The sequence below is a fragment of the Klebsiella sp. 141153 genome, from assembly GCF_032601995.1.
GTDB lineage: Bacteria > Pseudomonadota > Gammaproteobacteria > Enterobacterales > Enterobacteriaceae > Klebsiella > Klebsiella aerogenes.
This window is the reverse complement of sequence record NZ_JAQIRJ010000002.1, coordinates 229,057-344,399: the sequence shown is the minus strand read 5'-3', so window position 1 is coordinate 344,399 and position 115,343 is coordinate 229,057. Positions and strand designations below refer to the sequence as shown.

Annotated in this window: 107 protein-coding genes (2 of these 107 only partly in view); 57 read left to right on the top strand and 50 right to left on the bottom strand. The window is 56.1% G+C overall.

Features of this window, described 5'->3' with window-relative positions; translation table 11 throughout:
* Both ftsK and lrp read right to left on the bottom strand, forming a co-directional pair.
* A protein-coding gene (gene ftsK / locus PGS10_RS04670; RefSeq protein ID WP_316422489.1) for a DNA translocase FtsK crosses the window boundary here: on the bottom strand, window positions 1-785 show its 5' portion. 3,187 nt of this gene lie to the left of the window's left edge; the window shows 785 of its 3,972 coding nt (coding positions 1-785); the start codon lies at window positions 783-785; its stop codon lies off the left edge, out of view.
* A gap of 135 nt (window positions 786-920) precedes the next feature.
* Window positions 921-1,415, bottom strand: coding sequence for a leucine-responsive transcriptional regulator Lrp (lrp, locus tag PGS10_RS04665; RefSeq protein ID WP_000228469.1), 495 nt, complete (start codon window positions 1,413-1,415; stop codon window positions 921-923).
* A 532-nt stretch (window positions 1,416-1,947) separates the two neighbouring features.
* Between lrp and trxB the strand changes: the two genes are divergently transcribed.
* The 5 genes from trxB (at window position 1,948) to infA (ending at window position 7,844) form a co-directional block, all read left to right on the top strand.
* On the top strand, window positions 1,948-2,916 hold the full coding sequence (gene trxB, locus PGS10_RS04660) for a thioredoxin-disulfide reductase (RefSeq protein WP_045396241.1): 969 nt from the start codon (window positions 1,948-1,950) through the stop codon (window positions 2,914-2,916).
* Window positions 2,917-3,030: 114 nt separating this feature from the next.
* Window positions 3,031-4,797, top strand: a complete 1,767-nt coding sequence (gene cydD, locus PGS10_RS04655; protein WP_047049029.1) for a heme ABC transporter permease/ATP-binding protein CydD — start codon at window positions 3,031-3,033, stop codon at window positions 4,795-4,797.
* Window positions 4,798-6,519 carry a heme ABC transporter ATP-binding protein/permease CydC gene (cydC, locus tag PGS10_RS04650; protein WP_213797516.1) on the top strand — a complete coding sequence of 574 codons (1,722 nt, stop codon included), beginning with the start codon at window positions 4,798-4,800 and terminating at the stop codon, window positions 6,517-6,519.
* 42 nt (window positions 6,520-6,561) lie between these two features.
* Window positions 6,562-7,266, top strand: a complete 705-nt coding sequence (aat, locus tag PGS10_RS04645; protein WP_045396250.1) for a leucyl/phenylalanyl-tRNA--protein transferase — start codon at window positions 6,562-6,564, stop codon at window positions 7,264-7,266.
* A gap of 359 nt (window positions 7,267-7,625) precedes the next feature.
* The gene (infA, locus tag PGS10_RS04640; RefSeq protein ID WP_001040187.1) at window positions 7,626-7,844 is read left to right on the top strand and encodes a translation initiation factor IF-1; all 219 of its coding nucleotides are present in this window, start codon (window positions 7,626-7,628) and stop codon (window positions 7,842-7,844) included.
* Between the two features lie 77 nt (window positions 7,845-7,921).
* Here infA and PGS10_RS04635 read toward each other — a convergent pair whose 3' ends face one another.
* The 3 genes from PGS10_RS04635 to clpS are packed head-to-tail and all read right to left on the bottom strand — an operon-like array spanning window position 7,922 to window position 11,129.
* Window positions 7,922-8,482 (bottom strand): hypothetical protein, encoded by a 561-nt coding sequence (locus PGS10_RS04635; protein ID WP_131631709.1) that lies wholly within the window; start codon window positions 8,480-8,482, stop codon window positions 7,922-7,924.
* Window positions 8,483-8,501: 19 nt separating this feature from the next.
* Window positions 8,502-10,781, bottom strand: coding sequence for an ATP-dependent Clp protease ATP-binding subunit ClpA (gene clpA, locus PGS10_RS04630; protein ID WP_015367493.1), 2,280 nt, complete (start codon window positions 10,779-10,781; stop codon window positions 8,502-8,504).
* A gap of 30 nt (window positions 10,782-10,811) precedes the next feature.
* Window positions 10,812-11,129 (bottom strand): ATP-dependent Clp protease adapter ClpS, encoded by a 318-nt coding sequence (gene clpS / locus PGS10_RS04625; protein ID WP_015367494.1) that lies wholly within the window; start codon window positions 11,127-11,129, stop codon window positions 10,812-10,814.
* Window positions 11,130-11,454: 325 nt separating this feature from the next.
* Between clpS and cspD the strand changes: the two genes are divergently transcribed.
* Window positions 11,455-11,676, top strand: coding sequence for a cold shock-like protein CspD (cspD, locus tag PGS10_RS04620; protein WP_015367495.1), 222 nt, complete (start codon window positions 11,455-11,457; stop codon window positions 11,674-11,676).
* Between the two features lie 68 nt (window positions 11,677-11,744).
* On the opposite strand, the gene macB is transcribed toward cspD, so the two are convergent.
* The 3 genes from macB to PGS10_RS04605 form a co-directional block, all read right to left on the bottom strand.
* Window positions 11,745-13,691, bottom strand: coding sequence for a macrolide ABC transporter ATP-binding protein/permease MacB (gene macB / locus PGS10_RS04615; protein WP_047078256.1), 1,947 nt, complete (start codon window positions 13,689-13,691; stop codon window positions 11,745-11,747).
* Window positions 13,688-14,803 (bottom strand): macrolide transporter subunit MacA, encoded by a 1,116-nt coding sequence (macA, locus tag PGS10_RS04610; protein ID WP_316422488.1) that lies wholly within the window; start codon window positions 14,801-14,803, stop codon window positions 13,688-13,690. The genes macB and macA overlap by 4 nt, the downstream gene beginning before the upstream one ends.
* Before the next feature lie 154 nt (window positions 14,804-14,957).
* Window positions 14,958-16,616 (bottom strand): ATP-dependent endonuclease, encoded by a 1,659-nt coding sequence (locus PGS10_RS04605; RefSeq protein ID WP_316422487.1) that lies wholly within the window; start codon window positions 16,614-16,616, stop codon window positions 14,958-14,960.
* A 395-nt stretch (window positions 16,617-17,011) separates the two neighbouring features.
* Between PGS10_RS04605 and aqpZ the strand changes: the two genes are divergently transcribed.
* The 4 genes from aqpZ (at window position 17,012) to hcr (ending at window position 21,500) form a co-directional block, all read left to right on the top strand.
* Complete coding sequence (gene aqpZ, locus PGS10_RS04600) at window positions 17,012-17,707, top strand: aquaporin Z (RefSeq protein WP_015367500.1); 696 nt, start codon at window positions 17,012-17,014, stop codon at window positions 17,705-17,707.
* Window positions 17,708-17,824: 117 nt separating this feature from the next.
* The gene (locus PGS10_RS04595; RefSeq protein ID WP_047065549.1) at window positions 17,825-18,724 is read left to right on the top strand and encodes a lysine exporter LysO family protein; all 900 of its coding nucleotides are present in this window, start codon (window positions 17,825-17,827) and stop codon (window positions 18,722-18,724) included.
* A 143-nt stretch (window positions 18,725-18,867) separates the two neighbouring features.
* On the top strand, window positions 18,868-20,520 hold the full coding sequence (hcp, locus tag PGS10_RS04590; protein ID WP_045396269.1) for a hydroxylamine reductase: 1,653 nt from the start codon (window positions 18,868-18,870) through the stop codon (window positions 20,518-20,520).
* 11 nt (window positions 20,521-20,531) lie between these two features.
* A complete protein-coding gene (hcr, locus tag PGS10_RS04585) occupies window positions 20,532-21,500 on the top strand; it encodes an NADH oxidoreductase (RefSeq protein ID WP_047049043.1) in 969 nt (322 codons plus the stop codon).
* A 644-nt stretch (window positions 21,501-22,144) separates the two neighbouring features.
* Here hcr and PGS10_RS04580 read toward each other — a convergent pair.
* Complete coding sequence (locus PGS10_RS04580; RefSeq protein ID WP_289577042.1) at window positions 22,145-22,579, bottom strand: DoxX family protein; 435 nt, start codon at window positions 22,577-22,579, stop codon at window positions 22,145-22,147.
* A 152-nt stretch (window positions 22,580-22,731) separates the two neighbouring features.
* Here PGS10_RS04580 and poxB point away from each other — a divergent pair, with 152 nt between their 5' ends.
* From poxB to PGS10_RS04560, 4 genes are all read left to right on the top strand, one after another.
* On the top strand, window positions 22,732-24,450 hold the full coding sequence (gene poxB, locus PGS10_RS04575) for a ubiquinone-dependent pyruvate dehydrogenase (protein ID WP_045396281.1): 1,719 nt from the start codon (window positions 22,732-22,734) through the stop codon (window positions 24,448-24,450).
* A 38-nt stretch (window positions 24,451-24,488) separates the two neighbouring features.
* A complete protein-coding gene (ltaE, locus tag PGS10_RS04570) occupies window positions 24,489-25,490 on the top strand; it encodes a low-specificity L-threonine aldolase (RefSeq protein ID WP_045396282.1) in 1,002 nt (333 codons plus the stop codon).
* A 10-nt stretch (window positions 25,491-25,500) separates the two neighbouring features.
* Window positions 25,501-26,943 (top strand): SDR family oxidoreductase, encoded by a 1,443-nt coding sequence (locus tag PGS10_RS04565; protein WP_315709803.1) that lies wholly within the window; start codon window positions 25,501-25,503, stop codon window positions 26,941-26,943.
* A gap of 87 nt (window positions 26,944-27,030) precedes the next feature.
* The gene (locus PGS10_RS04560; protein ID WP_045396289.1) at window positions 27,031-28,044 is read left to right on the top strand and encodes an NAD-dependent epimerase/dehydratase family protein; all 1,014 of its coding nucleotides are present in this window, start codon (window positions 27,031-27,033) and stop codon (window positions 28,042-28,044) included.
* A 45-nt stretch (window positions 28,045-28,089) separates the two neighbouring features.
* Here PGS10_RS04560 and PGS10_RS04555 read toward each other — a convergent pair whose 3' ends face one another.
* Window positions 28,090-28,932: an N-acetylmuramoyl-L-alanine amidase gene (locus PGS10_RS04555; protein ID WP_045396293.1), complete on the bottom strand. Its 843-nt coding sequence runs from the start codon at window positions 28,930-28,932 to the stop codon at window positions 28,090-28,092.
* A complete protein-coding gene (locus PGS10_RS04550) occupies window positions 28,920-30,059 on the bottom strand; it encodes a GGDEF domain-containing protein (protein ID WP_045396296.1) in 1,140 nt (379 codons plus the stop codon). Before PGS10_RS04550 ends, PGS10_RS04555 begins: the two co-directional genes overlap by 13 nt.
* Window positions 30,060-30,423: 364 nt before the next feature.
* Here PGS10_RS04550 and yahO point away from each other — a divergent pair, with 364 nt between their 5' ends.
* From yahO to artJ, 8 genes are all read left to right on the top strand, one after another.
* Window positions 30,424-30,696: a DUF1471 family periplasmic protein YahO gene (yahO, locus tag PGS10_RS04545; RefSeq protein ID WP_045396302.1), complete on the top strand. Its 273-nt coding sequence runs from the start codon at window positions 30,424-30,426 to the stop codon at window positions 30,694-30,696.
* 299 nt (window positions 30,697-30,995) lie between these two features.
* The gene (locus tag PGS10_RS04540) at window positions 30,996-32,183 is read left to right on the top strand and encodes an OmpP1/FadL family transporter (RefSeq protein WP_047078252.1); all 1,188 of its coding nucleotides are present in this window, start codon (window positions 30,996-30,998) and stop codon (window positions 32,181-32,183) included.
* Window positions 32,184-32,329: 146 nt separating this feature from the next.
* Complete coding sequence (locus PGS10_RS04535) at window positions 32,330-32,845, top strand: lipoprotein (protein WP_045396309.1); 516 nt, start codon at window positions 32,330-32,332, stop codon at window positions 32,843-32,845.
* 226 nt (window positions 32,846-33,071) lie between these two features.
* Window positions 33,072-33,800, top strand: coding sequence for an arginine ABC transporter ATP-binding protein ArtP (artP, locus tag PGS10_RS04530; protein ID WP_047078251.1), 729 nt, complete (start codon window positions 33,072-33,074; stop codon window positions 33,798-33,800).
* Window positions 33,801-33,819: 19 nt separating this feature from the next.
* Window positions 33,820-34,551, top strand: a complete 732-nt coding sequence (gene artI / locus PGS10_RS04525; protein WP_015367516.1) for an arginine ABC transporter substrate-binding protein ArtI — start codon at window positions 33,820-33,822, stop codon at window positions 34,549-34,551.
* A gap of 6 nt (window positions 34,552-34,557) precedes the next feature.
* A complete protein-coding gene (gene artQ / locus PGS10_RS04520) occupies window positions 34,558-35,274 on the top strand; it encodes an arginine ABC transporter permease ArtQ (RefSeq protein ID WP_316422486.1) in 717 nt (238 codons plus the stop codon).
* Entirely contained in the window at window positions 35,274-35,942 is a 669-nt protein-coding gene (gene artM / locus PGS10_RS04515) for an arginine ABC transporter permease ArtM (protein WP_015704859.1), read from the top strand. The genes artQ and artM overlap by 1 nt, the downstream gene beginning before the upstream one ends.
* 179 nt (window positions 35,943-36,121) lie before the next feature.
* A complete protein-coding gene (gene artJ / locus PGS10_RS04510) occupies window positions 36,122-36,853 on the top strand; it encodes an arginine ABC transporter substrate-binding protein ArtJ (protein WP_308953153.1) in 732 nt (243 codons plus the stop codon).
* A gap of 62 nt (window positions 36,854-36,915) precedes the next feature.
* Here the strand turns inward: artJ and PGS10_RS04505 are convergent, their stop codons facing one another.
* From PGS10_RS04505 to PGS10_RS04450, 12 genes are all read right to left on the bottom strand, one after another.
* Window positions 36,916-38,388 (bottom strand): sensor histidine kinase, encoded by a 1,473-nt coding sequence (locus PGS10_RS04505; protein WP_045396315.1) that lies wholly within the window; start codon window positions 38,386-38,388, stop codon window positions 36,916-36,918.
* Window positions 38,385-39,101 carry a response regulator transcription factor gene (locus PGS10_RS04500; protein ID WP_015704857.1) on the bottom strand — a complete coding sequence of 239 codons (717 nt, stop codon included), beginning with the start codon at window positions 39,099-39,101 and terminating at the stop codon, window positions 38,385-38,387. The genes PGS10_RS04505 and PGS10_RS04500 overlap by 4 nt, the downstream gene beginning before the upstream one ends.
* A gap of 77 nt (window positions 39,102-39,178) precedes the next feature.
* Complete coding sequence (rlmC, locus tag PGS10_RS04495; protein WP_316422485.1) at window positions 39,179-40,306, bottom strand: 23S rRNA (uracil(747)-C(5))-methyltransferase RlmC; 1,128 nt, start codon at window positions 40,304-40,306, stop codon at window positions 39,179-39,181.
* A 42-nt stretch (window positions 40,307-40,348) separates the two neighbouring features.
* The gene (locus PGS10_RS04490) at window positions 40,349-40,837 is read right to left on the bottom strand and encodes a YbjO family protein (RefSeq protein ID WP_045396319.1); all 489 of its coding nucleotides are present in this window, start codon (window positions 40,835-40,837) and stop codon (window positions 40,349-40,351) included.
* A 58-nt stretch (window positions 40,838-40,895) separates the two neighbouring features.
* Complete coding sequence (potI, locus tag PGS10_RS04485) at window positions 40,896-41,741, bottom strand: putrescine ABC transporter permease PotI (protein WP_015367524.1); 846 nt, start codon at window positions 41,739-41,741, stop codon at window positions 40,896-40,898.
* Complete coding sequence (gene potH, locus PGS10_RS04480) at window positions 41,738-42,691, bottom strand: putrescine ABC transporter permease PotH (RefSeq protein ID WP_015367525.1); 954 nt, start codon at window positions 42,689-42,691, stop codon at window positions 41,738-41,740. The genes potI and potH overlap by 4 nt, the downstream gene beginning before the upstream one ends.
* 10 nt (window positions 42,692-42,701) lie before the next feature.
* The gene (potG, locus tag PGS10_RS04475; protein ID WP_080957234.1) at window positions 42,702-43,835 is read right to left on the bottom strand and encodes a putrescine ABC transporter ATP-binding subunit PotG; all 1,134 of its coding nucleotides are present in this window, start codon (window positions 43,833-43,835) and stop codon (window positions 42,702-42,704) included.
* Window positions 43,836-43,958: 123 nt separating this feature from the next.
* Window positions 43,959-45,071 (bottom strand): spermidine/putrescine ABC transporter substrate-binding protein PotF, encoded by a 1,113-nt coding sequence (potF, locus tag PGS10_RS04470; RefSeq protein WP_032711260.1) that lies wholly within the window; start codon window positions 45,069-45,071, stop codon window positions 43,959-43,961.
* Between the two features lie 330 nt (window positions 45,072-45,401).
* A complete protein-coding gene (locus tag PGS10_RS04465) occupies window positions 45,402-45,887 on the bottom strand; it encodes a YbjN domain-containing protein (protein WP_015367528.1) in 486 nt (161 codons plus the stop codon).
* Window positions 45,888-45,975: 88 nt separating this feature from the next.
* The gene (gene rimK, locus PGS10_RS04460) at window positions 45,976-46,878 is read right to left on the bottom strand and encodes a 30S ribosomal protein S6--L-glutamate ligase (RefSeq protein WP_032714148.1); all 903 of its coding nucleotides are present in this window, start codon (window positions 46,876-46,878) and stop codon (window positions 45,976-45,978) included.
* 66 nt (window positions 46,879-46,944) lie between these two features.
* Window positions 46,945-47,667, bottom strand: coding sequence for a nitroreductase NfsA (gene nfsA / locus PGS10_RS04455; RefSeq protein ID WP_047049066.1), 723 nt, complete (start codon window positions 47,665-47,667; stop codon window positions 46,945-46,947).
* A complete protein-coding gene (locus PGS10_RS04450; protein ID WP_045396326.1) occupies window positions 47,651-47,941 on the bottom strand; it encodes a YbjC family protein in 291 nt (96 codons plus the stop codon). Before PGS10_RS04450 ends, nfsA begins: the two co-directional genes overlap by 17 nt.
* A 186-nt stretch (window positions 47,942-48,127) precedes the next feature.
* Between PGS10_RS04450 and PGS10_RS04445 the strand changes: the two genes are divergently transcribed.
* Window positions 48,128-48,391, top strand: a complete 264-nt coding sequence (locus tag PGS10_RS04445; RefSeq protein ID WP_045396328.1) for a GrxA family glutaredoxin — start codon at window positions 48,128-48,130, stop codon at window positions 48,389-48,391.
* A gap of 6 nt (window positions 48,392-48,397) precedes the next feature.
* Here the strand turns inward: PGS10_RS04445 and PGS10_RS04440 are convergent, their stop codons facing one another.
* A complete protein-coding gene (locus PGS10_RS04440; protein ID WP_015367534.1) occupies window positions 48,398-48,781 on the bottom strand; it encodes an inner membrane protein YbjM in 384 nt (127 codons plus the stop codon).
* A gap of 266 nt (window positions 48,782-49,047) precedes the next feature.
* Between PGS10_RS04440 and PGS10_RS04435 the strand changes: the two genes are divergently transcribed.
* The gene (locus PGS10_RS04435) at window positions 49,048-50,733 is read left to right on the top strand and encodes an aspartate:alanine antiporter (protein ID WP_015704851.1); all 1,686 of its coding nucleotides are present in this window, start codon (window positions 49,048-49,050) and stop codon (window positions 50,731-50,733) included.
* 243 nt (window positions 50,734-50,976) lie between these two features.
* On the opposite strand, the gene PGS10_RS04430 is transcribed toward PGS10_RS04435, so the two are convergent.
* Both PGS10_RS04430 and PGS10_RS04425 read right to left on the bottom strand, forming a co-directional pair.
* Window positions 50,977-51,201, bottom strand: coding sequence for a hypothetical protein (locus tag PGS10_RS04430; protein WP_072201277.1), 225 nt, complete (start codon window positions 51,199-51,201; stop codon window positions 50,977-50,979).
* A complete protein-coding gene (locus tag PGS10_RS04425) occupies window positions 51,164-51,808 on the bottom strand; it encodes a hypothetical protein (protein WP_064588713.1) in 645 nt (214 codons plus the stop codon). Before PGS10_RS04425 ends, PGS10_RS04430 begins: the two co-directional genes overlap by 38 nt.
* A 233-nt stretch (window positions 51,809-52,041) precedes the next feature.
* Here PGS10_RS04425 and PGS10_RS04420 point away from each other — a divergent pair, with 233 nt between their 5' ends.
* Complete coding sequence (locus PGS10_RS04420; RefSeq protein ID WP_289577066.1) at window positions 52,042-52,839, top strand: SDR family NAD(P)-dependent oxidoreductase; 798 nt, start codon at window positions 52,042-52,044, stop codon at window positions 52,837-52,839.
* Here the strand turns inward: PGS10_RS04420 and PGS10_RS04415 are convergent.
* Window positions 52,832-53,386 carry a TetR/AcrR family transcriptional regulator gene (locus tag PGS10_RS04415; RefSeq protein WP_045396344.1) on the bottom strand — a complete coding sequence of 185 codons (555 nt, stop codon included), beginning with the start codon at window positions 53,384-53,386 and terminating at the stop codon, window positions 52,832-52,834. The two genes, PGS10_RS04420 and PGS10_RS04415, sit on opposite strands and share 8 nt — an antisense overlap.
* 113 nt (window positions 53,387-53,499) lie before the next feature.
* Here PGS10_RS04415 and PGS10_RS04410 point away from each other — a divergent pair, with 113 nt between their 5' ends.
* Window positions 53,500-54,702 carry an MFS transporter gene (locus PGS10_RS04410; protein WP_045396346.1) on the top strand — a complete coding sequence of 401 codons (1,203 nt, stop codon included), beginning with the start codon at window positions 53,500-53,502 and terminating at the stop codon, window positions 54,700-54,702.
* On the top strand, window positions 54,702-55,514 hold the full coding sequence (locus PGS10_RS04405) for a Cof-type HAD-IIB family hydrolase (RefSeq protein ID WP_045396350.1): 813 nt from the start codon (window positions 54,702-54,704) through the stop codon (window positions 55,512-55,514). The genes PGS10_RS04410 and PGS10_RS04405 overlap by 1 nt, the downstream gene beginning before the upstream one ends.
* Before the next feature lie 41 nt (window positions 55,515-55,555).
* On the opposite strand, the gene kdeA is transcribed toward PGS10_RS04405, so the two are convergent.
* On the bottom strand, window positions 55,556-56,788 hold the full coding sequence (gene kdeA, locus PGS10_RS04400) for a multidrug efflux MFS transporter KdeA (RefSeq protein ID WP_015367543.1): 1,233 nt from the start codon (window positions 56,786-56,788) through the stop codon (window positions 55,556-55,558).
* Between the two features lie 303 nt (window positions 56,789-57,091).
* Between kdeA and ybjG the strand changes: the two genes are divergently transcribed.
* The gene (gene ybjG, locus PGS10_RS04395) at window positions 57,092-57,685 is read left to right on the top strand and encodes an undecaprenyl-diphosphate phosphatase (RefSeq protein ID WP_045396360.1); all 594 of its coding nucleotides are present in this window, start codon (window positions 57,092-57,094) and stop codon (window positions 57,683-57,685) included.
* A gap of 86 nt (window positions 57,686-57,771) precedes the next feature.
* Window positions 57,772-58,530: a DNA-binding transcriptional repressor DeoR gene (deoR, locus tag PGS10_RS04390; protein ID WP_316422483.1), complete on the top strand. Its 759-nt coding sequence runs from the start codon at window positions 57,772-57,774 to the stop codon at window positions 58,528-58,530.
* A gap of 28 nt (window positions 58,531-58,558) precedes the next feature.
* Here the strand turns inward: deoR and dacC are convergent, their stop codons facing one another.
* A complete protein-coding gene (dacC, locus tag PGS10_RS04385) occupies window positions 58,559-59,761 on the bottom strand; it encodes a serine-type D-Ala-D-Ala carboxypeptidase (RefSeq protein WP_047064992.1) in 1,203 nt (400 codons plus the stop codon).
* Window positions 59,762-60,017: 256 nt separating this feature from the next.
* Between dacC and PGS10_RS04380 the strand changes: the two genes are divergently transcribed.
* Window positions 60,018-60,644 (top strand): glutathione S-transferase family protein, encoded by a 627-nt coding sequence (locus PGS10_RS04380; RefSeq protein WP_045396367.1) that lies wholly within the window; start codon window positions 60,018-60,020, stop codon window positions 60,642-60,644.
* A gap of 4 nt (window positions 60,645-60,648) precedes the next feature.
* Here PGS10_RS04380 and PGS10_RS04375 read toward each other — a convergent pair whose 3' ends face one another.
* The 3 genes from PGS10_RS04375 to PGS10_RS04365 all read right to left on the bottom strand — a co-directional run bounded on the left by PGS10_RS04375 (window position 60,649) and on the right by PGS10_RS04365 (window position 63,267).
* The gene (locus PGS10_RS04375) at window positions 60,649-61,752 is read right to left on the bottom strand and encodes a PQQ-dependent sugar dehydrogenase (protein ID WP_289577073.1); all 1,104 of its coding nucleotides are present in this window, start codon (window positions 61,750-61,752) and stop codon (window positions 60,649-60,651) included.
* Window positions 61,753-61,856: 104 nt separating this feature from the next.
* Entirely contained in the window at window positions 61,857-62,240 is a 384-nt protein-coding gene (gene bssR, locus PGS10_RS04370; protein WP_045364588.1) for a biofilm formation regulator BssR, read from the bottom strand.
* 136 nt (window positions 62,241-62,376) lie between these two features.
* On the bottom strand, window positions 62,377-63,267 hold the full coding sequence (locus PGS10_RS04365; protein ID WP_045396376.1) for a Kdo hydroxylase family protein: 891 nt from the start codon (window positions 63,265-63,267) through the stop codon (window positions 62,377-62,379).
* A 237-nt stretch (window positions 63,268-63,504) separates the two neighbouring features.
* Between PGS10_RS04365 and rimO the strand changes: the two genes are divergently transcribed.
* Window positions 63,505-64,830 carry a 30S ribosomal protein S12 methylthiotransferase RimO gene (gene rimO, locus PGS10_RS04360; protein ID WP_047049075.1) on the top strand — a complete coding sequence of 442 codons (1,326 nt, stop codon included), beginning with the start codon at window positions 63,505-63,507 and terminating at the stop codon, window positions 64,828-64,830.
* Window positions 64,831-65,146: 316 nt separating this feature from the next.
* On the opposite strand, the gene gsiD is transcribed toward rimO, so the two are convergent.
* Genes gsiD through iaaA form a run of 5 tightly spaced genes read right to left on the bottom strand, consistent with a single transcriptional unit; the run spans window position 65,147 to window position 71,411 of the window.
* Window positions 65,147-66,058 carry a glutathione ABC transporter permease GsiD gene (gene gsiD, locus PGS10_RS04355; RefSeq protein ID WP_047049077.1) on the bottom strand — a complete coding sequence of 304 codons (912 nt, stop codon included), beginning with the start codon at window positions 66,056-66,058 and terminating at the stop codon, window positions 65,147-65,149.
* Between the two features lies 1 nt (window position 66,059).
* Complete coding sequence (gsiC, locus tag PGS10_RS04350) at window positions 66,060-66,980, bottom strand: glutathione ABC transporter permease GsiC (protein WP_020079290.1); 921 nt, start codon at window positions 66,978-66,980, stop codon at window positions 66,060-66,062.
* A 46-nt stretch (window positions 66,981-67,026) separates the two neighbouring features.
* Window positions 67,027-68,568, bottom strand: a complete 1,542-nt coding sequence (gsiB, locus tag PGS10_RS04345) for a glutathione ABC transporter substrate-binding protein GsiB (protein ID WP_316422481.1) — start codon at window positions 68,566-68,568, stop codon at window positions 67,027-67,029.
* A 33-nt stretch (window positions 68,569-68,601) separates the two neighbouring features.
* Window positions 68,602-70,455 carry a glutathione ABC transporter ATP-binding protein GsiA gene (gene gsiA / locus PGS10_RS04340; protein ID WP_045395007.1) on the bottom strand — a complete coding sequence of 618 codons (1,854 nt, stop codon included), beginning with the start codon at window positions 70,453-70,455 and terminating at the stop codon, window positions 68,602-68,604.
* Between the two features lie 14 nt (window positions 70,456-70,469).
* Window positions 70,470-71,411 carry a beta-aspartyl-peptidase gene (gene iaaA, locus PGS10_RS04335; RefSeq protein WP_316422480.1) on the bottom strand — a complete coding sequence of 314 codons (942 nt, stop codon included), beginning with the start codon at window positions 71,409-71,411 and terminating at the stop codon, window positions 70,470-70,472.
* 179 nt (window positions 71,412-71,590) lie between these two features.
* On the opposite strand from iaaA, the gene moeA reads away from it, so the two are divergent.
* The 6 genes from moeA to PGS10_RS04305 all read left to right on the top strand — a co-directional run bounded on the left by moeA (window position 71,591) and on the right by PGS10_RS04305 (window position 79,463).
* Window positions 71,591-72,826, top strand: a complete 1,236-nt coding sequence (moeA, locus tag PGS10_RS04330) for a molybdopterin molybdotransferase MoeA (RefSeq protein WP_289577085.1) — start codon at window positions 71,591-71,593, stop codon at window positions 72,824-72,826.
* Window positions 72,826-73,581 (top strand): molybdopterin-synthase adenylyltransferase MoeB, encoded by a 756-nt coding sequence (gene moeB, locus PGS10_RS04325; protein ID WP_289577087.1) that lies wholly within the window; start codon window positions 72,826-72,828, stop codon window positions 73,579-73,581. Before moeA ends, moeB begins: the two co-directional genes overlap by 1 nt.
* Window positions 73,582-73,736: 155 nt before the next feature.
* Complete coding sequence (locus PGS10_RS04320; RefSeq protein WP_316422479.1) at window positions 73,737-74,636, top strand: glycyl-radical enzyme activating protein; 900 nt, start codon at window positions 73,737-73,739, stop codon at window positions 74,634-74,636.
* Window positions 74,637-74,639: 3 nt separating this feature from the next.
* Window positions 74,640-77,072, top strand: coding sequence for a formate C-acetyltransferase/glycerol dehydratase family glycyl radical enzyme (locus tag PGS10_RS04315; protein WP_047049089.1), 2,433 nt, complete (start codon window positions 74,640-74,642; stop codon window positions 77,070-77,072).
* Between the two features lie 170 nt (window positions 77,073-77,242).
* Window positions 77,243-78,058, top strand: coding sequence for a Cof-type HAD-IIB family hydrolase (locus PGS10_RS04310; RefSeq protein ID WP_213292679.1), 816 nt, complete (start codon window positions 77,243-77,245; stop codon window positions 78,056-78,058).
* Between the two features lie 139 nt (window positions 78,059-78,197).
* Window positions 78,198-79,463: a DUF1479 domain-containing protein gene (locus tag PGS10_RS04305; RefSeq protein ID WP_316422478.1), complete on the top strand. Its 1,266-nt coding sequence runs from the start codon at window positions 78,198-78,200 to the stop codon at window positions 79,461-79,463.
* Here PGS10_RS04305 and PGS10_RS04300 read toward each other — a convergent pair.
* Window positions 79,460-80,533, bottom strand: a complete 1,074-nt coding sequence (locus PGS10_RS04300; protein WP_047049095.1) for a LacI family DNA-binding transcriptional regulator — start codon at window positions 80,531-80,533, stop codon at window positions 79,460-79,462. The two genes, PGS10_RS04305 and PGS10_RS04300, sit on opposite strands and share 4 nt — an antisense overlap.
* A 296-nt stretch (window positions 80,534-80,829) precedes the next feature.
* Between PGS10_RS04300 and PGS10_RS04295 the strand changes: the two genes are divergently transcribed.
* Both PGS10_RS04295 and PGS10_RS04290 read left to right on the top strand, forming a co-directional pair.
* On the top strand, window positions 80,830-82,131 hold the full coding sequence (locus PGS10_RS04295) for an MFS transporter (RefSeq protein ID WP_045374148.1): 1,302 nt from the start codon (window positions 80,830-80,832) through the stop codon (window positions 82,129-82,131).
* 15 nt (window positions 82,132-82,146) lie between these two features.
* Window positions 82,147-84,510 (top strand): glycoside hydrolase family 31 protein, encoded by a 2,364-nt coding sequence (locus tag PGS10_RS04290; protein ID WP_047078236.1) that lies wholly within the window; start codon window positions 82,147-82,149, stop codon window positions 84,508-84,510.
* 192 nt (window positions 84,511-84,702) lie between these two features.
* Here the strand turns inward: PGS10_RS04290 and PGS10_RS04285 are convergent, their stop codons facing one another.
* On the bottom strand, window positions 84,703-86,295 hold the full coding sequence (locus PGS10_RS04285) for an ABC-F family ATPase (RefSeq protein ID WP_015367567.1): 1,593 nt from the start codon (window positions 86,293-86,295) through the stop codon (window positions 84,703-84,705).
* A 179-nt stretch (window positions 86,296-86,474) separates the two neighbouring features.
* On the opposite strand from PGS10_RS04285, the gene PGS10_RS04280 reads away from it, so the two are divergent.
* The gene (locus PGS10_RS04280; protein WP_047049100.1) at window positions 86,475-87,257 is read left to right on the top strand and encodes a tyrosine-protein phosphatase; all 783 of its coding nucleotides are present in this window, start codon (window positions 86,475-86,477) and stop codon (window positions 87,255-87,257) included.
* A 198-nt stretch (window positions 87,258-87,455) separates the two neighbouring features.
* Window positions 87,456-88,370: a L,D-transpeptidase gene (gene ldtB, locus PGS10_RS04275; RefSeq protein ID WP_015367569.1), complete on the top strand. Its 915-nt coding sequence runs from the start codon at window positions 87,456-87,458 to the stop codon at window positions 88,368-88,370.
* 83 nt (window positions 88,371-88,453) lie between these two features.
* On the opposite strand, the gene PGS10_RS04270 is transcribed toward ldtB, so the two are convergent.
* The 5 genes from PGS10_RS04270 to mntR form a co-directional block, all read right to left on the bottom strand.
* The gene (locus tag PGS10_RS04270) at window positions 88,454-89,170 is read right to left on the bottom strand and encodes a GntR family transcriptional regulator (RefSeq protein ID WP_045395027.1); all 717 of its coding nucleotides are present in this window, start codon (window positions 89,168-89,170) and stop codon (window positions 88,454-88,456) included.
* Window positions 89,171-89,230: 60 nt separating this feature from the next.
* Window positions 89,231-90,607: a glycoside hydrolase family 1 protein gene (locus PGS10_RS04265; protein WP_151085115.1), complete on the bottom strand. Its 1,377-nt coding sequence runs from the start codon at window positions 90,605-90,607 to the stop codon at window positions 89,231-89,233.
* Window positions 90,608-90,763: 156 nt separating this feature from the next.
* The gene (locus tag PGS10_RS04260) at window positions 90,764-91,804 is read right to left on the bottom strand and encodes an aldo/keto reductase (protein ID WP_151085117.1); all 1,041 of its coding nucleotides are present in this window, start codon (window positions 91,802-91,804) and stop codon (window positions 90,764-90,766) included.
* Window positions 91,805-91,911: 107 nt separating this feature from the next.
* Window positions 91,912-93,024, bottom strand: a complete 1,113-nt coding sequence (locus tag PGS10_RS04255; RefSeq protein ID WP_316422477.1) for an anion transporter — start codon at window positions 93,022-93,024, stop codon at window positions 91,912-91,914.
* Window positions 93,021-93,488, bottom strand: coding sequence for a manganese-binding transcriptional regulator MntR (gene mntR, locus PGS10_RS04250; protein ID WP_015367574.1), 468 nt, complete (start codon window positions 93,486-93,488; stop codon window positions 93,021-93,023). The genes PGS10_RS04255 and mntR overlap by 4 nt, the downstream gene beginning before the upstream one ends.
* A 186-nt stretch (window positions 93,489-93,674) precedes the next feature.
* Between mntR and mntS the strand changes: the two genes are divergently transcribed.
* On the top strand, window positions 93,675-93,800 hold the full coding sequence (mntS, locus tag PGS10_RS04245) for a manganase accumulation protein MntS (RefSeq protein WP_045395034.1): 126 nt from the start codon (window positions 93,675-93,677) through the stop codon (window positions 93,798-93,800).
* A gap of 268 nt (window positions 93,801-94,068) precedes the next feature.
* On the top strand, window positions 94,069-95,646 hold the full coding sequence (locus PGS10_RS04240; RefSeq protein WP_316422476.1) for a phosphoethanolamine transferase: 1,578 nt from the start codon (window positions 94,069-94,071) through the stop codon (window positions 95,644-95,646).
* 69 nt (window positions 95,647-95,715) lie between these two features.
* Here PGS10_RS04240 and ompX read toward each other — a convergent pair whose 3' ends face one another.
* Window positions 95,716-96,231 carry an outer membrane protein OmpX gene (ompX, locus tag PGS10_RS04235; protein WP_015367577.1) on the bottom strand — a complete coding sequence of 172 codons (516 nt, stop codon included), beginning with the start codon at window positions 96,229-96,231 and terminating at the stop codon, window positions 95,716-95,718.
* 352 nt (window positions 96,232-96,583) lie between these two features.
* Here ompX and rhtA point away from each other — a divergent pair, with 352 nt between their 5' ends.
* From rhtA to ybiO, 6 genes are all read left to right on the top strand, one after another.
* Window positions 96,584-97,471: a threonine/homoserine exporter RhtA gene (gene rhtA / locus PGS10_RS04230; RefSeq protein ID WP_045364611.1), complete on the top strand. Its 888-nt coding sequence runs from the start codon at window positions 96,584-96,586 to the stop codon at window positions 97,469-97,471.
* Between the two features lie 238 nt (window positions 97,472-97,709).
* A complete protein-coding gene (dps, locus tag PGS10_RS04225) occupies window positions 97,710-98,213 on the top strand; it encodes a DNA starvation/stationary phase protection protein Dps (protein ID WP_015367579.1) in 504 nt (167 codons plus the stop codon).
* A 390-nt stretch (window positions 98,214-98,603) separates the two neighbouring features.
* A complete protein-coding gene (gene glnH / locus PGS10_RS04220) occupies window positions 98,604-99,350 on the top strand; it encodes a glutamine ABC transporter substrate-binding protein GlnH (RefSeq protein ID WP_015367580.1) in 747 nt (248 codons plus the stop codon).
* Window positions 99,351-99,475: 125 nt separating this feature from the next.
* Window positions 99,476-100,135 (top strand): glutamine ABC transporter permease GlnP, encoded by a 660-nt coding sequence (glnP, locus tag PGS10_RS04215; RefSeq protein ID WP_045364618.1) that lies wholly within the window; start codon window positions 99,476-99,478, stop codon window positions 100,133-100,135.
* Window positions 100,132-100,854, top strand: coding sequence for a glutamine ABC transporter ATP-binding protein GlnQ (gene glnQ, locus PGS10_RS04210; RefSeq protein WP_045395036.1), 723 nt, complete (start codon window positions 100,132-100,134; stop codon window positions 100,852-100,854). The genes glnP and glnQ overlap by 4 nt, the downstream gene beginning before the upstream one ends.
* Before the next feature lie 111 nt (window positions 100,855-100,965).
* Window positions 100,966-103,164 (top strand): mechanosensitive channel protein, encoded by a 2,199-nt coding sequence (gene ybiO / locus PGS10_RS04205; RefSeq protein WP_047078436.1) that lies wholly within the window; start codon window positions 100,966-100,968, stop codon window positions 103,162-103,164.
* On the opposite strand, the gene rlmF is transcribed toward ybiO, so the two are convergent.
* The gene (rlmF, locus tag PGS10_RS04200; RefSeq protein WP_015704819.1) at window positions 103,161-104,075 is read right to left on the bottom strand and encodes a 23S rRNA (adenine(1618)-N(6))-methyltransferase RlmF; all 915 of its coding nucleotides are present in this window, start codon (window positions 104,073-104,075) and stop codon (window positions 103,161-103,163) included. The genes ybiO and rlmF overlap by 4 nt on opposite strands.
* Window positions 104,076-104,172: 97 nt before the next feature.
* On the opposite strand from rlmF, the gene PGS10_RS04195 reads away from it, so the two are divergent.
* Together PGS10_RS04195 and PGS10_RS04190 are read left to right on the top strand one after the other, a co-directional pair.
* The gene (locus PGS10_RS04195) at window positions 104,173-104,787 is read left to right on the top strand and encodes a flavin reductase family protein (RefSeq protein ID WP_047078435.1); all 615 of its coding nucleotides are present in this window, start codon (window positions 104,173-104,175) and stop codon (window positions 104,785-104,787) included.
* 158 nt (window positions 104,788-104,945) lie between these two features.
* Window positions 104,946-105,209, top strand: coding sequence for a DUF1471 domain-containing protein (locus PGS10_RS04190; protein WP_072251435.1), 264 nt, complete (start codon window positions 104,946-104,948; stop codon window positions 105,207-105,209).
* Between the two features lie 112 nt (window positions 105,210-105,321).
* Here the strand turns inward: PGS10_RS04190 and PGS10_RS04185 are convergent, their stop codons facing one another.
* Window positions 105,322-105,495: a hypothetical protein gene (locus PGS10_RS04185; protein WP_155958909.1), complete on the bottom strand. Its 174-nt coding sequence runs from the start codon at window positions 105,493-105,495 to the stop codon at window positions 105,322-105,324.
* A gap of 67 nt (window positions 105,496-105,562) precedes the next feature.
* Here PGS10_RS04185 and PGS10_RS04180 point away from each other — a divergent pair, with 67 nt between their 5' ends.
* The 4 genes from PGS10_RS04180 (at window position 105,563) to ybiJ (ending at window position 109,463) form a co-directional block, all read left to right on the top strand.
* Window positions 105,563-107,851 carry a catecholate siderophore receptor Fiu gene (locus PGS10_RS04180; protein WP_047049503.1) on the top strand — a complete coding sequence of 763 codons (2,289 nt, stop codon included), beginning with the start codon at window positions 105,563-105,565 and terminating at the stop codon, window positions 107,849-107,851.
* Window positions 107,852-107,895: 44 nt separating this feature from the next.
* On the top strand, window positions 107,896-108,573 hold the full coding sequence (ybiX, locus tag PGS10_RS04175) for a PKHD-type hydroxylase YbiX (protein ID WP_047049122.1): 678 nt from the start codon (window positions 107,896-107,898) through the stop codon (window positions 108,571-108,573).
* Window positions 108,574-108,652: 79 nt separating this feature from the next.
* Entirely contained in the window at window positions 108,653-108,919 is a 267-nt protein-coding gene (locus tag PGS10_RS04170) for a DksA/TraR family C4-type zinc finger protein (protein WP_047049124.1), read from the top strand.
* 283 nt (window positions 108,920-109,202) lie between these two features.
* The gene (gene ybiJ / locus PGS10_RS04165) at window positions 109,203-109,463 is read left to right on the top strand and encodes a DUF1471 family protein YbiJ (protein WP_047049127.1); all 261 of its coding nucleotides are present in this window, start codon (window positions 109,203-109,205) and stop codon (window positions 109,461-109,463) included.
* Between the two features lie 102 nt (window positions 109,464-109,565).
* Here ybiJ and ybiB read toward each other — a convergent pair whose 3' ends face one another.
* The 3 genes from ybiB to rhlE form a co-directional block, all read right to left on the bottom strand.
* A complete protein-coding gene (ybiB, locus tag PGS10_RS04160; protein WP_063414764.1) occupies window positions 109,566-110,534 on the bottom strand; it encodes a DNA-binding protein YbiB in 969 nt (322 codons plus the stop codon).
* A gap of 42 nt (window positions 110,535-110,576) precedes the next feature.
* The gene (gene dinG, locus PGS10_RS04155) at window positions 110,577-112,721 is read right to left on the bottom strand and encodes an ATP-dependent DNA helicase DinG (protein WP_213797526.1); all 2,145 of its coding nucleotides are present in this window, start codon (window positions 112,719-112,721) and stop codon (window positions 110,577-110,579) included.
* Between the two features lie 197 nt (window positions 112,722-112,918).
* On the bottom strand, window positions 112,919-114,274 hold the full coding sequence (gene rhlE, locus PGS10_RS04150) for an ATP-dependent RNA helicase RhlE (protein ID WP_047049137.1): 1,356 nt from the start codon (window positions 114,272-114,274) through the stop codon (window positions 112,919-112,921).
* A 259-nt stretch (window positions 114,275-114,533) separates the two neighbouring features.
* Between rhlE and cecR the strand changes: the two genes are divergently transcribed.
* Together cecR and hlyD are read left to right on the top strand one after the other, a co-directional pair.
* Window positions 114,534-115,211, top strand: a complete 678-nt coding sequence (gene cecR / locus PGS10_RS04145) for a transcriptional regulator CecR (protein WP_045395044.1) — start codon at window positions 114,534-114,536, stop codon at window positions 115,209-115,211.
* Window positions 115,208-115,343: the 5' end (the start) of a secretion protein HlyD gene (gene hlyD / locus PGS10_RS04140; protein WP_045395045.1), read on the top strand. 857 nt of this gene lie beyond the right edge of the window; the window shows 136 of its 993 coding nt (coding positions 1-136); it begins with the start codon at window positions 115,208-115,210; its stop codon lies off the right edge, out of view. Before cecR ends, hlyD begins: the two co-directional genes overlap by 4 nt.

Genomic DNA, 115,343 nt, shown 5'->3' with positions numbered 1-115,343 from the left:
CGCCCCATCGGGTTGGCGAATTTTTCCGCCAGACGCTTACGACGCGCTAACGCGCTGCGCAAAATGCGGGCTCGACGCGATTCCCGCGGCTGCGCGGTATCGTCGTCGTCTTCATCTTCATATTCCTCATCTTCATATTCGCCTTCATCAACCCAGGTATCGTCCCGACGGGTACGATTACTGGCAAAGGTCAAAATAGAAAGGATGGCGCCGCCGAGTTTCTCGGCAATGCTGACCCATGACCAGCCGGTGAACAGCGTTAAACCGGCGGCCCAGATGCATAGCAGAGCGATTGTACCGCCGCTGCTGTGCAGCAAAGGTTGCAATGTGGTGCTAAGCAGGCTGCCAATGACGCCGCCGGAGGCAAAGTACCAGATATCATCGGCGTTGATCGCCGCCAGACCGCAGGAGGTGAGAATGAGCGCCAGCGCGCCGATCAGGCGCAGCGAAACAGCAAAGTAATCGACGTATTCGTCATTTTCCTGATGACGCCATGCAAACCAGCAGCCGCCGATGATAATCACGGGGATGGTGTACGCCATTACGCCAAAGATGAAAAATAGCGTGTCCGCCAGCCACGCTCCGGGCATGCCGCCCAGATTATGGATAGGCTCATGCCAGGCGGTCTGTGACCAACTGGGATCGGATGGATTAAAGCTCAGTAATGCCGCCATCAGCCAGATGGCAAAAAGAGAGCAAAGGATGAGTAACGCCTCAAGAACGCGGCGCCCGCTGCTTAGCTTCGTTAGTTTGACTTCTTTGTCTTCGGTGTATTCCTGGCTCAAGAAAGGCTCTCCAGGTATCAGGCAATTTCCTGCCTGCTGCTAAAACGGACAACAGCGCCGGGTCTCCCCGGCACTGTTGCTGTATGGATTAACAGGAGTGTAATCAAACTACGTCGATTTTGCACCTGTTCCGTGTTAGCGCGTCTTGATTACCAGACGATTACTCTGCTTGACTTCTTCCATAACCACGTAGGTACGGGTGTCGTTTACGCCCGGCAGGCGCAGCAGGGTTTCGCCCAGCAATTTACGATACGCTGACATGTCCGGTACGCGGGTTTTCAACAGATAGTCAAAATCACCGGATACCAGATGACACTCTTGAATTTCTTCAAGTTTTTGCACTGCGGCGTTAAATTGCTCAAACACATCCGGCGCACCACGATTCAGAGTAATCTCAACAAATACCAGAAGTGATGCATCCAGATAATGCGGGTTGAGCAGCGCCGTATAGCCCTGAATAAAACCCTGTCTTTCCAGTCGACGCACGCGCTCAAGGCAAGGCGTCGGAGAAAGTCCCACCCGTTTGGAAAGCTCGACGTTGGAAATACGCCCGTCTTTTTGCAGTTCATTCAGAATGTTACGATCGATGCGGTCGAGATCTTTGCCAGGGCGTTTCTTGCTATCTACCATTATTATTGTCTCTCTGTATTCCTTCCCTACTCCTGTTCTGACTCTGCGCCTTCACTGCCAGAGCCCATCCCGTTATTACCCGTACGACGTTGAGTAACCCAGGGGTACGTGAGAAGCCCGTTGCCTGATGGCAGTCACCGACATCACGCATGGCGTCTGTCCACACCATGCGTAGATTTCGCTGACCCGGATAAAAATGGCATTTGCGTGCATGAACATTCGCCACACGCTAAACACTGCTTTTCTTCTTCCATGAATGTTTTCGCAAAAGCACAGGGGATTGTCAAAGCAAAACATCGATTTTTAGTACAAGATGCCAGATATTCATCATCAACCCCCTCTGAATCTCATGTTTTCATCTTATAATCAGGGCGCTAACAGTAGAATTAATTATATTTTCCGCTCGTTAAATCGCCAATTCATCGGCGGGTTCTATTGCACATATCGTTAACAAAATCGCTACGCTCTTTTTTTACGCCCGCAAATTCCCTACAATCCAGCGCAATGTATGCCAATAAAATATGGGGATCTCATGGGCACAGCCAAACACAGTAAACTGCTTATTCTAGGTTCTGGACCTGCAGGATATACCGCGGCGGTCTATGCTGCGCGCGCAAACCTGCAGCCGGTGCTGATCACCGGCATGGAAAAAGGCGGTCAGCTGACCACCACCACTGAAGTGGAAAACTGGCCAGGCGACCCAAACGATCTGACCGGTCCGCTGCTCATGGAACGTATGCACGAGCATGCCACCAAGTTCGAAACTGAAATTATTTTCGATCACATCAGCAGCGTCGATCTGCAGAACCGTCCGTTCCGCCTGGTCGGCGACAGCGGCGAGTACACCTGTGACGCGCTGATTATCGCTACCGGCGCTTCCGCCCGCTATCTGGGTCTGCCTTCTGAAGAAGCTTTTAAAGGCCGCGGCGTCTCTGCCTGCGCCACCTGCGACGGTTTCTTCTATCGCAACCAGAAAGTCGCGGTTATCGGCGGCGGCAACACGGCGGTTGAAGAAGCGCTGTATCTGTCCAACATTGCTGCTGAAGTGCATCTGATCCACCGTCGCGACTCCTTCCGCGCGGAAAAAATCCTCATCAAACGCCTGATGGATAAAGTGGAAAGCGGCAACATTGTCCTGCACACCGATCGCACACTGGAAGAGGTCACCGGCGACCAGATGGGCGTCAGCGGCCTGCGTCTGCGCGATACCAAAAACAGCGATAACGTTGAGACTCTGGAAGTTGCCGGCCTGTTCGTCGCCATTGGACACAGCCCGAACACCGCTATCTTTGAAGGTCAGTTAGCGCTGGAAAACGGTTATATCAAAGTACAATCCGGCATCCACGGCAACGCCACGCAGACCAGTATCCCTGGCGTCTTCGCAGCAGGCGACGTGATGGACCATATCTACCGTCAGGCGATTACCTCCGCCGGTACCGGCTGTATGGCCGCGCTGGACGCGGAACGCTACCTGGATGGTTTAGCTGACGCTTGCAAATAATCTTTACAAGTCAGTAACAAAGGTAAAGAAGGCGACGAAAAGTCGCCTTTATTTTTGCCTCGTTGTAACATTGCCGTGCCCAAAAATCTCATAACGACACCTGCTAAGCGCGCAATGAATAAAACCCGTCAACAAGAGTTAACCCGCTGGTTAAAAGAAAAAAGCATTATCTCCCGTCGCTGGTTGATGATTTCTCGCCTGCTGGGCGTCGTGAGCGGTCTGTTGATCGTCGCTCAGGCGTGGTTCCTGGCGCGAATACTTCACCGAATGATTATGGAAAATATCCCGGCGACGGCGCTGCTGCTGCCGTTTACCTTGCTGGCGCTGGTGCTGATCCTGCGCGCCTGGGTGGTGTGGCTACGTGAACGCGTCGGCTTCCACGCCGGCCAGCATATCCGTTATGAAATTCGCCGCCAGGTGCTGGACCGCCTTCAGCAGGCGGGCCCGGCCTGGATTCAGGGAAAACCCGCCGGCAGTTGGGCGACGCTCATCCTTGAGCAAATCGATGATATGCATGATTACTACGCGCGCTATCTGCCGCAGATGACGCTGGCCGCCTGCGTGCCGCTGCTAATTGTTATCACTATCTTCCCCAGCAACTGGGCTGCCGCGCTAATTTTGCTCGGCACCGCCCCGCTGATCCCGCTCTTTATGGCGCTGGTAGGGATGGGCGCCGCCGATGCTAACCGGCGTAACTTCCTCGCCCTCGGTCGCCTTAGCGGCCACTTCCTTGACCGCCTGCGCGGCATGGAAACGCTGCGCCTGTTCAACCGCGGCGAAGCGGAAATCAATAATATTCGCGACGCATCGCAGGATTTCCGCCAGCGGACGATGGAAGTCCTGCGTCTGGCCTTTCTTTCCTCCGGCGTGCTGGAGTTCTTTACCTCGCTTTCCATCGCGCTGGTGGCAGTCTATTTCGGTTTTTCCTACCTTGGCGAGCTCGACTTCGGACACTACGGCGTCGGAGTCACGCTGATGTCCGGTTTTTTAACCCTGATTCTGGCGCCGGAGTTTTTCCAGCCGCTGCGTGATTTAGGTACATTTTACCATGCCAAGGCGCAGGCCATTGGCGCCGCGGATAGCCTGAAGACCTTTATGGAAACTCCGCTGGCGCAGGCTCAAAGGGGCGAGAAAACGCTGAGCGATCATGAACTGATTCGCCTTGAAGCCCGCGATCTGATAGTCAAATCACCGGATGGCAAAACGCTGGCAGGCCCGCTTACTTTCACCCTGAACGCCGGAGAACGTGTGGTACTGGTTGGCCAGAGCGGCTCCGGTAAAAGCTCGCTGCTGAATACGCTGACCGGCTTTCTTCCCTATGAAGGTTCGCTACAGGTCAACGGCGTCGAGTTGCGCGATCTCGATGCTGAACGCTGGCGTCGGCTAATTAGCTGGGTCGGACAGAACCCGCAGCTGCCCGCCGCCACTCTGCGGGAAAACGTGCTGCTGGCGTGGCCAGAAGCCACGGAAGCGCAGCTACAGCTGGCCCTGGATAAGGCCTGGGTTAGCGAGTTTATCTCCCAACTGCCGCAAGGTATTAATACCCCGGTTGGCGATCAGGCTGGTGGCCTTTCGGTCGGCCAGGCCCAGCGAGTTGCCGTTGCACGCGCGCTGCTGGTACCGTGTCGCCTGTTGCTACTGGATGAACCAGCAGCCAGCCTTGATGCCCATAGCGAACAGCGTGTCATGCAGGCGCTATCTAACGCGTCGACCGAGCAGACCACGCTGATGGTCACTCACCAACTGGCAGGACTGGTCGACTGGGATGCTATCTGGGTAATGCAGAATGGTCAGATTGTCGAGCAAGGCGACTATGCGCAGCTTTCTGCCGCCGGCGGCGCGTTTGCCTCACTGTTAGCACATCGCCAGGAGGAAATTTAAATGCGCGCACTATTACCCTATCTGGCGCTATACAAACGCCACAAATGGCTGCTGACTCTCGGCGTGGTGCTGGCTATCGTCACTCTTTTGGCAAGTATCGGGCTGTTGACGCTTTCCGGCTGGTTCCTGTCTGCCTCCGCCGTGGTCGGGGTCGCCGGCATTTACAGTTTTAACTACATGCTGCCCGCCGCGGGCGTTCGCGGCGCGGCGATTATTCGTACCGCCGGCCGCTACTTTGAGCGTCTGGTAAGCCACGACGCCACTTTCCGGGTATTGCAGCATCTGCGCGTCGCCACGTTTAGCAAACTACTGCCGCTCTCTCCCGCCGGGCTGGCGCGTTTTCGCCAGGGCGAGTTACTCAACCGCATCGTGGCTGATGTCGACACGCTGGATCACCTCTATCTGCGCGTGATTTCGCCGCTGGTTGGCGCGCTGGTGGTCATCCTGGTGGTAACCATCGGCTTAAGCGTACTTGACGTCAGCCTGGCGCTGACGCTTGGCGGCATTATGCTGGCGACGCTACTCCTGCTGCCGCCGCTGTTTTACCGTGCCGGTAAACCGACCGGGGAGCAGATCACCCAGCTCCGCGGGCAGTATCGCCAGCAACTCACCTCCTGGCTACAGGGGCAAGCCGAGTTAATGCTGTTTAATGCCAGCGATCGCTACCGTAAACAGATGGAAAAAACGGAACAGCGCTGGCAAGAGGCGCAGCGCCGCCAGGCTGAGCTCACCGCCCTATCGCAGGCGCTGATGCTGCTGATTGGCGGCATCGCGGTGATCGCCATGCTGTGGATGGCATCCGACGGCGTTGGCGGTAATAGCCAGCCGGGGGCGCTCATCGCCCTCTTCGTTTTCTGCGCCTTAGCGGCATTTGAAGCGCTGGCACCGGTCACCGGCGCCTTCCAGCATCTCGGCCAGGTCATCGCGTCAGCGCGTCGCATTACGCAGATCACCGAGCAGCAGCCCGAAGTGACGTTCAGCCAGCAGGCGCCGCAAAGCATCTCCCGGGTAGCGCTTACCCTGGACGAGGTAACCTTCCGCTATCCGCAACAGTCGACACCGGCGCTGAACGATATTTCGCTACAGGTCGCGGCGGGTGAGCATATCGCCATTCTTGGCCGTACCGGCTGCGGTAAATCGACTCTGCTACAGTTATTGACCCGCGCCTGGGATCCGGCCAGCGGCCAGATTCAGCTAAATGGTCAGCCTCTTAGCGATCTGTCGGAAACGACTCTGCGCCAGGCGATGAGCGTCGTACCGCAGCGAGTACATCTGTTCAGCGCGACGCTGCGCGATAATCTGCTGCTTGCCGCGCCGCAGGCCAGCGACGGCGAGCTCAGCGATACGCTCAAGCGCGTCGGTCTCGACAAACTGCTGGAAGATGGCGGCCTGAATAGCTGGCTCGGCGAGGGCGGTCGTCAGCTTTCCGGCGGCGAGCTACGTCGACTGGCTATCGCCCGCGCGCTATTGCACAATGCGCCGCTAATGCTGCTTGATGAGCCTACCGAAGGCCTCGATGCGACAACGGAAAGCCAGATCCTTGATTTACTTAGCGAAGTGATGCGCGATAAAACCGTGTTGATGGTCACCCACCGCCTGCGTGGACTCGCGCGGTTTAATCAGATAATAGTCATGGACAACGGACAAATTATTGAGCAAGGTAGTCACGCAGAGCTGCTGGCGAAACAGGGCCGCTATTACCAGTTTAAGCAACGTCTGTAAGCTATTATTGTCAACAATTGCTGGTGCGTATTGAGGTCAAAAATGCGTCTGGTTCAGCTCTCTCGTGACTCTATCGCCTTCCCTTCCCCGGAAGGCGCCCTGCGTGAACCAAATGGCCTGCTGGCGCTGGGCGGCGATCTGAGCCCCGCTCGCCTGCTCATGGCCTATCAGCGCGGTATTTTTCCATGGTTTTCTCCCGGCGACCCTATTTTATGGTGGTCGCCCGACCCACGTGCCGTGCTGTGGCCGGAGCAATTCCACTTTAGCCGCAGCATGAAGCGCTTTCATCAACGCTCTCCCTATCGGGTGACGCTTAACCACGCCTTCGGCCAGGTTATCGAGGGCTGCGCCAGCCATCGTGATGAAGGCACCTGGATCACTCCCAGCATCGTTCAGGCCTATCACCAGTTACATGAACTCGGTCATGCTCATTCAATAGAAGTGTGGGATGAGGAGACGCTGGTCGGCGGCATGTACGGCGTGGCGCAGGGGGCGCTGTTTTGCGGCGAATCGATGTTCAGCCGGGCGGAAAATGCCTCTAAAACCGCGCTGATGATCTTCTGTCAGGCTTTTGCCCAGGATGGCGGTAGATTAATTGACTGTCAGGTACTTAACGCGCACACCGCCTCTTTAGGGGCGATTGAAATTCCGCGCCGCGATTATCTCGATTACCTTTCCGTATTACGCACCTACCGCTTACCGGAGCGATTTTGGGTACCACGGGTGCTATTTACCGGTAATGGATAAATGTTTTCAGCACATTTCTTAGCGTGGTGGTATAATTGCGCGGTAGAGTAGCTTCTGCCTGTTGCCCCGCCGCCGTTTGGGAATAATAAGAGTCAGATAACGCCCATCGTTCTGTCACTGCCCTTTACGTTTGCGCCTGTCATGTGGTTTCACCGCGTGTATTCCGGGCAATGCGCCAAAACTACTTCGGCGATTTATACCCGTCATGTTTTAAGCTACAGGCGCTGGCTGCGCGTAATTATTTATCGCCAGCCTGCGACGCGAACTGTTTTGGGTATACGTAAAACTTTACATACTTGATGAACTTCGGCATTATCTTGCCGGTTCAAAACTACGGTAGTGATACCCCAGAGGACTAGATGGCCAAAGAAGACAATATTGAAATGCAGGGCACCGTACTTGAAACGTTGCCTAACACTATGTTCCGCGTAGAACTGGAAAACGGTCACGTGGTAACTGCGCATATTTCCGGTAAAATGCGTAAAAACTACATCCGCATTCTGACGGGCGACAAAGTGACTGTTGAGCTGACCCCGTACGACCTGAGCAAAGGCCGCATTGTCTTCCGTAGTCGCTAATTGTTTCCGCCGCTAAGGCGTCAGATGCTGAAGGCCGGGCAATGCCCGGTCTTTTCATTTCTGCCTACCGCGCCGATTTACTCAGCCATCTCTTTAGCTATCGGTAGGGTATTGTTTAGCGCTTCTTTCGGTACATGGGCGCTCAGTTTATCGACACCGATAAAGTCTGAGGCAAAGCCGGAATACACCATTAAGCCATAATCGGTAGTAATAGTTTTCTCCGTCATATAGTTTTGTGACTGGCTCATGGTGTTAATTTTCTTTCCCTTCTCCATTTTTACCAGCATTCCTGCCCCTTTGAGCAACAGGGCGCACGCGGGAATTTGCTCCTCTTTGCGTTTTTCCGCAGGCACATCGACGCTGCGAGAGTGCACATATTTATCCGAACCGGCGGGAAAATAAGCGTGATAGGTTGACTGCCCCGAGATTTTGACCAGGTAAAACGGGCTATCAGCACCGCTAAAGCGGTAGCTACCCGTCATATCCGGACATTGCGCCAGAGCATTAAAAGAAAGCAGCACCAGCGAGGCGCAGCACGACATTTTTGCACATTTCATCATTTCGTCCTTGTGGTTACATCCATCCGTTTTAACGCTAATAAAAAAAGACCGGGCTGTCACCAGCCCGGTCTTTATCACTGAACAATTCAGAATTTATTTAATGCGCCGCTTCCGGTTTGTGCTTTTGCGCGCTGTGGAAGCCGTAAGTCAGCACGTTATTAGCTTTATCCAGCTCAACGGTGACCTGACCGCCGTCCACCAGCGAACCAAACAGCAGCTCATTCGCCAATGGTTTCTTCAGGTTGTCCTGAATCACCCGCGCCATTGGACGCGCACCCATTGCCCGGTCATAGCCTTTCTCAGCCAGCCAGTCACGCGCTTCCTGACTCACTTCCAGCGACACGCCTTTCTGATCCAGCTGTACCTGCAGCTCGACGATAAACTTATCGACCACCTGATGGATCACGGTCGTAGAGAGGTGATCGAACCAGATGATGTTGTCGAGACGGTTACGGAACTCCGGCGTAAAGATCTTTTTGATCTCTTCCATCGCATCGGTACTGTTATCCTGCTGGATAAGACCAATCGATTTACGCTCGGTTTCACGCACCCCGGCGTTGGTGGTCATCACCAGCACCACGTTGCGGAAGTCCGCTTTACGGCCGTTGTTATCGGTCAGCGTACCGTTATCCATCACCTGCAGCAGGATATTGAAGACATCCGGATGCGCTTTTTCGATCTCATCAAGCAGCAGCACCGCGTGCGGATGTTTGATCACCGCATCGGTCAACAGCCCGCCCTGATCGAAACCGACGTATCCCGGAGGCGCGCCAATCAAGCGGCTAACGGTATGACGTTCCATATACTCAGACATATCAAACCGCAACAGCTCAATGCCCAGCGCTTTCGCCAGCTGCACGGTGACTTCGGTTTTCCCTACCCCGGTCGGCCCGGCGAACAAGAAAGAACCAACCGGTTTATGCTCATGGCCAAGCCCGGCACGCGCCATCTTGATCGCTTCAGTCAGCGCTTCAATCGCCTTATCCTGACCAAAGACCAGCATTTTCAGGCGATCGCCAAGGTTCTTCAGCGTATCGCGATCGCTGCGGGAGACGCTCTTCTCCGGAATACGCGCGATGCGCGCAACCACGGACTCGATATCCGCCACATTGACCGTTTTCTTGCGTTTGCTGACCGGCATCAGCCGCGCCCGTGCGCCCGCTTCGTCAATCACGTCAATCGCCTTATCCGGCAAATGACGATCGTTGATGTATTTCACCGCCAGCTCGACCGCCGCACGTACCGCTTTGGCGGTATAACGCACATCGTGGTGCGCTTCGTACTTCGGTTTCAAGCCGTTGATGATCTGCACCGTCTCTTCGACAGAAGGTTCGGTCACGTCGATTTTCTGGAAACGACGCGCCAGCGCGCGATCTTTTTCAAAGATGTTGCTGAACTCCTGGTAAGTCGTGGAGCCAATCACCCTGATCTTGCCGCCGGACAGCAACGGTTTGATAAGGTTAGCCGCATCAACCTGACCGCCCGAGGCTGCGCCTGCGCCGATGATGGTATGGATCTCATCGATAAACAGGATGCTATTGGTATCCTGCTCAAGCTGTTTCAGCAGCGCTTTAAAGCGTTTTTCAAAATCGCCGCGATATTTGGTCCCAGCCAGCAGCGAACCGATATCCAACGAGTAAATGGTGCAATCCGCCATCACTTCCGGTACGTCGCCCTGGACGATACGCCAGGCGAGCCCTTCCGCAATCGCGGTCTTGCCGACGCCGGATTCACCCACCAGTAGCGGGTTGTTCTTACGGCGGCGGCACAATACCTGTATGGCACGCTCCAGCTCTTTATCGCGGCCAATCAGCGGATCGATGCCACCCACGCGCGCAAGCTGGTTAAGATTGGTGGTGAAGTTTTCCATACGATCCTCCCCGCCTGCTTGCTCTTCGTTACCCGGCTGGCTCGCGTTGTTTTCCGAAGGCTGGCTGGGCTCGTCTTTGCGCGTGCCGTGAGAGATGAAATTCACCACATCAAGGCGGCTGACTTCATGTTTACGCAGCAGATAGGCGGCCTGCGACTCCTGCTCGCTGAAAATCGCGACCAGTACGTTGGCGCCGGTCACTTCGCTGCGACCGGAGGATTGGACGTGAAAAACCGCACGCTGCAGCACGCGCTGGAAGCTTAGCGTCGGCTGGGTGTCTCGCTCTTCTTCCGTTGCCGGAAGGACGGGAGTGGTCTGTTCGATGAAGGCTTCAAGTTCCTGACGCAAAGCGACCAGGTCCACGGAACAGGCTTCCAGCGCTTCGCGTGCCGAGGGGTTGCTGAGTAAAGCCAGCAACAAGTGCTCGACGGTCATAAATTCATGACGGTGCTCGCGCGCTCTGGCGAAAGCCATGTTTAAACTGAGTTCCAGTTCTTGATTGAGCATAGGCACCTCCCCCAATTTTCATGCCTGTAATCAGGCTTTCTCTAGCGTACACAGCAATGGATGCTCGTTCTCCTTCGCGTACTGGTTCACCATAGCGACTTTGGTTTCCGCAACTTCGGCGGTGAAAACGCCGCAAATCGCCTTACCTTCATAGTGAACCGTGAGCATCAGTTGCGTTGCACGTTCTACATCATAAGAAAAGAATTTTTGTAACACGTCAATAACAAACTCCATTGGAGTGTAGTCATCATTGACTAATATCACTTTATACATAGATGGTGGTTTAAGCGCATCACGAACTTCATCTTCTACCAGTTGATCGAAGTCCAGCCAATCTCTCTTACTCATCGTCAATGTTCGTCATCGGTTGCTGTTGCCAACAGGCCGCGGCCTGTCGATGATCTGAGGTTATGCACGTTACAAATCTACAATAGATCATAGATAACTATCATCTATTGCTTCCATCCGCGACGCCTGTCACATTCCCCAGCAATAGCGTTAACTGCTTCAAATTTTGACGCATTTTTCACCGTTCACCCTCGTCAATTGCTTGACGCATTTCCGTATTTCTCTAAATTGTACTGGCGAGAGTTGGCGAGCAATTGTACAACTCGTGACTCCCCTACCGGTTCATTCCATCTTACTTATAAAGATTTACGAAGGATGTCGAAGTATGGAAATGGGTACTGTTAAGTGGTTCAACAATGCCAAAGGGTTCGGTTTTATTTGCCCTGAGGGCGGCGGCGAAGACATTTTCGCCCATTACTCCACCATCCAGATGGATGGTTACAGAACGCTAAAAGCCGGGCAATCCGTTCGGTTTGATGTTCACCAGGGGCCGAAAGGCAATCACGCCAGCGTGATTGTTCCTGTGGAAGCAGAAACGGCTGCATAACTCTTTTGCTTCATTGTGTACATCCTGCTAATAAAATGCCAGTCCTTCTGACTGGCATTTTTATCTCATTACTCCCGCGCCAACGCATCCACCGGGTCTAATCGCGCCGCATTACGCGCCGGCAACCAGCCAAACAGCACCCCGGTTAACGTCGAACACAAAAATGCGGTCAACAGCGCCAGCGGCGAAAAACCGATTTCCCAACCGGGTAAGAACAGTTGCAGAATGAACGCGATCATCAACGACAAACTCACTCCGATGGCGCCGCCCACCAGGCAAACCAGTACCGCTTCAATAAGAAACTGCTGCAGTACATCCCGGGCCCGGGCGCCAACCGCCATGCGGATACCGATTTCACGGGTGCGTTCCGTGACTGACACCAGCATGATATTCATTACCCCAATCCCGCCGACGACCAGCGCGATCACCGCCACCAGGGTCAGGAACAGCTGTAAAGTATGTGTGGTCCTTTCCGCCGTTTTCAAGATGCTGTCCATATTCCAGGTGAAAACATCTTTTTTGCCATGGCGGAGTTCCAGCAACCGCACCAGCTGCTGCTCAGCGGCGGCGCTATCGTAGCCCTCCTGCACGCGGACGGTTATCGAGTTAAGCCACGATTGCCCCATCACCCGTCCGGCCATAGTGGAATAAGGCAGCCAGACGCGGAGAATTTTGCTGCTGCCGAACATCGATTGTTTCTCATCGGCCACGCCGACAATCGTCGCCGGCATATTACCGACCAAAATCACCTCGCCGACCACTTTTGCTTTATGGGGGAATAACTGGCGACGGGCGTTGCTATCCAGCACCACCACCTGCGCCCGGCTATTCAGCTGCAGCTCATTGAACGTATTTCCCTCGCTGAACGTCATGCCGTAAACGTTGAAATATTGCGCGCCAACGCCTTCGGCGCTGGCAGCCACGTCGATGTTATTGGCGCGCAGGCGCAGGCTTTTCGATACTGCCGGCGTTGCGGAGCTCACCCACGGCTGTTTTTGAATCGCCAGCAGATCGTCATATTTTAACGCCTGCTGATAACGCGGATCGTCGTCGCCGAAATCTTTGCCGGGATAAACATCGATGGTATTGGTGCCAATGGCGCGAATATCGGCTAAGACCAACTGTTTCGCGGCATCGCCGACGACTACGATAGAGACTACCGAAGCGATACCAATGATGATGCCAAGCATGGTGAGCAGCGTACGCATTTTATTCGCCGCCATCGCCCGCCAGGCCATCACCAGCGCCTCGCGAAAACCACCGCTGAACTGACGCCAGATGGAAGGCTCCGCACGGTTTTCGGCGCGAAGCACGCCGCCTTTCTCCAGCGATAACGGCGGTGGGTTACGCACAATTTCACCGTCACGCAGTTCGATGATTCTTTCCGCCTGCGCCGCGACCTGCGGGTCGTGGGTGACGATAATCACCGTATGCCCTTGCGCCTTAAGCTGATGCAGGATGGCCATGACCTCTTCGCCTGAGCGGCTATCCAGCGCCCCGGTCGGTTCATCGGCGAGGATCACCTCGCCGCCGTTCATCAGGGCGCGGGCGATACTCACGCGCTGCTGCTGGCCACCGGAAAGCTGCGAAGGGAAGTATTCCACCCGCTCGCCCAGCCCCAAACGAGAGAGCAAATCGCGCGCGCGTTCAAGGCGAACCCGTCGTTCTTTACCGGCATAGATGGCAGGAACCTCGACGTTTTGCGCCGCCGTCAGATGCGACAACAGATGGTAACGCTGGAAAATAAAACCGAAGTGCTCACGGCGTAGCCTGGCCAGTTCATCGCCGCTCAGATGCGCTACGTCGACCCCGGCAACCTGATAGGTGCCGCTGGTGGGCTTATCAAGGCAGCCAAGGATGTTCATCAGCGTTGATTTACCGGAACCGGAAGCCCCAACGATTGCCACCATTTCCCCGGCGGCAATACTGAGGGTGATGCCCTTTAGCACTTCAACTTCGCCGTCGCCCGAGGGGTAACTGCGGCGAATATCACGCAGTTCGAGCAGCGCCGTCATTTTGCCGCTCCGGGCGTGCTTTCGCTGATAATGACCTCATCGCCCTCTTCCAGCCCTTTCGCCACCGCCACATCGGTATCGTTACGCGCGCCGATAACAATTTCACGCTCTTTCACTTCCCCGTTGCGCAGCAGACGCAGGTTGTAGCGGTTATCGCCGATGGCATCGCCCAGCGCGCTGAGCGGAATAGTAATCACATTTTTCACTTCAGCCAGTTGGATATGCACCTGCGCGGTCATCTCAAGACGCAGGATCCCCTGCGGGTTAGGGACTTCAAAACGCGCATAATAAAATATGGCATCATTGACCTTTTCCGGCGTCGGCAGAATATCCTTCAGCGTACCTTCGTAACGGGTCAGGGGGTCGCCGAGTACCGTAAACCACGCCTTTTGCCCCGGCTTAAGATGGATTACGTCCGCTTCCGAAACCTGGGCCTTCACCAGCATGGTACTGAGGTCAGCCAGGGTCAGAATATTCGGCGCCTGCTGGGCGGCAATCACCGTTTGCCCCTGCAGGGTGGTAATTTGCGTCACTTCGCCGGACATCGGCGCCAGGATGCGCGTATAGTCGAGGTTGGTTTTCGCGGTGTCGAGGGTCGCCTGGTTGCGCTTGATCTGCGCCTCGATGGTGCCGATTTGCGCCTCTTTCACCGCCACATCGGTGGCGGCGGTATCCAGATCCTGGCGTGATACCAGCTGGCGCTGCGCCAACTGTTGCTGGCGCGCTAAGGTTACCTGCGCAAGCTTACGTTCGGCCTGCGCCTGTTTAAGCTGCGCCCGCAGTTCCATGAGCGTCGCTTCGACTTCTTTAATCTGGTTTTCAGCCTGCTCCGGGTCGATAACCCCCAGTAACTGGTCCTTCTGTACTTTATCGCCAATATTGACGCGCAGCGTCTTCAACTGGCCGCTAACCTGCGCGCCGACGTCGACTTTACGCAGCGCATCTAACTTGCCCGTCGCCAGTACGCTCTGCTGCAGATCGCTTTTACGCGCCACCAGCGTTTGATACTGCGGCAACGGCGCGTTCAGAATCCGCCATCCCCAGATAGCCGCAATAACCACCACCAGCGCCAACAGCCACCAGACTTTCCTGCGTTTTCCATTCAATGTCATAAAAAATTCCTGATCTATTCCCCGCAGCCCGGAAGATGATTCTAACGGAAGCGACGGCGAACAGAAGCCAGAATTTTAGCAATGCTTAATGTTTATTGATGTTGGGCTGCGGCTTTGTCTTGCGGCGTAACATGGCACGGTTTTCGCCGCTGGGCTAATCAGCGCGCCCGCGCGCCAGCCACAGCACGCGGGAAAACATCTTTTTCAGCAACGTCGGGACGGCGTCAATTCCCCGCCGCCCAGCCTCCATCGCGACCTCTATCGCCAGATCGGGTTTCGATGAACGATGTATGGCTTTAGTGATCACCCGACGCATGTTCATCGGCATATTATCCGGGATCTGCGCCACCCGATGATAAACATCGTCGAACCCCTGACGATACATAAAGTGTTCCATATCCATCGCCGGAAGCATGGTTAAGTGCACGCGTTCCAGTTCGTTATCGTTGTTGAGTAGCCCGCGCACCGTAGCGGCATACTTCTTACCGGCCTCATCGCCGTCAACCAGCACATGCCACTCAATCCCCATCCGGCGGGCGAATTTAATCAGCGGCTTAAGCCCGGACTGGGCAAACTCGATAACCTTCACCCCTTCAGCGTCGAAATGATGCCCGCACTGGCGCGCCAGTTCGTTGATAACCCAGGTTTCCGTTTCGCCTTCCACCAGCAACCAGCAGCGGGCGAACAGCGATGACGCGCGGTTGAAGCGAATGTGAAACGCAATGCGGCGACTATCTTCCGCATTCATCCCGCCGGGACCGAGCCGCCACGCCGAGACGCGGGACGATTCACGTACCAGCCGACACACCTGTTCAACCGGCGTTAACGACAAAAGTTCGCCGGAATTGGTTGTGGTGACTCGCTGCAGCGGCAACAGATTCAGTAAATGCCAGGCGACCGAAAGCATGATCGGATGCAGACGCGTTTCCGGGTCCTCAATCAGCAGCAGCGGCCGCGCATCGCGATCGAGGCGGACGGTCCCCTTCGCCTGCAATAAAGTGGAGAACAGTCCAAGCAGGATCACCCGGTGGCTACGACCGCCGGGTTTATCAATCATTCGGTTAATAATATCGAGATAGCGCCAGCTGCGTTGTTCATCATGAGAACGTCGGCGCATCAGGCGATTGCGGCTTTGCGCGCTGCTCTGCTCGGCGAAATAATGTTCTAGCAGTTGCACCATCGCCGATAGCCCTTCGCGGATTTGCCCATCGGTGAGATTTTGCGGGTGATTAACCAGCTCGCGGGAGAGAAAATCCAGCTGCCGGGCGGTAATTTCAATTTGCGGCGAATGCGGCACGGTACCGTTGTGAATTCGGCGCATAAAGCGGGCGTCGCGCAGGCGCAGCACCGGCATCAGGCGTACCAGGTGGCGCGCCAGATCGTCAATATCATGCAGCTCCAGCGCCTTTCCCTGGCAGTTAATAAAACTACGCAGGGTCATCACGCTGCCGTCATCCGCCAGCTCGCCCTCAAGGCGATAGAAAATACGCTGGTAGCCGTCATCGCACGGCACCCAGCAATCGCTAAGCGGACGAAAACGGCGCACGCGATGGCGCCCGGGTTCATTCTCGCGGAAAGTTAAAATGATATGTAGATGATGCTCCCGCCCCTGAATATCGCCGGGGGGAAACCAGAAGTCATCGCGCACGAAATGGTACAGGTCAAACTCAGGCGATAAAAGCAGCGTCAGAGCGTCCAGCAGGCTGGATTTACCCCATGCGTTTTCGCCGATTAGCACATTGTTTTGCTCGAGCATCAACGATAAACGGTTGATACCGCGAAATCCGACGATCTCTACACGCTCAAGATGCATATCCCCTCCGCCTGGCCCACATTCTCCTTCAGTAATCAGCAGTATAGCGAGGCGCAGACGACATGGCACCCCCTGCTTCCCACGCCGACAATGGAATCCAGAAGCAAATGAGTTTGTAAGGTATCGGCTCTTGATTTCATATAATTAATAAATTAATTCATCTTCGGTAGTAGTTTATTTTTCAGCGTTGTGTTCTACACTTGCATAAATCATGCATGGTGAAAGGAAAATCATCTCATTGCTCTAAATCAAATTACATCAATTTATTTAACTAGTCCGAGGGTGGCGTTCGTCCCTAAAATAGCGACGCTTTATTTTTATCGTCATCCTTTGCGTCGATAAATAAAGACCGGCACGTCATAACGTGTTCGTTTACATTATTATTTGAGGTGGTTATGTTCAGAAAATTAGCAGCAGAGTGCTTCGGCACATTCTGGCTCGTATTCGGCGGCTGCGGCAGCGCAGTGCTGGCAGCAGCGTTCCCGGAATTGGGAATTGGTTTTGCCGGCGTCGCCCTGGCCTTCGGTTTAACCGTATTAACCATGGCTTTTGCCGTGGGTCATATTTCCGGCGGTCACTTTAACCCGGCGGTAACTTTAGGTCTGTGGGCCGGCGGTCGTTTCCCGGCTAAAGACGTCATCGGTTATATTATCGCCCAGGTGGTCGGCGGTATTATTGCCGCCGCGGTGCTGTACGTTGTCGCCAGCGGTAAAGCCGGTTTTGACGCTGCCGCGAGCGGCTTCGCTTCAAACGGTTTCGGCGAACACTCCCCGGGCGGCTACTCGATGCTGTCCGCTATCGTTATCGAAATCGTGCTGACCTGCGGATTCCTGCTGGTTATCCACGGTGCGACCGATAAAAACGCCCCGGCGGGCTTTGCGCCGATCGCCATCGGCCTGGCGCTGACCCTCATTCACCTGATTAGCATTCCGGTCACCAACACGTCCGTAAACCCGGCGCGTAGCACCGCGGTCGCTATCTTCCAGGGCGGCTGGGCGCTGCAGCAGCTGTGGCTGTTCTGGGTGATGCCAATCATCGGTGGTATCCTCGGCGGCGTGCTGTACCGCACCCTGCTCGAAAAACGCGACTAATCCTCGCAAGAAGCCCGGCGATGCCGGGTTTTTTCTTTTTGCCGACAGCTTTACTCGGCCTGGCGAATTGGGTAGTGTCATTGGCGCTATTCTTAATTTGCAAGGACCTTGCCGTTCATGTTTTCGGGACTATTAATCATTCTGCTGCCGTTGATTGTCGGCTATCTGATTCCTCTGCGTCACCCTTCCGCACTGAAACTGATTACCCGGCTGCTTAGCTGGATTGTTTACGTCATCCTCTTTTTCATGGGGATTAGCCTTGCCTTCCTCGATAACCTCAGCAGCAATCTGTTATCAATACTGCATTACTCCGCGGTCAGCATTGTGGTAATTATTCTGTGCAATATTGCAGCACTGCTATGGCTGGATAAAAAAATGCCGTGGCGGGTTAAGCATCGTCCGGAAAAATTACCCTCGCGCCTGGCGATGGCTCTCGAGTCGCTGCAGCTGCTTGGCGTCGTGCTAATTGGTTTTCTGCTGGGGTTAAGCGGCCTCTCTTTTTTACAACATGCGACCGAAGCCAGCGAATATACTTTAATTTTCTTATTATTCCTTATCGGTATTCAGCTACGTAATAATGGAATGACATTACGGCAAATAGTCCTTAATCGTCGTGGCATGATTGTCGCGGTAGTGGTCGCAGCCAGTTCATTATTTGGCGGAGTGATTAATGCCCTTATTCTTGGTCTGCCCATTAAAACCGGTCTGGCGATGGCGTCCGGATTCGGCTGGTACTCCCTTTCGGGGATCCTGATGACCGAATCCTACGGCCCGGTCATAGGCAGCGCCACATTCTTTAACGATCTGGCCCGTGAGCTGCTGGCTATTATGCTGATCCCGGGCATGGTAATGCGTAGCCGCTCCACCGCGCTTGGGCTGTGCGGCGCAACCTCGATGGACTTTACTCTGCCGGTGCTACAGCGCTCCGGCGGCGTGGAAATCGTGCCTGCAGCCATCGTACACGGTTTTATCCTCAGCCTGCTGGTGCCGGTGCTGATGGCGTTCTTCTCAGCCTGATCCCCCTGTGGCGGTAGATCCCTACCGCCAAAATTGCGCTAAATCAATCTCCCTTTAAGTTGTATCAGAAATACCTTTTCTCCGTACAGACACAGGCATAACCTTAAACATGTATCTAAAATATAACTTTAAAGGGTGTGATCATGTTTTGTGTGCAATGTGAACAAACTATCCGTACGCCGGCAGGAAATGGCTGTTCTTACGCGCAGGGTATGTGCGGTAAAACCGCTGAAACCTCCGATTTGCAGGATCTGCTGATTGCTTCGCTGCAGGGGCTCTCCGCATGGGCCGTTAAGGCACGTGAATATGGCATCATCGATCATGAGGTGGATAATTTCGCCCCGCGCGCGTTCTTCTCTACTCTGACCAACGTGAACTTCGACTCGCCGCGTATCGTCGGCTACGCCCGTCAGGCGATCGCGATGCGCGAGGCGTTGAAAGCGCAATGCCTGAATATTGACGCCAACGCCGCCGTCGACAGCCCGGTCGCCGATCTGCAGCTGGTTAGCGATGATCTGGGCGATCTGCAACGTCAGGCGGCGGACTATACGCCAAATAAAGACAAGGCCGCGATCGGTGAAAATATCCTCGGCCTGCGCCTGCTGTGCCTGTACGGCCTGAAAGGCGCTGCGGCCTATATGGAACACGCGCACGTGCTCGGCCAGTACGACAACGACATTTACGCCCAGTACCATAAAATCATGGCGTGGCTGGGGACCTGGCCTGCCGATATGAACGCTCTGCTGGAATGTTCGATGGAAATCGGCCAGATGAACTTCAAAGTGATGAGCATCCTCGACGCCGGTGAAACCACGAAATATGGCCACCCGACGCCGACTCAGGTCAACGTTAAAGCCACCGAAGGTAAGTGCATCCTGATCTCCGGCCACGATCTGAAAGATCTTTATAACCTGCTGGAGCAGACCGAAGGTACCGGCGTTAACGTCTATACCCACGGCGAAATGTTGCCGGCGCACGGTTATCCGGAACTGCGTAAGTTCAAACACCTGATCGGCAACTACGGCAGCGGCTGGCAGAACCAGCAGGTTGAATTCGCCCGCTTCCCGGGCCCCATCGTGATGACCTCCAACTGCATCATCGACCCGACCGTAGGCGCTTACGACGATCGCATCTGGACCCGCAGCATCGTCGGCTGGCCGGGCGTCAACCATCTGGAAGGCGAAGATTTCTCCCCGGTTATCACCCAGGCGCAGCAAATGGCCGGCTTCCCGTATAGCGAAATCCCGCATCTGATCACCGTCGGCTTCGGCCGCCAGACGCTGCTCGGCGCGGCGGATACGCTGATTGATCTGGTCAGCCGTGAAAAACTGCGCCACATCTTCCTCGTCGGCGGCTGCGACGGCGCGCGCGGCGAACGTAACTACTTCACTGATTTCGCCACCAGCGTACCGGACGACTGCCTGATTTTAACCCTCGCATGCGGTAAATACCGCTTCAACAAGCTGGATTTCGGCGATATCGAAGGCCTGCCGCGTCTGGTCGACGCCGGTCAGTGTAACGATGCCTACTCGGCGATTATTCTCGCGGTAACGCTGGCGGAAAAACTGGGCTGTGGCGTAAACGATCTGCCGCTGTCGTTGGTACTCTCCTGGTTCGAACAAAAAGCCATCGTCATCCTGCTGACGCTGCTGTCGCTCGGGGTGAAAAACATCGTCACCGGCCCAACCGCGCCTGGCTTCTTCACCCCGGACCTGCTGGCTGTCCTCAACGAGAAGTTCGGTCTGCGTTCCGTCACTACCGTAGAACAAGATATGCAGCAGTTGCTGAGCGCATAAGGAGTCACCGCATGACAATGCCAACTCAACAGTGCCCGTGGCGAATGCAGGTTCATCATATTCAGCAGGAAACGCCGGACGTATGGACGATTTCGTTGCTGTGCCACGACTATTATCCCTATCGTGCCGGGCAGTACGCGCTGGTTAGCGTGCGCCATTCGGCGGATACGCTGCGCGCCTATACGCTCTCCTCAACGCCCGGGGTCAGTGAATACATTACGCTGACCGTTCGTCGTATTGACGATGGCGCAGGCTCACAGTGGTTAACCCGCGATGTGAAACGCGGCGACTATATCTGGCTGTCGGATGCGATGGGCGAATTTACCTGTGAAGATAAAACAAGCGATCGTTTTCTGATGCTGGCCGCCGGCTGCGGCGTGACGCCGATTATGTCGATGCGCCGCTGGTTGGCGAAGTACCGCCCGCAGGCGGATGTGCAGGTTATCTTTAACGTGCGTTCGCCGAAGGATGTGATTTTTGCCGAAGAGTGGCGTCAATACCCGGTCACGCTGGTGGCGGAAAACGACGCGACGCCGGGCTTTATCGCCGGGCGCCTCACTCGCGAGCTGTTGCAAAGCGTGCCGGATTTAGCCAGCCGTACCGTGATGACCTGCGGCCCGGCGCCTTATATGGAGATGGTGGAACAGGAAGTGACGGCGCTTGGCGTGACGCGTTTCTTTAAAGAGAAGTTCTTTACCCCGGTGGCGGAAGCCGCTTCCGACGGATTGAAATTCACTAAGCTGCAGCCGGCGAAAACGTTCTACGCGCCGGTCGGCACCACGTTGCTGGAAGCGCTGGAAAGCAATAAGGTACCGGTGACCGTCGCCTGCCGCGCTGGCGTCTGCGGCTGCTGCAAAACCAAAGTGGTTGCCGGCGAATACAGCGTTACCAGCACCATGACGCTGACCGATGCGGAAATCGCCGATGGCTACGTGCTGGCCTGTTCCTGCCACCCGCAGAGCGATCTGGTTCTCGCCTGAGGTTAAAATCCCCGGGGGCGCTACCGCTTACCGGGGCTACAGGGCCGTAGATACTGTTATCGGTTTGCAACGATTTTGGTCGGGGAAAACATGTGCTTTGTGTTAATTCTGAGCACATTGCGCTCCGATATTTCTTCTGCGTTATGCCCCTCATGGCGCAGGGAGCGTACAGGGGGCGGCCAGTCGCCGCCGCCCCCTGTACCCCCGGGCTCTGGCCGCCAAAATCGCCACTTCGTGGTACCTTCGACTTATCCCTGCAGGCTTCGGGTCGGGCCGAGGCAGCGTCCTTGCAAAACACGGCCCTCAGCCCGCATCCATGCGGGCTGCCCCGGCCTTCCGGGAACGTCTCAGCGATTTTGAGGCCGCCAACACCGACAGTTTCAGCCAGCATGGTGAATAAATTAAAGGCAGGCCGCACTGTTATCGGTTTGCAACTTTTTTAAGGATTTTCCCGGACGCGGCGCGTTGCGCCTTCTCCGGGCTACCAAATCGCATCGTGCTGTAGCCCCGATAAGCGGTAGCGCCACCGGGGGATTTTGAGATCACCAGCACCAATAGTGTCAGCCAGCGTGGTGAATAAATTAAAGGCAGGCCGCACGGACCGTAGGCCGGATAAGGCATTAATGCCGCCATCCGGCACTTTTTTACCGCCAGGCCGACTGACCGGCCAACGAATAACGCCCAGCCCCTAATAGCGCAATCGCCAACGCGCCGATAAAGAAATAGACCAGGCTTTCAATCGCCCATGCGCCGACGGCATCCAGCGCGAAAGTTTTACCCGTCCCAACCATCAACCAGGCGACCGCCATGGTGAACGCCAACATCAGCGCCGCCGGGCGCGTCAAGACGCCAAGAATAAGTAAACAAGGCGCGACGACCTCCCCCACCAGCACGCCGTAGGCAATGAACCCCGGTAGCCCTTTCGCGACCAGCATCCCGCTAATGCCATCCACGCCGTCGATTAGCTTATGCAGACCGTGAAACAACATTAAGCCGCCAACGGCAAGTCGTAACAAGAGTTTACCGGCATCTTCATGCGATAGCGTTTTATTTACTGTGTTTAACAATCCCTTAACCATTTGATGTGCTTCCTGTTTTACACCCTATGTGTTCCCAGAGTATGCGCAATATTCCGCCAATAAAACCAGCGAAAAATAAGGGGCAATCGGCAACGCGACCTGTAGTTTCATCTAAGCTTGATAGCGTTATCACAAAAAGGAGATGGAAAACCATGAAACAGACCGTGGCGTCATATATTGCAAAAACCCTTGAACAAGCTGGCGTTAAACGTATTTGGGGCGTAACCGGGGATTCCCTCAACGGCTTGAGCGACAGTTTAAACCGCATGGGGACCATCGAATGGATGCCGACCCGGCATGAAGAGGTTGCCGCCTTTGCCGCCGGTGCCGAAGCCCAACTCACCGGCGAGCTGGCGGTCTGCGCCGGTTCCTGCGGGCCGGGCAACCTTCATCTGATTAACGGTTTGTTCGATTGCCATCGCAACCACGTACCGGTGCTGGCCATCGCCGCCCATATTCCCTCGAGCGAAATCGGCAGCGGTTATTTCCAGGAAACCCATCCACAAGAGCTGTTCCGCGAATGCAGCCACTACTGCGAGCTGGTCTCCACTCCGGAGCAAATTCCGCAGGTGTTGGCTATCGCCATGCGTAAGGCGGTCATTAACCGCGGCGTTTCGGTAGTTGTGTTGCCCGGCGACGTAGCGCTGAAACCGGCTCCGGAAAGCGCCAGCAGCCACTGGTATCATGCGCCGCAGCCCACGGTCACCCCGGCGGACGAAGAGCTGCACAAGCTGGCGCAGCTTATCCGTTACTCGAGTAATATTGCCCTGATGTGCGGCAGCGGCTGCGCCGGCGCGCACCAGGAGCTGGTAGAGTTTGCGGCGAAAATTAAGGCCCCTATCGTCCATGCTCTGCGCGGCAAAGAGCACGTCGAATACGATAATCCTTACGATGTTGGCATGACCGGGCTTATCGGCTTCTCTTCCGGTTTCCATACCATGATGAACGCCGACACGCTGATCCTGCTCGGCACCCAGTTCCCCTATCGCGCGTTCTATCCCACCGACGCCAAAATTATCCAGATCGACATCAACCCCGGTAGCATCGGCGCGCACAGTAAGGTGGATATGGCGCTGGTGGGCGATATCAAATCGACCCTGAAAGCGCTGCTGCCGCTGCTGGAAGAGAAAACCGATCGCCGCTTTCTCGATAAAGCGCTGGAGGACTATCGCGAAGCGCGTAAAGGGCTTGACGATCTCGCCAAACCCAGCGAGAAAGCGCTCCATCCCCAGTATCTGGCGCAGCAGATTAGCCGCTTTGCCGACGACGACGCGATCTTTACCTGCGACGTCGGTACCCCTACCGTCTGGGCGGCGCGCTATCTGAAAATGAACGGCAAACGCCGCCTGCTGGGTTCGTTTAACCACGGCTCGATGGCCAACGCCATGCCGCAGGCTATTGGCGCCAAGGCGACCGCGCCGCATCGCCAGGTCATCGCGATGTGCGGTGATGGCGGCTTCAGCATGCTGATGGGTGACTTTTTATCGCTGGCGCAGATGAAGCTGCCGGTAAAAATCGTCATTTTTAATAACAGCATTCTCGGCTTCGTGGCGATGGAGATGAAAGCCGGCGGCTATCTGACCGATGGAACCGAACTGCACGACACCAACTTCGCCCGCATTGCCGAAGCCTGCGGGATCAAAGGGATACGCGTCGAGAAAGCCTCTGAGGTTGATGAGGCGCTGCAGACCGCCTTTAGCACCGACGGTCCGGTATTAGTCGATGTAGTTGTCGCTAAGGAAGAGCTGGCGATCCCGCCGCAAATTAAGCTGGAGCAGGCTAAAGGCTTTAGCCTGTATATGCTGCGCGCGATCATCAGCGGACGCGGAGACGAAGTCATTGAACTAGCGAAAACCAACTGGCTCAGGTAAAACAATGCTATCACCCTGAATCAGAACAAGGATATGCCGTGATAGATCTTCGCAGTGATACCGTAACCCGCCCCGGGCGCGCCATGCTGGAGGCCATGATGGCCGCCCCGGTCGGGGACGATGTGTATGGCGACGACCCGACCGTCAATGAACTCCAGCGCTATGCCGCTGAGCTCGCAGGTAAAGAGGCGGCGCTGTTTCTGCCTACCGGCACCCAGGCCAACCTCGTTGGCCTGCTTAGCCACTGTCAGCGCGGCGAAGAGTACATCGTCGGCCAGGGCGCGCATAACTATCTGTATGAAGCCGGCGGCGCTGCGGTGCTGGGCAGCATTCAGCCGCAGCCGATCGATGCCGCGGCGGACGGTTCGCTACCGCTGGATAAAGTGGCGGCCAAAATTAAGCCCGACGATATCCATTTCGCCCCCACCCGCCTGTTAAGCCTGGAGAACACGCACAACGGTAAGGTGCTGCCACGCGGCTATCTGCAAGAGGCCTGGGCGTTCACCCGCCAGCGCAATCTGGCGCTACACGTCGATGGGGCGCGTATCTTCAACGCCGTTGTAGAGTACGGCTGCGAGCTGCGCGATATCGCGCAGTACTGCGATTCGTTCACCATTTGCCTGTCAAAAGGGCTCGGTACGCCGGTCGGTTCTCTGCTGCTGGGCAACGAAGCGTACATCCGCCGCGCCATTCGCTGGCGTAAAATGGTCGGCGGCGGGATGCGTCAGGCAGGCATTCTGGCCGCCGCCGGTCTGTATGCTCTGCAGAATAACGTTTCCCGTCTGCAGGAGGATCACGACAACGCCGCGTGGATGGCGGAACAGCTTCGCGCCGTCGGCGCTGACGTGATGCGCCACGACACCAACATGCTGTTCGTGCGCGTCGGTGAGGAGCAGGCTCGGGCGCTCGGCGAATTCATGCAGGCCCGCGGCGTGTTGATCAACGCCTCGCCTGTCGTGCGTCTGGTCATGCATCTCGATGTTAACCGCCAGCAGTTGACGGAAGTGGTCGGTCACTGGCAAGCCTTTTTACAACGCTAAGGAGTCAGGCGTGTCGCAATCTATTCTGGTGCTTGGCGCCAGCGGCTATATTGGCCAGCATCTGGTGCGCGAATTAAGCGCGCGAGGTTATCCGGTGTTGGCGGCGGCACGCCATATCGACAGGCTGCAGAAGCTCGATCTTTCCGGCGTCACCTGCCACGCTATCGACCTCAATCAGCCGCAGGATCTCCCTGCTCTGCTTCGCGGGGTCGATACCCTTTACTACCTGGTGCATGGCATGGGCGAAGGCGGTGATTTCATCGCTCATGAACGCCGGGTCGCCGTTAACGTGCGCGATGCTTTGCGTCAGACGCCGGTGCGCCAGGTGATATTTCTCAGCTCGCTGCAGGCTCCGGCGCAGGAGCAGTCCGACCATCTGCGCGCCCGCCAGGTGACGGCCGATGTTCTACGCGAGTCAGGGATCCCCGTCACCGAGTTACGGGCGGGTATCATCGTCGGCGCCGGTTCCGCCGCTTTTGAAGTGATGCGCGACATGGTTTACAACCTGCCGGTGCTGACGCCGCCGCGCTGGGTTCGATCGCGCACCACGCCCATCGCGCTGGAAAACCTGCTCTACTATCTGGTGGAGTTACTCAACCATCCGGCCCGTGAACACCGCGTTTTCGAAGCCGCCGGCCCGGATGTTCTCAGCTATCAGCAGCAGTTCACCCATTTTATGGCGGTCAGCGGTAAGCATCGCCTGTTGATCCCTATCCCCTTTCCGACCCGCTGGATTTCGGTGTGGTTCCTCAACGTTATCACCTCGGTGCCCCCCACCATCGCTAAAGCGCTGATTCAGGGGCTCAAGCACGATCTGATCGCCGACGATCGTTCGCTACGCGCGCTGATCCCGCAAACCTTGATTCCCTTCGATCAGGCGGTGCGTCGTACCCTGAAAGAGGAAGAACAGCTGGTGAACTCCAGCGATTGGGGCTACGACGCTCAGGCTTTCGCCCGCTGGCGGCCGGAGTATGGCTACTACCCCAAGCAGGCAGGCTGCACCGTTAGCACCCGGGCGAGCCGTAAGGCGCTGTGGCGAGTGGTGAACCAAATCGGCGGCAAAGAGGGGTACTTCTTCGGCAATATCCTGTGGAAAATCCGCGGCGCTATGGACCTGTTGGTCGGCCACCGCCTGGCCAAAGGGCGACCGCGGCATGACTATCTGCAAACCGGCGATACGGTCGACAGTTGGAAAGTGATTATTGTGGAAGAAGAACAACAGTTAACCCTATTGTTTGGCATGAAAGCTCCCGGTCTTGGTCGTTTAAGCTTTACCATTCGCGATAAAGGCGACCATCGCGAGCTCGACGTTCGCGCCTGGTGGCATCCACACGGCATGCCCGGCCTGTTCTACTGGCTGCTGATGATCCCGGCGCATCTGTTTATTTTTCGCGGCATGGCGCGACGCATCGCCCGCCAGGCCGAGCAAATCACAGGCAAAAACGAAGATTAAGCGTTATTCTTTCATGATTCTCATTGCATACTCGGGAGAATCACGGAAAAATGCGCACGAAATTCTTTTCTGGGACAGTAGATTGATATGAAGGTACTGGTTACCGGTGCGACCAGCGGATTAGGCCGTAATGCGGTGGAATATCTGCGCAACAAGGGCATCAGCGTGCGAGCGACCGGGCGCAACGAAGCGATGGGTAAGCTTCTGAGCAAAATGGGCGCGGAGTTTATTCCTGCTGATCTAACCGAACTGGTCTCTTCGCAGGCTAAAGTGATGCTCGCCGGTATCGATACGCTATGGCACTGTTCCAGCTTTACCTCGCCGTGGGGAACCCAACAAGCCTTCGATTTAGCCAACGTTCGCGCAACGCGCCGCCTTGGCGAATGGTCCGTGGCCTGGGGCGTACGCAATTTCGTCCATATTTCATCGCCTTCGCTCTATTTCGATTATCACCACCATCGCGATATTCAGGAAGATTTCCGCCCGCACCGCTTCGCCAATGAATTCGCCCGCAGCAAGGCGGCCAGCGAAGAGGTTATCAACCTGTTGGCGCAGGCGAACCCGCATACCCGCTTTACGATATTGCGCCCGCAAAGCCTGTTCGGGCCGCATGATAAGGTCTTTATTCCGCGAATGGTGCAGATGATGCGCCACTACGGCAGCGTGCTCCTGCCGCGCGGCGGTAACGCGCTGGTGGATATGACCTACTACGAAAATGCGGTGCATGCGATGTGGCTGGCCAGTCAGCCGCAGTGCGACCACTTACCTTCCGCGCGGGCGTGGAATATCAGCAACGGCGAGCCGCGGACGCTGCGCAGCATTGTGCAGAAGCTTATTGACGAGCTGGGCATCAAGTGCCGAATCCGTTCGGTGCCCTATCCGATGCTGGATATTATCGCCCGTAGCATGGAGCATTTCGGTAATAAATCGGCAAAAGAACCGGCCTTCACCCATTACGGCGTCTCAAAGCTCAATTTCGACTTTACCCTCGATATCTCCCGCGCCCAGCAGGAACTTGGCTATCAGCCGATCGTTACCCTGGATGAGGGCGTTTCGCGCACCGCAGCGTGGTTAAAAGACCACGGTAAACTGCACGATTAAAACCGTCGATTACGGCAGCAAACCATCCTGTTTGCTGCCAAATGTTCACCCCTGCCCATATTTTTCCAGCAACGCCTCGGCGATGGCCTGCGTTTGCGCATCGGCCACGCCGTCCCAGCGTGATGGCCTGAAGTGCATCTGGAAAGCCATGATCACCCGTTTTTGCTGCGCCGGGGTCATCTCCGGAGTGACCTGATAGCCGTAGCGCGACAGCAGGTCTAACAATTCGCCGCGATCGACCGGCTGCCAGCTCGGGCGCCCTTGCAGATAAAAGGCGACACGCGCATCATCGGGCCAGGCACCAATCCCCTGCTGCGCCAGCGCTCGCCACGGGAACAGCGGGCCGGGGTCGTCCTTACGCTGCGGCGCGATATCGGCATGGGCGACGACGTTCTGCGGCTGAATGTGATAGCGGGCGATGATATCTTTCGCCAGCGGGATAAGCGCTGCAATTTGCGCTGGATTAAATGGGGTAAAACTTTTTATATCGCCGTTTTTTTGCCAGCCGCGATTTTCCAGCTCAATACCAATCGACGTATCGTTGATGCGCGTGCTGCCGCGCCAGAAGCTGATGCCAGCGTGCCAGGCTAAATCTTCCTCCGGCACCAGTTGCCAGATACGCGGTTTACCGTGGCGCAGCGGCGGCTGCTCGGGAATTAAATAGTGAGAACTGACCTCTTTATCGGTCAGGGTTGCCAACGAGACATCAAAGTTATCGGCGGTATAGTGAATGACCAGGACCTTAATACGAGGATAAGCCGCCTGCGCCGGATGACGGGTATCCAGCTGATAACCCTGTTTGTCGACAATGCCCTGCTCCTGCGCACAGCCTGCCAGCAGCAACGCGGCAAGCGCAAGCTGGATAATGCGCTTTCCTAATAAGACCATCGATTACGCCCTTCTTGCTTGGCTTTATACAGCGCCGCATCCGCCTGCGCGATCAACTCTGAAGGTGGGGTGCCTCCCTCTGAAGCGACAATCCCCATACTGACCGTCACCAGCGGCCCAACATCGGATTTGGCATGCGGCAGCGCCGCTTCGCGAATTTTCTGTTGGATCCGCTGCGCCACCGCCGTAGCGCTATCTAATGATTGCAGCGGCAGGACAATCACAAACTCCTCGCCGCCATAGCGCGCCACCATATCATCCTGCGCGCGCACCGACATCTTCAGCACTGAGGCGATGCAGGAGAGGCAGTAATCACCGGCCTGGTGACCGTAGTGGTCGTTATAACGTTTAAAAAAGTCGACATCGAGAATGATCAGCGCCAGCGGCTCTTTCCGTTCCCAGGCCTGAGCCAAAAAATTGTCCAGCGCCCGACGGTTAGCCGTCGCCGTCAACGCATCCTGATTAGCCATGTTTTCCAGCCGGTTAATCAGTTGCATATTCTCCTGATGGGTATTCCAGGCTTCATCATACCAGCGCTGTAATATCTGACGGCCGTATACCATAATAGCGGTACAAATTACCCAAAGAATTAAAAAACGTAAATCGACGCCGTGATGTATTTGCACCCCAGCGAGTAATGAAGTACCCCATAAAGGAACAAGGTAAGCTACAAGGCCCACCGGGAAATAATAGAGCGCGGCAAGACCGGTGGTCATTAAAATAACCAGCAGCGGCCAGGCGAACGGCAGCGACCATAAAATGATGAAACAGTAACTACTCATCGCCCAACATAAGCTGAGGATCAATAAGATAGCAGAAATCACTTTAGTGGCATAAATACCACTTAATATTCGCCCGGAGATAACCATCACGCAAAGCGCCAGCGAGAAAACGATAATGACCCCAAGCGCCATCTCCAGATAAGGGATAATATCTGGATTAGTCAATCTTTGATGATTGAACTCGGTGAACAGAACGTTGCGGAAGATGACCATCAAGGCAAAGGCAATATTGACGAACGCCAGCCACGGCATGCTGCGCGACAGCGCGTGTTTTTGCACATTTTCGCGACTGGCCCACAGCATCGTTCGATTTTCGCGCGGATCCAGCCGTTGTTCTGTCGGCATAGCTACTCCTTTTTCAGCATCTGGACAATGCGTTAAGCTGCCCGCGGTAACTTTTCTATATGATAAACCATCAATCCGGGAATGTCTGTTGCCGGCCGCTTCAGCCACTCGCCGCTTAACGTCATTTTCAGCTAACGACAGATGAAAAAGATCTTACGCCCCGATACAGTCTATTGCGCAATAAAAAGCAAGCGTTATCAATGAGAACCACGTCATCTTTTCTTTAAAAAATCGTTAATTAAAGGTCATAAAAATGCAGCATTTCGCTTGAAAAAAAGACGGGCTTGATTCAATCTGATGGCGCTCATTGGTTAGTTAAAACAAGGGCATGATGATAGCAAGATAAACAATGGAGATTAATAATATGAAATATGCAGCTTTAGTGGCAGGTGCAGCATTGTTTTTAACCGCGAACGCATTTTCTGCAGAAATTCTGAGCAAAGAAGATTTCGCTAAAGTACAGGGTCAATACCACAAAATTGGTACCATCTCCTCTACCGGTCAAACTGCGCCAAGCGATGCGCGCGAAGAACTGATCAAAAAAGCCGATGAAAAAGGCGCTGACGTTGTGGTTCTCTCTTCCGGCAATACCGATAAGAAACTGCACGTATCCGCGAATATCTATAAGAAGAAATAATTAGTTTTTCCCATTATAAGAGCATTATCATCTGAGGATGATAATGCTTCTTTTTAATTTTCCTGCGAACATTTATTTTTATACGCCTTTCTCATTTACCATCCGCGACTAGTCATATCAAATATGCGCCTTCATCAGGATGCTAATCCGGATAACGTCTAAAATAGTTAATCCACTCCGTTATCGGACTCGCAATATATCCCCCTGGACTATCAGTATAAATTCGACGCCAAAAAGAGATGTCCTCTATACTTTTGGGCATAAGAAGATGCTCGCGTTTAAATTACCGCAGGTGGCAAATGAAAAAAATCGCATTTCTTATTTCTGGGTTGCTCTGCTCTGGCTTTACCCATGCCAGCGCGCTCTATTTTTATGAAATCGGCACCGAAGACGTCGGCCTGGCAGGCGCAGGCCAGGCCGCCCGCGCGCAGGATGCCTCCACCATCGTCACCAACCCTGCCGGCATGACCCGGCTGCCGGATCATATGTTTACCGGCGGCGCACAGGTCATGGGCGGCGATGTCCCGTACCAGATGAATAATGACCACGGCGGTAATAGTCCTGGTAACGTGATGAATCTGTTCCCTAACGCCAGCGGCTTTTATGCGCAGAAAATCAATGATGAGGTGTATGCCGGGATCGGTCTGTACGGCAACTACGGTTTAGGCATTGATTTTGGCAACTGGGCCGGCGACCGGCTGATCAAAAAAAGCACCATGGTGGCGATGACGCTGAGCCCATCGCTGGCATGGAAACTTAACGATCGGCTCTCTGTCGGCGCCTCCGCCAACCTGAACTACGGTTATTTGTCGCTAACGCGCAACGTCGACGGCAATGACGAGAAAGATAAAGATTATGATTGGGCGATGAGTTACCGCCTGGGTTTGCTGATGCAGTTGACCGACCAGACCCGCGCCGGCATCACCTGGAACAGTAAAACCGATTATGACTTTAACGTTAAGGGGAAAGCGCGTTTCCCTAATTTACCGAACGTCTCATATGATCTACCGATTTCCGCCCAGGTCCGCGCGCCGCAGCAGATTATGCTCAGCCTGGTGCATGACATCAATAAACAGTGGTCGGTCATGGGCGATCTCGGCTGGCAGGACTGGAGCCAGTTCGGCAGCCCGCAAATCACCGTTGCCGGTCACGAAAGTAGTAAAAATAACCGCCTGAAGGACTCCTGGCATACCGCCGTCGGCGTACAGTACCGGCCGACCGAGCAGTGGCGTCTGAACGCCGGCGTCGGGTTCGACAGCACGGTTTATGATTCACAAAGCGACACCGCGCTCTCGCTGCCGACCGGCGATGAGTGGCGCTTCGCCACCGGCGCGCAATACCAGATAACCCCGGCCAGCAATATCGGCGTCGCAGTCTCTTATCTGCACATGCAATCTTCCCACGTAAAATCACCGGAACTCATTGCCGGCAGCTACGATCGCCCTTATCTGTGGTTCGCCAGCGTCAACTATAGTTATCAGTTCTGATACGCCGGCTGCCCGCACAAGAGGCGCGGGCAGCCGATGGTCGTTGTCACATCAAGGTCTTAGCTCTTTGCGTCAAGTACAATTGGCGCGCTTACGCTATGCTTTAGCAGAATCTAACAACGTAGTGAGTTCATAAGGAAATCATCATGCGCTACAACATTCTTGCACTTGTTTTGCCTTGCGCACTGGCGCTGAGCGCCTGTACCACCGTGACCCCGGCTTATAAAGACAACGGCACCCGCAGCGGTTCCTGCATCGAGGGCGGCCCGGACGAGGTAGCGCAGCAGTTCTATGATTATCAAATCCAGCACCGAAATAACGATCTCACCGCGCTGCGCCCTTATCTGAGCGACGATCTGGCTAAACTGCTGAACGACGCCCGTCAGGATCCATCGCGTAACGCGCTGCTGCAATCAAATCCATTCTCCAGCAGTTCCACCCCGGCGGATAGCGCCGACGTCGCCAGCGCCTCGACCATCCCGAACCGCGATGCGCGCAATATTCCGCTGCGCGTCGAATTGAAACAGGGTACGCAGAGCTGGAAAGATGAAGTGCTGATGATTCAGGAAGGCCAGTGCTGGGCGGTTGACGATGTCCGCTACCTTGGCATAAACAGCCACGCTCCGGCGGGTACGCTGCGTCAGAGTCTTGAGAAACGCTGATTTCGGCGTTAAAGCCACCCCGCTGAAACGATAACCCCGGTAAAATGTCGGTATTCCGTGCGGTAATGCCGACATTTGTTCCCCCCTACCACACGAACCCATATTTTGTGCTAACTTTAGTGATAAATGTGGTTTACATTTAACTTTTAACGCATAAATATTGCATAACTATTCTGTCAAAGGTACTATTTGCGGCCTCAATAGCTATTCGTATCAGACTGCCCAGATGAGTATTAAACTAAACGGCATTAATTGCTTCTACGGCGCGCACCAGGCGCTGTTCGACATCACGCTGGATTGCCCGCAGGGGGAAACGCTGGTGCTCCTCGGCCCAAGCGGCGCCGGTAAAAGCTCGCTGCTTCGCGTACTCAACCTGCTGGAGATGCCGCGTTCCGGTACCTTAAACATCGCCGGTAATCAATTCGACTTCACCAAAGCGCCGTCTGACAAAGCTATTCGCGAGCTGCGCCAGAATGTCGGGATGGTCTTCCAGCAGTACAACCTGTGGCCACACCTGACCGTGGTGCAAAACCTGATCGAAGCCCCGTGCCGCGTGCTGGGATTAACCAAAGATCAGGCGCTGGTGCGCGCCGAAAAACTACTCGAGCGTTTACGCCTTAAACCTTACAGCGACCGCTATCCGCTGCATCTGTCAGGCGGTCAACAGCAGCGCGTAGCGATTGCCCGCGCGCTGATGATGGAGCCTCAGGTGCTGCTATTTGATGAACCCACCGCCGCGTTGGATCCGGAAATCACTGCCCAGATCGTCAGCATCATTCGCGAACTGGCGGAGACCGGAATCACCCAGGTTATCGTTACCCACGAAGTGGAAGTGGCGCGTAAAACCGCCAGCCGCGTGGTGTATATGGAAAACGGGCATATCGTTGAGCAAGGGGATGCTAACTGCTTCACGCATCCGCAAACCGACGCCTTTAAAAACTATCTTTCACATTGATGTTTTCGGGGAAATAACGATGAAAAAAGTACTGATTGCCGCTCTGCTCGCGGGCATGAGCCTTTCCGCTACCGCAGCCCAGACCATCCGTTTCGCCACCGAGGCCTCCTACCCTCCGTTTGAGCTGGTAGACGCCAACAACAAAATCGTCGGCTTTGACGTCGATCTGGCTAACGCGCTGTGCAAAGAGATGGACGCGACCTGCACCTTTACTAACCAGGCTTTCGATAGTCTGATCCCAGGGCTGAAATTCCGCCGCTTCGACGCCGTCATGGCCGGTATGGATATCACCCCTGAGCGTGAAAAACAGGTACTGTTCAGCACCCCGTATTATGAAAACTCGGCGCTGTTCGTCGGCCAGCAGGGCAAGTTCACCGGCATTGACCAGCTTAAAGGCAAAAAAGTTGGCGTGCAGAACGGCACTACCCACCAGAAATTCATCACTGATAAGCATCCGGAAATCACCACCGTTCCTTACGACAGCTACCAGAATGCCAAACTGGATCTGCAAAACGGCCGCATTGACGCCGTCTTCGGCGACACGGCGGTAGTGACCGAATGGCTGAAGAGCAATCCGAAGCTGGCGCCAGTGGGTGATAAAGTGACGGATAAAGACTACTTCGGTACCGGCCTCGGCATTGCGGTTCGTCAGGGCAATACCGAGCTGCAGCAGAAATTTAATGCTGCGCTGGAAAAAGTGAAGAAAGATGGGACGTACCAGACCATCTATAGCAAATGGTTCCAGAAGTAACGCTGAATGAACGAATTTTTTCCATTAGCAAGCGCCGCCGGGATGACCGTCGGCCTTGCCGTTTGCGCGCTGGTCATCGGCCTGGTGCTGGCGATGCTTTTCGCCGTGCTGGAGTCGGTGAAATGGTGTCCTGTGGCATGGCTGGCGACCGGCATCGTCACGATTTTACGCGGCCTACCGGAAATTCTGGTGGTGCTGTTTATCTACTTTGGTTCCTCACAGCTGCTGCTGACGCTGTCTGACGGTTTTACTCTCAATCTTGGGTTTGTGCAGATTCCGGTACAGATGCAAATTGAGAATTTCGACGTCAGCCCGTTCCTCTGCGGCGCCATTGCGCTTTCCCTACTGTATGCCGCCTATGCCTCGCAGACCCTGCGCGGCGCCTTGAAAGCGGTGCCGCAGGGGCAGTGGGAATCCGGACAAGCGCTGGGTTTGTCGAAGGCGGCGATATTCTTTCGCCTGGTGATGCCGCAGATGTGGCGCCATGCTCTGCCGGGTCTGGGCAACCAGTGGCTGGTGCTGCTGAAGGATACCGCGCTGGTCAGCCTTATCAGCGTCAACGACCTGATGCTGCAAACCAAAAGTATTGCTACCCGTACTCAGGAACCGTTTAACTGGTACATCATTGCGGCAGCGATTTATCTCGTCATCACCCTGTTGAGTCAATACATCCTCAAGCGTATTGACCAGCGTGCGACGCGCTTCGAACGGAGACCAGGTTGATGCTCGATTACTTACCCGAACTGCTGAAAGGGCTGCATACTAGCCTGACGCTGACCGCGGCATCGATCGTCGTGGCGCTGATCCTGGCGCTGATCTTTACCATCGTCCTGACGTTAAAAACGCCGGTGGTGGTGTGGATCGTCCGCGGCTATATCACCCTGTTTACCGGGACGCCGCTGCTGGTGCAGATCTTCCTGATCTACTACGGGCCAGGACAGTTCCCGTCATTGCAGAATTACCCGGTGCTGTGGCATCTGATTTCTGAGCCCTGGCTGTGCGCGCTGATCGCCTTATCGTTAAACAGCGCGGCTTATACTACCCAGCTGTTCTACGGCGCCATCCGCGCCATTCCGGACGGCCAGTGGCAGTCCTGCAGCGCGCTGGGGATGAGCAAGAAGGATACGCTGGCGATTCTGCTACCGTATGCTTTTAAACGCGCCCTCTCCTCGTACTCTAACGAAGTGGTACTGGTCTTTAAGAGCACCTCGCTGGCTTACACCATCACCCTGATGGAAGTGATGGGTCATGGCCAACTGCTGTACGGGCGCACCTATGACGTGATGGTCTTCGGCGCAGCCGGTATCATTTATCTGGTGGTGAACGGCCTGCTGACGCTGCTGATGCGTCTGGTGGAAAGAAAAGCGCTGGCCTTCGAGCGTCGTAACTAACATTACGAAATGCATAAACAGTAAATAATGAAACGGGTAAGTGCCAATGCTTACCCGTTTTTTTTATAACCAATAAAATAAACATACAACTTTATTGCATATAAATTCATTTAATGGCATTGTGAACTTCAGCCGTAAACCGGCACAACATCATAAGATTGACCGACGGGAGTCCCACTATGAAAAAGTTAGTTCTGGCCGCTCTGCTTAGCTCTTTCGCCTTTGGCGCCGCTGCCGCGGAAAAAATCAGCTTTGGCGTTTCCGCGACCTATCCGCCATTTGAATCCATGGATGCGAATAACCAGATTGTCGGTTTCGATCTCGATCTGGCTAAAGCGCTGTGTAAGCAAATGCAGGCCGACTGTACTTTTACCAACCACGCTTTCGACAGCCTGATCCCGGCGCTAAAATTTAAAAAGTATGATGCGGTAATTTCCGGCATGGACATCACGCCTGAGCGTAGCAAACAGGTCGTGTTTACCGACCCGTACTATGCCAACTCGGCGCTGGTGATCGCCAAAAAAGACGCGTACCACTCTTTTGATGACCTGAAGGGTAAGCGTATCGGCATGGAAAACGGCACCACGCACCAGAAATACCTGCAGGATAAGCACCCGGAAGTCAAAACCGTCGCTTACGATAGCTATCAGAATGCCATTATCGACCTGAAAAACGGCCGTATCGATGGCGTCTTCGGCGATACCGCGGTGGTCAACGAATGGCTGAAGACCAACCCGCAGTTAGGCGCGGCGACGCCGAAAGTGACCGACCCGCAGTACTTCGGTACCGGTCTCGGCATTGCGGTGCGCCCGGATAATAAAGCGCTGCTGGAAAAACTCAACGCCGCGCTGAAAGCGATTAAAGCTGACGGAACCTACCAGAAAATTAGCAACCAGTGGTTCCCGGAGTAAGACCTGCGCTTCCCGGCTTACGGCGCAACCGCCTGAGCCGGGTCAAACGGCAACGCTCCCCCTTACAGCGGCAGGGTAAACTGGAAACACGCCCCTGCCGGTACTTCCAGCAGGCGAATATCGCCCCCGTGCAGTTGCAGCATCCGCCGAACAATCATCAACCCCAGCCCGCCTCGTGAGGCGCTCTGCTGCCCCGGTTCCAGTACCGATGGCCGCTCAAACAGATTGGCCCGTAATTCACCGGCGACGCCCGGGCCGCTATCGGCCACCTCGACCACCACCTGTGCCCCCTGCTGGCGCGAGGAGAGACGAATTTCGCCCCCGTGCGGAGTATGGCGAATGGCGTTATCCAGCAGATTAGTTAATACCCGCTCCATCATCGAAAGATCCGCCTCAACCAACGGCAAACCTGACGCCAATTCCAGGCGCAGACGGATTTCGCGGGTGGCAATCGCCAGATCGAATTTTTGCGCCACGTCCTGAATCAGCTCGGCAAGGATAAACTTTTCCGGCTGCGGCTTAATACCGCCATGTTCAAGGCGTGCCAGCTCAAATAGCTGCTGCGACAGATGACGAACTTTATTTCCCTGGCGTAGCGCGATATTCAGATACTGCTTGCGCTCCTGCGCCGTCAGGCGATCATCCTTAAGCGATAGCGTCTCCAGATACCCCAGCAGTGAAGTGAGCGGCGTGCGCAGGTCATGCGAAATATTGGCAATAAACTCCCGGCGCTGACGATCGCTATCGGCCAGCCGATCCCACTGCCCGGCGATCTGCTGCGCCAGTTCGATAAAACGGTTATGCAGCAGCGCCACTTCATTTCCGGGATACGGGTCCGGCGCCTGCGCCGCCAGCGCTTTGATTGCGCGAATGCTGTCGCTATCCCCCGCCGCCACCAGCGCCGTCAGCTGGCGTACCGGGCGCGTTACCCAGTACCACGCCAGGCCGCCGGCCAACAGGCCAAATAGCGCCACCAGCAGCAGGGTCCATAGCAGCAAGCTCCACAGCGTCTTCTGCCAGGCGCTCTGCGCCAGTTCATTAAACGTTTCGCCCTGCAGAATAATATAAAGATAGCCACGTAACTGGCCGTCAAGGCGTAGCGGCGCGGCGCTAAACACTTTTTGCTGGTCCATGCTGCGCGGATCGTCGCCATAAATCGGCCACGCGCCGCCGGAGAGAAACGCCTGCACCGGCGCCATGGCAATGCGCTGGCGTTTAATGTGCCCCGGCGGCGCGGCATCCGCCAGCAGCTCGCCATCCGGCGAAACGAGGTACAGCTCGACGCTTGGGTTAAATACCATCAGACGGTCAAATAGTGGTTTCAATGCCGCGCGATCGACCTCGCCGCGGGCGTTGAGCAGCGGCTCGCGAGCGGCAATCTGCTGCGCCAGCCCGGCGGAAAGCCGCTGCACCATGACGTTACCATACTGCGCGCTGCTATAGAGCTGGAGCAGGCAGACGGAGAGCGCGCACAGCAGCAGCAGGCCGATAAACACCAACGACAGCCGTTGGCTGAGGCTGAGTCGGCGGATCATGACTGCGCCCCGGCGCTGTAGGGGGCAAATTTATAGCCCTTCCCCCAGACGGTAAGAATAATGTCCGGCTCTGCCGGGTCGCGCTCTATTTTCGTGCGCAGACGATTAATATGCGTGTTGACCGTATGTTCATAGCCTTCATGCTGATAGCCCCAGACGCTATCCAGCAGCGCCAGGCGCGAAAAAACTTCGCCGGGATGGCGGGCAAAGTAATAGAGCAGATCGAATTCGCGCGGCGTGAGATCCACCAGTTCACCGCGTAGCCTGACTTCCCTGGACAGCGGGTCGATATTCAGGCCGTGGCAGGCGATACGTCCAGCATCCATCAAGAGATTTTGTCCCATCGCTTCCTGACGGCGGAACACCGCCTTCACCCGGGCAATCAGCTCCAGTAGGGAAAAAGGTTTCGCCAGATAATCATCGGCGCCCATCTCCAGCCCCTGCACGCGTTGGGTTTCGCTGGAACGGGCGCTAATAATAATCACCGGCAGATAGCGCGTTTGCTGGCGGATGCGGCGGCAAATCTCCAGCCCGTCGACGTTGGGCAACATCAGGTCAAGAATCACCGCGTCCCAGACGCCGTTATCCAACTGGCGCAGCGCCTGCGCGCCGTCCGCTTCATGCACTATTTGATACCCTTCATCCTGCAGATTCAGGCGCAACAAAGCCGCGATATCATCATCATCTTCCACCAGCAGGATTTTTTTACTCATCAGATTCGCTCCACGAATTTCACGCTCGTTTCATAAAGCTTACCCGATTTCAGCCGCTTAAAGAGTTCACATTTTGTTTAAACTTCACGAACCAGCAGCGTCAGCACTTCATAATGCGCGGTATGTGGGAACATATCGAACAACTGTACACGCTCAACGCGATAGCCCTGCAGACGGTCAATATCTGCGGCCATTGTCCGGGCGTTACAGCTCGAGTAAATGATATACGGCGGCGCCATGCGGCTTAGATAATCGCACAGTTCGGCGCCGATGCCGCGCCGCGGCGGGTTGACCAGCACCAGCTGTGGAATATCGTCTTCATGCGTCGCGAATTGCGTGGAATCCAGCGCCTGAAAATGGAGATTGCTTAACCCCAACTGGGCCGCGGATTGCTTCGCGCAGGCGATGGCTTCCGGAGCGATTTCGATACCGGTAAGGCGCATCTGCGGGGTGACGCAGTGCAGACCAAAACCGCCGACGCCGCAAAACAGATCCCACATGTGGTTGACCGGCAGCGCGCGCACCCAGTCGCGGGCGGTAGCGTAGAGCTGGCTCGCCACCGTCGGGTTGGTCTGGAAAAAGCTTTGCGGGCGGATCCACAGCGGTACGCCGTTAAAGTTCTCCGCCAGCGCCGGTTGATCGCTGAGGAAAATCTCCTGCTCCCCTTCCATGATAGCCATGTGCACGGGCTGAATATTGGCGGTAATCACCTTAAGCTGCGGCAACTGCTGCTGCAGCCACGGCAGCGCGGCGCGCAGTTGTGCAAGCTTATCCGCAGAGCGCAGGACGAAACGCAACATCATGCCGCCCTGCTGGCTTTCGGTCAGCAGCAAATACTTCAGCTCGCCGCGCTTGCGGGCAACGTTATAGGGGGTGAGTCCGGCGCGGGCGATAAACGGCTTCAGCGCGGCGAAAACCGGCGCGAAACTCGGCGGGTACAGCGGGCAATCGGTGAGATCTTCCGGCGTGCCATCGCGATGCAGCATGCCGAGCAGCGGGCGCTCTACGCTACCGCTTACGACCATTTTCGCTTTGTTGCGAAACGCCGTCTCCGGACCTGAGACCGGAGCAAGCCATGTCATCACCGGCTGACCCGCCAGCAGTTCGCGCAGGTTCGCCATTTTATCGGCGAGCTGTTGCGTCAATGGCAATTCCAGCCACTGACAGGAACGGCAGCGGCCCGCGTCGTAAAGTGCGCAGTGCATAAGAAGACCTTCAAAAAAACCGGGGCGGGGATTGTATCACCGTTATTGCAAGCGGAAAAACCGTCGGCACGACGCCGGGATAAACAATAGCGCCAGCACCAGCAGATCCGGCAGCTTCTGCAGAAACAGCGCATGGAGAATTTCCCGCTTTGACTCCCCGGCCACGCTGAACAGTTCCGGATAGCCATAGCCAATCGAGGCCGCCCACAGATAAGAGATGACGATAATTTGCGTCAGCAGGTAGAGCCAGCGCGCCCAGTTACGGCCTTTCACCAGCGAAAAGGCGCACCAGATCTCGATAAACACCAACGCCAGACTCGCCAGAAACACCAGCGTCAGGGCCCAGGTTTGCACGCTACGATGGATAAAATCGGCAATTCCCTGCACGCCAAGCTGATTGAGGATCATTAACAGGTCGAGACCGCGAATTAAGATAATAGCAAAGGCCGCCACCTGTACCAGCACAGGGACGTTAAGACGAGCATGAGACGATCGAGTTTTTGTAAACAATCCCAACGTAAAGTCATCCATGAAAACGGCGCCACGTGTGCGGCGCCGATAATAGGCTCTGTTAGCGATTTTAGTGGGTTCAGCCCCTTCTTGCACGCTGGATATCGCGCACGCGCTGCTTTTCTGCGCGAGCCATTAAATACCAGGCGATAAAACCGACAATTCCCACCACGCCGAGGATTAAGGTCGCCAGTGCGTTAATTTCCGGGTTAACGCCCATCCGCACGCTGGAGAAGACCAGCATCGGCAGCGTTGTCGCCCCCGGCCCGGAAACGAAGCTGGCAATCACCAGATCATCAAGCGACAAGGTAAAGGCCAGCAACCAGCCGGAAATGACCGCCGGCATAATCATCGGCAAGGTTATCACGAAGAACACCTTCAGCGGCGCGGCGCCGAGATCCATCGCCGCCTCTTCGATTGACCTGTCCAGCTCGCGCAGACGTGAAGAGATCACCACCGCCACGTAGGCGGTACAGAAGGTGACGTGCGCCAGCCATATCGTCAACATGCCGCGATCCGATGGCCAGCCGATGGAATGCCCCAACGCGACGAACAGCAGCAGCAGCGACAGCCCGGTAATCACATCGGGCATCACCAGCGGCGCGGTGATCATAAAAGCAAAACCGTTGGAACCGCGAAAACGGCCAAAACGCACCAGCACCACCGCGGCAATCGTGCCGAGGATTGCCGCCGCCGTCGCCGCGCAGGCGGCAATGGTCAGGCTTAGCCCCACCGCGCTCATCATTGCGTCATCATGAAACAGCTCGCTATACCAGCGCGTCGACCACCCCGCCCATACCGTCACCAGCTTCGAACTGTTAAATGAATAGATAACCAGCATCAGCATCGGCGCATACAGAAAGGTAAAACCGAGCACGAGGATCAGAATTCGCCACGGCGAACGTACTACCGGTAAGTCATTCATCCATGATCCCCCATCTGTTTTTGCTGATGTTTGTGGAACCACATGATCGGCACGATCAACAGCAGCAGCATCACAATCGCCACCGCCGATGCTACCGGCCAGTCGCGGTTATTAAAAAACTCCTGCCAGAGCACGCGGCCAATCATAATGCTGTCAGGTCCGCCGAGCAGTTCCGGGATGACGAACTCGCCCACCGCCGGAATAAACACCAGCATCGAGCCGGCGATAATGCCGCCTTTCGTTAACGGAACAATCACCTGGAAGAAGGTCTTTAACGGCCGGGCGCCGAGATCCAGCGACGCTTCAACCAGCGAATAGTCGATACGCGTCAGCGCGGTATAAATCGGCAGCACCATGAACGGCAGGTAGGCGTAAACGATACCGATGTACACCGCCAGGTTGGTATGCAAAATCTCCAGCGGTTGATCGATAACTCCAAGCCATAACAGGAAGTTATTGAGCACCCCGTTGCTTTTCAGCAGCCCCATCCAGGCGTAAACGCGAATGAGGAATGAGGTCCACGAAGGTAATATCACCAATAGCAGCAGGATATTGCGCGTCGACGGCTTGCTATGCGCCACCGCCCACGCCAGCGGATAGCCCAATAGCAGACAGCAAAAGGTGGAAATTGCCGCCACCTGCAGCGACTGCAGATAAGCCTCAAAGTACAGCGGATCGTCGGTCAGCTGCAGGAAGTTGCCGAGGTTGAGCGTCAACGTCAGTTGACCGTCGGCCCACGACAGTAACTCGGTATAAGGCGGGATCGCCCGCGCCATTTCGGCCAGGCTGATTTTAAAAACGATCAAGAATGGCAGTAAAAACAGCAGGATTAACCACAGATACGGCAGCGCAATCACCAGCTTACGCCCGTGGGCCATCTGCTGGCGCGCCAGCCACAGGGCAAAACCGCCGGGCTTTTTGCCGCCGGCTGGAGGTTCTAATGTGCTCATCGCCCTCTCCTTACACCGTCAGAACAACGCAGCTATCGGCGTCCCAGCACAAGCGAACTTCATCACCCCAGGTCGGCATGCCTTTGCGATGGCGATGTTCGTTTTGCAGCTGGGCGCTAATCATCTGCCCGCTTTTCAGACGGACATGATAGATAGACAGATCGCCGAGGTAGGCAATATGGATAACCTCGCCTACCGCAAAGTTAAAGCCGTCCGCTGGCGGTTCGTCGCAGAGCATGATTTTCTCCGGACGCAGCGCCACCCAGACCGGCACGTTATCCACCACCGAGGCATCCGGATCGACTTTCAGCGGATGCACCAGCCCCGGCGCATTCAGTACCAGACCATCTTCCAGTCGCTCTTTGACCAGCCCTTCGAAGACGTTTACCGAACCGATAAACTCGGCGCTATAGCGGGTCGTCGGATGTTCATAGATCTCCTCCGGCTCGCCTATCTGCACGAACTTTCCGCGGTTCATGATGGCGATACGGCCCGCCATGGTCATCGCCTCTTCCTGGTCATGGGTGACCATCACGCAGGTGACGCCGACGCGCTCAAGAATATCCACCACCTCAAGCTGCATCCGGTCGCGCAGTTTTTTATCCAACGCGCCCATCGGTTCATCAAGCAGCAGCAGTTTCGGCCGCTTCGCCAGGCTTCGCGCCAGCGCCACGCGCTGGCGCTGGCCACCGGAAAGCTGGTGCGGCTTGCGTTTGGCGAACTCCTGCATATGCACCAACGCCAGCATCTCCTGGACGCGGGCGTTAATCTCTGCCTTCGGCAGCTTGTCCTGCTTGAGACCAAAGGCGATATTTTGCTCAACAGTCATGTGGGGAAACAGCGCGTAAGACTGGAACATCATATTGATCGGCCGCTGATACGGCGGCACGCGCGCCAGGTCGACGCCATCCAGCACAATCTGCCCGGCGGTGGGCAACTCAAAACCTGCCAGCATGCGTAGCAACGTCGATTTACCGCAGCCGGACGCGCCCAGTAAGGCAAATATTTCACCTTTATAAATAGTGAGATTGACATCATCGACGGCGTGTTGCCCATCGAAGGATTTGGTTAAATTACGGATTTCCAGCAGCGGGGTCAGCGCTTTGAGGGCTTTCGCCTGTGGGCGGGGCATTGCGTCATTCACTCGGGTGCTCTCCGGCAAATACAATCACCGTATGGCCCGGTTGCCATACATTCTTCAGTTCTATGTTCACCAGCGAACAGTCGGTCAGGCCTTTACAGGCCCGGCGTACCGGGCCTGATGGCGTTATTTTCCGCTTTTCACTTTGGTCCACGCGCGGGTGCGCACGCGGTCAATCTTCGGATCCTGCACCTTGAGGGTGAACAGCTTGGCGAAGACATCCTCCGGCGGGTAAATCGCCGGATTGTTGCGGATGTCGGCGCTGACCAGCGGCGTCGCTTCTTTGTTGCCGTTAGCGTAGTAGACGTGATCGCTGATGTGGGCGATGACCTCCGGGCGCAGCAGATAGTTCAGGAACTGATAGGCTTCGTCTTTATTTTTGGCATCCGCCGGCATGGCGAAGACATCAAAGAAGGCCAGCGCCCCCTCTTTCGGAATAAAGTAGGAGATATTGACGCCGTTCTTCGCCTCTTTCGCCCGGTTCGCCGCCTGCCAGACATCGCCCGCCCAGCCGATAGCGACGCAGATATCGCCGTTTGCCAGGTCATTAATATATTGCGAAGAGTGGAAGTAACGGATATTGGGCCGCAGCTTCAACAGCAGATCGGTTGCCGGTCCGGTGTAATCATCGGCTTTGGTGCTGTTTGGATCTTTGCCGAGATAGTTCAGCACCGTCGAGAAAATCTCTTCGGGGGCATCAAGGAAGGAGACGCCGCAGCTTTTCAGCTTCTCAAGGTTTTCCGGTTTGAGCACCAGATCCCAGCTGTTCAACGGTACGTCTTTACCCAGCGCCGCTTTCACTTTATCGACGTTATAGCCGATGCCGGTAGTCGCCCACATGTACGGCATCGCATATTTGTTATCGGGATCGTGACGCGCCACCAGTTGTAAAACTTTCGGATCGAGGTTTTTCCAGTTCGGGAGTTTACTTTTATCCAGCGGCTGGAACACTCCGGCCGCCAGTTGGCGTTCAAGGAAGCTTGCCGACGGCACCACCAGATCGAACCCGGTGCTGCCGGCCATTAATTTACCTTCCAGCACCTCGTTGGAATCAAATACGTCATACACCACTTTAATACCGGTCTCTTTTTCAAAATTGGCAACCGTGTCCGGCGCAATATAATCAGACCAGTTATAGACGTGCAGCGTTTTTTGTTCCGCTGCGAGCGAGCCGGCAGAAACGGCCATCAGCGCACCCGTAATCACACCTGTTAACCATTTTTTACCCAAGGCGGTCATATCTGTATTTCCTTCTCAAGGCCCGTTAATTCACGGACGCAATAGACGAACCTGAACGCATGCAAGAATCATGCATATTTTTCATTGCCTGAGATAAGGAGAGGAAACCTCTCCCTGATTGGCTGCCCGCAAATGGACGCCTCGCCAGAATAACTGTAGCCAGAATAAGAGGATATAGCCCAGGCAAAAAAACGCCCTGGATCATATTTCCAGCCAATAAAGGTCTACGAGATAAAAGCGAAGCGGTAAAACAGCAGTGAATAATTCTTTAAATGAGGGTTTGTGACAGAATAAATAAGCAACCGCCGTCGCAGCGGCTGCTTTTATTAGTTAGTGCAGAAAATGGTATTGCACTTCTTCGGCTGCGGCCTCTTCTTCCTGCTCTTCCGCTTTATATAGCAGCTGATTGGCGCCGGCTTCCAGAATGACCATCGAGACCTGCTCTTCGCTCTGGCGGAAGAACCAGGCAAACTGTTCGAGAGTGACGCCCGCGCCAACGGGCAGCGCCTGGCAGACCACCAGCTTCGGCAGGTTATCATCCTGAATATCAAGGAACGCTTTTACGGTCAGCGAACTGGCGTTGATCGCCGACAGGTCCGCCGACAGCGGCAGCAGCGCAGAGGGCTTCACTTCCGCCAGCGCCGAAAACAGCACCACGTTGTCCAGCAGGTCGATTTTGGCATCGAAAATACCGTCGAAATTCTGCATATGCGGCAGGTGCAACGCCTGGCAGGAGTCGCACTCAAAAAAACTGATGCCTAACTCGTCGAGCCAATGACGTAACGTATCAAGACCCGGAACGACCAGTGAATCCATAGTGCCTGTGACCTCTTGCTGGATAAAAAACGACGCATAGCTTACGCAAAAAATGCGTCGCATTCCATGAAAGGATAACGAAGTGACGCTACCCTCCCATTTTTAGACAATATCCAGGCGTGGCCTGGCGCTCGATCCACGCGATCATTCGCCCGGCAATATCGACGTGAGTGGTGGTTTCAATCCCTTCCAGCCCCGGCGAGGCGTTAACTTCCATCACCAGCGGACCGCGGTTGGCGCGTAGGATATCCACGCCTGCCACGTCCAGACCCAGCGTTTGCGCCGCTTTAATCGCCATCTCCCGCTCCTGATCGCTAAGCGTGGCCGTAGTGGCGACGCCGCCGCGGTGCAGGTTAGAGCGGAAATCGCCCTCTTTCGCCCGCCGCTCAATCGCCGCCACCACTTCATCGCCAACCACCAGGCAGCGGATATCGCACCCTTTTGCCTCAGCGATATATTCTTGCACCAGAATGTGCGCATTGAGACCCCGGAAGGCGTCAATCACGCTTTCCGCCGCCTGCCGCGTTTCCGCCAGCACCACGCCGATCCCCTGCGTCCCCTCGACTAACTTCACCACCAGCGGCGCGCCGCCGACCATCGCGATCAGATCGCTGGTGTCGTCCGGCGAGTGGGCAATACCGGTGACCGGTAGATCGATTCCCTGACGCGCCAGCAGCTGCAACGAGCGCAGCTTATCGCGGGCGCGGGTAATCGCCACCGACTCGTTTAGCGGATAGCTGCCCAGCAGCTCGAACTGCCGCAGCGCGGCGGTGCCGTAGTAGGTGATGGCCGTGCCGATACGCGGAATGACTGCATCAAAATGGGGCAACTGTCGCCCTTTATAGTGAATTGAGGAGGCAACCGGGCTGACGCTCATATAGCAGGAGAGCGGATCGAGGATCTCGACCTGATGCCCGCGTTTTTGCGCGGCTTCACGCAAGCGGCGGCAAGAATAAAGCGTTCCATCCCGGGATAATATAGCGATTTTCACCCAACACCTCTTAGAAAATAACTGGCAGCCAGCACACTGCGTTTGCAGGGTGAAGTGTATAGGGAATCAGCGCGTTGCCCAGCCCTGTTTATGCAAATAGTCGAGAATAAACGGCCGGCTCTCTTTGATGATGGTGCGGCGGATATGGTCGCTCCAGGTATCGCGGCGGGTATTACTGCCGCGCGACAGATAATAATCCGCCAGCTGTTCGTCATACTGCGCCAGCACCTGTTGATCAAGCGGCTGGTAGTGATTCTCATGCACCAGCATCGCAGGCGGAATACGCGGCTTAACCTGCGGGTCGTCAGCAGGCCAGCCAAGGCACAGGCCAAACAGCGGTAAAACGTGTTTCGGCAGCTGCAGCAGCTCGGTTACCGCGTCAATGTTATTACGCAGGCCGCCAATATAAACGCCGCCTAATCCCAGGGATTCCGCGGCGATTAAGGCATTCTGCGCCATTAGCGCGGTGTCGACGACGCCCAGCAGCAGCTGTTCAGCCAGCCCCAACTGCGCTTGTGGGCAAATTTGCAGGTGGCGGTTGAAATCGGCGCAGAACACCCAAAACTCCGCCGCCTGCGCCACGTGCTGCTGGCCGCCGGTCAACGGAACCAGCTGCTCACGCAGCTGCGGGTCGGTAATGCGAATAATCGAGGTACATTGTAAAAAGCTGGAGCTGGACGCCCCTTGCGCCCCGGCGATGATCGCCTCACGCTGCTGGTCGCTAATCGGCGCGTCGGTAAAATGGCGGATGGAACGGTGGTGGCGCAGCAGATCAATGGTCGGCGTCATGGCGTTTTTCTCTTTCGGACGGGGTAGAAGATGAGGTCTTATTATCGGTCAACTGCGGCGCGACAATTTTCGCTATTCGCCACATTAAGGCTATCGCCGCCGGGATCATCAGCAGGATCCCGGCAAAGATCATGATAAGCGCCGCCGTCGGGCTGGCAAACGGCGCCGGCAGCTGAACATAGTGGTTCAACGACAGCCAGGCCAGCGTCAGCAGCGCCATGCCGACGAGCTCAACAATCAGAATGCTTTTGGGTAATGCGGCAGGCGATCGCATAACGCTCCTCAATATACTCATGCCACGCGCATCGCTGGCGCGTCTGTGTAGGGTCTTGCAGCAGATGATATTTATCAAGCATAACCCGCAACCATCGCTATAAAAGGTAAAACCTGCTTTCCCTTGTTAACGGAACGCGGCATCATAGCCACATTCGCCATCCGGCTGAGATTTAAGGAGAGAAGCATGTTTACCGTTATTTTTGGTCGCCCAGGTTGCCCGTATTGCGTTCGCGCCAAAGAGCTGGCCGAGAAACTGAGCAACGAGCGCGATGACTTCAGCTATCGCTACATTGATATCCACGCGGAAGGCATCAGCAAAGCCGATCTGGAAAAAACCGTCGGTAAGCCGGTAGAAACCGTACCGCAGATTTTCGTCGATCAGAAACACATCGGCGGCTGCACGGATTTCGAAGCCTGGGCGAAAGAGAATCTCGGCCTGTTCGCTTGAGAATTTTTACTCTTCCGTTGAGTGCCTGCGTCTGGCGTCCAGCCAGACGCAAATAAATAAAAAGCATAGCGCCCCAAGCGCGCACCAGAACACCGCGCTAAATAACCACGCCAGTTCTTGCCAGAACGATCGATGAGTAATAAAGAACATCCGCATCACCACCAAACAAACCGGTGCCGCCAGCATGGCGCCAATCAGCGGACGTATGACGCGCCGGCCGGGGGATAAGCAGCTCGCCACCGCCCCAGGCAGCACAAAGAAAAGCAGCCCAAGCTCGGGGTTGCCCGTTTGCCGAAAAGCCCCTTTCATATGCAGCAACAGCGATAAACAGACCACAATAAACAGAAAGAACCCACAAATTATACCGGCCCACGCGCGCTCAGATTTCACGACATCCTCCTGATTTCGCCTCTAACTATCTTTCACTTCATCCAGTCAGAAATAGCATTCTGGCAGTCCATGCTTATAACGCTCCCGTCAGAGTAAAACGATTGTGACTAGCCGCAGCAACCAGGAAAGATTAAACTAGCGGCACTGTTTTATCGGTATTAACGGGATGCCAGAATAACGTTCGGCATAGTGCGAACGCTTGAGCAACCTTAGACCAAAAAACCATTTCCTTCAACAACTTACTAGTAAACGAGAAGTTGGCTTTCGTGAATATAAACGTCGCAGATTTGTTAAACGGGAATTACATCCTGTTATTGTTTGTTGTACTCGCACTGGGTCTTTGCCTGGGGAAACTTCGCCTCGGGTCAGTACAACTTGGTAATTCCATTGGCGTTTTAGTCGTTTCTTTATTATTAGGTCAGCAGCACTTCGCCATTAACACTGATGCGCTAAATCTTGGCTTTATGCTGTTTATTTTCTGCGTCGGCGTCGAAGCGGGCCCCAACTTTTTTTCGATTTTTTTCCGCGACGGCAAAAACTATCTGATGCTGGCGCTGGTGATGGTGGCCAGCGCGATGTTAATCGCTATGGGGCTGGGCAAATTGTTTGGCTGGGACATCGGCCTGACCGCCGGGATGCTGGCGGGCGCTATGACCTCCACCCCGGTGCTGGTGGGCGCTGGCGATACCCTACGCCACTTTGGCCTGCCCAGCGATCAGCTGGCGCAGTCGCTTGACCACCTGAGCCTCGGCTACGCCCTGACCTACCTGGTTGGCCTGGTGAGCCTGATCGTCGGCGCGCGCTATATGCCGAAGCTGCAGCATCAGGATCTGCAGACCAGCGCCCAGCAGATCGCCCGCGAGCGCGGTCTGGATACCGACTCCAAGCGTAAAGTCTATCTGCCGGTTATCCGCGCCTACCGCGTCGGCCCGGAATTGGTCGCGTGGGCGGACGGCAAAAATCTTCGTGAGCTGGGGATTTACCGCCAGACCGGCTGCTATATCGAGCGTATTCGTCGTAACGGTATCCTGGCGAACCCGGATGGCGACGCGGTACTGCAGATGGGCGACGATATCGCGCTGGTTGGCTACCCGGACGCCCATGCCCGCCTCGACCCAAGCTTCCGTAACGGTAAAGAGGTGTTTGACCGCGACCTGCTCGATATGCGTATCGTCACCGAAGAGATTGTGGTTAAGAATCATAACGCCGTCGGCCGCCGCCTGGCGCAGCTGAAGCTGACCGATCACGGCTGTTTCTTAAACCGGGTGATCCGCAGCCAGATTGAGATGCCAATCGACGATAACGTGGTGCTCAATAAAGGCGACGTGCTGCAGGTGAGCGGCGACGCCCGCCGCGTAAAAACCGTCGCTGACCGCATCGGCTTTATTTCGATTCATAGCCAGGTGACCGATCTGCTGGCTTTCTGCGCCTTCTTTATCGTCGGCCTGATGATCGGCATGATCACCTTCCAGTTCAGCTCGTTCAGCTTCGGCATCGGTAACGCCGCCGGCCTGCTGTTCGCCGGCATTATGCTTGGCTTCCTGCGTGCCAACCATCCGACCTTCGGCTATATCCCGCAGGGCGCATTGAACATGGTTAAGGAGTTCGGTCTGATGGTGTTTATGGCCGGGGTCGGCCTGAGCGCCGGCGCGGGTATTAATAACGGTCTGGGCGCCATTGGCGGGCAAATGCTGGCCGCCGGCCTTATCGTCAGCCTGGTGCCGGTGGTGATCTGCTTCCTGTTCGGCGCCTATGTGCTACGCATGAACCGCGCGATGCTGTTCGGCGCGATGATGGGCGCGCGTACCTGCGCCCCGGCGATGGAAATTATCAGCGATACCGCACGGAGCAATATTCCCGCGCTCGGCTACGCTGGCACCTACGCTATCGCCAACGTGCTGCTCACCCTTGCCGGTACGTTGATCGTCATCATCTGGCCGGGCCTTGGCTAGCCCCGGCCGAAAATTTTTAACTTTTTCGCAAAAAAATCGGTGATGAACAGAACTTTTTCCCAGGACGTCAGTCATAACTAGTGCCACTGCTTTTCTTTGATGTCCCCATTTTGTGGAGCCCATCAACCCCGCCGTTTAGGTTCAAGGTTGATGGGTTTTTTGTTGCCTGAAGTTGGCACTTTTCGAGCTAGCCTGAAACCAAAACCGCTCTGAAGGTATCAGTTGCGTACTGATCGTCATCACTTACTGAATTTTTGCCTTTAACCAGTCGGCCAGAAAAATAATTAGGCAAATCAGTACAAAACAAATCGCAAAACCACCCAGCTTAAATAGCCATCCATCCAGCGCAATAAGACTAACAAAAGCCATAATTGAGCAAATCCCCCTCCCCATTGCATCAATCATATTGATGCAATGCACGCCAATTCTTTTATAAGAATGGCTGGCCGAGAATTTTACAGATTTCATTTTCTATTCCTTTACATTGCACTGGATGGCTCTCTATGTACTTGAGATACGGTTCTAGTGGTTCTTCGACCAGAAAGTAGACCATATCAAGATTCGTTGGTGAAACTTTCATATAGGTTGATGAATACCTGTCCTTCATCCTACGAGAAGCTCTCGCTGCCTCTTCGATTATCCCCTGCATAATAACGGCACTTAAAGCAAACGACGCCGAGCCCCGCAGAACATAGTTCCCAATTCTGGTAGTTTTCAATTGCGCAATTATTTTTTCGGATAAAGTCAGGGACAGGCAAAACTGAGCCCCCGTACGTGTTCCCAGTTTTGCGTCAGAATAACCAATCCTGTCATTAATCGCTTTCTTCCCTTCGTCATCGAGTTTTGCATAAAAATCCGTACTCACAATGGTGATTAGCTGCCTGATTGGTTGATCGTTCGATATCAATGCTCTAAACGCCCTAATAAAACGCTCCGTTTCATATTCATTACGCCTTTTAAGATCACGCCCCAAGACTCCTGAACCTTCTACCGTTCTTATTGCTGATAAATAAAATCCTTCGGAAAGGGAAGTTAAACCATCAACAATTCCCCTTGCAATTAGCTTTGCATCCATGAAACCCATCTCAATAACCATAAGATGATAAAAGGCTAATCACTTTCACGCTCAAGAACCAGAAAAAATATTTATTTTTTCCAATTAAAACAATATGTTAAATGATTAAGTAACAGGTTTGCTTTACGGCCAGAACTCAAAAATTACTGCACTGATTTTAATACTCCCCCTCCTTGCACAGTCTATTTTTTCACCCATACTTTGCTGATCCACTCCCACATAAGGCGCTCTTCATGTTGCTTAAAGATAAGACCGTGGTGATTTTCGGCGGCAGCGGCGCGATTGGCCGCGCGACGGCGCTTGCCATGGCGAAAGAAGGCGCACAGATCTTTCTGGCCGCCCGGCAGGCGGATAAGCTGGAAAAGGCAGCGGCTGAGGTTCGCGCCGCTGGAGGTATCGTCGAGACTCTGCAACTGGATGTGCTGGATGGCGGGCAAACCGCCGGGCAGGTGGCCAACCTGGCCGGGAGAACCGGCGGGATTGATATCGTAGTTAATGCCACCGGCTTTCTCCACGATCAGGGGAAAACGCTGGCACAATTATCCCTTGCCGAGTATCGCCAGGGTTTTGTCCCCTTTCTTGATGCCCAATTTACTATTGCTAAGGCTGTAGCGCCGTGGATGGGTGGCGAACGCGAGGGCGTCATAATTACCACTATTCCTCCTTCTGCGACGATGGCCGTTCCTGGACACCTTGGCCATATCGTCGGCTGCGCCGCAATGGAAGCCTTTATCAAAGCGCTGGCCAGCGAACTGGGGGCGAAAAATATCCGCGTGCTCGGCGTGCGGTCACACGCGATAGCGGATGCGGTGCTGGCGGGTTCTTATACTGCCGAGGTGTTTGCGCCTAAAGCGCAGGCGCTGGGCTTGAGCGTTGAACAGTGGCTTGGCGGTGCGGCGCACGGCACGATGCTACAGCGGTTGCCGACGCTCGCGCAGATAGCCGGGGTCATCACCTTTCTCGCCTCACCGTCGGCAGCGGCGATGACCGCCACGGTGGTTAACGTCACCGCGGGGGCGACGCTTAGCTAGCGCTATTCTCCCCCGCCAGCCGCCCGACCATCAGGCGAATGGCCGCTTTCGACAGCGGCGCGCTATCGGTCACGAAGTGTAGCGTCATCCCCTCGATAAACGCATCCAGCCCGCGCGCCGTCGCCGGTTCAAACCACTGCTCCAGCGTCTGCTGGCTGCGTAGCATCCAGCTCTGCATGACCGCTTTCAGCGCCGGTCGGCTGCTGCAAAACGCGTATAGCTGGTACATTAACTCCATATTGCGCGCGGTGGTCACCTGGGCGCTGAAGATAAGCTCGGCGATAGCGTCGCAGGCCTGCTCGCGGCTACCGACGCCGTTGAAGAATTGCTGATACTGCGCCGACATTTCGACGGTGAAGTTACGAAACGCTTCCTCAATCAGCGCCTCAATACCGCTAAAATAATAGGTCAGCGAGCCCAGCGGTACCCCGGCGCAGCTGGCGATTTTACGGTGCGTTACCGCATGAATTCCGTGCGCGGCGATGGTATCCAGCGTCGCCTGCAGGATGCGCTCGCGCCGCTGCGGATCGTTCGGTCTGCGGGTCATCGGTGTGTTTTTCCCCTCTGTGCGCTACGCAGGTCAAGCGATAGCGGAATGTGTACAAATGTACACAACCTTGCTACTGTTGTCTGCAACTCTTCTTTCTCGGGCGTTTATGGATGACGGCGCAAACTTCTCGCAAAGCCCTCCAGCTTCGGCTGTGGGCGCTATTTATGTTCTTTTTTATTCCCGGCTTATTGATGGCCTCCTGGGCCACCCGTACGCCCGCGATTCGCGATTTACTAACCCTTTCCACTGCTGAAATGGGAATGGTGCTATTTGGCCTGTCGATTGGTTCGATGAGCGGTATTCTCTGTTCAGCATGGCTGGTGAAGCGCTTCGGTACCCGTAAAGTTATCCGCACCACCATGTTATGCGCCGTGGCGGGCATGCTGGTGCTAAGCCTCGCGCTGTGGCTCGCCTCCGCGCCGCTGTTCGCCTTCGGGCTGGCTATCTTCGGCGCCAGCTTCGGCTCGGCGGAAGTGGCGATTAACGTCGAAGGCGCCGCCGTTGAACGGGAAATGAATAAAACCGTACTGCCGATGATGCACGGTTTTTATAGCTTCGGCACCCTGGTGGGCGCCGGCATCGGTATGGCGGTGACCGGTTTTGGCCTGCCCGCCGCGCCGCATATTCTGATCGCCGCGCTGGTAGCGATTGCCCCTATCCTTATCGCCATTCGCGCCATCCCCGACGGTACCGGCAAAAACGCCGCCGAATCCGCCCATAGCGAGGCCAAAGGCCTACCGGTCTGGCGCGACGCGCAGCTATTGCTGATCGGCGTAATCGTGCTGGCGATGGCCTTTGCCGAAGGTTCCGCCAACGACTGGCTGCCGCTGCTGATGGTCGACGGCCATGGCTTTAGCCCCACTTCCGGTTCGCTGATTTACGCCGGTTTCACCCTCGGCATGACCCTCGGCCGCTTCACCGGCGGCTGGTTTATCGACCGCTACAGCCGCGTCGCCGTGGTACGCGCCAGCGCGGTAATGGGCGCGCTGGGCATCGGGCTGATTATTTTTGTCGACAGCACCTGGGTCGCCGGGGTATCGGTACTGCTGTGGGGGCTCGGCGCGTCGCTTGGTTTTCCGCTCACCATTTCCGCCGCCAGCGATACCGGCCCGGATGCGCCTAAACGTGTAAGCGTCGTGGCGATTACCGGCTATCTGGCTTTTCTCGTCGGGCCGCCGCTGCTGGGCTTCCTTGGCGAACACTTTGGCCTGCGTAGCGCCATGATGGTAGTACTGGGACTAGTCATGGTGGCGGCGCTGGTAGCCCGCGCGGTAGCTAAACCGCAGCCCGAACCTGTGATGGAGAATAGTTAATGAGCATCAAACTGATTGCGGTAGACATGGACGGCACCTTTTTAAGCGATGCCAAAACCTATAATCGCCCACGTTTTCTGGCGCAGTATCAGCGCATGCGCGAACAGGGCATTCGCTTCGTGGTCGCCAGCGGCAACCAGTATTACCAGCTGATATCGTTCTTCCCGGAGCTGGTCGATGAAATCGCCTTCGTCGCCGAAAACGGCGGTTGGGTAGTAAGCGGTAAAGAGGATATCTTTAACTGCCAGCTGCCGACGACGCATTTCAACGCCGTCGTCGACCACCTGCAAACGCTGCCGCATATCGAAATTATCGCCTGCGGCAAACGCAGCGCCTATACGCTCAATAGCTATAATGACGAGCTAAAAGCGGTGGCGGCGAAGTACTATCACCGTCTCGAACTGGTGGATGATTTTAACCATCTCGATGACGCGATCCTCAAATTCGGCCTGAACGTGCCGGATCATCTGATTCCGCAAATTCAGCCGAAGCTACACGCGGCGCTGGGCGATATGGTTACCGCCGTCGCCACCGGTTACGGCAGTATCGATTTAATCATCCCTGGCGTGCATAAAGCCAACGGCCTGCGCATTTTGCAGGAGCGCTGGGGTATTGATAATCATGAAGTGGTGGCCTTCGGCGATAGCGGCAATGATATTGAAATGTTGCAGCATGCCGGCTTTGGCTTCGCCATGGCGAATGCCAAAGCGGAGGTCAAAGCCGTCGCCAGCCATCATGCGCCGCATAATAACGAAGAAGGCGTATTGCAGATTATCGATAAGGTATTGAATCGCGAAGCGCCGTTCGCCTGATGAATCCCCGGATGCCTTTGGGCATCCGGGTTTGCTACGTATCACGCCTGCTGCGAACTGCCGACGCTTTTATCTTTCAGGAAGTAAATAATCAGCCCCAGCCATAGCACCCCGCCCAGCAGGTTAAACAGGCTGAACAGGCCGTTACCGCCAAGCTCATAAGCATGCTTGCTAAGCTCAATGCCCACGGTAAAGATCAGCATCTGCAGCATGCCCATCGCCGCCGAAACCGTTCCTTTACTCATCTCGCTGGCGAACAGCGTTAAGCGCACCAGCCCGGCGTTAGCCAGACCAATCCCGAAAGCGTAGAAGCTCAGACCGGCGGTCATCCACAGATAAGCATGGGACGAGACGACCGTGGCCGCCGCCGACAGAAGCAGGCCAAACATTATCGGCCAGCCGCCCATAATAATCAGCGAGCGTACCGAACGGCGTGAAGTCAGACGCGCCAGTACCAGGTTGCCGGCGATCAGCGCGCCGAAAATCGGCACCTGCAGCATACCGTACTCATAGCTGGTGGCCTGCTCGCCGCTAATAATAATGACCGGCGATTGCGCAATCCACGCCAGCAGCGGCAGGCTAACAAAACCGGTCGCCAGCGCCCCGGCGACAAAGCGCAGGTTTTTCAACACCAGACGATAGTCGCGCCCCAGCTCTTTTACCGACAGTTTTTCCCCCATCCGCGTCGCCGTTTCCGGCATCGCCCGCTGTAGCCCGACAAAGGAGATGGCAGCCAGCACGGCGAACAGCACGAACATCATCTCCCACGGCAGCATATGCACCCAGGCGGCGCCGACCAGCGGCCCGAGCAGCGGCGCAATCAGCGCGACGTTAGCCATCAGGGCGGTGATTTTGATACACACCGCCTCCTCAAACGACTCCTGGATAGCCGCATATCCCACCGCGCCGATAAAGCACAGGCTGATGCCCTGCAGGAAACGCAGCAGGGTAAATTGCTCAATGGTTTGCGCCAGCAGCGTCGCCAGACAGGTGACGATAAACCACACCACCCCGGTCAGCATCACCGGGCGGCGGCCAATACGATCCGACAGCGGCCCCAGCAGCCACTGCAAAAACATCCCCCCCGCCAGATAGGCGGTCATAGAGGTGGGGACCCACTCATTGCCGACCTGAAACTCCTGCACCACCGCGAGCATACCCGGTTGGATCATATCGTTGCCGATATAGGTGGAGAATTCATATAACACAAGGCACAGCGGGAACAGCAACGCCTGACGACCGAGGCGTTTACCTGATAGCGAATAATTCTGCATGCAATCTCTTAATTAAAAAAAAATCGCGCAAAGTTTAATGAAAGTCGACCCGTGGAGATAGTGAATTGTGAGTGACAATGAAAAATATCGCCAGCCCGCAGTCCGGCATGAAACGAATATTTATATTTCGTTTATGTTTCAATGAGATTACAGCCGATATACTTGCTATGGCGAAATACCGGCAAGGGCATCTCACGGCTATATTTCGTAACAAACTGATAATTAAGACAATGCTGCTTTACCCCATCGTTACCTTTCAATAAGGTGAGCGGCTTATTGCTATCGTAACCAGAGACTGGAAGCATGCTGGAAAATATCAACTACGCGCTGTTTGCCCTGATTAACGCCACCCCGGCCTCCTCGTGGTGGGCAATTGAGGTCGCCACGTTTATTGCCAAAGACTTAATTATCATTGTGCCGCTGCTGGTGGTGGCGCTGTGGCTGTGGGGGCCAAACCAGCGTCAACTGGTATTCAAGGTCATGCTGGCCCTGGCCCTGAGCCTGTCTATTTCGTGGGTTATCGGTCATCTGTTTCCGCATGACCGGCCGTTTGTTGACGGCGTCGGCTACAATTTCCTGCATCATGCGGCGGATGACTCATTCCCAAGCGATCACGGCACCGTCATCTTTACCTTCGCGCTGGCGTTTTTGTTCTGGCACCGCGTGTGGTCCGGCGTGCTGCTGCTGGTCATCGCTTCGGCGATTGCATGGTCACGCGTCTATCTGGGAGTACACTGGCCGCTGGATATGTTGGGCGGGCTGCTGGCCGGCATGTGCGGCTGCCTTGGCGCGCAACTGCTGTGGCAGAGCGGCGGTCATGGCCTCTACCAATGGCTGCAGCGCCTGTATCGTCTCTGCTTCTCGCTGCCGATTCGTAAAGGCTGGGTACGCGGCTAACGTCTGACAGGTGACGAACCCCTCGCCGCCGGGTAAAATCAAGCTGACGCCCTGCCCTTGCAGGGCGATTTTAGCTCAGAGGGTATATGGAAACTCGTCGTGACGAACGCATTAACCAGCTCATTCAGGCACTCAAGCGCAGCGATAAACTTCACCTGAAAGAAGCAGCTTCGCTGCTTGGCGTATCAGAAATGACCATTCGTCGCGATTTGAACGGCCACAGCGGCCCGGTGGTGCTGTTGGGCGGTTACATCGTGCTGGAACCGCGTAGCGCCACGCACTACCTGCTGAGCGATCAGAAAACCCGTCTGGTGGATGAAAAGCGCCGCGCTGCGCGCCATGCCGCCGGGCTGCTTGAAGCGCATCAGATGGCCTTTTTTGACTGCGGCACCACGACGCCATGGATAATCGACGCCATCGATAACGAGCTGCCGTTTACCGGCGTGTGCTACTCGTTAAATACCTTTCTCGCCCTGCAGGAAAAACCGCTGTGCCGCGCTATTCTGTGCGGCGGCGAATTCCACGCCAGTAATGCCATCTTTTTGCCGCTCAGTCTGCAGGAAACCCTGAGCCACCTCAGCCCGGATATCGCCTACTATTCTGCCGCCGGTATCGACTGCGAGCAGGGAGCGACCTGCTATAACCTGGAAGAGCTGCCGGTGAAACACTGGGCCATGAATAATGCTCGCTACCATGTGCTGGTGGTCGATCATAGCAAGTTTGGCAAAGTGCGGCCGGCGCGGATGGGGGAGTTATCGCGTTTTGACGTCATCGCCAGCGACGTTCGTCCGGATGACGATCTGTTGGCGCTGGCGAAAGATAAGCAAATATCACTGCTGTACTAACCGCGCCCCGTCGGGCGCGGTCTGTCTGTTAAGAGAACCAGCTGCCGAACCAGCCGTGCAGTTTCATCAGCACGAAGTCGACCATGCGGCTGAAGAAGCCGCCCTCTTTCACTTCTTCCATAACGATCAGCGGACGCTGTTCAATGGTTTTATCATTGAGCTTAAAGTCGATGGTGCCCACCACCTGCCCTTTCGTCAGCGGCGCGGTGAGCTGCGGTTCCGTCAGGCTGTAGCTCGCTTTCAGGTTTTTCAACTGCCCGCGAGGAATGGTCACCGAACCGGCTTCGCCGGCGCCCAGTTTGACTTCATTACTGTCGCCGAACCATACGCGCTGGGAAATAAAGGTGGCATCCGGTTTGATTGGGGTGACGGTTTCATAGAAACGGAAGCCCCAGGTCAGCAGTTTTTCGGACTCGTTAAAGCGGATACGGTCGGTTTTAGTGCCCAGCACCACCGCGATAAGGCGCATATCGCCCTGCGTTGCGGAAGAGACCAGGTTGTAACCCGCGCCAGCGGTGGTGCCGGTTTTCACGCCATCGGCATTGAGGTTGGTGCTCCACAGCAGACGGTTGCGGTTGGGCTGGCGGATTTTATTGAAGGTGAACTCTTTTTCTTTGTGTACCGCGTACTCTTCCGGCACATCATGAATCATTGCTTTGGTCAGCAGCGCCATGTCGCGAGCGGTGCTGAACTGCCCCGGCGCATCCAGGCCGTGGACGGTTTTAAAGGTGGTGTTAGTCAGGCCGATTTTCTGCGCGTAGCCGTTCATCAGGTTGACAAACGAATCCTGGCTGCCGGCGACATAATCCGCAATGGCGATGCTGGCATCGTTACCAGACTGGATTATCACGCCCTTATTGAGGTCTTCAACCGATACCTGCATGCCTGGCTTCAGGAACATCACCGAGGAGCCGCGCAGCGCCGGGTTGCCCGTGGCCCACGCATCGCGACCGACGGTGACCGTATCGGTCAGTTTGATTTTGCCTGCTTTCAGCGCCTGGCCTACCACGTAGCTGGTCATGATTTTGGTCAGGCTGGCCGGGTCGAGTTTCTCGTCGGCGTTGCCTTCACTCAATACTTTGCCGCTGGCATAGTCCATCAGGATCCAGGCTCGCGCATCAATCGATGGCGCATCCGGAAGTTGATCCGCCGCCTGCACCGCAGGGGCCACGAGAAGTAAAAGCGCGCAGCCTGCCGCGAGGCCGCGAAGGGAAAAAGCATCATGCGTCATAAGAGCCACCCAAGTATCCTTTCCAAACAAAATATGCCGCAACACTCTTGCCGCACAGCACAAGGCGGTGAGTAAAGCGTACAAATGACCTTAAAGAAACAGCGAGTTGGTAAAGTTTTTAAAGTTTACGCAATAACGCCGCTGCCTGCTGAAAACAAGGCAATTTTTTTGATCGTGATTGCCTTAATATTAACTTTATTCCAACATGATTGCTCACCATGTTGCAACGGCGATTAAATAACATGCAGGAGCGGATATGATTACGTTATGGGGCAGAAATAACTCGACCAACGTGAAGAAAGTACGCTGGGTGCTGGCGGAACTGGATCTTCCTTATCAGCAGATTCTGGCGGGGCTGGAGTATGGTCTCAATCACGACCCGGAGTATCTGGCGATGAACCCGAACGGCCTGGTGCCGCTACTCAAAGACGATACCAATGGGCTGGTGCTGTGGGAATCCAACGCCATTATTCGCTATCTTGCCGCTCAATACGGGCAAAACCGGCTGTGGGTAGAGTCGCCTGCGCAGCGCGCGCAGGGGGAAAAATGGATGGACTGGGCCAATGCCACGCTGTCGCCGGCGCACCGTCCGGTATTAATGGGGCTGGTCAGAACGCCGCCGGCCCAGCGCGATCCGGCAGCAATCGACGCGGGGATTAACGCCTGCGAAGGGCTGTTCGCCATGCTCGACGATGAACTGGCGAAGCATGCCTGGCTCTCCGGCGATGAGTTCGGCCTTGGCGATGTTGCGGTGGCGCCGTTCGTTTATAACCTGCTGTCCATCGTCGACAGCTGGCAGCCGCGGCCCCATCTACAGCGCTGGTACCAGCAAATCCAGCAGCGTCAGGCCTTCCGCGATGTGGTCATGATCCCGGTTACCTGAGGGCTCACTCCGGGCTGACCTTGAGCAGTTCACCGTCAGGCTCGTCGGTTAACAGGTACAGGTAACCGTCGGGCCCGACGCGCACATCACGAATGCGTTTGCCGCGATCTTTTAATAGCCGCGTCTCCTCGCTGAGAGTATTGCCGTCAACCGAGAGCACAATCAAAGATTCATCCTTCAGCGCGCCGATAAACAACTTATGTCGCCACTGCGGGAAAGTCGGCGCGTTGTAAAACGCCATGCCGCTCAGCGCCGGGGAAACGGGCCAGACATGCAGCGGCGCCTCGGTATTCGGCGCGCTCTTTCCTTTAGCTTCCGGGATAGGTTGGCCGCTATAGTTAATGCCGTGCGTCGCCAGCGGCCAGCCGTAGTTTTTCCCGGCCTGGGGAATATTGATCTCATCGCCGCCGCGCGGGCCGTGCTCGTTCAGCCACAGCGTATCGCTCCACGGATTCATCGCCATTCCCTGCGGGTTGCGAACACCGTAAGCCCAAATCTCCGGTCTGATGCCTGTACGGCCGACGAAAGGATTATCTTTGGGTATTGTCCCCTGGTCAGTCAGGCGCACGACTTTTCCCTGCAGTTTATCGAGATCCTGCGCCGTCGGGCGCTGATTGTTTTCACCTAAACCAATAAACAGATGCCCTTTGCCATCAAAGACCATCCGCCCGCCAAAATGATTGCCAGTGGAGAGCTTCGGCTGCTGGCGGAAAACGGTTTTAAAATCTTCCAGGGTTTGCAGGTCAGCGCTGAGGCGGCCGTACCCCACCGCGGTACCCGCTTTGCCGTCCTCGCCCGCTTCGGCATAGCTCAGCCATACCCGGCGCGACTGAGCAAAGTCCGGCGCCAGCACCACATCCAGCAGGCCGCCCTGACCGTTGGCCCACACCTTCGGCACGCCGCGAATGGGCGCCGATAATCCTTTATCGAGATGCCAGCGTTTAAGTTCGCCGCCGCGCAGGGTAATCAGCACGCCTTCATTGTCCGGCAGAAATGCCAGTGACCAGGGGTGGTCGAGGTTATCCTGCAGCACCTCAACGCGCGGGGCGGCCATCGCCGCCATGGGCAGCAGCACAGTCATGAGAGTTATTTTGAGATATCGGCGCATGGCGCACTCCTTTCGTCAGCATTGCTGATAAGGGTAGCCAGCGTGGCCAGCCAGGCAGGGATTTTTACATAAACTTTAACAGGGGGAGTCGCCTCCCCCTGGATTCAGGCGTGGGCAATTGGCGCGGATTTATTCAGAATGTGAATATTCATCGTCAATCCCGACAGACAGCGTTCTAGCTTCTCTACGTTAACGGCAATATAAGCCGGGCAATCATGATGCCCGCTCATCAGGCAAACCGCCGCCGAAGCGACGGACTCGCCGGCAAGGCGGAAGGCTTCCATCTCTTCCGGCGCGATGGCGTGCTGCAAACGCGGCGCGTGTACGCGCAGTTCATGGCATAGCTCAAACAAGTTATCACGCAGATGGTCATTTTCGCTGACTGACATATAGCCTTTCGCTTTACGAAGCTGGAGATAAGCCGCCAGATCGATATTGGCATTAATCAGCTTATTCAAAAGGTTAGTGTAACGTCTGTCAACGCTCATCACGGTCCTCCTCTGTCGTCCATTACCATAATCATAGTATGGTCATTTTTAGCGCGGAATTATGAGCAAGGTCAATAATTCCACAGCAATTAACATTATTTACAATGTTACAACTTCAGAGGCCACGCCGCGTTGCTCATCTCACCAGCGGCTGGTTCATCAACTTTTCCAGCACCTTCAGCGGTGAATACTGCGGATTATGCATCGCGCTCACCGGCAGTTGGAAAGTCTGTTCCAGCATAAACTGGCCGCCCATCGCCGCGTGCGGCGTTTGATCGGAAAAGCAGATCCAGGTACTCCCCGCGGCAAACTCTACCGCCTGCTGTACGCCGTGCTGTTGATATTCCGGCGTACTTTTCATTTTGTCGTGCAACGCCAGCATCAGATGATCGTAATGGCTACGTTTGCTTTTGGTGATCCCCACCGCCGACTGCAGCCAGCTGGCGAACGGCGACCACGGTTTCAGCGTCGGCAGGAAGCGCGCAGCGAGCGTTTCAAAATGTTCGCCGGTGCGCCACAAACGCGGCTCACCGTGCGGATTGATGTTGCAAAATACGCGCAGAATGCGATCGCCATAAACCGGGCGCGACGGGAAAGCGTCGACGTGCAGGCGGGTATCATCTTTACGCCACGAGGTCGTGTCGCGCCAGGCGGTTATCGGATGCAGCCGCAGGCTGGTTTGCGGGCGATAAAGCGCTTCGCGATATCCGGGCAGTAGCGCATCAATCAGGCGCAACGTGGATTGATAGTAACGTTCGGTCAGCTGCAGTACCGCCGGGGCTTTCGCCGCGTCCGCTACGCCTTTAATTTCACGCTTTTGCGGCTGGTAGCTAATGTTCTTACGCTTCGGCGATACTAAATCGGTATTGAGTAATTCGCGCTCTTCGGCAGTCAGCGAAAAATCCAGATTCGGTAAATAGAGGACGTTGCCCTCTTCCAGCGAATGCTGAATTGACGATGGCTGCGGCGGAATATCCAGATGGGTAAAGGGTAATGTCGTGAGGGCCAGCGGACTGCTCGTGGTCATTGTTATGCTCCTTGCCGCATGGGTTTTATCAGTTTTGGCTCCGGCCATCGGCAAGGTTAACAGAATGTTATTAAACGTAAGGTCAATGTAAATGAGATAATGGTTTTGAATACCATGGCCGAGTTTTTTTGCCGTAAAGCTTTTTCATCATTCATCGCCCCCTGGCTATACTCTTTTTCGCAAAGATCTGTAGAATTCCTGCCCTGACCATTCCAATAAATGAACATTTTTTAAGCTATGAGCAATGTCACGCACCAGCCGAAAATCGGCTTCGTCTCCCTGGGCTGCCCGAAAAACCTGGTAGACTCAGAACGTATCCTCACCGAACTGCGTACCGAAGGGTATGACGTGGTTCCCAGCTACGACAACGCCGATATGGTTATCGTCAACACCTGCGGCTTTATCGACAGCGCCGTGCAGGAGTCGCTTGAAGCGATCGGCGAAGCCTTAAAAGAAAACGGCAAAGTGATCGTTACCGGCTGCCTCGGCGCGAAAGAAGATCAAATCCGCGAAGTGCATCCGAAGGTGCTGGAAATTACCGGTCCGCATAGCTACGAGCAGGTGCTGGAGCACGTTCACCACTATACGCCGAAGCCGAAGCATAACCCGTTCCTCAGCCTGGTGCCGGAACAGGGCGTCAAGCTGACGCCGCGCCACTACGCGTACTTGAAAATCTCGGAAGGCTGCAACCATCGCTGCACCTTCTGCATTATCCCGTCAATGCGCGGCGATCTGGTGAGCCGTCCGATTGGCGAAGTGCTGGCGGAAGCCAAACGCCTGGCGGACGCCGGGGTGAAAGAGCTGCTGGTCATTTCGCAGGACACCTCCGCCTATGGCGTTGATGTCAAGCACCGTACCGGTTTCCACAACGGCATGCCGGTGAAAACCAGTATGGTCAGCCTGTGTGAAGAGCTGGCGAAACTCGGCATTTGGGTGCGTCTGCACTACGTCTATCCGTACCCGCACGTTGACGATGTGATCCCGCTGATGGCGGAAGGCAAGATCCTGCCGTATCTCGACATTCCGCTGCAGCACGCCAGCCCGCGCATTCTGAAACTGATGAAGCGCCCGGGTTCCGCAGACCGTCAGCTGGCGCGTATTAAACAGTGGCGTGAGATCTGCCCGGATCTGACCCTGCGTTCCACCTTTATCGTCGGTTTCCCGGGCGAAACGGAAGAAGATTTCCAGATGCTGCTCGACTTCCTGAAAGAAGCTCGCCTCGATCGCGTGGGCTGCTTCAAGTACAGCCCGGTTGAAGGCGCCACCGCCAACGAACTGGCGGATCAGGTACCGGAAGAGGTGAAAGAAGAGCGCTGGAACCGCTTTATGCAGCTGCAACAGCAGATTTCCGCCGAGCGTCTGCAGGAAAAAGTGGGCCGCGAAATTATGGTGCTGGTCGATGAAGTCGATGAAGAAGGCGCGATTGGCCGCAGCATGGCCGATGCCCCGGAAATCGACGGCGCGGTCTATCTGAACGGTGAAACCAACGTTAAACCGGGCGACGTACTGCGGGTGAAAGTCGAGCACGCCGACGAATACGACCTGTGGGGTACCCGGGTCTAATCCCGCTTCCCGGATAGCGGCTTGCGCCTTATCCGGGCTACCTACCGCTCAAACCCGTAGCCCTGCCAGGCGTAGCGCAGGCTGGGATAACCCGGATAGCGGCTTGCGCCTTATCCGGGCTACCAAACCGCTCAGACCTGTAGCCCTGCCAGGCGTAGCGCAGGCTGGGATAACCCGGATAGCGGCTTGCGCCTTATCCGGGCTACCAAACCGCTCAAACCCGTAGCCCTGCCAAGCGTAGCGCAGGCTGGGATAATCCGGATAGCGGCTTGCGCCTTATCCGGATTACCAACTTTGCTACCGCCGTACTTGTCTCCTACCCCTTTATCTTCGGATCCAACGCATCGCGCAGGCCGTCGCCCAATAGATTAAACGCCAGCACCGTCAGGAAAATAGCGATTGCCGGGAATAACGCCACATGCGGCGCCATCACCATATCCGCGCGCGCTTCATTCAGCATCGCCCCCCATTCCGGCGTCGGCGGCTGCGCGCCAAGGCCGAGGAACGACAGGCTGGCGGCGGAGATAATCGACACGCCGATGCGCATGGTAAAATAGACCACGATCGACGACACCGTACCGGGCAAAATATGGTTGAACAGAATAGTCGTGTCGCTGGCGCCAATACTGCGCGCCGACTCAATAAACGTCTGCTGCTTCAGCACCAGCGTATTGCCGCGCACCAGGCGGGCGAACGCCGGAATTGAGAATATCGCCACCGCGATAATCACGTTGGCCATCCCGCTGCCCATCACCGCCACCACCGCAATCGCCAACAGAATGCCGGGGAAGGCAAACAGCACGTCGCAGATGCGCATGGTGATGCGGTCCCACCAGCCTTCGTAGTACCCGGCCAGCAGGCCGAGCACGGTGCCAATCAGCGCGCCAATCAGCACCGCCAGTACCCCGGCGGCCAGCGAAATCTGCGCGCCGACCAGCACCCGGCTGAAAATATCGCGCCCCAGCGAATCGACGCCGAACCAGTGCACCATTGATGGCCCTTCGTTCAGGCGGTCGTAATCGAAATAGTTTTCCGCGTCATACGGCGCTATCCACGGCGCGATAATCGCGACGACAATCAGCAGCAACACAAATATCCCCGCCGTCATCGCCACCGGCTGGTGACGAAAACGCCGCCAGAACTCATGCCACGGCGTGCGGATCTGTCCGGGCTTAACGCCCGGCATGGCGTTGATAACCGCTTCCCTTCTCCAGTTGAGCAATCGCACCTTACTTGTACCTGATAGCCGGGTTAATGGCGGCATACAACACGTCCACCACTAAGTTGATAAGAATGAACTCCAGCGAAAATAGCAGCACTTCCGCTTGAATCACCGGGTAGTCGCGCATCTCCACGGAATCGACCAGCAGTCGCCCAAGCCCCGGCCAGTTGAAGACCTTCTCCACCACAATGGAGCCGCCGAGCAGAAAACCGAACTGCAGACCCATCATGGTCACTACCGGGATCATCGCGTTGCGCAGACCATGCTTCAACACCACCAGCGTTTCGCTCACCCCTTTAGCCCGCGCGGTACGCATGTAATCCTCATGCAGCACGTCAACGAACGACGCGCGGGTAAAGCGCGCCATCACCGATGCCACCGCGGCGCCAAGGGTCAACGACGGCAGAATATAGTGCCGCCAGCTGTCGGCGCCGACCGTCGGCAGCCAGCCCAGCTCAACGGAAAAGACCTGCATCAGCAGCATGCCGAGAGCGAACGCCGGGAAGGAGATACCGGTTACCGCCAGCGCCATCCCCAGCCGATCCGGCCAGCGATTGCGCCACACCGCCGCGGCGATGCCCGCCGCCATGCCGAACAGCACCGCCCAGCTCATGCTGGCAAGCGTCAGCCACAGCGTCGGCATGAAGCGGCTGGCGATTTCGCTGGTCACCGGGCGGCGCGAAGCCATCGAGATACCGAAATCACCCTGCAATACATTGGTGATGTAGTGCCAGAACTGCACGTGCAACGGCTGATCGAGCCCCAGCTGTTGGCGTACCATCGCCACCACCTGCGCATCGGCTTCCGGCCCGGCGATCAGCCGCGCCGGATCGCCCGGCAGCATATGCACAAACAGGAATACCAGCACGGCGACGATAAACAGCGTCGGAATGAGCCCCAGCAGGCGCTTCAGAACGTAATTCAGCATCGTCCCCTCCCATTTCGGCAGAGGGAACGCGTGAGCATAAGCACTATCACTGCGTCAGATCCGCCTGCTCGAAGCTAAAACCGGTATCCGGCTGAATATAAAACCCGGTCAGGTTTTTGCTATGCGCCGACACCAGCTTTTCCACCACCAGCGGCACCCACGGCGACTCTTTCCAGATAATGTCCTGCGCATCTTTATAGAGTTTGGTCTTCTGTTGCGCATCGGTCGTTTTCAGCGCCTCGCTCAGGTCTTTATCGACCTGCGGATTGCTGTAAAACGCGGTGTTAAACAGGGTCGGCGGCCAGTTTTGTGAGGCGAAAAGCGGCGACAGCGCCCAGTCGGCTTCGCCAGTCGACGCTGACCAGCCGGTGTAGAACATCCGCACCCCGCTCTCTTTCTGCCCCTTGCCTTCAACCTGCGCCGCACGCTGTCCGGCATCCATCGCCGTCACCTGCGCTTTAATACCCACCTGCGCCAGCTGCTGCTGGGTAAACTGCAGTACCTTCTGCGCGGTGCTGTGATTATGCGATGACCACAGCGTGGTGCTGAAGCCGTTAGGGAAACCGGCTTCTTTCAGCAACTGACGGGCTTTCGCCGGGTCGTAAGGCCATGCGGTGTAAGTCTGAGCGTAGGCAATAGAAGGCGGCACGACGCCGGTCGCCGGGGTGGCGTATCCGGCAAACGCGACCTTAACCAGCGCCTGACGGTTAATCGCATAGTTAATGGCTTCCCGCACCTTCGGATTATCGAACGGCTTCTGCGTTACGTTCATGCTGATATAGCGCTGCATAATCGACGGGCTGGCCACCAGCTCCAGCTTGCTGTTTTTCGCCAGCAGCGGCGCCTGCTCGTAAGGGATCGGGAAGGCGAACTGCGCCTCGCCGGTCTGCAGCATCGCCGCACGGGTGTTATTATCGACTACCGGGCGCCAGGTAATGGAATCCAGCTTCGGCAGCCCCGGCTGCCAGTAACCGTCAAACTTGCTGACCTTGACGAAATCGGTCTGATTCCAGGTGTCGAGCTTATACGGCCCGGTACCTACCGGGTGGAAGCCAATCTCCTTGCCATATTTTTTCAGCGCCGCTGGCGAAATCATCGCCGTCGCCGGATGGGCAAGGATATTGATAAACGCCGAGAACGGTTGTTTGAGCGTGATTTTGACCGTCGTCGGATCCACCGCCTCGGTGCTGGCGATATTCTTGTACAGGTTATAGCGTTTGAGATGGTTATCCGGATTGCTGGCGCGGTCGAGATTCGCTTTCACCGCCTCGGCGTTAAAATCGGTGCCATCCTGGAATTTCACCCCGCTGTGCAGCTTGATGGTATACACCAGCCCATCCGCCGAAACGGTATAACTTTCCGCCAGCACGTTTTGCAGCTTCATCTCTTTATCAAGGCCGAACAGGCCTTGATAAAACGACTTCGCCACCGCCTGCGATAAGGTATCGTTCGCGTCATAGGGATCGAGGGTCGTGAAGTTGGAACCGACTGCCACTACCACATCTTTCGCGGCGAAGGCCGGCGTCGCCGCCAGCGCCGAGGTGATGCCAAGCGCCAGTAGCCATTTGCGTGTAACAGGTTGAGTCATGTTGTTATGCTCCTGCAAGAGTGCGTTAGGTTGTTATCGGCTCAGTACATCGGCGGGCTCGCGGGCGACATAATGTCCCGGCGCTACCAGCTGTAACGGCGCGCTGTCGATTTCTTCTCCCGGTTTATAGATATTCCCCGGCAACTCGTCAGAGAGCAATACGCGCTGCGGTTGACGATGCGCCGGGTCGGCGACCGGCACCGCCGCCATCAGTTTACGGGTGTAAGGATGCTGCGGGTTCTCAAACACGGCGCGACGCGGGCCAATCTCCACAATCCGCCCGCGATACATCACCGCTACGCGGTGGCTGATGCGCTCCACCACCGCCATGTCATGGGAAATAAACAGAAATGCGATGCCCATTTCACGCTGTAAATCGAGCAGCAGATTAATAATCTGCGCGCGAATCGACACGTCCAGCGCCGACACCGACTCATCGGCGATCACCACTTTCGGATTGAGCGCCAGCGCACGGGCGATACAGATACGCTGCCGCTGGCCGCCGGAAAACTCATGCGGATAACGCCACGCGTGTTCCGCCTCCAGCCCCACGCGCTGCAACAGCCAGCCGACGCGTTCGCGAGCCGCGTCTCCCTCCAGCAGACCATGCACGCGCAGTGGCTCCATAATGGAATACCCGACCGTCTGCCGCGGATCGAGCGAGGCGTAAGGATCCTGAAAAATAAACTGAATATCGCGGCGCAGCGTCTGCAGTTTGCCGCCGGACAGCGCATCAATACGCTGGCCGTTAAAGGTGATGCTGCCGCCCTGCGCTTCCACCAGCCGCAGCAGCGCCCGCCCGGTAGTCGATTTACCGCAGCCTGATTCGCCGACCAGCGACAGCGTTTCGCCCGGCCACAGATCGAAACTCACTTTTTCCACCGCGTGTACTTCGCGGGTGACGCGGTTGAGAATACCGCCGCGGATCGGGAAACGCGCGACCAAATCGCGCACCTGTAAAATCGGTTTGCCGGCGACCACGGTATTCTGTTCCGGCTGCTGGGTCACACCGTCGTTGAGCAGCGGGAAGCGCCGCGGTAAATCGCTGCCGCGCATTGAGCCGAGCTTCGGCACCGCCGCCAGTAGCGCCCGGGTATAAGGGTGCTGCGGGGCGCGAAAAATATCGTCGACGCGCCCGCTTTCTACGGCTTCGCCGCGATACATCACCAGCACGCGATCGGCGATCTCCGCCACCACGCCCATATCGTGAGTGATAAACATCACCCCCATTGCCATCTCTTTTTGCAGCGCGGCGATAAGCTGTAGGATCTGCGCCTGAATCGTGACGTCCAGCGCGGTGGTGGGTTCATCGGCAATCAGTACCGCCGGGCGACACGATAACGCCATGGCGATCATCACCCGCTGGCGCATGCCGCCGGAAAGCTGATGCGGATAGCGTGAAAGCATCGCTGCCGCTTCCGGAATGCGCACCCGCTCGAGCATCTTTTTGGCTTCCCGCAGCGCCTCGTCACGCCGTAGCCCCTGATGGAGACGGATAGATTCGGCAATCTGTTCGCCGATGGTGAATACCGGGTTCAGCGAGGTCATCGGCTCCTGAAAAATCATCGCCACGTCCGCGCCGCGAACCTGACGCATCTGCCCCGCCGTTTGTGCATTAATATCAATCACCTGACGGTTGCGTCGACGTAGCAGCAACGCCTCGCTGCTGACCTCGCTGACCGCCTCGTCGAGCAGGCGCATCAGCGCCAGGGCGGTCACTGATTTTCCGGAACCGGACTCGCCGACGATAGCCAGCGTTTCGCCGCGGCGAAGGCTGAACGATAGGTTACGCACCGCGGAAACGCGCTGCCGCTGCTGGCTAAAGGCGACGTTAAGATCGCGTACCACCAGCACATCGTCTTCATCAATTTCATGACTTTGCGGCAAGCTCGCTTCTCCTTTTATTCGCGATAAATTCCAATCGTCGGCGTATCGCCCGCATAACACCACGCCCGGTACATACCTTCGCTATTGAAAGGCAGCACGACATTCCCCTCGCGGTCCACGGCGATAAGGCCCCCGCTGCCGCCCAGCGCCGGCAGTTTTTCCTGCACCACCCGCTCGCAGGCCTCAAACAGGCTGAGGTTGCCGTACTCCATCAACGCTGAAATGTCGTAAGCGGCGAGTGTGCGCATGAAGACTTCGCCGGTGCCGGTGCAGGAGACCGCGACGCTGGCGTTATTGGCGTAGCAGCCCGCGCCCGGCAGAGGGCTGTCGCCGACGCGACCGGGCAGTTTATTGGTCATTCCGCCGGTGGAGGTCGCCGCCGCCAGATTACCGGCCAGGTCCAGCGCCACCGCGCCAACGGTCCCCATTTTGTGGCGTTCGTCAAGCGGCGCGGCATGGTGGTCGAGAATAATCTCGCCGCCCTCTTTCGCCTGCTGCAACTGCAGAAGCCGCTCGGTGGTAGAAAATAACTCGTTTTCAACCAGCGCCATCCCGCGCGAGGCGGCAAACTTTTCCGCCCCTTCGCCGATAAGCAGCACGTGCGGACTTTCTTCCAGCACCATACGCGCCGCCAGCACCGGGTTACGCAGATGCTTTACGCCCGCGACCGCGCCAGCCTGCAGGCTATAGCCATCCATCACGCAGGCATCCAGTTCGTGCGTTTGATCGTGGGTAAACACGGAACCTATTCCAGCGTTAAATAGCGGGCACTCTTCCAGCAGACGTACCGCTTCGGTCACCGCATCCAGTGCGCTGGCACCTGCTGCCAGCATTTTTTGTCCGCTATCGACGATGACCGACAGCGCGGCTACATACTCGCGTTCGCGCTCCGGCGACATCTGCGCTCGGCTAATTGCGCCGGCGCCGCCGTGGATTGCTATTACCGCCTTACCCATTCGATCTTTCCTTTGCCATAAACTCTATAGATATCATTATACTGACTAACCTTTTATACATTTTTTGAATATAGAAAGAGCATCCGGTGATGTAAAGCCTCGTACCGCAGTGGCATACAGTCGCCGGCGCTTTTCTGCCATAATAGGCGTTTTCGACGTTTTGCCAGCAGGAGTAACCCATGGATTTTACCGCCGGACTGATGCCGCTCGACACAGCCCTGACTCAGATGCTCGACCGTATTTCGCCGCTGCAGGCCACGGAGACCCTGCCGCTGCTGCAGGCCTTTTCGCGCGTGACCGCCCATGATGTCGTTTCGCCGCTGGACGTACCCGGTTTTGATAATTCGGCGATGGACGGCTATGCCGTGCGCCTGGCCGATGTCGCCGACGGCGCGGCGCTGCCGGTTGCCGGTAAGGCCTTTGCCGGCCAACCGTTCCACGATACCTGGCCGGCGGGCACCTGTATCCGCATCATGACCGGCGCGCCGGTGCCTGAAGGCTGCGACGCCGTGGTTATGCAGGAAGAAACGGAACAAAGCGATGCGGGCGTGCGCTTCATCGCGCCGGTGAAAGCCGGGCAAAATATACGCCGTCGCGGCGAAGATATCGCCAACGGCGCGGTAGTATTCCCGGCAGGGACTCGTCTTACCGTTGCGGAACTGCCGGTGCTGGCGTCGCTGGGCATAGCTGAAGTTGAGGTGCTGCGTAAAGTGCGCGTCGCGGTCTTCTCGACCGGCGATGAGCTCCAGCTGCCAGGCCAACCGCTCGGCGACGGCCAGATCTATGATACCAACCGCCTGGCGGTACATTTGATGCTCGAACAGCTGGGCTGCGAGGTGATCAACCTCGGTATTATTCCTGACGATCCGGCGAAGCTGCGCGACGCCTTTATCGCCGCCGACCAGCAGGCAGATGTAGTGATCAGTTCCGGCGGCGTCTCCGTGGGCGAAGCCGATTACACCAAAACCATCCTCGAAGAACTGGGCGAGATCGGCTTCTGGAAGCTGGCGATTAAGCCGGGTAAACCGTTCGCCTTCGGCAAGCTCAGCAACAGCTGGTTCTGCGGCCTGCCGGGCAACCCGGTTTCCGCCACCTTAACCTTCTATCAACTGGTTCAGCCGCTGCTGGCCAAGCTCTCCGGCAACCGCGGCCAAACCCAGCCGATGCGTCTGCGCGTGCGCGCCGCCAGCCGGTTGAAAAAATCGCCGGGCCGCCTCGACTTCCAGCGCGGCGTGCTGCAGCGCAATCCGGAAGGCGAACTGGTGGTGAGCACCACCGGGCATCAGGGTTCGCACATTTTCAGCTCATTCAGCCTCGGTAACTGCTTTATCGTACTGGAGCGCGAACGCGGCAACGTCGAAGCGGGCGAGTGGGTCGAAGTCGAGCCCTTTAATCATCTGTTTGGGGGGCTGTAATGGCCGTTGAGCTGAGCGACGAGGAGATGCTGCGCTATAACCGGCAGATCGTGCTGCGGGGGTTTGATTTCGACGGTCAGGAGCAGCTAAAAGCCGCTCGCGTACTGGTCGTCGGCCTCGGCGGGCTCGGCTGCGCCGCCGCTCAATATCTGGCGGCGGCCGGGGTGGGTCAGCTCACGCTCGTCGATTTCGATACCGTTTCGTTATCCAATCTACAACGCCAGACGCTGCACAGCGACGCGACCATCGGCCAGCCGAAGGTCGATTCCGCCCGCGATGCGCTGGCGCGCATTAACCCGCACGTTCGGCTGGTCGCCATCAATGCAATGCTGGATGACGCGGCGCTGGCAACGCAGATTGCCGATCACCATCTGGTACTGGACTGTACCGACAACGTTGCTATTCGCAATCAGCTTAACGCCGGCTGCTTCCAGCACAAAACCCCGCTGGTCTCCGGCGCGGCGATTCGTATGGAAGGGCAAATCAGCGTCTTTACCTATCAGGACGGCGAGCCATGCTATCGCTGCCTGAGCCGCCTGTTCGGCGAAAACGCCCTCACCTGCGTCGAAGCCGGGGTGATGGCGCCGCTGGTCGGCACTATCGGTTCGCTGCAGGCCATGGAGGCGATTAAACTGTTGACCGGTTACGGCACCCCCGCCAGGGGAAAAATCGTGATGTATGACGCGATGACCTGCCAGTTTCGCGAAATGAAGCTGATGCGCCACCCCCAGTGCGAGGTGTGTGGTTCACGCTAATTCCAGCCGCCGGCGAGGCAGGTCGCCGGTTATTTTGTGAACCACGCCGTTCTTTTTCTCCCCATCTCTACTACCCACTCTGATTGTTGATTTGCGTTAATATAACTTTCATTCGAAAGTTATTTAATCTTCATATGCAAATAAGAGGGTAAATCATGATCTTCAACATCCAGCGCTACTCCACCCATGACGGCCCGGGGATCCGTACCGTCGTATTCCTTAAAGGCTGTTCGCTGGGCTGCCGTTGGTGTCAGAACCCGGAAAGCCGCGCCCGCAGCGAAGACCTGCTGTACGAGGCGCGGCTGTGTCTTGACGGCTGCGAGCTGTGTCAGCAGGCGGCGCCGGAGGTGATTACCCGTACTCTGGACGGCCTGATTATCCATCGGCAAAACGTCAATGACGACCATATCGCCGCGCTACGCGGCTGCTGCCCCACTACCGCGCTGACGGTCTGCGGCGAGGAAAAAAGCGTGGCGGAAATTATGGCGACGGTGCTGCGTGATAAACCATTTTACGATCGCAGCGGCGGCGGCATCACCCTTTCCGGCGGCGAGCCCTTTATGAACCCGACGCTGGCGCAGGCGCTGTTCGAAGCCAGCCATCAGGCGGGCATTCACACCGCCGTGGAAACCTGCCTGCACGTACCGTGGAAGTACATTGAACCCTCTTTACCGTTTGTCGATCTGTTTCTGGCCGACCTGAAGCACGTCGATGACGCCGTCTTCCAGCAGTGGACCGACGGCAGCGCCCGCCGGGTGCTGGATAACCTGCAGCGCCTGGCGCAGGCAGGGAAAAAAATCATCATTCGCGTCCCATTAATTCAGGGATTTAACGCCAGCGAAGCCGACATTACCGCGATTACCGATTTTGCCGCCGACCGTCTTCAGGTCAGCGAAATCCATTTCCTGCCGTACCACACGCTGGGAATGAATAAATACCAACTACTCAGTCAGCCCTATACCGCACCGGACAAACCGCTGGCCGCTCCAGAGCTGCTGGCCTTTGCGCAGCAGTACGCGCAAAGCAAAGGTTTAACGGCGACCCTACGAGGATAACTTATGACCACCTTAAAACTGGATACTCTGAGCGCCCGCATTCAGGCGCATAAAATGGCTCTGGTGCATATCGTTAAGCCGCCGGTTTGTACCGAGCGCGCCCAACACTATACCGCCGCCTATCAGCAACATCTCGATAAACCGATCCCGGTACGTCGCGCGCTGGCGCTGGCCCATCACCTGGCGGAACGCACTATCTGGATCAAGCACGATGAGCTGATCGTCGGCAACCAGGCCAGCGAAGTTCGCGCCGCGCCGATTTTCCCGGAATATACCGTCAGCTGGATTGAGAAAGAGATCGACGATCTCGCCGACCGTCCGGGCGCCGGCTTCTCGGTCAGCGAAGAGAATAAGCGCGTATTACATGAAGTGTGCCCATGGTGGCGCGGGCAGACCGTTCAGGACCGCTGCTACGGCATGTTTACCGATGAACAAAAAGCGCTGCTCGCTACCGGTATTATCAAAGCCGAAGGTAACATGACTTCCGGCGATGCCCACCTGGCGGTCAACTATCCGCTGCTGCTGGAAAAAGGGCTCGACGGCATGCGCGCGAAGGTCGCTGAACGCCGCTCGCGTATTAATCTGACGGTGCTGGAAGATCTGCACGGCGAACAGTTCCTTAAGGCGATCGATATCGTGCTCGCGGCAGTGAGCGAACACTGCAAACGCTTCGCTACGCTGGCGCGCGACATGGCGGCGCAGGAGCCGCGTGAATTGCGCCGCGACGAGCTGCTGGCGATCGCCGAAAACTGTGAAATTATCGCCCACGAGCCGCCGAAAACCTTCTGGCAGGCGCTGCAGCTCTGCTACTTCATTCAGTTGATCCTGCAGATTGAATCCAACGGCCACTCGGTCTCTTTTGGCCGCATGGACCAGTACCTCTATCCATACTACCGCCGCGACGTTGAACTGCAGCAATCGTTGGATCGCGAACAGGCCATTGAGCTGCTGCATTGCTGCTGGCTGAAGCTGCTGGAGGTCAACAAAATTCGCTCCGGATCGCATTCCAAAGCTTCCGCCGGTAGCCCGCTGTACCAGAACGTCACCATCGGCGGGCAAAATCTGGTCGACGGTCAACCGCAGGACGCCGTCAACCCGCTGTCGTATGCGATCCTCGAATCCTGCGGCCGCCTGCGCTCGACCCAGCCGAACCTCAGCGTGCGTTACCACGCCGGGATGAGCAACGACTTCCTCGACGCCTGCGTGCAGGTGATCCGCTGCGGTTTCGGCATGCCGGCGTTTAATAACGATGAAATCGTCATCCCGGAATTTATCAAGCTCGGCATTGAGCCGCAGGACGCCTACGATTACGCCGCTATCGGCTGTATCGAAACCGCGGTCGGCGGCAAATGGGGCTATCGCTGCACCGGCATGAGCTTTATTAACTTCGCGCGGGTGATGCTGGCGACGCTGGAAGGCGGCCGCGATGCCACCAGCGGCCAGGTGTTCCTTGCCCAGCAACATGCGCTATCGAAAGGTAACTTCGCTAACTTCGACCAGGTGCTGGAAGACTGGGATACTCAGATCCGCTACTACACCCGTAAATCCATCGAGATTGAGTACGTTGTCGATACCATGCTGGAAGAGAACGTCCACGATATTCTCTGCTCGGCGCTGGTCGATGACTGCATCGAACGGGCGAAAAGCATCAAGCAAGGCGGCGCGAAGTATGACTGGGTTTCCGGTCTGCAGGTCGGGATTGCCAACCTCGGCAACAGCCTGGCGGCGGTGAAAAAACTGGTCTTCGATCAGGGCGTCATCGGCCAGCAGGAGCTGGCGAAGGCGCTGGCGGAAGATTTTGCCGGCCTGACCCATGAGCAGTTACGTCAGCGCTTGATCAACGGCGCGCCGAAGTACGGTAACGATGACGACAGCGTCGACATTCTGCTGGCCCGCGCCTATCAGACCTATATCGACGAGCTGAAGCAGTACCATAACCCGCGTTACGGCCGCGGCCCGATTGGCGGTAACTATTACGCCGGTACGTCGTCTATCTCCGCTAACGTCCCGTTCGGCGCGCAGACCATGGCGACGCCGGATGGCCGTAAAGCGCACGCGCCGCTAGCGGAAGGGGCCAGCCCGGCCTCCGGTACCGATCACCTGGGGCCAACGGCGGTTATCAGTTCGGTAGGTAAATTGCCGACCGGCGCGATCCTCGGCGGCGTGCTGCTCAACCAGAAGCTGAATCCTTCCACGCTGGAGAACGAGTCTGATAAGCAAAAGCTGATGGTGCTGCTGCGCACCTTCTTCGAGGTGCATAAAGGCTGGCATATCCAGTACAACATCGTGTCACGCGAAACGCTGCTGGAAGCCAAGAAACACCCTGACCAGTACCGCGATTTAGTGGTCCGCGTCGCCGGATACTCGGCGTTCTTCACCGCCCTGTCGCCGGATACCCAGGACGACATCATCGCCCGTACCGAGCATACGCTGTAAGGAAAATACCCGGCCGGCGCTGCGCTGAGCCGGGTTACTGCTTCCATGCCCGGTAGCTACGCTGACGGGCATGCTGATGAATAGGTAACTTTCATTCGAAATAAATTTGTGCTCCCCATCACATTGTAATTAGAATGTTACTGGTCGAAGTTAAGCCAGGAGCACCTCTTATGACCGTTAAAGTTATCGTCACCGATATGGACGGAACTTTTCTCAATGACGCCAAGCAGTATGACCGCCCGCGTTTCCTCGCGCAGTTTGCGCAGCTTAAACAGCAAGGTATTGAATTTGTTGTCGCCAGCGGCAACCAGTACTATCAGCTGATCTCATTTTTCCCGGAAATTCGCGAGCAGATTTCATTCGTCGCAGAAAACGGCGCTCTGGTTTACGAGCATGGCAAACAGTTGTTCCACGGCGAACTGACCCGTCACGAATCACAGGTAGTGATTGGCGAACTGCTGAAAGATCCGCAGCTCAACTTTGTCGCCTGCGGCCTGCAAAGCGCATACGTGAGCGAGAAAGCCCCGGACGCTTTTGTTGAGCTGATGTCGAAGCACTACCATCGTCTGCAGCGGGTAAGCGATTACCATCGCATCGACGATACGCTATTCAAATTCTCCCTCAACCTGCCTGATAGCGATATCCCACAGCTTATCGATAAATTGCACGTCTCGCTGGATGGGATCATGAAGCCGGTCACCAGCGGCTTTGGCTTTGTCGATTTGATTATCCCCGGCCTGCATAAAGCCAACGGCATCAGCCGCCTGCTCAAACGCTGGAACCTTTCGCCGCAGCAGTGCGTAGCAATTGGCGACAGCGGCAATGACGCCGAAATGTTAAAACTGGTGAAATATGCTTTTGCTATGGCCAACGCTGCCGACAGCATCAAAGCCATCGCCGGTTTCACCACCGATGACAATAACCACGACGGCGCGTTGAAGGTGATTCAGGCCGTTCTCGATAAGACCTCCCCTTTCAACGACTGATCCTGTGCCGGGGTATCCGCCCCGGCTTTTCCATTTTGTGCGCCGCTGCATAATTTTAAACTTGCATTAACTCTAATTTAACTTAAATTAACGTTTGTAAGATTTAACACTTTCGAATGAAAGATACAGCGAGGTAATTATGGCTGCTCTCCCTACCCACGAAACATTACCTGCCGACCATAAAGCGGCGATTCGCCAGATGAAACAGGCCCTACGCGCGCAAATCGGCGACGTTCAGGCAGTGTTCGATAAACTCTCGGCGCGTATCAGCGAGCGCCTGGACGAGATTAACGCCCTGAAAGCCGCAGGCCAGGAGGTCTGGCCGACGATCCCGTTTAGCGATATCGCCCAGGGTAAAGTGAGCGATGCGCAGCGTGAGGCGATTAAGCGCCGCGGTTGCGCGGTTATCAAAGGCCACTACCCGCGCGAACAGGCGCTGGCCTGGGATAACGCGATGCTGGAATACCTGGATCTGAACCATTTCGACGACGTTTACAAAGGGCCTGGCGACAGCTTCTTCGGCTCGCTGGAGGCTTCGCGCCCTGAGATCTATCCGATCTACTGGTCGCCCTCGCAAATGCAGGCGCGCCAGAGCGATGAAATGGCGACGGTACAATCCTTCCTTAATCGCCTGTGGCGCTTCGAACAGGACGGCAAACGCTGGTTCGATCCGGATGTCAGCGTGATTTACCCTGACCGCATCCGCCGCCGCCCGCCGGGAACCACGTCAAAGGGGCTGGGTGCGCATACCGATTCCGGGGCGCTCGAGCGCTGGTTGCTTCCCGCCTATCAGCAGGTTTTCGCCAACGTCTTTAATGGCAATATCGACGCCTACGATCCGTGGGACGCGGCGCACCGTACCGAAGTGGAAGAGTACACCGTCGATAACACCACCAAATGTTCGGTGTTCCGCACCTTCCAGGGCTGGACGGCGCTGTCGGACATGATCCCCGGTCAAGGGCTACTGCATGTGGTGCCGATCCCGGAGGCGATGGCTTACGTACTGCTGCGTCCGCTGCTGGATGATGTGCCGGAAGATGAACTGTGCGGCGTCGCGCCGGGCAAGGTGTTGCCTATCTCTGAGCAATGGCATCCTTTGCTCATCAAAGCGCTAAGCTCGATTCCCGCTCTAAATGCCGGTGATTCCGTCTGGTGGCACTGCGATGTCATTCACTCGGTCGCGCCGGTGGAAAATCAACAGGGCTGGGGCAACGTCATGTACATCCCGGCCGCGCCGATGTGCGAGAAGAATCTCGCCTATGCGCAGAAGGTAAAAATCGCCCTGGAAAAAGGCGCCTCGCCGGGGGATTTCCCGCGTGAAGATTACGAATGCGACTGGCAGGCGCGCTTCACCGTTGCCGATCTTAACGATCACGGCAAACGCGCATTGGGCATGAAGATCTAATCATCATACAGACCTTGCTGTTCTACGGCGGTATGGCTCTTGCCAGGCCGGATCCGCCGCACCGAATCGCGTACCACCAGGGCGCCGTGCAGCAGCAGCGAGCCGTGCGGCGCTTCCGGGCGCAGCAGACGCTGCTGCAAAAGATGCACCGCCTCGCTGCCGAGCTCATCCCGCGGCACATGAATCGCCGTTAGCGGCACGTCCTGAATCGCCGCCAGATTAAAACCGTCGATACTCATCACCGAGACATCCTGCGGCACCCGCAGGCCTCGTTTTTGCAGCGCGCTGACGGTACCGGCGGCCATAAAATCGCCGCCCACCAGGAACGCCGTCGGTATCGGGCGCCCCTGTAAAGCGTCGAGCCAGGCCCCGACCTGCTCTTCCGTTTCTCGGGCGCTAAAGTTGGCGACGCTAATCAGGTCGCGGCTACCGGTAAACCGCAGGTTGCGCGCGCGCCATGCCTCTTTAATACCCACCAGCCGTAGCTCCATGGTATAGCGGCGCAGGCACATCACGTTCATTACCGCCTGATGGCCCATATCAAACAGATAACGAGCGGCGCACTGGCCAATCAGCCGATGGTCAGGCGCAATGGAGGGGAGACGCATCCCTTCATCCCGGCAGTTAATTAATACACAAGGTTTGCCAAGATCCGCCGCCAGCGCGTGGATATGCCGATCGTCGATCCCCAGTAATACCGCCGCCTGGGTATCGGTCTCGTTCATGCGGGCCAGAAACAGATTGGCGTCGCTGTCGTTTTCTTCCAGCGCGCAATAGCGCAGACGTACTTCATGCGGCGCCAGCGCGTTATTAATACTCTGGATGACGCGATAGTAGAAGATATCTGAACGTTCATCGAAGGCCCGCTGCGGCGCAAAAATCAGCAGGTTGTTGAGCAGTAGCCGCCCGGCGGCCAATCCCTGCATCACCCCCAGCTCACGGGCGCAGGCCAATACCGCCTGACGAGCCTTTTCGCTGGTATTCGCTTTTCCGGCTAAGACGCGCGAAACCGTACTGGCAGACAGCCCGGTGCGGGCGGCAATTTCAGCGACTCGCAGCTTTTTATCCATTCTGTGATCCAGCTCCAATTCAAAAATGAAAGAATTTTCATAGTCGCCAAACCCTCACTAACAAGCAAATACTCCGGCAAATTATGAGAACTACGTCATCTCATGAAAAATTTTGCATAAATAGCGCTACTGCCCGCCGCCTTTCTCCCTTATTTTGAATTGGTCCAATATCTTCCATACTAGTTATACCAATAGATATTGAAATAAAAACAAATAATTCAAATGGTTAGAACTATTACGTGACGACTCAGCGGCTGAAGCGTCACTTCCCCCTACAACGTCTTGTGGAGAGTTCTATGAGTCAAGGCCTCAACAATGATATGGCAGTCAGCAAAACGCGCCGGGTGGTGAAAAACCTGCGCTGGTGGGTGCTGGTGCTGTTTTTACTTGGCGTCACCGTCAACTACATCACACGTAACTCGCTGGGGATTATTGCCCCGGAACTGAAAGCCACTCTCGGTATTACCACCGAGCAATATTCGTGGATCGTCGGCGCATTTCAGCTGGCTTATACCATCTTCCAACCGCTGTGCGGCTGGCTTATCGACGTCATCGGGCTCAAGCTGGGCTTTATGGTTTGCGCCACATTGTGGGCGGTAGCCTGTATCGCGCACGCCGGAGCAGGCAGCTGGCTGCATCTGGCTATTTTACGCTTCTTTATGGGCGGCGCGGAGGCGGCCGCCACCCCGGCTAACGCTAAAACCATCGGCGAGTGGTTCCCGAAATCCGAACGGCCGATCGCCGCCGGCTGGGCTGGCGTCGGCTTCTCTATCGGCGCAATGCTGGCGCCGCCTATCATCTACTTCGCCCACGCTTCCTTCGGCTGGCAGGGCGCGTTTATGTTTACCGGCGTGCTGGCGCTGCTGTGGGTCGTGCTGTGGTGGGCGTTCTACCAGAGCCCGGAAAAACACCCGAATCTCAGCCAAAGCGAGCTGGAGTACATCAAGCAGGACAACGAAGCGCCGCCGGTGAAGCTGCCCTTTTTTACCGCGCTAAAAACCGTCTCGAAGAACAAACGTTTCTACGGTATCGCCATCCCCGCTTTTATGGCCGAGCCCGCCTGGGCGGTGCTGAGCTTCTGGGTGCCGCTGTACCTGGCGAAAGAGCACGGTATGGATCTTAAGCAGATAGCGATGTTCGCCTGGCTGCCGTTCCTCGCCGCCGATCTTGGCAGCGTGGTCAGCGGCTACCTCACCCGCCTGTACGTCCGTTGGTTCGGCTGTACGCGAGTCAACTCGGTCATCGCCAGTTCCGTTACCGGCGCGTTTCTGATGATCTCGCTGGCGCTGGTCGCTATTACCCGCGATCCCTATATCACCATCATCCTGATCTCCATTGGCGGTTTCGGCCACCAGATCATCTCCTGCATGCTCAGCGCGCTGGTGGTGGAGTCTTTCGACAAGGGACAAATGGCGACGGTCAACGGTATGCGCGGTTCCGCGGCATGGATCGCCAGCTTCCTGTTCTCATTATTAATCGGGGTGACCGCCGACAAAATCGGCTTCAACCCGCTGTTTATCGCCATGGGGTTCTTTGACCTGATTGGCGCCGTTTTCCTGGTGGCATTTATTGCTGAACGTCGCGCCAAGCGCGCCTGAGAGTGGATGTAAAATATGAAGACGTTGAAACACTGGAGTTTGCACCAACAGCTGGAGCATCACGTTGAATTGACCGTTGATGGTCAGCACACTTTGTGTCTGTACGTGCTGGAAGAGAATTTATTCCGCGTCCTGCTGAAGCGCCAGGGCCAACTGGCGCTGGATCGCACCTGGAGTATCGCCCCGCAGCAGGATGTGCCGTGGGAAGGCCGCGCGCGGGATGACCTCAGCGGTTTTAGCCTCCCGGCCTGGCAGATGACCAAAGAAGATGACGCGCTGACCATCGCCACCCGCCAGCTGCGCGTCACCGTCCACCAGCCGCTTTGGCTGGAGTGGAGCTATCGCGACGACGCCGGCGAGTGGCAGACGCTCGCCAATGACCGCCCAACCAGCGCCTATCTGGCAAATGCCCACGGGGATGGCGTCGCCCATTATCTCAGCCGTCGTAAAGATGAGCGTTTCTATGGTCTGGGTGAAAAGGCCGGCGACCTGCAGCGTAACGGTAAGCGCTACGAAATGCGTAACCTCGATGCCATGGGCTACAACGCCGTCAGCACAGACCCGCTGTATAAACATATTCCGTTTACCATCACGCAGCGCAGCGATATCAGCTACGGCCTGTTCTATGACAACCTGAGCAGCTGCTGGCTGGATCTGGGTAACGAAATCGACAACTACCACACCGCCTATCGCCGCTGGCAGGCGGAAGCCGGCGACATCGATTATTACCTGTTTACCGGTAAGCAGGTGCTGGATGTGACCAAGGCGTTCGTCCGTCTGACCGGTAAAACCCTCTTTGGGCCAAAATGGAGCCTCGGCTACAGCGGCTCGACGATGCACTATACTGACGCGCCGGATGCGCAAAATCAGCTGATGAATTTTATCCGCCTGTGCGAGCAGCATGCGATCCCCTGTGATTCGTTCCAGCTCTCTTCCGGCTATACCTCAATCAACGGCAAGCGCTACGTCTTTAACTGGAACTACGACAAGGTGCCGCAGCCAAAAGTGATGAGCCAGTCGTTCCACGATGCCGGGCTGAAACTGGCTGCCAATATCAAACCGTGCCTGCTGCAGGATCACCCGCGCTATGGCGAAGTGGCGGAACGCGGCCTGTTTATTCGCGATTCGCAAACCGATGCGCCGGAGCGCTCCAGCTTCTGGGACGATGAAGGTTCGCATCTCGACTTCACCAACCCGCACACCGTGGCCTGGTGGCAGGAAGGCGTAACCACCCAGCTACTGGAGATGGGTATCGATTCGACCTGGAACGATAACAACGAATATGAGGTATGGGACGGCGAAGCCCGCTGCTACGGCTTTGGCCGCGAAATCGCCATTAAGCATATTCGTCCGGTGATGCCGCTATTGATGATGCGCGCCTCGCTGGAAGCGCAGCAGCGCTTTGCGCCGCAAAAGCGCCCGTATCTGATCTCCCGCTCCGGCTGCGCCGGGATGCAGCGCTACGTACAGACCTGGAGCGGCGACAACCGCACCAACTGGGATACGCTGCGCTATAACACCCGAATGGGATTAGGGATGAGTCTCTCCGGGTTGTTTAACGTCGGCCATGACGTCGGCGGTTTCTCCGGCGATAAACCCGAGCCAGAACTGTTCGTTCGCTGGGTGCAAAACGGCGTGATGCATCCGCGCTTTACCATTCACTCGTGGAATGACGACCAGACGGTCAATGAACCCTGGATGTATCCGGAAATCACCCCGGCGATCCGCTCAGCCATCGAGCTGCGCTACCGTCTACTGCCCTATTTGTACACCCTGTTATGGCAGGCGCATGCCGATGACGAACCCATGCTGCGCCCGACCTTCCTCGATCACCAGCACGATACCCAGACCTTCGCCGAGTGTGATGACTTCATGTTGGGGCGCGATCTACTGGTAGCAAGCGTGGTCGAGCCCGGCGCCCGTCAGCGCCAGCTGTGGCTGCCCGATAATCAGGACGGCTGGTACGATTTTTACAGCCACCAGTGGTTTGCCGGCGGTCAGTGGGTAACGCTGGACGCGCCGCTGGAAAAACTGCCGCTGCTGGTCCGCGCCGGCGCCGGTCTGCCGCTCAGTGAACGTATCAGCCACGTCGATGCGCAAAAAGACGATCGTCGCGAACTGCAGTTGTTCCCGCTGAAAGGTACCGGCTCAACCCGCGGTCTGTTGTTTGAAGACGACGGTGAAAGCTGGGGCTATAAAGAAGGTGATGCGCTATGGCTGGAGTGGGAAATGACCTGCAGCGCCAACAGCATAAACCTGAATATCAATGCTCGCGGCAACTATCGCCCGGCGTGGAAAGCCTTGAAGCTGTCATTACCGGCGGGAGAAAAACGGCAACTGCTGGTGAATGGCGTCGAAGGAACGGAGTGGATGCTCTGACCAAGGCCCGCTGAAACCGCCGGTATTGGTGGTCTCAAAATCCCCGGTGGCGCTACCGCTTACCGGGGCTACAACACTGTGCGGTTTGGTCGCCCCGTAGGTCGGGTAAGGCGTTAGCCGCCACCCGACAAAAAAACGGTACCTCGGATTACCCGGGTAAGGCGCAGCCGCTACCCGGGTAACGGAGAGGGATTACTCGATACCTTTACTGCGCAGGTAATCTTCGTAGTTGCCGCTGAAATCGATTACGCGTTCCGGAGTGATCTCCAGTACGCGAGTCGCCAGAGAACTCACGAACTCACGGTCGTGAGAAACGAAAATCAGGGTGCCCTGATACATCTCCAGCGCCATGTTCAGCGATTCGATCGATTCCATATCCAGGTGGTTAGTCGGTTCATCCATCACCAGGATGTTCGGTTTCTGCATCATCAGCTTACCGAACAGCATGCGACCTTTCTCGCCACCGGAGAGGACTTTCGCCGGCTTTTTGATATCGTCCTGGCTAAACAACAGCCGACCGAGGATACTGCGTACCGCCTGCTCGTCATCGCCTTCCTGTTTCCACTGGCTCATCCAGTCAAAGACCGTCAGGTCATTCTCGAAATCTTCGGCATGATCCTGCGCGTAGTAGCCGATACGGGCGTTTTCGGACCACTTAACGGTACCGTTGTCCGCTTCCAGTTCGCCAACCAGCGTTTTCAGCATCGTTGATTTACCGACGCCGTTGGTCCCCAGTACCGCCAGCTTTTCGCCGACTTCCAGCAGCAGATTAACCCCTTTGAACAGCGGGCCGTTATCAAAACCTTTCGCCAGCGCTTCCACTTCCAGCGCGTTACGGAACAGTTTCTTATCCTGTTCGAAGCGAATGAACGGGTTCTGACGGCTGGAGGCTTTCACTTCATCCAGTTTAATTTTATCAATCTGACGAGCGCGAGAGGTCGCCTGACGCGATTTTGAAGCGTTGGCGCTAAAGCGACTAACAAAGGCCTGCAGGTCGGCAATTTGCGCTTTCTTCTTAGCGTTATCGGCCAGCAGACGCTCACGCGCCTGGGTCGCCGCAGTCATATATTCGTCATAGTTGCCCGGATACACGCGCAGTTCGCCGTAATCGAGATCCGCCATATGGGTGCAGACCATGTTCAGGAAGTGACGGTCGTGCGAAATGATGATCATGGTGCTGTCACGTTCGTTCAGCACCTGCTCCAGCCAGCGAATAGTATCGATGTCGAGGTTGTTCGTCGGTTCATCGAGCAGCAGGATATCCGGATTGGAGAACAGCGCCTGCGCCAGCAGGACACGCAGTTTCCAGCCCGGCGCGACTTCGCTCATCGGGCCGTAATGTTGCTCCACGGGAATACCGACGCCGAGCAGCAGTTCGCCGGCGCGCGCTTCGGCGGAGTAACCGTCCATCTCGCCGTATTTTACTTCCAGGTCGGCCACTTTATAGCCGTCTTCCTCGCTCATTTCCGGTAGCGCGTAGATGCGATCGCGCTCTTGCTTCACTTCCCACAGCTCGCCGTGGCCCATGATAACCGTATCCAGCACGGTGAACTCTTCGAAGGCAAACTGATCCTGGCGCAGCTTACCGATGCGCTCGTTCGGGTCGAGAGACACGTTGCCCAGCGTCGGCTCAAGATCGCCGCCGAGGATCTTCATAAACGTGGATTTGCCGCTGCCGTTGGCGCCAATCAGGCCGTAGCGGTTGCCGCCGCCAAATTTGACGGAGATGTTTTCAAACAGCGGCTTACTGCCAAACTGCATGGTGACGTTGCTGGATACTAGCACGAGGATATCCTGAAAATAGAGAATTAGGGATGTGATGAACCAGACATTATGCCAGCAAATGGTTCACTTTTCACGGACTGCGGTAAAAAGCCCGCCAATAACTATGCTATGGTCAGGGTTTTACCGCAAAATGACCGATTGCTAAGACATAATAATTATCCGCAATTCAGAGGGAATTTATGACCACCCGCACCAGCCATCCTGCATTTATCTCGCTTCAAGGCGGCATCAACTTTCGCGATCTCGGCGGTCAACGCGCGGCCGATGGCCGGCGCGTACGTTCTGGCAAACTGCTGCGCTCGGGTTCGCTGCACAACATGACGCCGGAGGATCTCAATCATCTCAGCGCTATTCCGCTGAGCCGGGTGCTGGATTATCGCGATCCGACAGAGGTCAATCGCAGCCCTGACCGGCTAAATAGCGAAGCCTTCTACCTCAACGCTCCGGCCAATCCGCTTTCCAGCAGCGTCAATGCGAAAGTCACCGAGTTTAACGCCGCAACCCTCAACACCATGGACGGCGAGCAGTTTATGCTACAGCTCTACCGTCAATTGCCGTTTGATAACGCCGCCTATCGCCAGTTGACTCAGTGGTTGATGGAACCTTTCGACGGCGCGCTACTGCAGCACTGCGCGGTTGGTAAAGACCGTACCGGCGTCGGCTGCGCCCTGACGCTGTTCGCGCTCGGCTGCGATAGCAATACGGTCATGGAAGAGTATCTGCTGACCCAGGGGATGCTGGCGCAGGTCGAAGGATTCCTGCTCGACACCTTCGGCGAAGGCCTTAATGATAACGGACGTAAAAATCTCGCCGCCATCATGACCGTCCAGGAGTCGTATCTGGCGACCGCGTTGTCCAGCATTGAACAACGTTACGGTCATGTCGACCGCTGGCTGGAGCAGGAATATCGCCTGACGCCGCAGGCGCGCGAAGCGTTACAGTCGCGGCTGCTGGAAGATTAATCCACGTTTCGATAACCAGACAATTCGCCGTGAAAGCGGCGCGTTGCGCACTACACTAGTAGCAACAGGAAAAAATTGTGATTTCGTACACATCTGATTTACCTGTTTATCGGAAAGCACATATAATGCGCTCCCATCTACTATCTGAATATCTAACAAGGCCCGTGTGGCGTTGACACCGCGCACGACATGAAGAATATGAAATTATCGACACTCTTAGCGGCAGCCTTCGCCATCGTGGGCTTTTGCAACACAGCTTCAGCTGTTACCTATCCTCTGCCCACCGACGGCAGCCGTCTGATTGGCCAGAACCAGGTCATTACTATTCCAGACGATAATAAACAGCCGTTGGAATATTTCGCTGCCAAATACCAGATGGGTCTGTCCAACATGCTGGAAGCGAACCCGGGCGTGGATACCTACCTGCCGAAAGGCGGCACCGTGCTGAATATTCCGCAACAGCTGATTCTGCCGGACACCGTGCATGAAGGTATCGTCATCAACAGCGCCGAGATGCGTCTGTACTACTACCCGAAAGGCACTAATACCGTGATCGTACTGCCGATCGGTATCGGCCAGTTGGGCAAAGATACGCCGATCAACTGGACGACCAAAGTTGAACGTAAGAAAGCGGGCCCGACCTGGACCCCGACGGCGAAAATGCACGCCGAATACGCCGCGGAAGGCAACCCGCTGCCGGCAGTCGTGCCAGCAGGCCCGGATAACCCGATGGGCCTGTACGCGCTGTATATCGGTCGTCTGTACGCTATCCACGGTACCAACGCCAACTTTGGTATCGGCCTGCGCGTGAGCCACGGCTGCGTGCGTTTGCGTAACGAAGACATCAAATTCCTGTTTGAGAACGTGCCGGTCGGCACCCGCGTGCAGTTTATCGATGAGCCGGTGAAAGCCACTACCGAACCGGATGGCAGCCGCTACGTCGAAGTACACAACCCGCTGTCGACCACCGAAGCGCAGTTCAAAGGCGGCGAAATCGTGCCTATCAGCCTGACTCAGGCCGTGCAGTCGGTGACCAGCCAGCCTGACGTTGACCAAAGCGTAATGGATCAGGCGATCCAGAACCGTTCAGGGATGCCGGTGCGCCTGAACTAATTTCAGCTAGCACATGAAAACGGCGGGCCAGGTGCCCGCCGATTTTTTATCTGCTCGCAGCGCCAGCAGGGCAAATCTTCCCGCTAGCCGTTATTGACCAGAATGACCCCGCCATGATCGTAGCGGTAGTGGCAGTGCGCGTACTCCAGCGGCGTACCATCTTCCAGATAAATCACCTGCTCAACCTCCAGCACCGGATCGGTCGGCTCGCAGTTAAGATGTAATTTATCCAGATCATCCGGCTTCTTCGCCCGCACCACCCGATAAGACCCCATCAGCTTCAGCCCCAGCGTCTCCTGCACGTAACGAAACACCGAACTCTGCAGATGGCTTTTATTGAGCCCCGGCACCAGCGCCACCGGCATTACCGTAAGATCCAGCGAGACCGGCTCGCCGTTAAGCAACCGCAGGCGGACGAAGTCATACACCGGCGCATCGGCGTCGATCAGCAGCGAACTTTGCTCCTTCTCGCTGGGAAAACGCAGCTCAAAGCGCAGCACTTCGCTTTGCACCTCGCCAAGATGCTCCCAGGTTTTAGTGGCGCCAAAATAGTCGCTGCCGGGCAGTTCCCACTGCGATAGCTGGAGGAAATTTTTCCGTACAAAGGTACCCTGACCTTTGCGGGTGTAGATAAGACCCTCGACAATCAGCTGACGCATTGCCTGCTGGATGGTCATCCGGCTGGTATTGAACTCTGCCGCCAGCGCAAACTGGTCGGGTAACGGCGCGCTGGCAGGATACTGCTGGCTAATGATCCGCTTTTTTATTTCCCGCGCGATATTAAGATACTTCGCCGTCATTCTCCGATCCTTTAACATTTTGTGAATGGCTGGCGGGCGGCATACACCGCCCGCTCGCCGTTACATCTCTTCGCCATTACTGTGGATAACCCGCTTCAGCCACGCATAGCTTTTCTTAGGTACCCGCTTGAGATCCTTAAGATCGTGGTTTTCACGATTGACGTACACCACGCCGTAGCGTTTACGCATGTCGCCCTGCGAGCTAAGAATATCGATTAATCCCCAGCCGAGATAGCCTATTACCTGCGCCCCGTCTTCAAACATTGCCGCTTTCATGGCGTTAATATGATCACGGTGATAGGCAATACGATAATCATCGGCGACCGGGTTTTCGCCGTCCCAGGATTCGATTACCCCGATACCGTTTTCAATCGGGAAGACCGGTAGCCGCCAGTCATTGTAATAGCGGGTAATGATCATGCGGAATCCCAGCGGATCGATCTGCCAGTTCCATTCCGTCGCTTTCAGATACGAATTGTCCTGGTTGCCGAACAACATGTAGTTGTTCACCGCCGTCCCCGGCGGAATCGCGTCGCTATTGAGCGCGCGGCTGGCGTAGTAGCTGAATGCCAGATAGTCGACCTTCACCGTCGCCATCAGCGCGATATCTTCAGGGCGATAGATATCGTCAAAGCCTTCACGGGCGACAAAATGCATCACTTCCGGGCTATAACCCTCGCCCGCGTAGGCGCGCAGCAGGTTCTGGTTTAAAAACTCGTCCAGTTGCTGGGCGCACAGAATATCGCGCGGCTTACAGGTCGCCGGATAGACCAGCGCATGGGCCAGCATTCCGCCCATCAGACACTGCGGTTTGGCCTGATGGAGATAGTCGGTGAGATGGACGTGGGCCATCATCACGTGGTGCTGAATTTGGTAAAGCTCGCGCAGCGTTTTATCGCCACGCAGATAGCCGGTGATCAGAAAAGCCTCCGGCGAATGGTAAAGATTCTGTTCGTTGAAGGTCAGCCAGTACTTCACCTTATCGCCGTAGCAGTCGATCATCTTCTGGCCATAGCGGATAAAGGCGTCCATTACCCGGCGGTCGGTAAAACCGTTGTAGCGCTCCGCCAGCGACAAGGGCATATCGAAGTGATAGAGGCAGATCATTGGTTCAATACCGCGGGCAATGAGCTCATCAATAAACTGATGGTAGAACGCAATCCCCTCTTCATTGAACTCGCCATCTCCCTGCGGGCAGACGCGGCTCCAGGCTATCTGGAAGCGATAGCAGTTCATGCCCAGATCCTGCATTAAATCGAAATCTTCGCGGAAGCGATGGTAAGAGTCGGTCGCCACCTTCCAGTCCGAGGCGAACTCCGACGGTTCACGGATATCGTACACCGACATCCCCTTCCCCCCCTCATTCCACGCCCCTTCGGTCTGCATGCTGGAGACCGAATTGCCCCATAAAAAATCGGCCGGTAGTTTGTCTTTCATGGTTCGCCTCTGTATATGACTAGTCATTTAAAAGTTATGACTAGTCATATACAGAAAAACCACCGCCGAAGCAAAAGCAGGATCGTTTTCTGTGAGCCATACAAACAAAAAAGATCGCCGCAAGCGGCGATCTTTATGAGCACGAAAAAAACGGCGTTACTGCGCGTCAAGCTGCTTATGGCGATATTCCCCCTGGCGCTCCAGCATCCAACCCGGATACTCGCGCGGCAGCGCACTGACCGCGTCAAGCTGGCGTAACTCATCTTCACTCAGGCGAATAGCGGTGGCCGCAATATTATCCTGCAACTGTTCGGCCCGTTTGGCGCCAATAATAACGCTGGTAACCGCCGGCTGATGCAGCAGCCACGCCAGCGCAATCTGCGCCACCGAGACCCCTTTCGCTTCGGCTATCACCTGCATGACGTCAATGCAGTCAAAGGCGCGATCTTTATTCACCGGCGGGAAGTCAAACTCCAGGCGACGACCGCCCGCTTCCGCCTGTCCATCGCGGCGATATTTACCGCTCAGCAGACCGCCCGCCAGCGGGCTCCAGACCATCAGGCCGAGACCTTCGCTTTGCATCATCGGCACCAGTTCGCGCTCCAGGTCACGCCCGGCAATCGTGTAGTAAGCCTGCAGAGAAGCAAAGCGCGAGAGCCCAAGGCGTTCCGCGATGCCCAGCGCTTTGGCGATTTGCCAGGCCGCCCAGTTAGAAACGCCGATGTAGCGCACGTGCCCCTGCTGCACCAGGGTATCCAGCGCCGACAGCGTCTCTTCGATAGGCGTCGCCGGATCGAAGCCGTGCAATTGGTAGAGATCGATATGATCGAGCTGCAGGCGGCGCAGGCTCTCTTTCACGCTGCCCATGATGTGATAGCGGGAGCTGCCGCGCGAGTTCACCCCGGCGGTGCCGGTTTCGCCGAACACTTTAGTCGCCACCACCACGTTTTCACGCGGTATCTTCAGGTTCTTTAACGCCTGACCGGTGATCTCCTCCGAGCGTCCTTCTGAATAGACGTTGGCAGTATCGATGAAGTTGATGCCCGCATCCAGCGCGCTCCCCACCAGCTGTTCGGCTTCCGCCTGGCGCAACTGGCCGATTTTTCCCCACATCCCCTCTTCGCCGCCGAAGGTCATGGTGCCAAGGCACAGCTCAGAGACAAACAGGCCGGTATTTCCCAGTTTTTGATAACGCATAGCAGTGTCCTCATTCGGATGATTAACGTCAGCCAGATAGTTATAGCCCGAGCGTCGTCATCGCGAATGGGGTGTTCCTGCCCGTTTCTTGCCCAATCCTCTGAAAATCAGCGCCACAGCGCGAGCAAGGCGTAACCGGTGAGCGCCGCCCAGATCAGCAGCGGAATGGAATAAAGATGAAAGCGCCACCAGATCCGGCGGTCGCCGGCCATCCGCAGCGCAATCAGATTCGCCAGCGATCCGGGTAGCAGGCCAAAGCCGCCGACGTTCACCGCCCAGGCTAATAACATCGTTGGCTGCACGTAGTTGAGCAGCAAAATAGTCGACGGCACGTTGCTGATAAACTGCGACAGTCCGATTGCCGTCAGCCACAGCCCGCCGGGAGAGAGCTGGCCGACGCCGTTCAGCCACTGCTGCAGCACCGGCAGCTGCGTCAGCAGGTGAACGTCGATAAACATCGCCATAAACACCAGCAGCAGCGACCAATCGACGTTGATAATCACCGCTCGCGCCAGCAACAGGAATCCGACGGCAATAAGCGCCAGCCCCCACAGCTCCTGTTTCATCTCCAGCGCAGCCAGAAAGACAAGGTAGAAAGCAAGACAGCTCCACACCAGCTTCGGCCGCCACTCCGGCGCTTTGTCGCTACTTTGATAATTGAGCCGCGCGGCGGGGAAACAGCACCAGCATAGCACCAGCAGGGTAAGCATCATCGCCGCCGCCAGCGGCAGCATCTGGCCGATAAAAGCGAGGAAAGACAGCCCGGAGCGCCCCCACAGTAAGATATTCTGCGGATTGCCGATGGGTGTTAATAAAGAGCCGGCGTTAACCGCCAGCGCTTCAAAAATTATCAGCCGGTTGACCGGGATGGCGCACCATTTTTTTAGCGTCAAGGTGAGCGGAACGACAATGAACAGGGCGACGTCGTTGGTCAGAAAGGTGGAAAGTAGCGCGGCAGCCAGCACCATAAAGATGGCCAGCTGGCGTTCGGTGACGAAACGGCGCGCCATTTTGCGCCCCAGCACATCAAAATAGCCGCTCAGTTCAATCCCTTTGGTCAGCAGCATTAGCCCGCTGAGAGTAATAATAGTGTGCCAGTCGATAGCCTGTCCCCAGCGCTGAGGCGCGAAAGGAACGAACAGGCTAAGGATAACGGCGATAAGTAACAAAAGATGCAGGAAACGGTCACGGGCAAGCGACTGCACAAAAGGGAGATTCATTCTGCGTGTAATCTCTGGGTAAACAGCTTGAATTGCGCCAGCGTTTCTTCGCTAACGTGGTGTTCCATTCCTTCCGCATCGCGGCGGGCTATCTCCGGACTCACGCCAATCGCCAGCAGAAAGTTTTCCACAATCTGATGACGCTCGCGGCTTTCATGGGCCAGCTTCTCCCCCTCCGGGGTTAAGAAGATCCCGCGCCAGGGGATCTGTTCGATCAAGCCGACGCTCGCCAGACGTTTAAGCATTTTCGCCACCGTCGGCTGCGAAACGCCAAGACGCGCAGCCATATCCACCTGGCGCGCCTCGCCCACTTCGTTAATCAGATCGGAAATCAGCTCCACATAGTCATCAATCAGCTCGCGGCGATGTGCTTCGCGCACCTGACGGAACCCCTCTACGTGTTCTTCGACATTAACCAGCTGCGTCACTTTTTTAGTTATGGGCTTACCTGCGCGACGGTTCATTGTGCTTCCTCGTTGGTGTGACGCATCAAGCATCATATAAAAGGATCCACATTGTAATGGATTGCGCTCATAGCACAAAAAATTAACGTTTTAGCCATAGCTATAAAATATAGCCTGTGCTATATCTGTATGTAATGCAAACAGCCATCACGGATTTGACGGCGCGAAAAGGCAGGAGGAATAACCATGAACGAATTCAAGAGGTGCTTAAACGTGTTTAGCCATTCACCCTTCAAAGTACGCTTAATGCTGATCGGCATGCTGTGCGACATGATCAACGGCAAACCGCAGCAGGACAAACCTAAACATTAACGCGGCGTCGCGGTACGCCGCTTCATTTTTTTGTCATCTTTCCCCGCTAACCTATCTGGTTACCTCGCCTTTCAGCGCTTTTTTCAAGTTTTGTAAGCTTTCTCGCAAAACAATCTGTTATGAACAGTTGACCTTACCATTCGCAGGCCCTATCGTTTGTCAGCCCTGCCACTACTGCGGCTCGCAGAGACCCTCTTCACGCACTGTCCAGCAGGTTTTACCCCCTTGATGCCAGGGGACGAACATGGCGTCTTGTTGATTACGAATTATGAATGTCACTCTGAAAGAAACGCTGGCCGCCCGCAGACTGGCCCTGAACCCGTGGACAGGATTCTACTTTTTACAGTCGCTGTTGATTAATCTGGCGCTTGGGTATGAATTTAGCTTGCTCTATACCGTTGCGTTTACCTGCGTACTCCATCTGCTTTGGAGCACCTTCCCGCGCGTTCAAAAAGGGGTAGTTGGCCTCTTTTCCCTGCTGGCCGCGATGTACTATCCCTTCGGCCAGGCTTACGGCGCGCCAAACTTCAATACGCTGCTGGCGCTGCACGCCACGAATGTTGAAGAGTCGACGGAAATTCTCACTATTTTCCCGTGGTACAACTATTTGCTGGCGGTATTCATCTTCGCTCTCGGCGTCATTGCCGTACGGCGCAAACCGCAGCCGCCCGCGCGCCTTGGCAAAGTGGAATATCTGGGACTGCTGTTTAGCATCGGCATCTTTTTCCTGCAGCCTGTGCAGAATCTGGCCTGGGGCGGCGTCTTTAAAGTCATTGATAGCGGTTATCCCGCCGTGCGCTTCGTAAAAGACGTGATCGTTAATAACAACGAAGTGCTGGATGAACAGGCGCGGATGGCGCAGTTGGCTAACATGAAAGATAGCTGGCACGTGCTGGCGGTGAAGCCGAAGTACCATCTCTATGTCGTGGTGATTGGCGAGAGCGCGCGCCGCGATGCGCTTGGCGCGTTCGGTGGCCACTGGGACAACACGCCGTTCGCCAGCTCGGTCAACGGCTATCTGTTTAAAAACTACGTGGCCGCCAGCGGCTCCACGCAGAAATCGCTTGGCCTGACCCTCAACCGGGTGGTTGACGGTAAACCCCAGTATCAGGACAACTTCGTCACCCTCGCCAACCGCGCGGGCTTCCAGACCTGGTGGTTCTCCAATCAGGGACAAATTGGTGAATACGACACCGCTATCGCCAGCATCGCCAAACGTGCCGATGAGGTGCAGTTCCTGAAAAACGGTGATTTTGAAGCCAATAAAAATACTCAGGATGAGCAACTGCTGAAACTGACCGAGCAAGTCTTATCAGTCGAGCGCAGCCAGCCGCAGCTGATCGTATTGCATATCATGGGCTCGCACCCGCAGGCCTGCGATCGTACCAAAGGCAAATACACCACCTTTGTGCAGTCAAAGGAGACCTCATGCTATCTCTACAGCGTGACGCAAACCGACGCGCTGTTGGCGAAGCTCTACGGTCAGCTGCAGAATTCCGGCAGCACTTTCTCGCTCACCTATTTTTCCGATCACGGTCTGGCGTTTAAAGAGCGCGGTAAAGCGGTGCAATATCTCGCCCATGATGACAAATATCAACAGAACTTCCAGGTGCCGTTTATGGTGCTCTCCAGCGACGATAAAGCGCATAAGATGATTAAAGCCCGCCGCTCGGCGAATGATTTTCTCAGCTTCTTCGCGCAGTGGACCGGGATCAGCGCGCAGGAAATTACCCCGCGCTATCGCTTTATCTCAGAACAGAAAGCCGGACCGGTGTATATCACCAATTTCCAGTTACAGAAGGTGGACTACAACCATCTGGGCAGCGACGAGTTTACCGTCAACTAAACGGCATCGCCGAATCACAGGCAAAAAAAATCCGCCCCTTGAGGCGGATTTTTTATATCACCGAAGTGATTAGAAGCGGTAACCTACACCGGCAATCCAGGTGCCGACGTCAACGTTACGAATACGAGACTGCTCGTAGGAGAAGTCCAGGGCAACGTTTTCGATCGGGTTGAACTGCATACCAGCGCCGTAAGAGAAACCGTAGTCGCTCATGTCGGATTTCTGGTTCGGGAAGTTGTTGTTCTGGAATTTACCGTAGCCAACACCGATTACGCCGTAGATGCTCGCCCAGTCGTTCAGACGGTAAGCCGGACCAGCGGTGATGCCGTAGTACTGACCTTTGTTGTAAGTACCGTTGCTGGTGTTGTCTTTTTCGGTGTAGGTGAAGGAACCGATAACGCCCAGCGGGTTGTTATCTTGCTCGTAACGGTACTTAAGGTTGAAACCGCCTGCTTTGTTGGCTTTACCCTGCATGTCGCTCTGAGCGTAACCACCGGTAACGGTAGAAGTTGCAGCGAAAGCAGTAGTACCTACGGATGCAGCCAGAACAACGGCCAGTGCTGAAAGACGTGCAATTTTATTCATAACCACCTCAAATGTGTTTCTAATAAGTCCTAAGTCTTAAATATATCAAAAACTTTTGGGAAACTCTTTTGACTTTACATTGTCTAACATACTTTTTCATGTAAGCAAAAGTTTCCACGATTTCGTAACAATCTGGAAATCAAACACTTTTCGCGCAAAAAGTGCTTAACGATTACCAGCAGCAAACGCTGCGCATCCAGATTATTCTTAGCCGTGAAGGCATTCCCCTACGTATTTTACGCCATTGTACTGTTTTTCCACCCTCTTTTTTCAACAATCGCTAAACCGTTAAGCGGTTATTCCAGTACACTGGAACCTTTACCTCTTTTGACAAACCCTGACAGGAGAAAGGATGCCCGGCTCGTCCCGTAAAGTTCCGGCGTGGTTGCCGATACTGGTTATTTTGATCGCCATGGTCTCGATTCAGAGCGGTGCATCGCTGGCGAAATCTCTCTTCCCGTTGATTGGCGCACCGGGCGTCACCGCTTTGCGCCTGACGCTCGGCACTTTAATTTTAGTCGTTATTTTTAAGCCGTGGCGACTACGTTTTGCCCCGCAGCAGCGGCTGCCGCTGTTCTTTTACGGCGTGGCGCTAGGGGCGATGAACTATCTCTTCTATTTATCGCTGCAGCGGATCCCGCTCGGCGTCGCGGTCGCGCTGGAGTTCACCGGGCCGCTGGCGGTGGCGCTCTTCGGTTCACGCCGCCCGCTTGATTTCGTCTGGGTGGCGCTGGCGGTGCTCGGGCTGTGGTTCCTGCTGCCGCTTGGGCAAAACGTAGGGGAAGTGGATTTAGTCGGCGCACTGTTCGCGCTCGGCGCCGGCGCATTCTGGGCGGTCTATATTCTTACCGGCCAGCGCGCGGGCGAAGAACACGGCCCGGCGACGGTGGCCATGGGCTCGCTCATCGCGGCGGTGATTTTTGTGCCCATCGGTATCGTCCAGGCCAGCGATACGCTGCTGCAATGGTCGCTGCTGCCGCTGGGGCTTGGCATCGCCATTCTCTCCACCGCCCTGCCCTACTCGCTGGAAATGATCGCCCTGACGCGGATGCCCACCCGCACTTTCGGCACGCTGATGAGCATGGAGCCGGCGCTGGCGGCGCTGTCGGGAATGGTGTTCCTCGGCGAGACGCTGACCCTGACGCAAACTCTGGCGTTAGGGGCGATTATCATCGCCTCAATGGGTTCGACGCTGACCATGCAGCGGCAAAGCAAAATCGAGAAAGTCGATATAAATTAAGATTTTGTTACCGCACTGGCTCGCGTTCATAGCGAGCCAGCTATTTACTTTTAATTATCTGATTTTATAAATCTTTTTAAATAGCCAACAACTCTGCGCTATCGGACTGATATGGACAGCCGATGCCTCATATCCAATATCCCTTGCTATAATTAGTCCCGAAGTCATTTGGGACAAACGCTCTACATAATTCAAATTTGAAGTATGACGAGTATCAATATCAAGAGGATATGAAACTATGAGTACCGCAAAACTGGTTAAAACTAAAGCGTCTAACCTGCTCTATACCCGTAACGATGTCGCAGACAACGAGAAGAAAGCTACCGTTGAGCTGCTGAATCGCCAGGTGATCCAGTTCATCGACCTGTCGCTGATTACCAAGCAGGCCCACTGGAATATGCGCGGTGCCAACTTTATTGCCGTTCATGAAATGCTGGATGGTTTCCGCACTGCGCTCACCGATCACCTTGATACGATGGCTGAACGTGCCGTTCAACTGGGCGGCGTCGCTCTGGGCACCACTCAGGTCATCAACAGCAAAAGCCCGCTGAAAAGCTACCCGCTGGATATTCACACCGTTCAGGAACATCTGAAAGAACTGGCCGACCGTTATGCCATCGTGGCCAATGATGTGCGTAAAGCGATCAGCGAAGCGAAGGATGAAGACACCGCCGATATCTTTACCGCGGCTTCCCGTGACCTGGATAAATTCCTGTGGTTCATCGAAGCGAATATCGAATAAATGTCCGCAGCCGTCAGCGCCCGCTGGCGGCATTTTCCATTTCTCCCACGCTTCCCCCCGTAATCGCTTAGCTCGCCCTCTTTTGGTGCACCACCTTGTACACAATACGTACTAAAGTAAAACAATTGTAATAATCACCTCACACAATCGTTACAGCAAGATTGTTTTCCCATCAGGGTTTGCGTTAAAAATGCTCTGGTTATTCGCTACGTTTATATTGCACCAAAATGACGCCCTGTTACGGTGCATTTGCCTTATCGGATAACCGAAATTGTGCAAGTGATATGAAAGCTCCTGTTGAAAAACAATGGCTTGTAAAACTGGCACGATTTTTTCATTAGGCTACACGTTCTCGCAGGGGCTCGTCCCGTGGATAAAAAAGGAAATACTATGAAGTCTGTATTAAAAGTGTCACTGGCTGCACTGACCCTGGCTTTTGCGGTTTCGTCTCACGCCGCAGATAAAAAACTGGTAGTCGCCACCGATACGGCGTTTGTTCCGTTTGAATTTAAGCAAGGTGATAAATACGTCGGCTTCGATATTGACCTGTGGGCCGCGGTCGCCAAAGAGCTGAAACTGGACTACACCCTGAAACCAATGGACTTCAGCGGCATCATTCCCGCGCTGCAGACCAAAAACATCGATCTGGCGCTGGCGGGGATCACCATCACCGACGAGCGTAAAAAAGCAATCGACTTCTCCGACGGCTACTACAAAAGCGGCCTGCTGGTGATGGTGAACGCGAAAAACAATGACATCAAAGACGTGAAAGATCTGAACGGCAAAGTGGTCGCCGTGAAGAGCGGCACCGGCTCCGTTGATTATGCGAAAGCCAACATCAAAACCAAAGATCTGCGCCAGTTCCCGAACATTGATAACGCCTATATGGAACTGGGCACCGGCCGCGCTGACGCGGTACTGCACGACACGCCAAACATCCTGTACTTCATTAAAACCGCCGGTCAGGGCAAGTTCAAAGCGGTAGGCGAATCGCTGGAAGCGCAAAGCTACGGTATCGCCTTCCCGAAAGGCAGCGACGAACTGCGCGAAAAAGTGAACGGCGCGCTGAAAACGCTGCGTGAAAACGGCACCTACAACGAAATTTACAAAAAATGGTTCGGTACTGAACCAAAATAATAATTAGGCCTACTTCTCGCGGCCAATCCGCCGCGGGCTCCACGGCGCCAGGGTTTCATTCCCCGGCGCCGTATTCGCAGAGGCTTTCTCTGCTTTCGACACGGTAACAGTAACAGGAACACATTATGCAGTTTGACTGGAGTGCCATCTGGCCCGCCATTCCTATTTTGCTGGAAGGCGCCAAAATGACGCTGTGGATTTCGGTCCTCGGCCTGGTTGGCGGCCTTATCATCGGTCTGGTGGCCGGTTTCGCCCGCTGTTTCGGCGGTTGGATAGCCAACCACGTCGCGCTGGTATTTATTGAAATCATCCGCGGCACGCCAATTGTGGTGCAGGTGATGTTCATCTACTTCGCGCTACCGATGGCGTTTAGCGACTTACGCATCGACCCATTCACCGCCGCGGTGGTGACCATCATGATCAACTCCGGCGCCTATATCGCGGAAATCACCCGCGGCGCGGTGCTGTCCATCCACAAAGGTTTCCGCGAAGCGGGTCTGGCGCTGGGGCTCTCCCGTCGCGAAACTATCCGCCACGTGATCCTACCGCTGGCGCTGCGTCGTATGTTGCCGCCGCTCGGTAACCAATGGATTATCAGTATCAAAGATACGTCGCTGTTCATCGTTATCGGCGTCGCCGAACTGACCCGTCAGGGCCAGGAAATTATTGCCGGCAACTTCCGCGCGCTGGAAATCTGGAGCGCCGTCGCCGTCATTTATCTGATCATCACCCTGGTGTTGAGCTTCATTCTGCGTCGTCTTGAAAGAAGGATGAAAATCCTGTGATTGAATTTAAAAACGTTTCCAAACACTTTGGCCCGACTAAAGTGCTGCACGATATCGATCTGAAGATCGACAAAGGTGAAGTGGTCGTGATCATCGGGCCGTCCGGATCCGGTAAATCCACGCTGCTGCGCTGCATCAACAAACTGGAAGAGATCACCAGCGGCGATCTTATCGTCGATGGCCTGAAGGTGAACGACCCGAAAGTTGACGAGCGCTTAATTCGCCAGGAAGCCGGAATGGTATTCCAGCAGTTCTATCTGTTCCCGCACCTGACGGCGCTGGAGAACGTGATGTTCGGCCCGCAGCGCGTGCGCGGCGCGTCGAAGGCGGCGGCGGAAACGCTGGCGAAAGAGCTGCTGGCGAAGGTGGGTCTCGCGGAACGCGCGCACCACTATCCATCCGAACTTTCCGGCGGTCAGCAGCAGCGCGTCGCCATTGCCCGCGCGCTGGCGGTGAAACCGAAAATGATGCTGTTTGATGAGCCGACGTCGGCGCTTGACCCGGAACTGCGCCATGAAGTGCTGAAAGTCATGCAGGACCTGGCCGAAGAAGGCATGACGATGGTCATCGTAACCCACGAAATCGGCTTTGCTGAAAAAGTGGCGTCGCGGCTGATCTTCATCGATAAAGGCCGCATCGCCGAAGACGGCGACCCGCAGGTTCTGGTTAAGAACCCGCCAAGCCCGCGTCTGCGCGAGTTTTTACAGCACGTAGCCTGATGCGCCCGGCTCTCCCCGGCAAGGGGAGAGCCGCTTTCCAGATTCATCCCAACGCTCCTCCTCGTCTGACCCCTTCTATACTTAGCAGTTTGAGATGCAATGGAGGCGCCCATGCCGTGGATCCTACTGTTGCTCGCTGCGCTGTGGATTTCTCCGCTGTCGGCGGCGTCATTGCCCGGCATACCGGCGGCGACAACCGACAAAAGCACAGCCAGCGAGCCTGACCTCGAACAGAAAAAAGCCGCCTGGGCGGCATTAGCTGACGTGCTGGATAATCCGCAGTCGCGGCAGGAGTTAATCGATGAGCTGCGTAAAGCCGCCGCCACCCAGCCGCCTGCCGCCGCCCCCACGCTGACCCCGCCAGAAGTTAAAGACGAGCAAACCGTTCTGGAAAGCGTGACGGAAGTAAGTCGTCAGTATAGCGAGCGCCTGTCGTCGCGGTTTTCTCAGCTATGGCGCAATATCACCGGCTCACCCCATAAGCCTTTCCATGCCGATGCGTTTCGCAATGCCGCTGGCGACTTCCTGCTGCTGGCCGGGCTGGTATTTGCCTTCTGGTGGTTAGTACGCCTGGCGGCGCTGCCGCTGTATCGCAAAATGGGCCATTGGGGAAGGCACAAAAACCGTGAGCGCAATAACTGGCTGCAGTTACCGGCCACCATTGCTGGCGCTTTCATCATCGACCTGCTGCTGCTGGCGCTAACGCTGTTTATCGGGCAGCTGTTAAGCGATCGTTTAAACGGCGGCAACCGAACCATTGCTTTTCAACAAAGCCTGTTTCTTAACGCCTTCGCGCTGATCGAGTTTTTTAAAGCCATCCTGCGAGTGATTTTTTGCCCGCGAATCGCCGATTTACGCCCCTTCAATATCAGCAACGAACACGCAACGTACTGGAACTTACGCCTCAGCGCCTTGAGTAGCCTGATTGGTTACGGGCTGATCGTAGCGGTGCCGATTATCTCCAATCAGGTTAACGTGCAGATTGGCGCGCTGGCCAACGTCATCATAATGTTGTGCATTACGGTGTGGGCGCTGTATCTGATTTTCCACAACAAAAGCGCCATCACTCAGGGGCTTATCCATCTTGCCGACCGCTCGCTGCCCTTCTTCAGCCTGTTTATTCGCGCTTTTGCGCTGGTCTGGCACTGGCTGGCCTGCGCTTACTTTATCGTGCTGTTCTTCTTTTCGCTCTTTGACCCCGGCAACAGCCTCAAATTTATGATGGGCGCGACGCTACGTAGCCTGGCTATTGTCGGCGCCGCGGCGCTGGTATCCGGTATTTTGTCACGCTGGATAGCTAAAACCATCACCCTGTCGCCAGAAACGCAACGCCACTACCCGGAGCTGCAAAAGCGGCTCAACGGCTGGATCTCCGCCTCGCTGAAAGCCGCGCGGATCCTGACGGTATGCGTGGCGGTGATGCTGTTGCTGAGCGCCTGGGGACTGTTTGATTTTCAGCAATGGCTACACAATGATGCCGGGCAAAAAACGGTGGATGTCCTGATTCGTATCGCGCTAATCCTGTTCTTCTCCGCCGTCGGCTGGACCCTACTGGCAAGCCTGATTGAGAATCGCCTGTCATCGGACATTCATGGACGCCCGCTGCCCAGCGCTCGCGCCAGAACGCTGCTGACGCTGTTTCGCAACGCGCTGGCGGTGGTCATTACCACCATAACGATAATGATCTTATTGTCGGAAGTCGGGGTGAACATCGCGCCGCTGCTGGCGGGCGCCGGGGCGTTAGGGTTGGCCATCTCTTTCGGCGCCCAAACGCTGGTCAAAGATATTATTACCGGCATCTTTATCCAGTTTGAGAACGGGATGAACACCGGCGATCTGGTGACCATCGGGCCATTAACCGGCACGGTGGAACGGATGTCGATCCGCTCGGTGGGCGTGCGCCAGGATACCGGGGCGTACCATATTATTCCCTGGTCTTCGATAACCACCTTCGCCAACTTTGTGCGCGGGATCGGTTCGGTGGTCGCCAACTATGATGTCGACAGGCAGGAGGACCTGGATAAAGCCAATCAGGCGCTGAAGGCGGCGGTAGACGATCTGATGGCGCAGGAGGAGATCCGCGGGCTGATTATTGGCGAACCGTCGTTCGCCGGGCTGGTAGGGCTGAGCAATACCGCGTTTACCTTACGCGTCAGCTTTACGACGCTGCCGCTGAAGCAGTGGACGGTACGCTTTGCCCTCGATACCCAGGTGAAGCAGCATTTCGACCGCGCCGGCGTGCGCGCGCCGGTACAAACCTGGCAGGTATTGCCGCCGCCGGGCAACGCAAACCCGGCGGCAGAGACTTAAAATGGACGGCGGCGCTTTGCGTCGTCCATAAAACTCCAGGCGATAAAGCGGCTCTGTTTCTGCCCCTGCGCCATCTCTTTTTTCACCACTTTCACCGCGCCGACTTCGGTCAGCAGGCGATACAGCGGCGGCAAATTATCGCCGCGGGAGACCAGCGAGGTAAACCATTTAACCTGGCGGCCGAACTGCTGGCTTTCGCGGATCATTTGCGAAATAAAGGCCACTTCGCCGCCTTCACACCATAGTTCCTGCTGCTGGCCGCCAAAGTTCAGTACGCTATCTTCCCCCAGCCCCAGATTACGGCGTTTACGCTCGCCGCCGGCACGCGCGCTGGCGGCGGAGTCGTGGAATGGCGGGTTGCAGAGGGTCGCATCATAGGTTTCATTCTTATGAATAATCCCGGTAAAGATTGCCTGACCCTCTTTCTGACGACGCAGACGAATTTGCCGCGTCAGTCCTGGGTTGCCGTTAATAATCGCCTGGGCGCTGGCAAAGGCTTGCGGATTCACTTCACTACCGGTGAAGCGCCAGCCGTATTCATGCGCGCCAATCAGCGGATAGATGCAGTTCGCGCCGGTACCGATATCGAGAATGGTGGCGTTTTTCGGGATCTCGCCGCTATCCTGCGCCAGCAGGTCGGCCAGATGGTGGATGTAGTCCGCGCGTCCCGGCACCGGCGGGCACAAGAAGCCGTCAGGAATATCCCAGTGTTTTACCGCGTAAAAGTGCGCCAGCAGCGCCTTATTCAGCGCCTTCACCGCCAATGGGTTAGCAAAATCAATGGTTTGTTCACCGGCCGGATTCAGGGTGATGTAGCTTTGTAGCTCGGGATGAGTCTGGCACAACGCTGGCAAATCATAGCGTTGGTGATGGCGGTTACGCGGGTGCAACCCCGGCTTTTCGGCTTTCATGGCAATCTCCTTTCAACAGCCGCGTAAGATACCCGTTGACGGCGGCGCGGTAAATAAGGGAGTCTGGATATCTTCTTATTTCGCTTTCTGGTGCTCTATGTACTTCTATCAACCTGCCGAAGGCCACGGCCTGCCGCACGACCCGCTGAATGCCATCGTCGGGCCGCGCCCCATCGGCTGGATCGCTTCGCTCGATAGCGCAGGGCAACGTAATCTCGCCCCCTACAGCTTCTTCAACTGCTTTAACTATCGACCGCCGATCATCGGTTTCGCCAGCGGCGGCTGGAAAGACAGCGTGCAGAACATTGTTGAAACAAAAGAGTTTGTCTGGAATCTGGCTACCCGGCCACTCGCCGAAGCGATGAATGAAACCTCCGCCTCTATTCCGCGTCATGAAGATGAATTCCTGCGCGCCGGATTAACCGCCGCGCCGAGCCGGATCGTCCGCGCCCCGCGCGTGGCGGAAAGCCCGGTCCACTTCGAATGCCGCCTGTCGCAGTGTATTCAGTTGACGCGCGCCAGCGGCGAAGCCATTGATAGCTGGCTGGTACTGGGAGAAGTGGTCGCCGTACATATTGATGAGTCGCTGCTGGAAGACGGGATCTATCAAACCGCGAAAGCGCAGCCGATTTTACGCGCCGGCGGGCCGACGGCCTACTACAGCATTGATGAAAGCCAGCGCTTCGATCTAACCCGTCCGGACGCTCGCTGACCGCGAATCCCGACGCGCCGTACCTCACCGCACCGGGTTCGCATCAACAGGTGCGGTGAGACAAAAAGCCATTGTTTGCCCGCCGGTTATACCCTGATTCTCTTCGCGAAACGGCCTATACTTGAGGTATGTCCCATGCTGTTAATGAGGATATACCCATGAAAACATCTCTGCTCTCGCTGCTCTTTATCGCGCTTGCCGCCCCCTCCTCCTATGCCCTGGCCGACACGCCTGAATCTGCGCTTACCCAGACCGGTCCGCTTCGCCCGTCCGGCACCGTATCCGCCTCCGGCGCCAGCACCCTTGACGATTTGCAGGCCCAGTTGGCGCAAAAAGCCCACCAGCAGGGCGCGCTCGCCTGGAGAATTAACGCCGCCGGCGGCGGTAATAAATTGGCGGGAAGCGCGATAATTTATAAATAGCGCGCTTGATGCACTAAGCCTGACGGGGCGAAAAACACCCACTTCGACCCGTGGAATATCATGCTTTCTGCCCTTTATGTATAAATAATGCAGCCCATGTAAACAAATGTATTTATTTTTTTATAAATGAGTGATAAAAATCCGCCGTTGTTTGATAATGGTTATCAAAATCATTATCAAACGCATTGCTATTGTTAAGAACACCTGCAGTGGTCGAAACGAGACAGACTCCGTTTACGGTCGCATCGGCAAAGCGCCCCACCCTGGCAGACGTTAATTGGCGCATCTCATTTCCGCCAATACAACGATGTTGGGAAACAGGGCCAAATTAAAACTATAAGTTGCTCATGGATATGGAAAAAAATAACAATCTCCCTTTTAGCAGTTTCCGTTCACTGACGATTTTCACCGGTTTATGCCTGAGCCTCTCCCCGACGGGTCAGGTACTGGCGGCAGACAGCAATGAACAGAAAGGCGGCGAAACCCTGGTCGTTGAAGCGCAAACGCCATCGCTGTATGCGCCAACGCATTCCGCTGACCCAAAATTCTCCCGCCCCATCGCCGACACCACCCGCACCGTCACGGTGGTATCAGAGCAGGTCATGAAGGACCAGGGCGTCACTAACCTGACCGATGCGTTGAAAAACGTGCCGGGCGTGGGCGCCTTCTTCGCCGGCGAAAACGGTAACTCCACCACCGGCGACACCATCTATATGCGCGGCGCCGATACCTCCAACAGTATCTATGTCGACGGCATTCGCGATATCGGCAGCGTCACTCGCGATACCTTTAATACCGAGCAGGTTGAAGTGATTAAAGGGCCATCGGGTTCCGACTACGGCCGCAGCGCGCCAACCGGATCGATCAACATGATCAGCAAACAGCCGCGTCTGGATTCCGGGATCGATGCTTCCGCCAGCGTCGGCAGCGCGTGGATGCGCCGCGGCACCCTCGATATCAATGAAGCCATTGGCGATACCAGCGCCGTGCGCCTGAACCTGATGGGAGAGAAAACCCACGATGCCGGCCGCGATAAAGTTAAAAATGAACGTTACGGCATCGCGCCATCCGTCGCCTTTGGTCTCGGCACTGAGAATCGCCTGTACCTGAACTATCTGCACGTCACCCAGCACAATACGCCGGACGGCGGTATTCCAACCATCGGCCTGCCGGGCTACTCGGCGCCAAACGCCGCCACCGATGCGCTGAACCACTCTGGTAAAGTCGCAACCAGCAACTTCTACGGTACGGACTCTGATTACGACGACTCGACCACCGATACCGTGACCATGCGTTTCGAACACGATATCAATGACAACACGACGATCCGCAACATCACGCGCTGGTCGCGGGTGAAACAGGATTACCTGATGACCGCGGTCATGGGCGGCGCGTCAAACATTACTCAACCGGATCCCAATAACGTCAATACCTGGACCTGGTCACGTCTGGCAAACACCAAAGACACCAGCAACAAGATCCTAACCAACCAGACCAATCTGACGAGCAAATTTTTCACCGGATCCGTCGGCCATGACGTCAGCGCCGGGGTAGAATTTACCCGCGAAACGCAGACTAACTACGGCGTCTATCCGATCACCCCGCCGGCGGTGAATATCTATCATCCGAATAGCGATATTTCGATCGGCGGCCTGAACCGCAGCGGCGCTAACGCCAACGGTCAGACCGATACCTTCGGCCTGTACGCTTTCGATACTCTGCAGATCACCCGCGATTTTGAGCTGAACGGCGGTATCCGCCTCGATACCTATCAAACCAAATACGATAGCGCCAGCCTGTGCGGCGGCAGCGGTCGTGGAGCCATCGCCTGCCCGACCGGCGTCGCTAAAGATACGCCGGTCACCACCGTGGACACCTCTACCAGCGGCAACCTGGTCAACTGGAAAGCCGGCGCGCTGTATCATCTGACTGATAACGGCAATGTGTACGTTAACTACGCAATCTCGCAACAACCGCCGGGCGGTAGCAACTTCACCCTCGCCCAAAGCGGCAGCGGCAATAGCGCCAACCGCACCGACTTCCAGCCGCAAAAAGCGAAGACCAGCGAACTGGGCACCAAGTGGGAACTGATGGATAAGCGCCTGCTGCTGACCGCGGCGCTGTTCCGCACCGATATAGAAAACGAGGTCGAACAAAACGACGACGGTACTTACTCGCAGTATGGTAAGAAGCGGGTCGAAGGCTATGAGATTTCACTGGCCGGTAATATTACCCCGGACTGGCAGGTTATTGGCGGTTACACCCAGCAGCATGCGACGATCCGTGAAGGCGCCGATGCCGCTCAGGATGGCACCAGCTCAATGCCGTATACGCCGGAACACGCCTTTACCGTCTGGAGCCAGTACCAGGCCACCGATGCCCTCTCCGTCGGCGCCGGCGCCCGCTACATTGGCAGCATGCACCGTGGCAAAGATGGCGCGGTTGGCACGCCGTCCTACACCGAAGGCTATTGGGTAGCGGATGCGAAAATGGGCTATCGGGTTAATCGCAATCTCGACCTGCAACTGAACGTGTATAACCTGTTTGATACCAATTACGTCGCGTCTATTAACAAGAGCGGCTATCGTTATCACCCGGGCGAGCCACGCACTTTCCTGTTAACTGCTAACGTGCATTTCTAATCGATGCGGGGCGGAAACGCCCCGTTTTCTCAGGAGCTTGAGCCATGATGTACCATATCCCCGCCGTCCTGACGCCTCAGGAAGTCGCCGAATTCGCCGCTCAGCTACAGCAGGCCGAGTGGGTTGACGGCCGCGTGACCACCGGCGCCCAGGGGGCGCAGGTAAAAAACAATCAGCAGGTCGATACGCGCAGCGCTTTATACGGCGAGCTACAGGCTAAGGTCCAGGCGGCGCTGAACCGCAGTTCGCTGTTCTTCGCCGCGGCGTTACCCAAAACGCTCTCCACCCCGCTGTTTAACCGCTACCAGCAGCAAGAAACCTACGGTTTTCACGTCGATGGCGCGGTACGCAGCCACGGTCAGGGCGGCTGGATGCGCACCGACCTCTCCGCCACCCTGTTCCTTAACGATCCGCAAAGCTACGACGGCGGCGAACTGGTGGTCAATGATACCTATGGCCAGCACAAGGTAAAATTGCCGGCCGGCGATCTGGTGCTCTATCCTTCAAGCAGCCTGCACTGCGTAACTCCAGTCACCTCCGGCGAACGCATCGCCTCTTTTCTATGGATCCAGTCGATGATCCGCGACGATAAGCGTCGCGCAATGCTGTTCGAGCTCGATGGTAATATTCAGAAGTTAAAGAGCCGCCACGGCGAGAGCGATGAGGTGCTGTCGCTTCTCAACCTGTACCACAACCTGCTGCGGGAATGGTCGGAAATCTAAGCAACCTAAACCTTGTCTGGTCATTTTTTGCCCCCATCTTTTCTATACTTTAAACAGATATTGAGATGAGGAGCACATCATGGCGTCAGGTTGGGCAAACGATGGGGCCGTACAGGATCAAATCGACAGCACGGTAAACGATGCCGTTGCCCGCGCCCGTAGCGAGCTGCCAAGCGGTGAGAGCAACAAATTTTGTGAAGAATGCGCAGAGCCGATTCCCGAGGCCCGGCGCAAGGCAATTCCCGGGGTCAGATACTGCGTGAAGTGCCAACAGGATAAAGATTTACATAACAATACATATTCAGGATATAATCGCCGTGGTTCCAAAGATAGCCAGCTACGCTGACCTTCCTTTACCGTTCATTACCGCCGATCGCGTTATCTTTTCGCGCACGTTTTTTGGCGAAAAAAGTGGCAAAATGTGCCTTTAGTTGCCATGGCAATTAGTTTACCCCTCGCCCGCGGCAATAGCGGAAAATAATTTATTAATATTCAATAAATTATTCATTATTCAAAAAATTCGATGAAGACTGTGAATTTCCTTCGATTTTATCTCGCGGCAAAAAACGTGATACTTATCACATCGACGGAACATCGTCCTCTACAGAACATAATGCGAGAAATTAATCATGAAAAATATCAAATACGCTGCCGCTGCTATCGCCCTTTCCGCTCTGTCCTTCGGCGCATTCGCCGCTCAGCCGGTAACCCCGTCACAGGCAGAAAGCATGAATAAAATCGGTGTTGTTTCCGCTGAAGGCGCAACGACGCTGGATGGTCTGGAAGCCAAACTGGCTGCTAAAGCAGATGCCGCTGGCGCAACCGGCTACAGCATCACCTCCGCTAACACCAACAACAAAGTTAGCGGTACCGCGGTTATCTACAAATAATCGCAGCAACACTCTGAAATGCCGCTGAATTAACCCTGAAAAGACCTTTTAAATACCCTTGTTTGCCCGTCCGAGCCACCGGACGGGCTTTTTTTTGTCCGTTTACCAGCGTTCGGCAACCTGCGCCAGACCATGGGCGAGCGAAGTCGCCTGACCGGTGGCGACCAGGCAGCAGGCGAGCTGAATTTTCAGCGACTGCGGAACCGGCTCGCTACCGCTCACGCAGCGCTCAATCCAGCGCGCGGTAACTTCGGGATCTTTAGATTCCGGCAGCGCCACCTTGTCCTGCTGGCTTTCATCGGCTCGCTCATGCAGCGCTCGCGTCCCCGCCGCATCAATGAGATTGATTTGCGGACAACGCTGCGGATTGGCGTAAACCTCACCTTCGGTACCGTGCATCAATAGCGCGCGTCCGCCGATTTCAGTAAAGAACTTCGCGACCTTATCGACGTATTCCGGATGCGAGACGCTCGACAGACGCAGCGCGGCATCTTCGGCAAATGGCGTCGCCAGCTTAGCCAGGGTATGTGCGCTGTTACGCACCCCCATCCGCCAGCGCAGCGCCAGCTGCTTTTCCAGCGGCGGACACAGTGCGCCAATCGGGATATAGACGGGTTCATGGCCGTCAAGACGCGCCTGAGCCTGCCCGGCATGGGTCGTCGCCGGGATCCCCATGAGCTCAAAGATGGTTTCCGTCAGGACGCGAGTAGGGTCATGGCTGACGCCGTGCACCACTACCGGAAAGCCCATTTTATGCAACAGCACCGCCAGCAGCGGCGTCAGGTTGGCCTGTTTGCGCGCGCCGTTATAGCTGGGAATGACGATAGGCATCGGTTTAGCAACCGGCGGCGTCAGGCGGATAGTCTGTAGCTGCATCGCCTCATAGAAGCCCTGCATTTCCGCTTCGCCTTCGCCCTTGATGCGCAGCGCGATGAGGATCGCCCCCAGCTCCAGTTCGCCGACTTCGCCGTTTAACATCCGCGTATACAGCGCGCGGGCCGTTTCCCGATCCAGATCGCGAGCGTGATTCTTTCCACGCCCGACTTCTTTGATGATTTTGGTGTAATCCATCGACTTGCTCCCTCCAGCGGTATGCTTTGCCGACCGGACCGCTTAGCGGCGTCGGCGACGCGTCTGTTTTGCTTTGCTTTTTACTATAACCTCGGGAACGCCCGGCTGCTCTATAGGAAATACCGGTAGCGCATTTAACAAGCGCGCGCCGTAGTTTTTGGTCAGCAGCCGCTTGTCGTAAATAACGACTTCGCCCCAGCACTGATGGCTACGGATCAGGCGCCCAACCTGCTGAATCAGGTTGAAAGAAGCGCTTGGCAGGCTTTGCACCTCAAAGGGATAGCGGTTCAGGCTTTTCAGCCACTCGCCTTCGGTAATCACCACCGGGCTGTCGATTGGCGGGAAGGCGATTTTATGGATATGGACCTGGCTTAGCAGCTCGCCTTTTAAATCCAGCCCTTCGGCGAAGGACTGCAGGCCGACCAGCACGCTGCGCTCGCCGCCTTCAATGCGCTTACGATGCAGCTCCACCAGCCGATAACGCGGTTGGTCGCCCTGAACCAGCAGCAGTAAGCGCAGATCGGTAACATGCTCAAGGAATCGCTGCATCGCCCGTCCGCTGGCAAACAGCACCAGCATCCCCGGATGCTTTTTGCTCTCGACCTGCTCGCGGAAAAAGGCCGCCATTTCGGCAATATGCTGCTCTTCGTTATCAATCGTCGGTTCATAGCGCATCTGGGGAATAATAATTTTCCCCTGCTCGACGTGATTAAACGGGGAATCCAGCGCCACAAAACGATCGCCAGCTTTCTCTTTCAGCCCGCTCATCTCCTGCAGACGCGAGAAGCTGTTCAACGAACGCAGGGTCGCCGAGGTAACGACAATATGCGGCACGCTGCGCCACAGCAGGCGTTCGAGCTGATCGCTGACGCGGATACCGACGCAGTGGAACCAGACATGTATCTGGCCGTCGCGGACATCGCGGGTCGCCCATTTGGTTACCGGCGCGCCGGAGGACTGCGCCAGCGACGCCAGCCGCCACAGCTTGCTCTGGCTTTCAAACATACCGAGCGCCCGGTTCATCTGCAGCAGAATACGATGCAAACGCACCACATCGTGGCTGCCGGTCTTTTCGCTGAGGTCGTTCAGGAACAGCTCCGCCAGCCCGCGTAGCATTTCGGTGAGCTTCGCCAGCCGCTGGCAAATTTCCATCACCTCCTGCGGTAGTTCGCCCATCGGGAAACGATGTTCCGCCTCCTGAGCTGCAGGCATATAGAGATTGAGAATATTGTTCAGCGAGGCGATAAGCTCATAGAGCTCTTCACAGTGTTCGTTGAGACGCTCGGGGTTAGCCAGCGGCGGCGTCGTCTTCGGACGAAACTGCTCCATGCAGGTCGCCACCAGTTTGCTGAACAGATCCAGCTGCAGCCGGTACCAGGGAGCGGTTATCTCAGCGCTCATCTCTAAGGCGTCGCGGGCGACATCCGGCAGATGATGGCCTTCGTCGAGCACCAGCAGCAGGTTTTTCGGCTCCGGCAGCACCGCTTCGCTCTCCATCGCCGCCATCACCAACGCATGGTTGGCCACCACCACTTCCGCCTCCTGAATTTCCCGTCGCGCGACGAAGAATGGGCATTCACGATAATAGTGGCAGTTACGGTTAAGACAGCTGGCTTTATCGGTGCTCAAACGCCCCCATAGGGCATCATCAATGGGCTTATCGGTATGGTCGCGCAGGCCATCCCATTTATAGCCGTCGAGATCGGTTTTCAGCGTCGCGCACAGCTTTTGTTCGGCCTGGTTTTTTGGCGTCAGATCGTCATCGAGGAACGCCAGCAGGTCCTGCTGCGTCGCCTCGGTGCTGGCCAGCGCCGTCAGATTACGCGGGCAAACGTAGCGCCCGCGGCCAAAGGCGGCGGTAAAGCGCAGGTCGGGAATGATCTTACGCAGCAGCGGCAGATCTTTACTGTAGATTTGATCCTGCAAAGCGACGTTGGCGGTGCTGACCACCAGCGTTTTTTGTTCTTCTCGAGCGATGGCGATCCCGGGGATAAGGTATGACAGCGTTTTACCGACGCCGGTCGGGGCTTCGATAGCCAGATGCCGCCCCTCTTCCCCCGCGAGCGTTTTCGCCACATCGGCAATCATCTGCCGCTGCGGGGCTCGGGGGATAAAGTCCGGGATCTGTTCCTGAAGCGCCTTATACCAGGCGGCGATTTGCGCTTTTAGCGCAGCGGTCAAAGCCATGAGAAAACCTGAATACTGTATAAACAGCCACTATTGTGCCATTTTTAGCGGCCCGGAGGTATTGCTTTCTACTGAGTGTGGAAGCGTGCTCGATAAAACGCGATGCAAAAAGCAAAAAGAACGGCCCGCCGCCGCGCAAGCGGACAGACGGGCCGTTTTGAGCCTGGACGCGCTGCCGCAGCCCAGGTATCAGCGTATTACTCGCCGGCAGGTTTACGCGGGCGACGACGGCGCGGCGGTTTACCGTCCTGGGCGCGCGCCTTCGGCGCTTCGCCATCCTGACGGCGCGGCGCAGCCTGCTGGCTACGACCCTGGTTTTGGCCCTGACCGCTGCGGCCCTGACCCTGACCCTGACCACGGCCACCGCCGCTACGCTGCTGACGGCCGTTTTGAATCGGCTCCGCTTTAATTGACGGATCCGGCTCGTAGCCGGCAATAGCAATCCGTGGGATCTCTTTTTTCAGCAAGCGTTCAATATCGCGCAGCAGCTTGTGCTCATCAACGCATACCAGCGACAGCGCTTCGCCGGTCGCCGCCGCGCGGCCGGTACGACCGATACGGTGGACATAATCTTCCGGCACGTTCGGCAGCTCGTAGTTCACCACGTGCGGCAGCTCTTCAATATCAAGGCCGCGGGCGGCGATATCGGTCGCTACCAGCACGCGAATGCCGCCGGATTTAAAGTCGGCCAGCGCGCGGGTACGCGCCCCCTGGCTCTTATTTCCGTGGATAGCGGCGCTGCGGATACCGTCTTTATTCAGTTGCTCGGCTAAATGGTTCGCGCCGTGCTTGGTACGAGTAAAGACCAGCACCTGCTGCCAGTTGCCTTCGCCGATCATCTGCGACAGCAGCTCGCGCTTGCGTTTCTTATCCACAAAGTGGACGTGTTGGGTGATCTGCTCGGAAGCGGTATTACGACGCGCCACTTCAACTTCCAGCGGGTTGTGCAGCAGCTTTTCCGCCAGCGCTTTGATCTCGTCGGAGAAGGTAGCGGAGAACAGCAGGTTTTGACGACGCGGCGGCAGTTTAGCCAGCACGCGGCGGATGTCGTGGATAAAGCCCATGTCCAGCATGCGGTCGGCTTCATCCAGAATCAGCACTTCAACTTTATCGAGGCTAACCGCATTCTGATGCTCGAGATCCAGCAGACGGCCCGGGGTGGCGACGAGGATATCTACGCCGCCGCGCAGTTTCATCATCTGCGGATTAATGCTTACGCCGCCGAAAACAACCAGCGAGCGGATATTCAGATACTTGCTGTAGTCGCGGACGTTCTCGCCCACCTGCGCCGCCAGCTCGCGGGTCGGCGTCAGGATCAGCGCGCGAACCGGGCGACGGCCCTTCGCGTGCGGCTCGTTCTGAATCAGACGTTGCAGCAGCGGCAGCGTAAAACCAGCGGTCTTACCGGTACCGGTCTGGGCGCTGGCCATCAGGTCGCGACCCTGCAGTACAGCCGGGATCGCCTGCTGCTGGATAGGGGTCGGCTCAACGTAGCCCTGCTCGGCGACGGCGCGCAGGATATCGGGATTCAGGCCAAGGGAATCAAAAGACATAACAACTCCGAACCGCCCCGGCCCGTTTAAGGGCGTAGTTTTCAGGGAGATTATTGCGATAGAGATGGCAAAAACCACAATGCCATGAAGGGGCGCAGTTTAGCAGATTTTGTGACGAACCGCATAAAATATCCCCGGAGGATTTAGCGGCAAAATAATGCTCGCCCGCGCGGCGTTATCTTCAGTATTCATCATTCTGGACAGATATGCGAATCGCCTCTATTCTTAATCAATCGATTGATTAATTTTTTAGAGTGCGATGAACAGTACTTCCGTCACCAGTAAAGGCGAACAAGCCAAAAGCCAACTTATCGCCGCCGCCATCGCGCAATTCGGCGAGTATGGCCTCCATGCGACGACCCGCGATATCGCCGCGCAGGCCGGGCAAAATATCGCTGCTATCACCTATTATTTCGGTTCGAAAGACGACCTGTATCTCGCCTGCGCGCAGTGGATCGCCGACTGTATCGGCGAGAATTTCCGCCCGCATGCCGAAGCGGCCGAAGCCCTGCTCGCCCAGACGCCCCCCGACAAACCGGCGCTGCGGGAATTGATTCTGCGCAGCTGCCGCGATATGAGTCTGCTGCTGACCCAGGACGACACGGTCAACCTCAGCAAATTTATCTCTCGCGAGCAGCTCTCCCCTACGGCGGCTTACCAGCTTATCCACCAGCAGGTTATCGCCCCGCTACATAGCTATTTGACGCGGCTTATCGCCGCCTGGACCGGGCGCGATGCCAACGATACGCAAATGATTCTGCACACCCACGCCCTGCTTGGCGAGGTGCTGGCCTTCCGCCTCGGGCGGGAAACCATTTTACTGCGTACCGGCTGGGCGCAGTTCGATCAACAAAAGGCTGAACAAATTTTTCAGGTGATTACCTGTCATATCGATTTCATTCTGCAAGGGTTAGCGCAAAGGAGCCTGGGATCATGAAAAAACCCGTCGTCGTTCTACTGGTCGTCATCGTGCTCGCCGCGATCGGCGGCGCCTGGTGGTGGTATCAAAGCAGCCAGGCGAAAGATCTCACTCTCTATGGCAATGTCGATATTCGCACTGTGAATATGA

Bases quoted from the DNA above. Each gene is read 5' to 3' on its own strand.
- clpA (WP_015367493.1), bottom strand. From the start codon at position 10,781: ATGCTCAATCAAGAACTGGAACTCAGTTTAAACATGGCTTTCGCCAGA.
- potI (WP_015367524.1), bottom strand. From the start codon at position 41,741: ATGAATGACTTACCGGTAGTACGTTCGCCGTGGCGAATTCTGATCCTC.
- rlmC (WP_316422485.1), bottom strand. From the start codon at position 40,306: ATGCACTGCGCACTTTACGACGCGGGCCGCTGCCGTTCCTGTCAGTGG.
- ybiX (WP_047049122.1), top strand. From the start codon at position 107,896: ATGATGTACCATATCCCCGCCGTCCTGACGCCTCAGGAAGTCGCCGAA.
- mntS (WP_045395034.1), top strand. From the start codon at position 93,675: ATGAACGAATTCAAGAGGTGCTTAAACGTGTTTAGCCATTCACCCTTC.
- kdeA (WP_015367543.1), bottom strand. From the start codon at position 56,788: ATGCAGAATTATTCGCTATCAGGTAAACGCCTCGGTCGTCAGGCGTTG.
- cecR (WP_045395044.1), top strand. From the start codon at position 114,534: ATGAACAGTACTTCCGTCACCAGTAAAGGCGAACAAGCCAAAAGCCAA.
- PGS10_RS04365 (WP_045396376.1), bottom strand. From the start codon at position 63,267: ATGACCACGAGCAGTCCGCTGGCCCTCACGACATTACCCTTTACCCAT.
- PGS10_RS04290 (WP_047078236.1), top strand. From the start codon at position 82,147: ATGAAGACGTTGAAACACTGGAGTTTGCACCAACAGCTGGAGCATCAC.
- macA (WP_316422488.1), bottom strand. From the start codon at position 14,803: ATGACATTGAATGGAAAACGCAGGAAAGTCTGGTGGCTGTTGGCGCTG.
- ybjG (WP_045396360.1), top strand. From the start codon at position 57,092: ATGCTGGAAAATATCAACTACGCGCTGTTTGCCCTGATTAACGCCACC.
- aat (WP_045396250.1), top strand. From the start codon at position 6,562: ATGCGTCTGGTTCAGCTCTCTCGTGACTCTATCGCCTTCCCTTCCCCG.
- PGS10_RS04255 (WP_316422477.1), bottom strand. From the start codon at position 93,024: ATGAATCTCCCTTTTGTGCAGTCGCTTGCCCGTGACCGTTTCCTGCAT.
- yahO (WP_045396302.1), top strand. From the start codon at position 30,424: ATGAAATATGCAGCTTTAGTGGCAGGTGCAGCATTGTTTTTAACCGCG.
- PGS10_RS04405 (WP_045396350.1), top strand. From the start codon at position 54,702: ATGAGCATCAAACTGATTGCGGTAGACATGGACGGCACCTTTTTAAGC.
- rlmF (WP_015704819.1), bottom strand. From the start codon at position 104,075: ATGAAAGCCGAAAAGCCGGGGTTGCACCCGCGTAACCGCCATCACCAA.
- PGS10_RS04605 (WP_316422487.1), bottom strand. From the start codon at position 16,616: ATGCATCTTGAGCGTGTAGAGATCGTCGGATTTCGCGGTATCAACCGT.
- PGS10_RS04425 (WP_064588713.1), bottom strand. From the start codon at position 51,808: ATGGATGCAAAGCTAATTGCAAGGGGAATTGTTGATGGTTTAACTTCC.
- nfsA (WP_047049066.1), bottom strand. From the start codon at position 47,667: ATGACGCCGACCATTGATCTGCTGCGCCACCACCGTTCCATCCGCCAT.
- PGS10_RS04320 (WP_316422479.1), top strand. From the start codon at position 73,737: ATGATCTTCAACATCCAGCGCTACTCCACCCATGACGGCCCGGGGATC.
- PGS10_RS04415 (WP_045396344.1), bottom strand. From the start codon at position 53,386: ATGACCCGCAGACCGAACGATCCGCAGCGGCGCGAGCGCATCCTGCAG.
- PGS10_RS04265 (WP_151085115.1), bottom strand. From the start codon at position 90,607: ATGAAAGACAAACTACCGGCCGATTTTTTATGGGGCAATTCGGTCTCC.
- deoR (WP_316422483.1), top strand. From the start codon at position 57,772: ATGGAAACTCGTCGTGACGAACGCATTAACCAGCTCATTCAGGCACTC.
- PGS10_RS04430 (WP_072201277.1), bottom strand. From the start codon at position 51,201: ATGAAATCTGTAAAATTCTCGGCCAGCCATTCTTATAAAAGAATTGGC.
- PGS10_RS04305 (WP_316422478.1), top strand. From the start codon at position 78,198: ATGGCTGCTCTCCCTACCCACGAAACATTACCTGCCGACCATAAAGCG.
- PGS10_RS04540 (WP_047078252.1), top strand. From the start codon at position 30,996: ATGAAAAAAATCGCATTTCTTATTTCTGGGTTGCTCTGCTCTGGCTTT.
- hcr (WP_047049043.1), top strand. From the start codon at position 20,532: ATGACAATGCCAACTCAACAGTGCCCGTGGCGAATGCAGGTTCATCAT.
- rhlE (WP_047049137.1), bottom strand. From the start codon at position 114,274: ATGTCTTTTGATTCCCTTGGCCTGAATCCCGATATCCTGCGCGCCGTC.
- gsiC (WP_020079290.1), bottom strand. From the start codon at position 66,980: ATGCTGAATTACGTTCTGAAGCGCCTGCTGGGGCTCATTCCGACGCTG.
- PGS10_RS04270 (WP_045395027.1), bottom strand. From the start codon at position 89,170: ATGACGGCGAAGTATCTTAATATCGCGCGGGAAATAAAAAAGCGGATC.
- PGS10_RS04260 (WP_151085117.1), bottom strand. From the start codon at position 91,804: ATGCGTTATCAAAAACTGGGAAATACCGGCCTGTTTGTCTCTGAGCTG.
- infA (WP_001040187.1), top strand. From the start codon at position 7,626: ATGGCCAAAGAAGACAATATTGAAATGCAGGGCACCGTACTTGAAACG.
- glnH (WP_015367580.1), top strand. From the start codon at position 98,604: ATGAAGTCTGTATTAAAAGTGTCACTGGCTGCACTGACCCTGGCTTTT.
- ompX (WP_015367577.1), bottom strand. From the start codon at position 96,231: ATGAATAAAATTGCACGTCTTTCAGCACTGGCCGTTGTTCTGGCTGCA.
- artI (WP_015367516.1), top strand. From the start codon at position 33,820: ATGAAAAAAGTACTGATTGCCGCTCTGCTCGCGGGCATGAGCCTTTCC.
- clpS (WP_015367494.1), bottom strand. From the start codon at position 11,129: ATGAGTAAGAGAGATTGGCTGGACTTCGATCAACTGGTAGAAGATGAA.
- glnP (WP_045364618.1), top strand. From the start codon at position 99,476: ATGCAGTTTGACTGGAGTGCCATCTGGCCCGCCATTCCTATTTTGCTG.
- PGS10_RS04315 (WP_047049089.1), top strand. From the start codon at position 74,640: ATGACCACCTTAAAACTGGATACTCTGAGCGCCCGCATTCAGGCGCAT.
- PGS10_RS04580 (WP_289577042.1), bottom strand. From the start codon at position 22,579: ATGGTTAAGGGATTGTTAAACACAGTAAATAAAACGCTATCGCATGAA.
- iaaA (WP_316422480.1), bottom strand. From the start codon at position 71,411: ATGGGTAAGGCGGTAATAGCAATCCACGGCGGCGCCGGCGCAATTAGC.
- PGS10_RS04420 (WP_289577066.1), top strand. From the start codon at position 52,042: ATGTTGCTTAAAGATAAGACCGTGGTGATTTTCGGCGGCAGCGGCGCG.
- artP (WP_047078251.1), top strand. From the start codon at position 33,072: ATGAGTATTAAACTAAACGGCATTAATTGCTTCTACGGCGCGCACCAG.
- PGS10_RS04240 (WP_316422476.1), top strand. From the start codon at position 94,069: ATGAATGTCACTCTGAAAGAAACGCTGGCCGCCCGCAGACTGGCCCTG.
- PGS10_RS04535 (WP_045396309.1), top strand. From the start codon at position 32,330: ATGCGCTACAACATTCTTGCACTTGTTTTGCCTTGCGCACTGGCGCTG.
- PGS10_RS04195 (WP_047078435.1), top strand. From the start codon at position 104,173: ATGTACTTCTATCAACCTGCCGAAGGCCACGGCCTGCCGCACGACCCG.
- bssR (WP_045364588.1), bottom strand. From the start codon at position 62,240: ATGAGCGTTGACAGACGTTACACTAACCTTTTGAATAAGCTGATTAAT.
- artJ (WP_308953153.1), top strand. From the start codon at position 36,122: ATGAAAAAGTTAGTTCTGGCCGCTCTGCTTAGCTCTTTCGCCTTTGGC.
- PGS10_RS04180 (WP_047049503.1), top strand. From the start codon at position 105,563: ATGGAAAAAAATAACAATCTCCCTTTTAGCAGTTTCCGTTCACTGACG.
- PGS10_RS04445 (WP_045396328.1), top strand. From the start codon at position 48,128: ATGTTTACCGTTATTTTTGGTCGCCCAGGTTGCCCGTATTGCGTTCGC.
- mntR (WP_015367574.1), bottom strand. From the start codon at position 93,488: ATGAACCGTCGCGCAGGTAAGCCCATAACTAAAAAAGTGACGCAGCTG.
- hcp (WP_045396269.1), top strand. From the start codon at position 18,868: ATGTTTTGTGTGCAATGTGAACAAACTATCCGTACGCCGGCAGGAAAT.
- ybiJ (WP_047049127.1), top strand. From the start codon at position 109,203: ATGAAAAATATCAAATACGCTGCCGCTGCTATCGCCCTTTCCGCTCTG.
- potH (WP_015367525.1), bottom strand. From the start codon at position 42,691: ATGAGCACATTAGAACCTCCAGCCGGCGGCAAAAAGCCCGGCGGTTTT.
- ybiO (WP_047078436.1), top strand. From the start codon at position 100,966: ATGCCGTGGATCCTACTGTTGCTCGCTGCGCTGTGGATTTCTCCGCTG.
- PGS10_RS04295 (WP_045374148.1), top strand. From the start codon at position 80,830: ATGAGTCAAGGCCTCAACAATGATATGGCAGTCAGCAAAACGCGCCGG.
- PGS10_RS04190 (WP_072251435.1), top strand. From the start codon at position 104,946: ATGAAAACATCTCTGCTCTCGCTGCTCTTTATCGCGCTTGCCGCCCCC.
- PGS10_RS04505 (WP_045396315.1), bottom strand. From the start codon at position 38,388: ATGATCCGCCGACTCAGCCTCAGCCAACGGCTGTCGTTGGTGTTTATC.
- dps (WP_015367579.1), top strand. From the start codon at position 97,710: ATGAGTACCGCAAAACTGGTTAAAACTAAAGCGTCTAACCTGCTCTAT.
- rhtA (WP_045364611.1), top strand. From the start codon at position 96,584: ATGCCCGGCTCGTCCCGTAAAGTTCCGGCGTGGTTGCCGATACTGGTT.
- PGS10_RS04555 (WP_045396293.1), bottom strand. From the start codon at position 28,932: ATGGTCTTATTAGGAAAGCGCATTATCCAGCTTGCGCTTGCCGCGTTG.
- moeA (WP_289577085.1), top strand. From the start codon at position 71,591: ATGGATTTTACCGCCGGACTGATGCCGCTCGACACAGCCCTGACTCAG.
- artM (WP_015704859.1), top strand. From the start codon at position 35,274: ATGCTCGATTACTTACCCGAACTGCTGAAAGGGCTGCATACTAGCCTG.
- potF (WP_032711260.1), bottom strand. From the start codon at position 45,071: ATGACCGCCTTGGGTAAAAAATGGTTAACAGGTGTGATTACGGGTGCG.
- aqpZ (WP_015367500.1), top strand. From the start codon at position 17,012: ATGTTCAGAAAATTAGCAGCAGAGTGCTTCGGCACATTCTGGCTCGTA.
- PGS10_RS04375 (WP_289577073.1), bottom strand. From the start codon at position 61,752: ATGCGCCGATATCTCAAAATAACTCTCATGACTGTGCTGCTGCCCATG.
- PGS10_RS04310 (WP_213292679.1), top strand. From the start codon at position 77,243: ATGACCGTTAAAGTTATCGTCACCGATATGGACGGAACTTTTCTCAAT.
- cydD (WP_047049029.1), top strand. From the start codon at position 3,031: ATGAATAAAACCCGTCAACAAGAGTTAACCCGCTGGTTAAAAGAAAAA.
- cspD (WP_015367495.1), top strand. From the start codon at position 11,455: ATGGAAATGGGTACTGTTAAGTGGTTCAACAATGCCAAAGGGTTCGGT.
- gsiB (WP_316422481.1), bottom strand. From the start codon at position 68,568: ATGACTCAACCTGTTACACGCAAATGGCTACTGGCGCTTGGCATCACC.
- dinG (WP_213797526.1), bottom strand. From the start codon at position 112,721: ATGGCTTTGACCGCTGCGCTAAAAGCGCAAATCGCCGCCTGGTATAAG.
- PGS10_RS04560 (WP_045396289.1), top strand. From the start codon at position 27,031: ATGAAGGTACTGGTTACCGGTGCGACCAGCGGATTAGGCCGTAATGCG.
- PGS10_RS04500 (WP_015704857.1), bottom strand. From the start codon at position 39,101: ATGAGTAAAAAAATCCTGCTGGTGGAAGATGATGATGATATCGCGGCT.
- lrp (WP_000228469.1), bottom strand. From the start codon at position 1,415: ATGGTAGATAGCAAGAAACGCCCTGGCAAAGATCTCGACCGCATCGAT.
- PGS10_RS04280 (WP_047049100.1), top strand. From the start codon at position 86,475: ATGACCACCCGCACCAGCCATCCTGCATTTATCTCGCTTCAAGGCGGC.
- poxB (WP_045396281.1), top strand. From the start codon at position 22,732: ATGAAACAGACCGTGGCGTCATATATTGCAAAAACCCTTGAACAAGCT.
- ldtB (WP_015367569.1), top strand. From the start codon at position 87,456: ATGAAATTATCGACACTCTTAGCGGCAGCCTTCGCCATCGTGGGCTTT.
- PGS10_RS04410 (WP_045396346.1), top strand. From the start codon at position 53,500: ATGACGGCGCAAACTTCTCGCAAAGCCCTCCAGCTTCGGCTGTGGGCG.
- cydC (WP_213797516.1), top strand. From the start codon at position 4,798: ATGCGCGCACTATTACCCTATCTGGCGCTATACAAACGCCACAAATGG.
- dacC (WP_047064992.1), bottom strand. From the start codon at position 59,761: ATGACGCATGATGCTTTTTCCCTTCGCGGCCTCGCGGCAGGCTGCGCG.
- moeB (WP_289577087.1), top strand. From the start codon at position 72,826: ATGGCCGTTGAGCTGAGCGACGAGGAGATGCTGCGCTATAACCGGCAG.
- macB (WP_047078256.1), bottom strand. From the start codon at position 13,691: ATGACGGCGCTGCTCGAACTGCGTGATATTCGCCGCAGTTACCCCTCG.
- PGS10_RS04300 (WP_047049095.1), bottom strand. From the start codon at position 80,533: ATGGATAAAAAGCTGCGAGTCGCTGAAATTGCCGCCCGCACCGGGCTG.
- ybiB (WP_063414764.1), bottom strand. From the start codon at position 110,534: ATGGATTACACCAAAATCATCAAAGAAGTCGGGCGTGGAAAGAATCAC.
- PGS10_RS04490 (WP_045396319.1), bottom strand. From the start codon at position 40,837: ATGGATGACTTTACGTTGGGATTGTTTACAAAAACTCGATCGTCTCAT.
- PGS10_RS04170 (WP_047049124.1), top strand. From the start codon at position 108,653: ATGGCGTCAGGTTGGGCAAACGATGGGGCCGTACAGGATCAAATCGAC.
- PGS10_RS04450 (WP_045396326.1), bottom strand. From the start codon at position 47,941: ATGCGATCGCCTGCCGCATTACCCAAAAGCATTCTGATTGTTGAGCTC.
- rimO (WP_047049075.1), top strand. From the start codon at position 63,505: ATGAGCAATGTCACGCACCAGCCGAAAATCGGCTTCGTCTCCCTGGGC.
- trxB (WP_045396241.1), top strand. From the start codon at position 1,948: ATGGGCACAGCCAAACACAGTAAACTGCTTATTCTAGGTTCTGGACCT.
- PGS10_RS04465 (WP_015367528.1), bottom strand. From the start codon at position 45,887: ATGGATTCACTGGTCGTTCCGGGTCTTGATACGTTACGTCATTGGCTC.
- artQ (WP_316422486.1), top strand. From the start codon at position 34,558: ATGAACGAATTTTTTCCATTAGCAAGCGCCGCCGGGATGACCGTCGGC.
- PGS10_RS04380 (WP_045396367.1), top strand. From the start codon at position 60,018: ATGATTACGTTATGGGGCAGAAATAACTCGACCAACGTGAAGAAAGTA.
- PGS10_RS04550 (WP_045396296.1), bottom strand. From the start codon at position 30,059: ATGCCGACAGAACAACGGCTGGATCCGCGCGAAAATCGAACGATGCTG.
- PGS10_RS04185 (WP_155958909.1), bottom strand. From the start codon at position 105,495: ATGCGCCAATTAACGTCTGCCAGGGTGGGGCGCTTTGCCGATGCGACC.
- PGS10_RS04595 (WP_047065549.1), top strand. From the start codon at position 17,825: ATGTTTTCGGGACTATTAATCATTCTGCTGCCGTTGATTGTCGGCTAT.